Source organism: Stagnihabitans sp., assembly GCF_964946895.1.
Map to the genome: position 1 here is coordinate 1 of NZ_CBBQHX010000001.1, position 108,189 is coordinate 108,189.

The 108,189-nt window shown below is 64.0% G+C and carries 119 protein-coding genes and 1 pseudogene (1 of these 120 only partly in view); 76 read left to right on the forward strand and 44 right to left on the reverse strand.

Going from position 1 to position 108,189, the window contains the following annotated elements:
* The 3 genes from AC1Y2B_RS00005 to AC1Y2B_RS00015 form a co-directional block, all read left to right on the forward strand.
* Positions 1-162 (forward strand): endoribonuclease YicC domain-containing protein (locus AC1Y2B_RS00005; protein WP_482251266.1); only part of this gene is annotated, 162 nt, incomplete at its 5' end.
* Between the two features lie 2 nt (positions 163-164).
* Positions 165-800, forward strand: coding sequence for a guanylate kinase (gene gmk / locus AC1Y2B_RS00010; RefSeq protein ID WP_482251267.1), 636 nt, complete (start codon positions 165-167; stop codon positions 798-800).
* Entirely contained in the window at positions 797-1,321 is a 525-nt protein-coding gene (locus AC1Y2B_RS00015) for a gamma carbonic anhydrase family protein (RefSeq protein ID WP_482250982.1), read from the forward strand. Before gmk ends, AC1Y2B_RS00015 begins: the two co-directional genes overlap by 4 nt.
* A gap of 41 nt (positions 1,322-1,362) precedes the next feature.
* Here AC1Y2B_RS00015 and AC1Y2B_RS00020 read toward each other — a convergent pair whose 3' ends face one another.
* The 6 genes from AC1Y2B_RS00020 to AC1Y2B_RS00045 all read right to left on the reverse strand — a co-directional run bounded on the left by AC1Y2B_RS00020 (position 1,363) and on the right by AC1Y2B_RS00045 (position 3,883).
* A complete protein-coding gene (locus tag AC1Y2B_RS00020) occupies positions 1,363-1,524 on the reverse strand; it encodes a YjiS-like domain-containing protein (protein ID WP_482250983.1) in 162 nt (53 codons plus the stop codon).
* 29 nt (positions 1,525-1,553) lie between these two features.
* Complete coding sequence (locus AC1Y2B_RS00025; RefSeq protein ID WP_482250984.1) at positions 1,554-1,715, reverse strand: hypothetical protein; 162 nt, start codon at positions 1,713-1,715, stop codon at positions 1,554-1,556.
* Positions 1,716-2,003: 288 nt separating this feature from the next.
* Positions 2,004-2,165, reverse strand: a complete 162-nt coding sequence (locus tag AC1Y2B_RS00030; protein ID WP_482250985.1) for a YjiS-like domain-containing protein — start codon at positions 2,163-2,165, stop codon at positions 2,004-2,006.
* A 46-nt stretch (positions 2,166-2,211) separates the two neighbouring features.
* Positions 2,212-2,511 (reverse strand): hypothetical protein, encoded by a 300-nt coding sequence (locus AC1Y2B_RS00035; protein WP_482250986.1) that lies wholly within the window; start codon positions 2,509-2,511, stop codon positions 2,212-2,214.
* Positions 2,512-2,644: 133 nt separating this feature from the next.
* A complete protein-coding gene (gene gap, locus AC1Y2B_RS00040) occupies positions 2,645-3,649 on the reverse strand; it encodes a type I glyceraldehyde-3-phosphate dehydrogenase (protein ID WP_482250987.1) in 1,005 nt (334 codons plus the stop codon).
* 90 nt (positions 3,650-3,739) lie between these two features.
* Complete coding sequence (locus tag AC1Y2B_RS00045; RefSeq protein ID WP_482250988.1) at positions 3,740-3,883, reverse strand: hypothetical protein; 144 nt, start codon at positions 3,881-3,883, stop codon at positions 3,740-3,742.
* Positions 3,884-4,001: 118 nt separating this feature from the next.
* On the opposite strand from AC1Y2B_RS00045, the gene AC1Y2B_RS00050 reads away from it, so the two are divergent.
* Positions 4,002-4,973, forward strand: a complete 972-nt coding sequence (locus AC1Y2B_RS00050) for a DUF808 domain-containing protein (protein ID WP_482250989.1) — start codon at positions 4,002-4,004, stop codon at positions 4,971-4,973.
* Between the two features lie 176 nt (positions 4,974-5,149).
* On the opposite strand, the gene tkt is transcribed toward AC1Y2B_RS00050, so the two are convergent.
* Positions 5,150-7,165 (reverse strand): transketolase, encoded by a 2,016-nt coding sequence (gene tkt / locus AC1Y2B_RS00055; protein WP_482251268.1) that lies wholly within the window; start codon positions 7,163-7,165, stop codon positions 5,150-5,152.
* A 192-nt stretch (positions 7,166-7,357) separates the two neighbouring features.
* Here tkt and AC1Y2B_RS00060 point away from each other — a divergent pair, with 192 nt between their 5' ends.
* Genes AC1Y2B_RS00060 through AC1Y2B_RS00070 form a run of 3 tightly spaced genes read left to right on the forward strand, consistent with a single transcriptional unit; the run spans position 7,358 to position 8,626 of the window.
* Entirely contained in the window at positions 7,358-7,849 is a 492-nt protein-coding gene (locus tag AC1Y2B_RS00060; protein WP_482250990.1) for a hypothetical protein, read from the forward strand.
* Positions 7,842-8,243 carry a cell division protein ZapA gene (locus tag AC1Y2B_RS00065; protein WP_482250991.1) on the forward strand — a complete coding sequence of 134 codons (402 nt, stop codon included), beginning with the start codon at positions 7,842-7,844 and terminating at the stop codon, positions 8,241-8,243. The genes AC1Y2B_RS00060 and AC1Y2B_RS00065 overlap by 8 nt, the downstream gene beginning before the upstream one ends.
* Positions 8,240-8,626, forward strand: a complete 387-nt coding sequence (locus AC1Y2B_RS00070) for a hypothetical protein (protein ID WP_482250992.1) — start codon at positions 8,240-8,242, stop codon at positions 8,624-8,626. The genes AC1Y2B_RS00065 and AC1Y2B_RS00070 overlap by 4 nt, the downstream gene beginning before the upstream one ends.
* Before the next feature lie 150 nt (positions 8,627-8,776).
* On the opposite strand, the gene grxD is transcribed toward AC1Y2B_RS00070, so the two are convergent.
* The 3 genes from grxD to purL all read right to left on the reverse strand — a co-directional run bounded on the left by grxD (position 8,777) and on the right by purL (position 11,745).
* Positions 8,777-9,142, reverse strand: coding sequence for a Grx4 family monothiol glutaredoxin (gene grxD, locus AC1Y2B_RS00075; protein WP_482250993.1), 366 nt, complete (start codon positions 9,140-9,142; stop codon positions 8,777-8,779).
* Between the two features lie 76 nt (positions 9,143-9,218).
* Positions 9,219-9,461 (reverse strand): BolA/IbaG family iron-sulfur metabolism protein, encoded by a 243-nt coding sequence (locus tag AC1Y2B_RS00080; RefSeq protein ID WP_482250994.1) that lies wholly within the window; start codon positions 9,459-9,461, stop codon positions 9,219-9,221.
* A gap of 124 nt (positions 9,462-9,585) precedes the next feature.
* Entirely contained in the window at positions 9,586-11,745 is a 2,160-nt protein-coding gene (gene purL / locus AC1Y2B_RS00085) for a phosphoribosylformylglycinamidine synthase subunit PurL (protein WP_482250995.1), read from the reverse strand.
* 165 nt (positions 11,746-11,910) lie between these two features.
* Between purL and AC1Y2B_RS00090 the strand changes: the two genes are divergently transcribed.
* Genes AC1Y2B_RS00090 through AC1Y2B_RS00100 form a run of 3 tightly spaced genes read left to right on the forward strand, consistent with a single transcriptional unit; the run spans position 11,911 to position 13,898 of the window.
* Entirely contained in the window at positions 11,911-12,300 is a 390-nt protein-coding gene (locus AC1Y2B_RS00090; RefSeq protein WP_482250996.1) for an MAPEG family protein, read from the forward strand.
* A 27-nt stretch (positions 12,301-12,327) separates the two neighbouring features.
* Positions 12,328-12,672, forward strand: a complete 345-nt coding sequence (locus AC1Y2B_RS00095; protein ID WP_482250997.1) for a YciI family protein — start codon at positions 12,328-12,330, stop codon at positions 12,670-12,672.
* Positions 12,672-13,898, forward strand: a complete 1,227-nt coding sequence (locus AC1Y2B_RS00100) for an RNA polymerase sigma factor (protein ID WP_482250998.1) — start codon at positions 12,672-12,674, stop codon at positions 13,896-13,898. Before AC1Y2B_RS00095 ends, AC1Y2B_RS00100 begins: the two co-directional genes overlap by 1 nt.
* A 322-nt stretch (positions 13,899-14,220) precedes the next feature.
* On the opposite strand, the gene AC1Y2B_RS00105 is transcribed toward AC1Y2B_RS00100, so the two are convergent.
* Positions 14,221-15,114 (reverse strand): LysR family transcriptional regulator, encoded by an 894-nt coding sequence (locus tag AC1Y2B_RS00105; protein WP_482251269.1) that lies wholly within the window; start codon positions 15,112-15,114, stop codon positions 14,221-14,223.
* A gap of 196 nt (positions 15,115-15,310) precedes the next feature.
* Here AC1Y2B_RS00105 and AC1Y2B_RS00110 point away from each other — a divergent pair, with 196 nt between their 5' ends.
* The 15 genes from AC1Y2B_RS00110 (at position 15,311) to AC1Y2B_RS00180 (ending at position 27,203) form a co-directional block, all read left to right on the forward strand.
* Positions 15,311-16,123, forward strand: a complete 813-nt coding sequence (locus AC1Y2B_RS00110; RefSeq protein WP_482250999.1) for a glutamate racemase — start codon at positions 15,311-15,313, stop codon at positions 16,121-16,123.
* 270 nt (positions 16,124-16,393) lie between these two features.
* Positions 16,394-16,681, forward strand: coding sequence for a BrnA antitoxin family protein (locus tag AC1Y2B_RS00115; RefSeq protein ID WP_482251000.1), 288 nt, complete (start codon positions 16,394-16,396; stop codon positions 16,679-16,681).
* A gap of 210 nt (positions 16,682-16,891) precedes the next feature.
* Complete coding sequence (locus tag AC1Y2B_RS00120) at positions 16,892-17,503, forward strand: tyrosine-protein phosphatase (RefSeq protein ID WP_482251001.1); 612 nt, start codon at positions 16,892-16,894, stop codon at positions 17,501-17,503.
* Positions 17,500-18,243, forward strand: coding sequence for a DUF1684 domain-containing protein (locus tag AC1Y2B_RS00125; RefSeq protein ID WP_482251002.1), 744 nt, complete (start codon positions 17,500-17,502; stop codon positions 18,241-18,243). Before AC1Y2B_RS00120 ends, AC1Y2B_RS00125 begins: the two co-directional genes overlap by 4 nt.
* Positions 18,244-18,330: 87 nt before the next feature.
* Positions 18,331-19,008 carry a TIGR00266 family protein gene (locus AC1Y2B_RS00130; protein ID WP_482251003.1) on the forward strand — a complete coding sequence of 226 codons (678 nt, stop codon included), beginning with the start codon at positions 18,331-18,333 and terminating at the stop codon, positions 19,006-19,008.
* A 111-nt stretch (positions 19,009-19,119) separates the two neighbouring features.
* Positions 19,120-20,148 carry an N-acetyl-gamma-glutamyl-phosphate reductase gene (gene argC / locus AC1Y2B_RS00135; protein WP_482251004.1) on the forward strand — a complete coding sequence of 343 codons (1,029 nt, stop codon included), beginning with the start codon at positions 19,120-19,122 and terminating at the stop codon, positions 20,146-20,148.
* Between the two features lie 21 nt (positions 20,149-20,169).
* On the forward strand, positions 20,170-20,622 hold the full coding sequence (gene ccmE / locus AC1Y2B_RS00140; RefSeq protein ID WP_482251005.1) for a cytochrome c maturation protein CcmE: 453 nt from the start codon (positions 20,170-20,172) through the stop codon (positions 20,620-20,622).
* Between the two features lie 86 nt (positions 20,623-20,708).
* Entirely contained in the window at positions 20,709-21,323 is a 615-nt protein-coding gene (locus AC1Y2B_RS00145) for a holin-associated N-acetylmuramidase (protein ID WP_482251006.1), read from the forward strand.
* 23 nt (positions 21,324-21,346) lie between these two features.
* Positions 21,347-21,691, forward strand: a complete 345-nt coding sequence (locus AC1Y2B_RS00150) for a 3TM-type holin (protein WP_482251007.1) — start codon at positions 21,347-21,349, stop codon at positions 21,689-21,691.
* Between the two features lie 126 nt (positions 21,692-21,817).
* Positions 21,818-23,563, forward strand: coding sequence for an arginine--tRNA ligase (gene argS, locus AC1Y2B_RS00155; RefSeq protein WP_482251008.1), 1,746 nt, complete (start codon positions 21,818-21,820; stop codon positions 23,561-23,563).
* Positions 23,564-23,632: 69 nt separating this feature from the next.
* Positions 23,633-24,532, forward strand: coding sequence for an SPOR domain-containing protein (locus tag AC1Y2B_RS00160; RefSeq protein WP_482251009.1), 900 nt, complete (start codon positions 23,633-23,635; stop codon positions 24,530-24,532).
* Positions 24,529-25,548, forward strand: a complete 1,020-nt coding sequence (nagZ, locus tag AC1Y2B_RS00165) for a beta-N-acetylhexosaminidase (RefSeq protein WP_482251010.1) — start codon at positions 24,529-24,531, stop codon at positions 25,546-25,548. Before AC1Y2B_RS00160 ends, nagZ begins: the two co-directional genes overlap by 4 nt.
* On the forward strand, positions 25,535-26,356 hold the full coding sequence (locus AC1Y2B_RS00170) for a segregation and condensation protein A (protein WP_482251011.1): 822 nt from the start codon (positions 25,535-25,537) through the stop codon (positions 26,354-26,356). The genes nagZ and AC1Y2B_RS00170 overlap by 14 nt, the downstream gene beginning before the upstream one ends.
* A complete protein-coding gene (gene scpB / locus AC1Y2B_RS00175; RefSeq protein WP_482251012.1) occupies positions 26,353-27,006 on the forward strand; it encodes an SMC-Scp complex subunit ScpB in 654 nt (217 codons plus the stop codon). The genes AC1Y2B_RS00170 and scpB overlap by 4 nt, the downstream gene beginning before the upstream one ends.
* A 2-nt stretch (positions 27,007-27,008) precedes the next feature.
* Positions 27,009-27,203, forward strand: coding sequence for a hypothetical protein (locus AC1Y2B_RS00180; protein ID WP_482251013.1), 195 nt, complete (start codon positions 27,009-27,011; stop codon positions 27,201-27,203).
* A 237-nt stretch (positions 27,204-27,440) separates the two neighbouring features.
* On the opposite strand, the gene AC1Y2B_RS00185 is transcribed toward AC1Y2B_RS00180, so the two are convergent.
* The gene (locus AC1Y2B_RS00185) at positions 27,441-27,896 is read right to left on the reverse strand and encodes a CreA family protein (protein WP_482251014.1); all 456 of its coding nucleotides are present in this window, start codon (positions 27,894-27,896) and stop codon (positions 27,441-27,443) included.
* Between the two features lie 231 nt (positions 27,897-28,127).
* On the opposite strand from AC1Y2B_RS00185, the gene AC1Y2B_RS00190 reads away from it, so the two are divergent.
* From AC1Y2B_RS00190 to AC1Y2B_RS00310, 25 genes and pseudogenes are all read left to right on the forward strand, one after another.
* Positions 28,128-28,493 (forward strand): NADH-quinone oxidoreductase subunit A, encoded by a 366-nt coding sequence (locus AC1Y2B_RS00190; RefSeq protein ID WP_482251015.1) that lies wholly within the window; start codon positions 28,128-28,130, stop codon positions 28,491-28,493.
* Positions 28,493-29,017: a NuoB/complex I 20 kDa subunit family protein gene (locus tag AC1Y2B_RS00195; RefSeq protein WP_482251016.1), complete on the forward strand. Its 525-nt coding sequence runs from the start codon at positions 28,493-28,495 to the stop codon at positions 29,015-29,017. Before AC1Y2B_RS00190 ends, AC1Y2B_RS00195 begins: the two co-directional genes overlap by 1 nt.
* Positions 29,018-29,026: 9 nt before the next feature.
* A complete protein-coding gene (locus AC1Y2B_RS00200) occupies positions 29,027-29,620 on the forward strand; it encodes an NADH-quinone oxidoreductase subunit C (protein ID WP_482251017.1) in 594 nt (197 codons plus the stop codon).
* A 3-nt stretch (positions 29,621-29,623) separates the two neighbouring features.
* Positions 29,624-30,865: an NADH-quinone oxidoreductase subunit D gene (locus tag AC1Y2B_RS00205; RefSeq protein WP_482251018.1), complete on the forward strand. Its 1,242-nt coding sequence runs from the start codon at positions 29,624-29,626 to the stop codon at positions 30,863-30,865.
* Positions 30,862-31,134, forward strand: a complete 273-nt coding sequence (locus tag AC1Y2B_RS00210) for a hypothetical protein (protein WP_482251019.1) — start codon at positions 30,862-30,864, stop codon at positions 31,132-31,134. The genes AC1Y2B_RS00205 and AC1Y2B_RS00210 overlap by 4 nt, the downstream gene beginning before the upstream one ends.
* Before the next feature lie 43 nt (positions 31,135-31,177).
* Positions 31,178-31,876: pseudogene (gene nuoE / locus AC1Y2B_RS00215) on the forward strand (NADH-quinone oxidoreductase subunit NuoE); the annotation flags it as partial.
* A 35-nt stretch (positions 31,877-31,911) separates the two neighbouring features.
* Positions 31,912-32,169, forward strand: a complete 258-nt coding sequence (locus AC1Y2B_RS00220) for a hypothetical protein (RefSeq protein ID WP_482251020.1) — start codon at positions 31,912-31,914, stop codon at positions 32,167-32,169.
* A gap of 7 nt (positions 32,170-32,176) precedes the next feature.
* The gene (locus tag AC1Y2B_RS00225; protein ID WP_482251021.1) at positions 32,177-32,386 is read left to right on the forward strand and encodes a DUF5337 family protein; all 210 of its coding nucleotides are present in this window, start codon (positions 32,177-32,179) and stop codon (positions 32,384-32,386) included.
* A gap of 34 nt (positions 32,387-32,420) precedes the next feature.
* A complete protein-coding gene (gene nuoF, locus AC1Y2B_RS00230; protein ID WP_482251022.1) occupies positions 32,421-33,716 on the forward strand; it encodes an NADH-quinone oxidoreductase subunit NuoF in 1,296 nt (431 codons plus the stop codon).
* Between the two features lie 6 nt (positions 33,717-33,722).
* The gene (locus AC1Y2B_RS00235) at positions 33,723-34,187 is read left to right on the forward strand and encodes a DUF3291 domain-containing protein (RefSeq protein WP_482251023.1); all 465 of its coding nucleotides are present in this window, start codon (positions 33,723-33,725) and stop codon (positions 34,185-34,187) included.
* Positions 34,184-34,519 carry a hypothetical protein gene (locus tag AC1Y2B_RS00240; RefSeq protein WP_482251024.1) on the forward strand — a complete coding sequence of 112 codons (336 nt, stop codon included), beginning with the start codon at positions 34,184-34,186 and terminating at the stop codon, positions 34,517-34,519. Before AC1Y2B_RS00235 ends, AC1Y2B_RS00240 begins: the two co-directional genes overlap by 4 nt.
* A 128-nt stretch (positions 34,520-34,647) precedes the next feature.
* A complete protein-coding gene (locus tag AC1Y2B_RS00245; protein WP_482251025.1) occupies positions 34,648-35,052 on the forward strand; it encodes a DUF5333 domain-containing protein in 405 nt (134 codons plus the stop codon).
* A gap of 220 nt (positions 35,053-35,272) precedes the next feature.
* Positions 35,273-37,279 (forward strand): NADH-quinone oxidoreductase subunit NuoG, encoded by a 2,007-nt coding sequence (nuoG, locus tag AC1Y2B_RS00250; RefSeq protein ID WP_482251026.1) that lies wholly within the window; start codon positions 35,273-35,275, stop codon positions 37,277-37,279.
* A complete protein-coding gene (locus AC1Y2B_RS00255; protein ID WP_482251027.1) occupies positions 37,276-37,695 on the forward strand; it encodes a hypothetical protein in 420 nt (139 codons plus the stop codon). The genes nuoG and AC1Y2B_RS00255 overlap by 4 nt, the downstream gene beginning before the upstream one ends.
* 68 nt (positions 37,696-37,763) lie before the next feature.
* Positions 37,764-38,798 carry an NADH-quinone oxidoreductase subunit NuoH gene (nuoH, locus tag AC1Y2B_RS00260; RefSeq protein WP_482251028.1) on the forward strand — a complete coding sequence of 345 codons (1,035 nt, stop codon included), beginning with the start codon at positions 37,764-37,766 and terminating at the stop codon, positions 38,796-38,798.
* A 3-nt stretch (positions 38,799-38,801) separates the two neighbouring features.
* On the forward strand, positions 38,802-39,314 hold the full coding sequence (nuoI, locus tag AC1Y2B_RS00265; RefSeq protein ID WP_482251029.1) for an NADH-quinone oxidoreductase subunit NuoI: 513 nt from the start codon (positions 38,802-38,804) through the stop codon (positions 39,312-39,314).
* A gap of 55 nt (positions 39,315-39,369) precedes the next feature.
* Positions 39,370-39,795 carry a carboxymuconolactone decarboxylase family protein gene (locus AC1Y2B_RS00270; RefSeq protein WP_482251030.1) on the forward strand — a complete coding sequence of 142 codons (426 nt, stop codon included), beginning with the start codon at positions 39,370-39,372 and terminating at the stop codon, positions 39,793-39,795.
* Complete coding sequence (locus tag AC1Y2B_RS00275; RefSeq protein ID WP_482251031.1) at positions 39,792-40,406, forward strand: NADH-quinone oxidoreductase subunit J; 615 nt, start codon at positions 39,792-39,794, stop codon at positions 40,404-40,406. Before AC1Y2B_RS00270 ends, AC1Y2B_RS00275 begins: the two co-directional genes overlap by 4 nt.
* Positions 40,407-40,509: 103 nt before the next feature.
* A complete protein-coding gene (gene nuoK, locus AC1Y2B_RS00280) occupies positions 40,510-40,815 on the forward strand; it encodes an NADH-quinone oxidoreductase subunit NuoK (RefSeq protein ID WP_482251032.1) in 306 nt (101 codons plus the stop codon).
* Positions 40,816-40,819: 4 nt separating this feature from the next.
* Complete coding sequence (gene nuoL / locus AC1Y2B_RS00285; RefSeq protein WP_482251033.1) at positions 40,820-42,811, forward strand: NADH-quinone oxidoreductase subunit L; 1,992 nt, start codon at positions 40,820-40,822, stop codon at positions 42,809-42,811.
* Positions 42,811-44,361: an NADH-quinone oxidoreductase subunit M gene (locus AC1Y2B_RS00290; protein WP_482251034.1), complete on the forward strand. Its 1,551-nt coding sequence runs from the start codon at positions 42,811-42,813 to the stop codon at positions 44,359-44,361. The genes nuoL and AC1Y2B_RS00290 overlap by 1 nt, the downstream gene beginning before the upstream one ends.
* Positions 44,362-44,372: 11 nt before the next feature.
* Complete coding sequence (gene nuoN, locus AC1Y2B_RS00295; RefSeq protein ID WP_482251035.1) at positions 44,373-45,809, forward strand: NADH-quinone oxidoreductase subunit NuoN; 1,437 nt, start codon at positions 44,373-44,375, stop codon at positions 45,807-45,809.
* A gap of 22 nt (positions 45,810-45,831) precedes the next feature.
* Positions 45,832-46,560: a biotin--[acetyl-CoA-carboxylase] ligase gene (locus tag AC1Y2B_RS00300; RefSeq protein WP_482251036.1), complete on the forward strand. Its 729-nt coding sequence runs from the start codon at positions 45,832-45,834 to the stop codon at positions 46,558-46,560.
* An 84-nt stretch (positions 46,561-46,644) separates the two neighbouring features.
* On the forward strand, positions 46,645-47,481 hold the full coding sequence (locus tag AC1Y2B_RS00305) for a type III pantothenate kinase (RefSeq protein ID WP_482251037.1): 837 nt from the start codon (positions 46,645-46,647) through the stop codon (positions 47,479-47,481).
* Entirely contained in the window at positions 47,453-49,156 is a 1,704-nt protein-coding gene (locus AC1Y2B_RS00310) for a ribonuclease J (protein ID WP_482251038.1), read from the forward strand. Before AC1Y2B_RS00305 ends, AC1Y2B_RS00310 begins: the two co-directional genes overlap by 29 nt.
* 166 nt (positions 49,157-49,322) lie before the next feature.
* Here the strand turns inward: AC1Y2B_RS00310 and AC1Y2B_RS00315 are convergent, their stop codons facing one another.
* Positions 49,323-51,116 (reverse strand): DEAD/DEAH box helicase, encoded by a 1,794-nt coding sequence (locus AC1Y2B_RS00315; protein ID WP_482251039.1) that lies wholly within the window; start codon positions 51,114-51,116, stop codon positions 49,323-49,325.
* 166 nt (positions 51,117-51,282) lie between these two features.
* On the opposite strand from AC1Y2B_RS00315, the gene AC1Y2B_RS00320 reads away from it, so the two are divergent.
* Positions 51,283-51,855: a PepSY domain-containing protein gene (locus AC1Y2B_RS00320; protein ID WP_482251040.1), complete on the forward strand. Its 573-nt coding sequence runs from the start codon at positions 51,283-51,285 to the stop codon at positions 51,853-51,855.
* On the opposite strand, the gene AC1Y2B_RS00325 is transcribed toward AC1Y2B_RS00320, so the two are convergent.
* The 3 genes from AC1Y2B_RS00325 to mnmA all read right to left on the reverse strand — a co-directional run bounded on the left by AC1Y2B_RS00325 (position 51,852) and on the right by mnmA (position 55,614).
* Positions 51,852-52,748 (reverse strand): DMT family transporter, encoded by an 897-nt coding sequence (locus tag AC1Y2B_RS00325; RefSeq protein ID WP_482251041.1) that lies wholly within the window; start codon positions 52,746-52,748, stop codon positions 51,852-51,854. The two genes, AC1Y2B_RS00320 and AC1Y2B_RS00325, sit on opposite strands and share 4 nt — an antisense overlap.
* A 1-nt stretch (position 52,749) precedes the next feature.
* Positions 52,750-54,363 (reverse strand): peptide chain release factor 3, encoded by a 1,614-nt coding sequence (locus tag AC1Y2B_RS00330; protein ID WP_482251042.1) that lies wholly within the window; start codon positions 54,361-54,363, stop codon positions 52,750-52,752.
* 120 nt (positions 54,364-54,483) lie between these two features.
* Positions 54,484-55,614: a tRNA 2-thiouridine(34) synthase MnmA gene (gene mnmA / locus AC1Y2B_RS00335; RefSeq protein WP_482251043.1), complete on the reverse strand. Its 1,131-nt coding sequence runs from the start codon at positions 55,612-55,614 to the stop codon at positions 54,484-54,486.
* A 125-nt stretch (positions 55,615-55,739) separates the two neighbouring features.
* On the opposite strand from mnmA, the gene sciP reads away from it, so the two are divergent.
* The 5 genes from sciP (at position 55,740) to AC1Y2B_RS00360 (ending at position 61,276) form a co-directional block, all read left to right on the forward strand.
* Positions 55,740-56,018 carry a CtrA inhibitor SciP gene (sciP, locus tag AC1Y2B_RS00340; RefSeq protein WP_482251044.1) on the forward strand — a complete coding sequence of 93 codons (279 nt, stop codon included), beginning with the start codon at positions 55,740-55,742 and terminating at the stop codon, positions 56,016-56,018.
* Positions 56,019-56,110: 92 nt separating this feature from the next.
* Entirely contained in the window at positions 56,111-56,821 is a 711-nt protein-coding gene (gene ctrA / locus AC1Y2B_RS00345) for a response regulator transcription factor CtrA (RefSeq protein WP_482251045.1), read from the forward strand.
* A 54-nt stretch (positions 56,822-56,875) separates the two neighbouring features.
* A complete protein-coding gene (ligA, locus tag AC1Y2B_RS00350) occupies positions 56,876-58,990 on the forward strand; it encodes an NAD-dependent DNA ligase LigA (RefSeq protein ID WP_482251046.1) in 2,115 nt (704 codons plus the stop codon).
* Complete coding sequence (recG, locus tag AC1Y2B_RS00355; protein ID WP_482251047.1) at positions 58,987-61,071, forward strand: ATP-dependent DNA helicase RecG; 2,085 nt, start codon at positions 58,987-58,989, stop codon at positions 61,069-61,071. The genes ligA and recG overlap by 4 nt, the downstream gene beginning before the upstream one ends.
* 61 nt (positions 61,072-61,132) lie before the next feature.
* Positions 61,133-61,276, forward strand: a complete 144-nt coding sequence (locus tag AC1Y2B_RS00360; RefSeq protein WP_482251048.1) for a hypothetical protein — start codon at positions 61,133-61,135, stop codon at positions 61,274-61,276.
* A gap of 133 nt (positions 61,277-61,409) precedes the next feature.
* Here the strand turns inward: AC1Y2B_RS00360 and AC1Y2B_RS00365 are convergent, their stop codons facing one another.
* The gene (locus AC1Y2B_RS00365) at positions 61,410-61,847 is read right to left on the reverse strand and encodes an iron-sulfur cluster assembly scaffold protein (protein WP_482251049.1); all 438 of its coding nucleotides are present in this window, start codon (positions 61,845-61,847) and stop codon (positions 61,410-61,412) included.
* 78 nt (positions 61,848-61,925) lie between these two features.
* Between AC1Y2B_RS00365 and hisI the strand changes: the two genes are divergently transcribed.
* Positions 61,926-62,285 carry a phosphoribosyl-AMP cyclohydrolase gene (gene hisI, locus AC1Y2B_RS00370; RefSeq protein ID WP_482251050.1) on the forward strand — a complete coding sequence of 120 codons (360 nt, stop codon included), beginning with the start codon at positions 61,926-61,928 and terminating at the stop codon, positions 62,283-62,285.
* Here hisI and AC1Y2B_RS00375 read toward each other — a convergent pair.
* The gene (locus AC1Y2B_RS00375) at positions 62,231-62,446 is read right to left on the reverse strand and encodes a hypothetical protein (protein WP_482251051.1); all 216 of its coding nucleotides are present in this window, start codon (positions 62,444-62,446) and stop codon (positions 62,231-62,233) included. The genes hisI and AC1Y2B_RS00375 overlap by 55 nt on opposite strands.
* Before the next feature lie 124 nt (positions 62,447-62,570).
* On the opposite strand from AC1Y2B_RS00375, the gene idi reads away from it, so the two are divergent.
* The 4 genes from idi (at position 62,571) to AC1Y2B_RS00395 (ending at position 66,299) form a co-directional block, all read left to right on the forward strand.
* A complete protein-coding gene (gene idi / locus AC1Y2B_RS00380; protein ID WP_482251270.1) occupies positions 62,571-63,098 on the forward strand; it encodes an isopentenyl-diphosphate delta-isomerase in 528 nt (175 codons plus the stop codon).
* A 150-nt stretch (positions 63,099-63,248) separates the two neighbouring features.
* Complete coding sequence (locus tag AC1Y2B_RS00385) at positions 63,249-63,890, forward strand: protein-L-isoaspartate O-methyltransferase family protein (RefSeq protein WP_482251052.1); 642 nt, start codon at positions 63,249-63,251, stop codon at positions 63,888-63,890.
* 84 nt (positions 63,891-63,974) lie between these two features.
* Positions 63,975-65,354 (forward strand): TolC family outer membrane protein, encoded by a 1,380-nt coding sequence (locus AC1Y2B_RS00390; RefSeq protein WP_482251053.1) that lies wholly within the window; start codon positions 63,975-63,977, stop codon positions 65,352-65,354.
* A gap of 138 nt (positions 65,355-65,492) precedes the next feature.
* Positions 65,493-66,299 (forward strand): hypothetical protein, encoded by an 807-nt coding sequence (locus AC1Y2B_RS00395; protein ID WP_482251054.1) that lies wholly within the window; start codon positions 65,493-65,495, stop codon positions 66,297-66,299.
* A 71-nt stretch (positions 66,300-66,370) separates the two neighbouring features.
* Here AC1Y2B_RS00395 and AC1Y2B_RS00400 read toward each other — a convergent pair whose 3' ends face one another.
* Complete coding sequence (locus tag AC1Y2B_RS00400; RefSeq protein WP_477999622.1) at positions 66,371-66,697, reverse strand: DUF6280 family protein; 327 nt, start codon at positions 66,695-66,697, stop codon at positions 66,371-66,373.
* A gap of 214 nt (positions 66,698-66,911) precedes the next feature.
* Here AC1Y2B_RS00400 and AC1Y2B_RS00405 point away from each other — a divergent pair, with 214 nt between their 5' ends.
* On the forward strand, positions 66,912-67,748 hold the full coding sequence (locus AC1Y2B_RS00405; RefSeq protein ID WP_482251055.1) for an inositol monophosphatase family protein: 837 nt from the start codon (positions 66,912-66,914) through the stop codon (positions 67,746-67,748).
* A gap of 77 nt (positions 67,749-67,825) precedes the next feature.
* Here AC1Y2B_RS00405 and ygfZ read toward each other — a convergent pair whose 3' ends face one another.
* Genes ygfZ through AC1Y2B_RS00420 form a run of 3 tightly spaced genes read right to left on the reverse strand, consistent with a single transcriptional unit; the run spans position 67,826 to position 71,049 of the window.
* On the reverse strand, positions 67,826-68,572 hold the full coding sequence (gene ygfZ, locus AC1Y2B_RS00410; RefSeq protein ID WP_482251056.1) for a CAF17-like 4Fe-4S cluster assembly/insertion protein YgfZ: 747 nt from the start codon (positions 68,570-68,572) through the stop codon (positions 67,826-67,828).
* 51 nt (positions 68,573-68,623) lie between these two features.
* Positions 68,624-70,363, reverse strand: a complete 1,740-nt coding sequence (locus AC1Y2B_RS00415) for an ABC transporter ATP-binding protein (RefSeq protein ID WP_482251057.1) — start codon at positions 70,361-70,363, stop codon at positions 68,624-68,626.
* A complete protein-coding gene (locus AC1Y2B_RS00420) occupies positions 70,360-71,049 on the reverse strand; it encodes a phosphatase domain-containing putative toxin (RefSeq protein WP_482251058.1) in 690 nt (229 codons plus the stop codon). Before AC1Y2B_RS00420 ends, AC1Y2B_RS00415 begins: the two co-directional genes overlap by 4 nt.
* A gap of 120 nt (positions 71,050-71,169) precedes the next feature.
* On the opposite strand from AC1Y2B_RS00420, the gene AC1Y2B_RS00425 reads away from it, so the two are divergent.
* Positions 71,170-72,369: a pyridoxal-phosphate-dependent aminotransferase family protein gene (locus AC1Y2B_RS00425; protein ID WP_482251059.1), complete on the forward strand. Its 1,200-nt coding sequence runs from the start codon at positions 71,170-71,172 to the stop codon at positions 72,367-72,369.
* Between the two features lie 159 nt (positions 72,370-72,528).
* Here the strand turns inward: AC1Y2B_RS00425 and AC1Y2B_RS00430 are convergent, their stop codons facing one another.
* Positions 72,529-73,596 carry a DmpA family aminopeptidase gene (locus AC1Y2B_RS00430; protein ID WP_482251060.1) on the reverse strand — a complete coding sequence of 356 codons (1,068 nt, stop codon included), beginning with the start codon at positions 73,594-73,596 and terminating at the stop codon, positions 72,529-72,531.
* A gap of 148 nt (positions 73,597-73,744) precedes the next feature.
* Between AC1Y2B_RS00430 and AC1Y2B_RS00435 the strand changes: the two genes are divergently transcribed.
* The 3 genes from AC1Y2B_RS00435 (at position 73,745) to AC1Y2B_RS00445 (ending at position 77,619) form a co-directional block, all read left to right on the forward strand.
* Positions 73,745-74,533, forward strand: coding sequence for a gamma-glutamyl-gamma-aminobutyrate hydrolase family protein (locus AC1Y2B_RS00435; protein ID WP_482251061.1), 789 nt, complete (start codon positions 73,745-73,747; stop codon positions 74,531-74,533).
* A gap of 105 nt (positions 74,534-74,638) precedes the next feature.
* Positions 74,639-76,861 (forward strand): calcium-binding protein, encoded by a 2,223-nt coding sequence (locus tag AC1Y2B_RS00440; protein ID WP_482251062.1) that lies wholly within the window; start codon positions 74,639-74,641, stop codon positions 76,859-76,861.
* Between the two features lie 71 nt (positions 76,862-76,932).
* Entirely contained in the window at positions 76,933-77,619 is a 687-nt protein-coding gene (locus AC1Y2B_RS00445) for a D-lyxose/D-mannose family sugar isomerase (protein WP_482251063.1), read from the forward strand.
* 140 nt (positions 77,620-77,759) lie between these two features.
* Here AC1Y2B_RS00445 and AC1Y2B_RS00450 read toward each other — a convergent pair whose 3' ends face one another.
* The 5 genes from AC1Y2B_RS00450 to radA form a co-directional block, all read right to left on the reverse strand.
* The gene (locus AC1Y2B_RS00450) at positions 77,760-78,428 is read right to left on the reverse strand and encodes an SDR family NAD(P)-dependent oxidoreductase (protein WP_482251064.1); all 669 of its coding nucleotides are present in this window, start codon (positions 78,426-78,428) and stop codon (positions 77,760-77,762) included.
* A 115-nt stretch (positions 78,429-78,543) separates the two neighbouring features.
* A complete protein-coding gene (locus AC1Y2B_RS00455; RefSeq protein ID WP_482251065.1) occupies positions 78,544-78,909 on the reverse strand; it encodes an iron chaperone in 366 nt (121 codons plus the stop codon).
* Positions 78,906-80,369: an amidophosphoribosyltransferase gene (purF, locus tag AC1Y2B_RS00460; RefSeq protein WP_482251066.1), complete on the reverse strand. Its 1,464-nt coding sequence runs from the start codon at positions 80,367-80,369 to the stop codon at positions 78,906-78,908. The genes AC1Y2B_RS00455 and purF overlap by 4 nt, the downstream gene beginning before the upstream one ends.
* A 102-nt stretch (positions 80,370-80,471) precedes the next feature.
* Entirely contained in the window at positions 80,472-81,134 is a 663-nt protein-coding gene (locus tag AC1Y2B_RS00465) for a CvpA family protein (RefSeq protein ID WP_482251067.1), read from the reverse strand.
* 27 nt (positions 81,135-81,161) lie between these two features.
* On the reverse strand, positions 81,162-82,520 hold the full coding sequence (radA, locus tag AC1Y2B_RS00470; protein ID WP_482251068.1) for a DNA repair protein RadA: 1,359 nt from the start codon (positions 82,518-82,520) through the stop codon (positions 81,162-81,164).
* Positions 82,521-82,637: 117 nt separating this feature from the next.
* Here radA and AC1Y2B_RS00475 point away from each other — a divergent pair, with 117 nt between their 5' ends.
* The gene (locus AC1Y2B_RS00475; protein WP_482251069.1) at positions 82,638-83,753 is read left to right on the forward strand and encodes a calcium-binding protein; all 1,116 of its coding nucleotides are present in this window, start codon (positions 82,638-82,640) and stop codon (positions 83,751-83,753) included.
* 279 nt (positions 83,754-84,032) lie between these two features.
* Here the strand turns inward: AC1Y2B_RS00475 and AC1Y2B_RS00480 are convergent, their stop codons facing one another.
* From AC1Y2B_RS00480 to alr, 4 genes are all read right to left on the reverse strand, one after another.
* On the reverse strand, positions 84,033-84,800 hold the full coding sequence (locus AC1Y2B_RS00480; RefSeq protein ID WP_482251070.1) for a DNA repair protein: 768 nt from the start codon (positions 84,798-84,800) through the stop codon (positions 84,033-84,035).
* A 152-nt stretch (positions 84,801-84,952) separates the two neighbouring features.
* Complete coding sequence (locus tag AC1Y2B_RS00485) at positions 84,953-85,699, reverse strand: ABC transporter ATP-binding protein (protein ID WP_482251071.1); 747 nt, start codon at positions 85,697-85,699, stop codon at positions 84,953-84,955.
* Positions 85,696-86,475, reverse strand: a complete 780-nt coding sequence (locus AC1Y2B_RS00490) for an MlaE family ABC transporter permease (RefSeq protein ID WP_482251072.1) — start codon at positions 86,473-86,475, stop codon at positions 85,696-85,698. Before AC1Y2B_RS00490 ends, AC1Y2B_RS00485 begins: the two co-directional genes overlap by 4 nt.
* Positions 86,472-87,524 carry an alanine racemase gene (alr, locus tag AC1Y2B_RS00495; RefSeq protein ID WP_482251073.1) on the reverse strand — a complete coding sequence of 351 codons (1,053 nt, stop codon included), beginning with the start codon at positions 87,522-87,524 and terminating at the stop codon, positions 86,472-86,474. The genes AC1Y2B_RS00490 and alr overlap by 4 nt, the downstream gene beginning before the upstream one ends.
* Positions 87,525-87,661: 137 nt before the next feature.
* Here alr and AC1Y2B_RS00500 point away from each other — a divergent pair, with 137 nt between their 5' ends.
* Positions 87,662-89,539 carry a heavy metal translocating P-type ATPase gene (locus AC1Y2B_RS00500; RefSeq protein ID WP_482251074.1) on the forward strand — a complete coding sequence of 626 codons (1,878 nt, stop codon included), beginning with the start codon at positions 87,662-87,664 and terminating at the stop codon, positions 89,537-89,539.
* A 102-nt stretch (positions 89,540-89,641) separates the two neighbouring features.
* On the opposite strand, the gene AC1Y2B_RS00505 is transcribed toward AC1Y2B_RS00500, so the two are convergent.
* The 3 genes from AC1Y2B_RS00505 to AC1Y2B_RS00515 all read right to left on the reverse strand — a co-directional run bounded on the left by AC1Y2B_RS00505 (position 89,642) and on the right by AC1Y2B_RS00515 (position 94,161).
* Positions 89,642-90,625, reverse strand: a complete 984-nt coding sequence (locus AC1Y2B_RS00505; RefSeq protein ID WP_482251075.1) for an XdhC family protein — start codon at positions 90,623-90,625, stop codon at positions 89,642-89,644.
* An 89-nt stretch (positions 90,626-90,714) separates the two neighbouring features.
* A complete protein-coding gene (locus AC1Y2B_RS00510) occupies positions 90,715-93,039 on the reverse strand; it encodes an OmpA family protein (RefSeq protein WP_482251076.1) in 2,325 nt (774 codons plus the stop codon).
* A gap of 219 nt (positions 93,040-93,258) precedes the next feature.
* Positions 93,259-94,161 (reverse strand): MBL fold metallo-hydrolase, encoded by a 903-nt coding sequence (locus AC1Y2B_RS00515; RefSeq protein WP_482251077.1) that lies wholly within the window; start codon positions 94,159-94,161, stop codon positions 93,259-93,261.
* A 75-nt stretch (positions 94,162-94,236) separates the two neighbouring features.
* On the opposite strand from AC1Y2B_RS00515, the gene AC1Y2B_RS00520 reads away from it, so the two are divergent.
* Positions 94,237-95,241 carry a glycosyltransferase family 2 protein gene (locus AC1Y2B_RS00520; protein ID WP_482251078.1) on the forward strand — a complete coding sequence of 335 codons (1,005 nt, stop codon included), beginning with the start codon at positions 94,237-94,239 and terminating at the stop codon, positions 95,239-95,241.
* Between the two features lie 159 nt (positions 95,242-95,400).
* Entirely contained in the window at positions 95,401-96,318 is a 918-nt protein-coding gene (locus AC1Y2B_RS00525; protein ID WP_482251079.1) for a phosphoadenosine phosphosulfate reductase, read from the forward strand.
* A gap of 81 nt (positions 96,319-96,399) precedes the next feature.
* On the opposite strand, the gene AC1Y2B_RS00530 is transcribed toward AC1Y2B_RS00525, so the two are convergent.
* Positions 96,400-96,813 carry a lysozyme inhibitor LprI family protein gene (locus AC1Y2B_RS00530; protein WP_482251080.1) on the reverse strand — a complete coding sequence of 138 codons (414 nt, stop codon included), beginning with the start codon at positions 96,811-96,813 and terminating at the stop codon, positions 96,400-96,402.
* Positions 96,814-96,909: 96 nt separating this feature from the next.
* On the opposite strand from AC1Y2B_RS00530, the gene pyrC reads away from it, so the two are divergent.
* From pyrC to AC1Y2B_RS00550, 4 genes are all read left to right on the forward strand, one after another.
* Positions 96,910-97,950 (forward strand): dihydroorotase, encoded by a 1,041-nt coding sequence (gene pyrC, locus AC1Y2B_RS00535; RefSeq protein WP_482251081.1) that lies wholly within the window; start codon positions 96,910-96,912, stop codon positions 97,948-97,950.
* Positions 97,951-98,014: 64 nt separating this feature from the next.
* Positions 98,015-98,692, forward strand: coding sequence for an orotate phosphoribosyltransferase (locus AC1Y2B_RS00540; protein ID WP_482251082.1), 678 nt, complete (start codon positions 98,015-98,017; stop codon positions 98,690-98,692).
* Positions 98,693-98,975: 283 nt separating this feature from the next.
* Complete coding sequence (locus AC1Y2B_RS00545; RefSeq protein WP_482251083.1) at positions 98,976-100,475, forward strand: replicative DNA helicase; 1,500 nt, start codon at positions 98,976-98,978, stop codon at positions 100,473-100,475.
* Between the two features lie 14 nt (positions 100,476-100,489).
* A complete protein-coding gene (locus AC1Y2B_RS00550; RefSeq protein ID WP_482251084.1) occupies positions 100,490-101,263 on the forward strand; it encodes an L-fucose dehydrogenase in 774 nt (257 codons plus the stop codon).
* Between the two features lie 44 nt (positions 101,264-101,307).
* Here AC1Y2B_RS00550 and AC1Y2B_RS00555 read toward each other — a convergent pair whose 3' ends face one another.
* From AC1Y2B_RS00555 to infC, 3 genes are all read right to left on the reverse strand, one after another.
* On the reverse strand, positions 101,308-101,751 hold the full coding sequence (locus AC1Y2B_RS00555; protein WP_482251085.1) for an SRPBCC family protein: 444 nt from the start codon (positions 101,749-101,751) through the stop codon (positions 101,308-101,310).
* On the reverse strand, positions 101,744-102,076 hold the full coding sequence (locus AC1Y2B_RS00560; protein ID WP_482251086.1) for an ArsR/SmtB family transcription factor: 333 nt from the start codon (positions 102,074-102,076) through the stop codon (positions 101,744-101,746). The genes AC1Y2B_RS00555 and AC1Y2B_RS00560 overlap by 8 nt, the downstream gene beginning before the upstream one ends.
* A gap of 107 nt (positions 102,077-102,183) precedes the next feature.
* Positions 102,184-102,723, reverse strand: coding sequence for a translation initiation factor IF-3 (gene infC, locus AC1Y2B_RS00565; protein ID WP_482251271.1), 540 nt, complete (start codon positions 102,721-102,723; stop codon positions 102,184-102,186).
* A gap of 175 nt (positions 102,724-102,898) precedes the next feature.
* Here infC and AC1Y2B_RS00570 point away from each other — a divergent pair, with 175 nt between their 5' ends.
* Positions 102,899-103,315 (forward strand): hypothetical protein, encoded by a 417-nt coding sequence (locus tag AC1Y2B_RS00570; RefSeq protein WP_482251087.1) that lies wholly within the window; start codon positions 102,899-102,901, stop codon positions 103,313-103,315.
* 88 nt (positions 103,316-103,403) lie between these two features.
* On the forward strand, positions 103,404-104,378 hold the full coding sequence (locus AC1Y2B_RS00575) for a capsular polysaccharide export protein, LipB/KpsS family (protein WP_482251088.1): 975 nt from the start codon (positions 103,404-103,406) through the stop codon (positions 104,376-104,378).
* A gap of 57 nt (positions 104,379-104,435) precedes the next feature.
* Here the strand turns inward: AC1Y2B_RS00575 and AC1Y2B_RS00580 are convergent, their stop codons facing one another.
* The 5 genes in view from AC1Y2B_RS00580 to AC1Y2B_RS00600 are tightly spaced (at most 51 nt apart) and all read right to left on the reverse strand, a layout consistent with a single transcriptional unit that may run on beyond the window.
* Positions 104,436-105,266: a ferredoxin--NADP reductase gene (locus AC1Y2B_RS00580; protein WP_482251089.1), complete on the reverse strand. Its 831-nt coding sequence runs from the start codon at positions 105,264-105,266 to the stop codon at positions 104,436-104,438.
* 51 nt (positions 105,267-105,317) lie between these two features.
* The gene (locus tag AC1Y2B_RS00585) at positions 105,318-105,722 is read right to left on the reverse strand and encodes a DUF934 domain-containing protein (RefSeq protein ID WP_482251090.1); all 405 of its coding nucleotides are present in this window, start codon (positions 105,720-105,722) and stop codon (positions 105,318-105,320) included.
* Positions 105,719-106,492 carry a phosphoadenylyl-sulfate reductase gene (locus tag AC1Y2B_RS00590; protein ID WP_482251091.1) on the reverse strand — a complete coding sequence of 258 codons (774 nt, stop codon included), beginning with the start codon at positions 106,490-106,492 and terminating at the stop codon, positions 105,719-105,721. The genes AC1Y2B_RS00585 and AC1Y2B_RS00590 overlap by 4 nt, the downstream gene beginning before the upstream one ends.
* Positions 106,482-108,149 carry a nitrite/sulfite reductase gene (locus AC1Y2B_RS00595; protein ID WP_482251092.1) on the reverse strand — a complete coding sequence of 556 codons (1,668 nt, stop codon included), beginning with the start codon at positions 108,147-108,149 and terminating at the stop codon, positions 106,482-106,484. Before AC1Y2B_RS00595 ends, AC1Y2B_RS00590 begins: the two co-directional genes overlap by 11 nt.
* Positions 108,142-108,189, reverse strand: partial view of a DUF2849 domain-containing protein gene (locus AC1Y2B_RS00600; RefSeq protein WP_482251093.1) — the 3' portion only. It continues 261 nt past the right edge of the window; only the last 48 of its 309 coding nucleotides appear in the window; the start codon falls outside the window, past its right edge — the gene reads right to left on this strand; the stop codon is at positions 108,142-108,144. Before AC1Y2B_RS00600 ends, AC1Y2B_RS00595 begins: the two co-directional genes overlap by 8 nt.

Sequence of the window (108,189 nt, forward strand, 5' to 3'; positions counted from 1 at the left end):
GCGGGCCAGATCGGCCGCAAGTTCGATTTCCTTGTTCAGGAGTTCCTGCGCGAGGCCAACACGCTCTGCTCCAAGGCGCAGTCGATTGCCCTGACCCGCATCGGCCTTGACCTCAAGACGGTCATCGATCAGATGCGCGAACAGGTGCAAAACGTGGAATGAACATGCTGCGACGCGGGCTATTGCTGATCTTGTCCTCTCCCTCGGGTGCGGGGAAGTCCACCTTGTCGCGGCGGCTGATGGAATGGGACCGCAGCTTGCGGTTCTCGGTGTCCGCCACCACGCGCAAGCCCCGGCCCGGCGAACAGGACGGCCGCGAATACTACTTCCGCAGCCGCGAGGCGTTTGAGACGCTGGTCCGTGACGGCCAGATGCTGGAACATGCCGAGGTGTTCGGCAATTTCTACGGCTCTCCGCGTGGCCCGGTAGAGGCTGCGATGGCCGAAGGGCGCGATACCCTCTTTGACATCGACTGGCAGGGTGGCCAGCAGATCCGCAACTCGGCCCTCGGGCGGGATGTCGTGTCGGTTTTCGTGTTGCCGCCCTCGATTGCGGAACTGGAAAGCCGGCTCAGGGGCAGGGCGCAGGACAGCGAAGCCGTGATTGCCGAGCGCATGGCGAAAAGTGAGTCCGAGATCAGCCACTGGGCGGAATACGACTACGTGATCGTGAATCACGATCTGGACAGGGCGTTCAACGAATTGGTGACGATTTTGCAGGCAGAACGTCTGCGCCGTGACCGCCAGCCGCAGCTGGCGGATTTCGTGCGCAGTCTCAACCGGGAGTTTTCGGCGCGATGAAGTATTCGCTGGATGGTGTGGCCCCGGAAGTGGGCGTTGGGGCGTGGATTGCGCCCTCGGCTGTCGTGGTTGGCAAGGTCGTGCTGGAGGATGAGGTCAGCATCTGGTTCGGCGCCACGATCCGCGGCGACAACGAGATGATCTGGGTCGGCCAGGGCTCCAACATTCAGGAAAACTGCGTGCTGCACACCGACTGGGGTTATCCCCTGCGGATTGGCGCCAATTGCACCATCGGCCACCGCGCCATGCTGCACGGCTGCACGATTGGCGAGGGCACGCTGATCGGCATGGGTGCGACGATCCTGAACGGCGCGAAGATCGGCAAGGGCTGCCTGATCGGCGCCTGCGCCCTGATCACCGAGGGCAAGGAAATTCCGGACGGGTCTTTGGTGATGGGCTCGCCCGGCAAGGTGGTGCGGGTGCTGGACGCCGAGGCGCAGGCCGGGCTGCTGAAATCGGCGGCGGGCTACCGGGCCAATGCGCAGCGCTTCGCCAAGGGGCTGACCGAAATCGGCACCTGAAAAAGGGGGCCACTGGCCCCCTTTTCCCAGTCGCTGCAGCGTCAGCCCCAGACGGCCTGACGGGCGATGCGGTCGGCATCGCCGGGGCTGATGCCCAGATCACGCTCTTCGGCGGGGGACAGACGGGCGATTTCATCGCGCGTGAAGCGGTACAGCGCGTGTTGTTGGGCATAGGTGCGATAGGCGGCATACAGATTTTTCATGGGTATCTCCTGTGGGTTGGGAGGGGGCCTTAGCCCCAGACAGCCTGATGGGCGATGCGGTGGGCGTCCTCGGGGAAGATCCCCAGGTCAAGGGCCACCGAGCGCGGCAGGCTTGCGATCTCGTCCCGCGTCCGGCGATAGGCCAACTGGCGGGCCAGTTCGACGCGGTACTTGGCAAACAGAGATTTCATTGTCGTCACTCCTTTCGGTCTGGTGCAGGTTGCCCTGCACTCGACCAATATGGGCCGATTGTTTGCGCAAACAACGCCTCTTGCTGCGATGCAGCATTGCGCTGGGTGCATGTGTGCCGCAAAAATAGAATGGCTATAACGTTTTCGGTTACCATCGCGTTACCGCCGCCGATTTGCCATGCAACCGGAAAAGGCGGCCGACGGGGTGCGGCCCGGATCGGGGCGAAACGGAAAAGGGGCCCGAGGGCCCCTTGCTGGTTCATCCGGAAGGTCATGTTCTGCGGGCAATCAGCCCCAGACGGACTGGCGGGCCAAACGCTCGGCATCGCCGGGGTAAATGCCCAGATCCAGCGCCTCGGCCGGGCTCAGATGCGCGATTTCATCGCGGGTCCGGCGGTAAAGGGCGTGTTGTCTGGCATAGCTTTTGTAGGCGGCAAGTAGATTTTTCATCGGTTTATTCCTGAATGGGCCGGGACCATCCCGGCCAGCGGGGCCATCAGCCCCAGACAGCCTCGCGGGCGATCTGGTCGGCATCTTCGGGGAAGAAGCCAAGATCGAGCGCCATCGAACGGGGCAGACGCGCAATCTCGTCACGGGTCCGGCGGTAGGCTGCACGCTTGGCAAGCTCGGCACGGTACTGGGCAAAGAGGGTTTTCATCGGCGTCTGTCCTTTTCGATCCTTGCGGTGGTTGGCCCGATTGGCTTTCCCCTTCCGCATGGCTGGAATATGGACGTTTTCGCGCCGTGAACAACGAACAATGCTGCGATGCGGCGTTGCGCTGAATGCATAGGTCATGCAAAATCTACTTAACGATCGGCGCCCCGACCCTTCGCCGACCATTCGCCCTTCCGATTCTTCGCTGAAAAATCGGGACCTTTGAACGAAAAAGGGCGCCCGAAGGCGCCCCTTGCCGACCATGTCACAGGTCTCAGATCAACTTGCCCATCGCGACAGCGGTATCCGCCATCCGGTTCGAGAAGCCCCATTCGTTGTCGTACCACGACAGGATGCGCACCATGGTGCCATCCATGACCTTGGTCTGGTCCATGTGGAACACGCTGGAGTGCGGGTCGTGATTGAAGTCAGACGACACATTCGGCTGATCAGTGAAGCCCAGAATGCCGACCAGCGGGCCGGTGGTGGCCGCAGCGCGGATCGCCTCGTTGATTTCGGCCACGGTGGTCGATTTCTTGGCTTCGAACACCAGATCGACGACCGAAACGTTCGGTGTCGGCACCCGGATCGCGACGCCGTCCAGCTTGCCCTTCAGTTCCGGCAGAACCAGACCCACGGCCTTGGCCGCCCCGGTCGAGGTCGGGATCATGCTCAGCGCCGCAGCGCGGGCGCGGTACAGGTCCTTGTGCATCGTGTCCAGCGTCGGCTGGTCGCCGGTGTAGGAGTGGATCGTGGTCATGAAGCCCTTCACGATGCCGATCGAATCGTTCAGCACCTTGGCGACCGGCGACAGGCAGTTGGTCGTGCAGGACGCGTTCGAAACGACCAGATCGGCGGCGGTCAGCGTCTGATGGTTCACGCCGTAAACGATGGTCTTGTCCGCGCCATCGCCGGGGGCCGAGATCAGCACGCGCTTGGCGCCGGTCGACAGATGCGCCTGCACCTTGTCTTTCGAGGTGAAGATGCCGGTGCATTCCAGAATGATATCGACATCACCCCAAGGCAATTCGGCCGGGTTCTTGATCGCGGTGACCTTCATCGGGCCGCGGCCCACGTCGATCGTGTCAGCCGTTGTGGTGACCACATGCGGGAAGCGCCCGTGCACCGAATCGAACCGCAGCAGATGGGCGTTGGTTTCCACCGGCCCCAGATCGTTGATGGCGACGACTTCGATATCCGTGCGGCCGGATTCAAGAATGGCGCGCAGCACATTGCGCCCGATGCGGCCGAAACCGTTGATGGCGACTTTGACAGTCATGACGAACTCCTGGAAAAAGGATGACGATTCATGTGGGCCTGCGCGCTAAATTCGCCAGAAACGCCCCGGATTCAACCGCTGATTTGCGGCTTAGCGCCAGAATTGCAGGTATTCTTGCAACGATATGATGTCCTGGATCAAGAAAAGCGTTCCCCGCGCGCCATTGAGCGTAACATCGCCGACGATTGCCAGCGCGATCAGCCCCGCCACAACCAGATAGCCATGTTCTTTCACCGCCCGTCTCCTGTTTTTCGGGCCCCGGCCCCGACTTTGCGCCGGTCTGCCGCGCCCGGGCGCTTTGCAAAGCCCTCCGGCATCCCTAGATAGACCCAAAGTGGTGAAGGGCTGGTGGATGAGCGGACTTTTGGCATTGTTGGATGATGTGGCGGCGATTGCCAAGGTGGCAGCCGCTTCGGTCGATGATATCGCGGGGGCAGCGGCCAAGGCCGGGGCCAAGGCCGCCGGCGTGGTGATCGACGACACCGCCGTGACCCCGACTTATGCCACGGGCTTCGCCGCCGAGCGCGAATTGCCGATCATCTGGCGGATCTCGCTGGGGTCCTTGAAGAACAAGCTGGTCATCCTCCTGCCGATCGCCCTGCTTCTGGAGAATTTCCTGCCCGGTGCCATTGTCCCGCTGCTGACCTTCGGCGGTGCCTATCTGTGCTTTGAAGGGGCCGAGAAGGTGTTCCACGCCCTCGCCCCCCAGGCCGATCCAGAGGTCGCCGAAGACTTTGACGTGGCCGATCCCGCCCATCTGGAGCAGCAAAAGGTCGCCGGGGCGATCAAGACCGATTTCATCCTCTCGGCCGAGATCATGACCATTGCCCTCGGCGCCATCCCCGAAGGCGCCTTCTGGGCCGAGGCGATCACCCTGGCCATCGTCGGGGTGATGATCACGGTGCTGGTCTATGGCTCGGTGGCGCTGATCGTGAAGATGGATGACATTGGCCTGTTCCTCGCCCGACGCGCGCGCCTGTCGGTGACCCGTAGCCTTGGCCGCGGGCTGGTGGCCGCAATGCCGCCGCTGCTCGGCTTCCTCTCGACGCTCGGCACCGCGGCGATGCTTTGGGTCGGCGGGCAGATGGTGGTGCACGGGCTGGAAGTGTTCGGCTTTCCCGGACTTTACGACACCTTCGAGCGTTGGTCCGAGGGCATGGGCCATGCCATTCCCCTGCTGGAGGGGCTCACCGTCTGGGCCACCCGCGCCGCCCTCGACGGTGTGGTGGGGCTGATCCTCGGCCTCGCGCTGATCCCGCTCGCCACCCGGGTCATCAGCCCGCTGATCGAACGCGTGACCGGACAGCAAAACGCCGGACACTAGGCCCGGCTGTCCTTTCAGACTTGTTCAAATATCCACCGGGGATTCTCAAGGGGAGGCGTGCCTCCCCTTGAGGCAGGGGGTGCGGGGGGCCGGAGCGCCCGGAAAACCTTCCGGTGGACGGTTTTCAGCGAAGGCCGCCGCGCAAAGCCTTGCGCGGCTAGGCCCCCCGCTGCTCCTCACAAAAGTGACTTCGCCAAAGCCGCGGTCGCTTCTGCCGTAATCCCGAACTCCTTGTACAGCCGGTCAATCGGGGCCGAGGCGCCAAAGCTGTGCATGCCGATGAAGCCCGCCTTGGCCTCGCGGCCGCGCTCGCCCAGCAGCCAGCGGTCCCAGCCCTGCCGCACACCGGCTTCCACCGCGATGCGGACGGTGCCGGCGGGCAAGACCTTCTTGCGATAGGCCTCGTCCTGGGCCGCGAACAGTTCCATGCAAGGCATGGACACAACGCGTGTGCCGATGCCCTCGGCCTCCAGCGCGTCGCGGGCCTTGAGCGCGATTTCCACTTCCGAGCCGGTGGCCATCAGGATGACCTGACGCTTGGCCACGGCTTCGGCCAGCACATAGGCGCCCTTGGCGGTCAGGTTGGCGTTGGAATGGGTGGTGCGCACGGTCGGCAGGTTCTGCCGCGACAGCGCCAGCACCGAAGGCGTCGTCTTGGTGGTCAGCGCCAGTTCCCAAGCTTCCGCGGTTTCCACCAGATCGGCGGGGCGGAAGACATGGGTGTTGGGTGTCGCGCGCGAAATCGCCAGATGCTCGACCGGCTGGTGGGTCGGGCCGTCTTCGCCCAGACCGATGGAATCGTGGGTCATCACGTAAACCACCGGAATCCCCATCAGCGCCGACAGACGCATCGACGGACGCGCATAGTCGGTGAAGCACATGAAGGTGCCGCCATAGGGCCGCACGCCGCCATGCAGCGCCATGCCGTTCATCGCCGCCGCCATGCCGTGTTCCCGGATGCCGAAATAGATGTAGCGGCCCTTGCGGTCTTCGGGCGTGAAGACACCCAGATCCGGCGTCTTGGTGTTGTTCGAGCCGGTCAGGTCAGCCGAGCCGCCGATGGTTTCAAACAGCACCGGATTGACCGCCGTCAGCACCTTTTCCGACGCCGCCCGGGTGGCGAGCTTCGGCTTGGCCTCCGACGCCGCCTTCTTCACCTCGGCAATCGCCTTCTTCAAACCCTTGGGCGCGTCACCCGCGAAGATGCGGGTCAGCAGCTCGCGCTTGGCGGCGGGCAGGGCGTCGACGCCCTTTTGCCACTCGACCCGCGCAGCCGCACCCCGGGCGCCAAAGGCCTCCCATTCCGCCTTGATCTTGTCGGGGATGACGAAGGGCGCTTCGTGCCAGCCATAAGCCGCCTTGGTGTCGGCCATCAGCTTCGGGTCGGTCAGGGCGCCGTGGCCCTTGGAGGTGTCCTGCGCGGACGAGCCCAAGGCGATATGCGTCTTGCAGGCAATCAACGACGGACCGCCCGACGCCTTGGCCTCGGTCAGCGCGCGGTCGATGTCCACGGGATCATGGCCGTCGCAGTCAAACACGTTCCAGCCCGACGCCGCAAAGCGCGCCTTCTGGTCGGTCACGTCAGAAATCGAGACCTTGCCGTCGATGGTGATGCCGTTGTTGTCCCACAGAACAATCAGGTTCTCCAGCTTCTGCTTGCCGGCCAGGGCCAGAGCTTCTTGGCTGACGCCCTCCATCAGGCAGCCGTCGCCGGCGATCACATAGGTGCGGTGGTTCTGCACCTTGGCCCCAAGACGGGCGCGCAGATTGGCCTCGGCAATGGCAAAACCCACGGCATTGGCGACGCCCTGACCCAGCGGCCCGGTCGTGGTTTCAATGCCGGCGGCATGGCCATATTCCGGGTGGCCGGCGGTGCGCATGCCCCACTGGCGGAAGCCCTTGATCTGGTCCAGCGTGATATCCTCGTACCCGGTCAGGTACAGGACCGAGTAAAGCAGCATCGAGCCGTGGCCCGCCGACAGGATGAACCGGTCACGGTCCGGCCAATGCGGCGCCTTGGGGTCAAACTTCAGGTGCTTTTCGAACAGCACCGTGGCCACATCGGCCATGCCCATCGGCATGCCAGAGTGGCCGGAATTGGCGGCGGCAACCGCATCAAGCGTCAGCGTGCGGATGGCGCAGGCGCGCATCCAATGCTCGGGGTGGCGAGTGCGGAGGGTTTCGATGTCCACTTGGGTGTCCTTGTCTGACAAAAGGGGCAGGCCGGCGAATGCGGTCGTCAATATCAGCCTCACGGCCAAGTTCAAGCGGTGGTGCCCAAGTTAGGGCCTTCGAAGGCAAATTGCGCCAAGAACGGCCTTGACGACGGGGCCGAAGCCTCCTCAAGCTAAAGCGACCCCAGACCTTGCAACCAGAGAGTACCGATGGCCGATTTCGCCGAACTGGAACAGCGCATTGCCGCAGCGCTGGCGCGGATCAGCGCCGGAGTTGAGCGCATCGCATCGCCCACCGACGCGCCCAGTGCAGCGCAAGCGCAGGAAATCGCCCATCTGCGCGCCGCGCTGGACGCCGAACGCGCGGCCCGTGTCGCCGCAGATGCCGCGCTGGATGATCTGCAATCGCCGGCGCCCCCGGCCGATCCCTCCGAGATGGACCGCCTGACCCGGCAACTTGACGCGCAGGGTCTGGACAACCAGCGCCTGCGCTCGTCTGTGGCGCAGCTGCGCGAAGAGTTGCGCCGCCTGCGCGAGGCCGCTGAACGGGGCACCGCAGACGCCGCCCTGATCAACCGCGCCCTGCACGCCGAACTGGAGGCGCTGCGTGCCGTGCGCGCCTCGGAAATCACCGAAATGGCGGATATTATGGCCACACTTGGCCCGATCGTCGATGCCGAGGAGGCCCGCGCCCATGCCTGATCTGGAAATCACCATCGGGGATCGCAAGTTCTACGTCTCCTGCCGGGTTGGAGAAGAGCATTTCCTGAATGCCGCCGCCAAGCTTCTGGACAGCGAGGCCACCCCCCTGCAGGCCCAGATGGGCCGCCTGCCCGAAGCGCGGATGCTGTTGATGGCAGGCCTGATGCTGGCCGACCGCACTGCCAGCCTCGAAGATGAACTGCGACAGGCACGCGCCAAGCTGGCCGAACTGCACAGCCATGCCGCCGCAGCGCCTGCCGCCGATTCGGCCGGCATCGACCCAGCCGCCCTTGAAGAACAGCGTCAGGCCGATGCCGCCTTGGCCCAAGCACTGGCGCAGTTGGCCAGCCGGGCCGAAACCCTCGCCGATCACATCGAAGAGCGGATCGCGTGACCTTGCCCGGCGCCGTCTTGGTCCGTCCGATCCTGACCCACCTGACGGCTTTCGCGTTGACAGGCCTGATCCTTGCCGCCTGCGTACAAACGCCGGTGGCAGCCCCGCCGCCGCCGGACCTGCCGGGCAAGACGCTGCATTACACTTGCGGCGATGGCGGCCACCTGGCGGTCACCTATGGCGCGGGTCAGGTCACCCTTGCAGGTCCCGAAACCCTGCTGGCCGACGAGACCAACCCCAACCGCTACAGCTGGCCCTCGGATGGCACGCATCATGTCTGGACGCTGGACGGTGCCATGGGCACGCTGGCGTTGCAGGACGGGACCAAGGGCACGCAAACCGTGGTGCACGCCGCCTGCAAGGCGGATGGAATTGCCCGGTAGGGCAGGGCACCGGTCCATCCAGGCCACGATTTTTCTACGAAAAATCAGGTTTACAGGGAAGAACCGATTTTTCGCCGAAAAATCGGATCGTTCTGCCGAAGGGCGCCACTGTCAATAACCCGCGCCGCAGGGGCGCGGGTCAGGCCTTGATCAGGCTTCCTTGTTCGCTTCGCGGATCTTGGCCGCGGCTTCCTTGTTGAAGGCCACGCCCTTGGCTTCCAGAAGCTGGTCCAGCTCGCCCGACAGGGTCATCTCGGTCACGATATCGCAGCCGCCGACGAATTCACCCTTGACGTAAAGTTGCGGGATGGTCGGCCAGTCCGAGAAGTCCTTGATCCCCTGACGGATTTCGGCATCGGCCAGAACGTTCACATCGGCATATTCGATGCCCATGTAGTTCAAAACGCCCGCGACGCGGGAGGAAAACCCGCATTGCGGCATCATCTTGGTGCCCTTCATGAACAGAACGACGTCGTTCTTGGTCACGGTATCCTTGATCGTCTCAATCGCGGTCATGTGCTCGGTTCCTTTTGCCGCCGGTCAGACCCTGCGGACTGTTCATGTCAACAAAACGCGTCGCAGGGACGCTGCGTCACTCCGGCGCCTTGGTCGTCAAAGCCAGCGCGTGCAACTCGCCGTGTGCGCCGTCCATCTTGCCTTTCAGGCTGGCATAGACCGCGCGCTGTTGCTGGACGCGGTTCATGCCCTTGAAGCTGGCGTCGATCACCTCGGCGGCCCAATGGTTGCCGTCGCCGGCAAGGTCGGTGATCGTGATCTGCGCGGCCGGAAAGCTGGCGCGGATCAGGGCTTCGATGTCGCGGGCTTCCATCGCCATCCGGGGACTCCTTGCCTTTCGGCAGATCTTGGGCTTTTCAGCCGTTCTTGGCATTGCACCAGATTTAGGACGGCGGGGGCAGGCTTGCAACCCCGCCCCGCGCACAGCCCTCGCGATGCGGTGCTCAGGCCACGGCCTTGGCAAAGGCCGTGCGGTACAGCCGCGACAGGTCTGCCAGCGGAGCCGCTTCGGCCCCGAAGGCCACGACCGTGCCGCCAAACCTGCCCACGCGTGCCGCGGGCACCCCGGCTTCTGCCGCATGGGCCAGCAATTTGCTGGCCTTGGCGGGCGTCAGGGCCACCAGATAGCGCGCCTGATCCTCGCCAAACAGCTGCGCGGTGTCCGAAACCGTCAGCGTCACGCCAAGGCCCGCGCTGTCGGCCATCTCGAAGGCCGCCAAGGCAAGACCGCCATCGGACAGGTCATTGCAGGCGTGGAACGCCCGGCCATTGGCCCGGATGAAGCTGCCATGCGCCTTTTCAGCCGCCAGATCGACCGCCGGCGCATCGCCCGCCTCGATCCCGAAGGCCTCGGCCAGCAGGGCCGACTGACCCAGATGGCCCTTGGTTGCGCCAATCAGCACTGCCACGTCGCCGTCCTGCGCCAGGCCGCCAATCAGATCGCCTGCATCCTGCAGCAGGCCCACCGCGCCAATCGTCGGCGTCGGCAGGATGCCCTTGCCATCGGTCTCATTGTAAAGCGACACGTTGCCCGACACGATCGGCATGTCGAGCGCGATACAGGCCTCGCCAATCCCTTTCAGCGCGCCCACCAATTGGCCCATGATCTCGGGCTTTTCGGGGTTGCCGAAGTTGAGGTTGTCGGTGGTGGCAAGGGGCAGCGCCCCCACGGCGCACAGGTTACGGTAGGCCTCCGCCACGGCCTGGCGGCCCCCTTCCGTCGGGTTGGCCATCACATAACGCGGCGTCACATCAGAGGTGAAGGCCAGCGCCTTCTTCGTGCCATGCACCCGCACCACGCCGGCCCCAATGCCGGGGCGACGGATGGTATCGGCCAGCACCTGGCTGTCATACTGTTCATAAACCCAGGATTTCTGCGCGTAGGACGCCGCGCCGATCAAAGCCTTGAGGCCGTCCATCGCCCCGATCGCCGGCACCTCGCCCAAGGGCGCGGCCGCAGGCGTCGCCACCCAAGGCCGATCATACTCCGGCGCCGAGGATGACAGTTTCGACAGGGGCAGATCGGCCTTCACGTCCTTGCCATGCAGGATCAGGAAGCGGTCCTCGGCAATCGTTTCGCCCACAATCGCGAAATCCAGATCCCATTTCACGAAGATCGCCCGCGCCACAGCCTCAAGCTCGGGCTTGAGCACCATCAGCATGCGTTCCTGAGATTCCGACAGCATCATCTCATAGGCCGTCATATGCGTCTCGCGCTGCGGCACGGCGTCCAGCTGCAGCTTGATGCCCAAGCCGCCCTTGTCGCCCATTTCCACCGCCGAACAGGTCAGGCCAGCCGCCCCCATGTCCTGAATGGAGATCACCGCCCCCGAGGCCATCAGCTCCAGACACGCTTCCAGCAGGCGCTTTTCGGTGAAGGGGTCGCCAACCTGCACCGTCGGGCGCTTTTCTTCGATCGAGGCGTCGAATTCAGCCGAGGCCATCGTCGCCCCGCCCACCCCGTCCCGCCCGGTCTTGGCCCCCAGATAGACCACCGGCATCCCCACGCCCGAGGCGACCGAGTAGAAAATCTTGTCGGCATCCGCCAAGCCCGCCGCAAAGGCGTTGACCAGACAGTTGCCATTATAGCTGCGGTGAAACCGCACCTCGCCGCCAACGGTCGGCACGCCAAAGGCATTGCCATAGCCGCCCACGCCCTCCACCACGCCCTTGACCAGATGCGCGGTCTTGGGGTGCGAGGGCACGCCAAAGGACAGCGAATTCATCGCCGCAATCGGCCGCGCGCCCATGGTGAACACATCGCGCAGGATGCCGCCCACACCCGTCGCCGCCCCCTGATAGGGCTCAATATACGACGGGTGGTTGTGGCTCTCCATCTTGAAGATCACGGCCTGACCGTCGCCGATATCCACCACGCCGGCATTCTCGCCCGGCCCGCAGATCACCTGCGGCCCCGTGGTCGGCAGCGTGCGCAGCCATTTCTTCGACGACTTGTAGGAACAATGTTCATTCCACATCGCCGAGAAGATGCCCAGTTCGGTGAAGGTCGGCACGCGCCCGATGATGCCCAGCAGGCGTTCATATTCGTCGGGCTTCAGGCCGTGACGGGCGATCAGTTCCGGCGTGATGGTTGGCTCGGCCATGGCGGTCTCCTGAAGCGGGGTTGCGGCCTCTTAGGACAAGCCGGGGGGCAGGAAAAGAGGCGCTTTGCAAGGGCACCGTCCCATCGTCAGATTTTTTGCGGTGCAATGTCGAATCTGCGGCATGATGGGCGTCCTTGTGGGGCGAAATGAAAAAAAGGACATCTCATGACCTTCCCGATCACCGCCCCCTTCGCCGCCGCCCTGACCCTGATCTTCATCGCCCTCACCCAACTTGTGATCTTCGCCCGGCAGAAAGCCAAGGTCGCCTTGGGCGATGGTGGCAGCCCGCTGGTGCTGCAAGCCATGCGCCGACAGGCCAACTTCGTCGAGAATGTGCCGCTGACCCTTCTGCTGATGGCGCTGGCCGAGGCGGGCGGGGCAGGGGCCACGCTTTTGACGGCCCTTGGCGCCGTGCTGGTGCTGGCCCGCCTGATCCATCCCTTCGGCATCCGCGCCGACGCCCCCGCCCATCCCGCCCGCATTCTCGGCGCGGTGGCCACTTCCGGCATCCAGCTGGTGCTGGTCGTCGTCTTGCTGCTGCACCGTTTCGCCTGATCCCCAGCCCCTCAGAAAGGAGACATCATGCAATACCTCGCCCTGATCTACGCCGCGCCCGAGGCGCAGCCCGCCTATGGTACGCCCGCCTTCCAGCAGATGATCGACGCCTACAACGCCCTGACAGCCCGCCTGAAAGCCGACCGCGTCTTTGTCGCCGGTGACGCGCTGAAATCGGTCGAGACCGCCACCTCGGTTCGCCTGCGCGGCGGCAAGGTGGAAACCATGGACGGCCCTTTTGCCGAAACCAAAGAGCATCTGGGCGGCTATTACCTGATCGACGTGCCAGACCTCGACACCGCGCTGAAATATGCGGCCCTGATCCCCTCTGCGGCCTTCGGCACGATCGAAGTCCGCCCGGTCCTTGCCTGATGCCCGATCTTGCCCCCGATTCCACGCTGGCGGCTGTTCTGGGCCGCACCCTGCGCGCGGACCGGGGGCGGATCATGGCGGCGCTGATTTCCCGGGTCGGGGATTTCCAACTGGCCGAGGACGCTTTGCAGGACGCCAGCGCCTCGGCCCTGATCCATTGGGGCCGCTCGGGCGTGCCCACGCGGCCCGAGGCCTGGCTGATCCGCGTGGCCTTCCGCAAAGCCATCGACCGCCTGCGCCGCAGCGCGCGCGATGCCCGCCAGACCGCGGCCCTGACGCTCTTGGCCCGCGACGAGGCCGAGGAGGCGGCAGCAATCCTCGACGACCGGCTGCGCCTGATCTTCACCTGCTGCCATCCGGCGCTTGATCCGAAATCCCGCGTCGCCCTGACCCTGCGCAGCATCGCGGGCCTGTCCACTGCCGAAATCGCCCGCGCCTTTCTGGACGCCGAACCCACCATGGCCCAGCGCCTGACCCGCGCCAAAACCAAACTGCGCGAAGCCGGGGTTCCCTTCATCATCCCCGGCCCCGAGGATTGGCCCGCCCGGCTGCACTCGGTTCTGACGGTGGTCTATCTGATCTTCAACGCAGGCTATACCGCAGGCCCGCAAGAACCCCGCGACCTGTGCGAAGAGGCGATCTTCCTGGCCCGCATGATCGCCGATCTCAGCCCGGAAAACTCGCCCGATCTGGCCGAGGTCGAGGGCTGCCTGGCCCTGATGCTGCTGACCCACGCCCGCAAGGCCGCCCGGGTGGTAGAGGGCGTCAGCGTGCCGCCGGCGGCGCAGGACCGCAGCCGTTGGGATGCCGTCGCTGTGACCGAAGGGCTGGCGCTGATCGACCGGGCGATGGCACGGCGCGCGCCCGGGCCCTACCAGATCAAAGCCGCCATCGCCGCCTGCCACGGGGCCGTCCCGCCCGACTGGCCGCAGATCGTGGCGCTGTATCAGGCGCTGATCCGCCATGAACCCACACCCGTGGTGCATCTGAACCACGCCGTCGCCGTGGCCGAAACCGGGGCGTTGCGGGCCGCTTTGGACCTGATGGAAGCCCTCGCCCCGGCGCTGTCAGCCTATCAGCCCTACCACGCCGCCCGCGCCGAATACCTGACCCGCGCCGAATCCTTCGGCCCCGCCCGCGCCGCCTATGACACCGCCATCGCGCTGGCCGCCTCTTCCGCAGACGCCGCTTATTTGGCCAAACGCCGTGCTGCGCTGCCGCATTGACAGGCAAACCCCGGAAAAATCACGCAAAACCAAAAAAAAGGCCGAGCTTTCGCTCGGCCAAGTCCAACAGGGAGGTATGAGACGACAAGAGCGAACTCGATCATCGCCTCGCTGCCCTAGATAGGCGGTGGGGGTGTTAGCGGCAACGGGAATCAGGCTGCAATCGCGGCATTGCCGCTATGCGTCTTGCGCATGGCTTTCGCATATCTGTCACATCACGAAACATTGCGTGATGGCAAGCCCGCCCCCCGCGTCGCATCTTGGCCGCCCATGCCCGAAAATACGCCTCAATCAGCCCTCGGGCAAGCACTTCAAGGCAAGGTCAATCCTGCTGGCGCTGCCGGAAGGCCATGATCTCTTCCATCACGAAGTCGCGGAACGCCGCCACCCGCTTGGAATGGCGCAATTCTTCCGGATAGGCCAGAAACACCGGAACCTCGCCGCTTTCCACATCCGGCAACACCCGCACCAGATGCGGGCTGTCTTCCGTGACATAGTCGGGCAGCACGCCAATCCCCAGATGGTTCAACACCGCCTGCAATACGCCGAAATAGTTGTTCACGTTCAGCGTCGACGGAATGTCATGGCTCATCAGTTCCGCCACCAGCAAGGCACCCGCCGCCACCTGCGCCGTGCCCGCATGCTGGCAGATCAGCCGGTGCGAGGTCATCTCTTCCATCGAATGCGGGGTGCCGTGCTCTTCCAGATATTTCGGCGTCGCATAAAGCCGCATCCGGATCTGCATCAGACGCTTGCGGATCAGGTCGGCCTGCGTGGGTTCCTTCATGCGGATCGCCACATCGGCCTCGCGCATCGGCAAGTCCAGCACCCGCTCTTCCAGCATCAGGTCGATCTTCAGCGCCGGATATTTCTTGTACAAGGCGGCCAGACGCGGGGCCAGCCACAGCGTGCCAAAGCCCGTGGTCGTCGTCACCCGCAATTCGCCGAACACCTCGTCCTCGCTGTCGCGGATCCGCGCCGCCGCCGCCTCCAGCCGCCGCACCATCTGGCTGGTCGCGTCAAACAGCAACTCGCCCTGTTCGGTCAGGATCAACCCGCGCGCGTGGCGGTGGAACAGCGTCACGGACAGGCTTTCCTCCAGCGCGCGGATCTGGCGGCTGACGGCAGACTGGCTCAGATGCAGCACATCCCCGGCATGGGTCAAAGAGCCCTTGTCGGCCACGGCATGAAATATGCGAAGTTTGTCCCAATCCATCACGGCAAGTCCTCCCCCGCATACGACGCTAACATGGCGACCTCTGTGGCCCAAGAAGTTCCGCCTGTAAACCGCTTTGGGCCGCCCGACTGTGCTTTCCCTGCGAAAGCCGGCGGCAGACGGCCACGCTTCCCTCTGGGCGCGGCTGGGGGTATCGTGCAGGCCAAAACACCGGAACCGGGCAAAGGGGCAGAGCATGGCGGTTGGCATTTTCGATTCCGGTCTGGGCGGCCTGACCGTTCTGGACGCCGTGGCCCGCAGGCTGCCAGAGGTTCCCTTCGTCTACTTCGGCGACAACGCCCATGCACCCTACGGCGTGCGCACCCACGACGACATCTTCAACCTGACCTGCGCCGCGACCGAGCGTCTGTGGGCCGAGGGGTGCGATCTTGTCATCCTGGCTTGCAACACCGCCTCTGCCGCAGCCCTCAAGCGCATGCAGGAAACCTGGGTTCCGCCCAACAAGCGCGTTTTGGGCGTCTTCGTCCCCCTGATCGAGGCGCTGACCGAACGCCAATGGGGCGACAACTCGCCGCCCCGTGAAGTGGCCGTCAAACACGTGGCCCTCTTCGCCACCCCCGCCACCGTCGCCTCCCGTGCGTTCCAGCGCGAACTGGCCTTCCGCGCCATCGGGGTGGATGTCGAGGCGCAGCCCTGCGGCGGTGTGGTGGACGCCATCGAACAGGGCGACGAGATCCTCGCCGAAGCCCTCGTGCGGTCTCATGTCGAATCGCTCAAGCGCCGCATGCCCCACCCCGAGGCCGCGGTGCTGGGCTGCACCCATTACCCCCTGATGGCCGCCGCCTTTCAAGAAGCGCTGGGGCCAGAGGTGAAGGTCTATTCCCAAGCCAACCTTGTTGCCGAAAGCCTGGCCGACTATCTGCACCGCCGACCCGAGTTTCTGGGTGCAGGTCAGGTCAACAAGTTCCTGACCACCGGCGATCCCCGGAACGTCTCCAGCAAGGCCACCCAGTTCCTGCGCCGCAAGATCACATTCGAGGCCGTCTGACAGGGGGCTTGCGCCTGTGCAGGGTTGTAACTCCATGAAATAAAGGTCGAATACGACCCCGCCAAGCGTGACGAAACACGTGCTACACGAGGATTGGACATGGCCGACGCCGAATTGGTGTGCGCCGGTCCTTGCAAGACAGGCCAAGATCTTCGCCAAGACCACGGCGCGCGCCGCTTGATCACGATGGGTTTCTTGCCGGAACCCAGGGGTGCTGTCGTATGCACGCCAAGGGGAAAGGCCCGGCACATCAACGGCATGAGGAAGCAAATGGACTGGAAACTGCCAGAAACCGACCCGGAGTCTGATGCGCAAGCCGAGTACGACCGGAAGACCGAACCTGAAGACGACATCGCGGATCTGTCCACACCCGGTCGTGTCGAGAAATTCGCCCAAGCCAAGGTCCGGCGCGGGCGCCCGAAAGCGGGGGTGACCAAAGCCTCGGTCCCCCTGCGTCTGGACCCTGACGTGGTGGAACGCTTCAAGTCCGACGGACCCGGCTGGCAAAGCCGCGTGAACGCCGCATTGCGCAAGGTGGCGGGACTGGTGCAGGATTGACCGGTGGATTTCCTGCGGGCCAGAGGCAGCAGTGCCACGTCTCGAAATCTTAACGCTCGAAATCTTAACGAAAGATGAACAGATTTTGCGAAACGCCGCGAAAACAACCGTTTAGACTGGATTGCACGCGTGCAATCCGGCCCCTTTCACACCGCTTGCTTGCGTTTCACCGCTTTTCCCGCCATCCTGATCCTCCGAAAGGAGGCCCCGATGCCCGCAGTTCGTGCTTTCTTCCCGTCCACGCTCAGCCGCCGCACCCTTCTGGCGGCAGTCCCGGCCTCGTTCCTGCCGATCCCCGGACTGGCATTTGAGGCGCGGCCGCAGGCCTGGGCCCCGCGGGTCCTGCCTGAGGTGGCCGGGGTGCCGAACTTCTTTCAGGTCACCCCCCACCTGTACCGCAGCGCCCAGCCCGACGCCGAAGGCTTTCGCGGCCTGCAGGCCATGGGCATCCGGTCCGTTGTCTCGCTGCGCCAAACCGTCAGCGACACACCTTTGGCCGAGGGCACCGGGCTGACCTTGACCCGGGTGGCGATGAAATCGCGGTATGTGGCGGAAAAGAACGGCGCCAAGGTGGTGCAGGCCATGCGTGACCTGCGCGAGGGCATGCGGTCCGGCCCGGTGCTGGTCCACTGCCGCCACGGCTCGGACCGGACCGGCGCGATCTGCGCGCTCTGGCGCATTCTCTATGAGGGCTGGTCCCGTCAGGCCGCGATCGACGAGATGATCGAAGGCGGCTTCGGCTTTCACCCGATCTGGACCAACATCCCGCGCTATCTGCGCGAGGTGGACTTGATCGACCTCAAGGAACGGATCGAATCGTGACATCGCACGCCGACTGGCAAGCCGAACGGCTGGCCGCACTGACGGCCGAGGATGGCTGGCTGAACCTGACCGACCGGCTGGAAATCCCGCCCGGTGGGCAGCGCGTGGGCGCGGCTGCGGGCAATGATCTGGTCCTGTCGGTCGGCCCCGCCCATCTGGGCGTGCTGACCGCCACGGCAAAGACGGCAAGTCTGACGGCAGGGGGCCAGACGCTGACCTTCGCAGCGCAGGGCGGAAACCCGGTCCTGCGCGTCGCGGGTCTGTTGCTGGAACTCCACACGGTCGAGGGTCAACCGGCCCTGCGGGTCCGCGACCTGTCCTTGCGGCCCAAGGCGAACCTGACGTCATACCCCTATGACCCTGCCTGGGTGATCACCGCCCGGTGGGAGGCTTTGGCCGCCCCGCAGGCGCAGTCGGTCGATCAGAAGGGCGCCGGGCCCACCGAGGTCACCCTGACCCACCGCGCCCATTTCACCCATGAGGGCGTCGCGGTGACCCTGCTTGCCACCCATTGGAAAGCGGGCAAGCCGATGTTCGTGATCCGAGATGCCACCGCAGGCGCCGAGACCTACGCCGCCAGCCGCTTCCTGATCGGCGAACCTGCGGGCGACACCATCACGCTGGATTTCAACCGCGCCCACAACCCGCCCTGCGCCTTCACCGACTTTGCCATCTGCCCGCTGCCGCCCCGCGAAAACCGTCTGCCCTTCGCCATCCGCGCCGGAGAGCGCAAGCTTTAGCCCCATCACAGCCGCGTGTGCGCCGGGATTTTCGTTGAAATCGCGGTCGGCCCCCGCTTAGGCTGCGCCGAACGCGGGGGGCAAGACATGCACTATCAGATTGACGGCTCGGTCATGCAGACGGTCACCGTTCAGCTCGACCCCGGTGAGACGGTGTTCAGCCAGACCAACACCATGTGCTGGATGAATGAGGCCATCACGATGGACACCCACACCGGCGGCGGCCTGTTTGCGGGGTTGAAGCGCAGCCTGAGCGGCGGCAGCTTTTTCGTCACCGACTTCACCTCGAAGGGCAAGGGCATGGTGGCCTTCGCCCCGCGCTTTCCCGGCACCATCGTGGCGCGGCAGCTGGCGGCGGGGGAATCGCTGATCTGCCGCAAGGAAACCTTCCTCTTCGCCCAGAAAAGCGTGACGCTGGAGTTGTTCTGGCAAAAGCGCGTCGGCGCCGGTTTCTTCGGTGGCGACGGCTTCATGCTGCAAAAGGTCACGGGACCCGGCATGGTCTGGCTGGATGTGTCGGGCGAGAAGGTGGAAATGGATCTGGCGCCGGGCGAAAAGCTCCTGGTCCATGCCGGCCACGTCGGCATCTTCACCCCCTCGGTCCAGTTCGACATCCAGGTGGTGCGCGGCTTCAAGAACGCCCTGTTCGGCGGCGAGGGGCTGTTTTTGGCGACCCTGACCGGGCCGGGGCATATCTGGCTGCAATCCATGCCGATCCTCAATCTGGCCGAGGAAGTCGCCCGCTACATGCCCGGCAAGGATTAGGGGCTGCGGGGCATGACATGACCCTGTCACGCCCTGCGGCATAATTCCTCTTGCATCCCAGCCGCCCCTCGCCAAATAGAGGCGCAGACAGCCACGCCAGAGGAGACGCCCATGCCCTATCAAATCGCCATCCTCGGGGCTTCGGGCTATACAGGCGCAGAGCTGGTCCGCCTGATCGCCACCCATCCCCATATGGAAATTGCCGCCCTGTCCGCCGACCGCAAGGCCGGAATGGACATGGCCGATGTCTTCCCCTTCCTGCGCCATCTGGACCTGCCCAAGCTGGTCAAGATCGAGGAGATTGATTTCGCAAAGATCGACCTGTGCTTCTGCGCCCTGCCGCATGGCACATCGCAGGCGGTGATCGCCGATCTGCCCAAGACCTTGAAGATCGTCGATCTGTCGGCGGGCTTCCGTCTGCGCGAACCCGGGGCATATCAGAAATGGTACGGCGAGCCGCATGTCCACCCCGACTTGCAGGCCGAGGCGGTCTATGGCCTGACCGAGTTCTACCGCACCGAAATTGCCGCTGCGCGTCTGGTCGCCGGCACCGGCTGCAATGCAGCAACCGGGCAATTTGCGCTGCGCCCGCTGATTGCCGCCGGGGTGATTGATCTGGACAGCATCATGATCGACCTGAAGGCCGGCGTCTCGGGGGCAGGGCGCAGCTTGAAGGAAAACCTGCTGCATGCCGAACTGTCGGGCGGCACCCACACCTATTCCATGGGCGGCAAGCACCGCCATCTGGGAGAGTTTGATCAGGAATTCTCGAAAGTCGCCGGGCGTCCGGTGCAGGTCCAGTTCAGCCCGCATCTGCTGCCGATGAACCGGGGCATCCTTGCCACCGTCTATGTGCAGGGCAATCCCGGCCAGATCCACGAGACGCTGCGGACGGCCTACGCCGCCGAGCCCTTCCTGCGCGTGCTGCCCTTCGGCAGCCTGCCCTCGACCCGTGACGTGACCGGGTCGAATTTCTGTCATATCGGCGTGATCGGGGACCGAATTCCCGGACGCGCCGTGGTGGTTGCGGTATTGGACAACCTCAACAAGGGCTCTTCGGGGCAGGCCTTGCAGAATGCCAACCTGATGCTGGGCATCGAAGAAACCACCGGGCTGATGCTGGCCCCGATTTTCCCGTGATCTGAAGAAGGCGAGGATCTGATGGCTGGGCTCAAAGGGCTGAAGAAGAAGCGGCGCATCCAGATCATTGTGGTGGCCTTCGTGGCATTGGCCCTGTCCACCGCGCTGATCGGCTATGCGATGAAGGACGGCATCAACTTCTTCCGCTCGCCCACGCAAGTCACCACCATGCCGCCGCGGCCGGGAGAGCAGTTCCGTCTGGGCGGGCTGGTCGAGGTCGGCTCGCTGGTGCGCGATCAGGGCGATGTGATCACCTTCAAGGTCACCGACACCAAGACCACGGTGCCAGTGTCCTACAAGGGCGTGCTGCCGGACCTGTTTGCCGAAGGCGCCGGCGTCATCGCGATGGGCCAGATGCAGGACGGCACCTTTGTCGCCACCGAAATCCTGGCCAAGCATGATGAAAAATACATGCCCAAGGAAGTTATCGACGCGCTGAAGGCGCAGGGCGTCTACAAGGCCCCCGGTTCGTGACCCCACGCCGCGGCGTGCGCTGCGGTTAACCGATCTTAACCCATTGGGCAGAGCCTTGCCCCGGTCCGCAGCACCGGGGGAGGCCCATGCCCAACGTCCACGACATTGCCTTGGAAATCGTCGCCCGCGAGGGCGGCTTTGTGAACGACCCCGCCGATCCCGGCGGGGCCACCAACCACGGGGTGACCTTGGCCACCCTGCGCGCCCTCGCCCGGGATGTGACACATGACGGCAAGGTCGATGAGGCTGACGTCCGCGCCCTGACCCGCGACGATGCGGTGGAAATCTTCCTGAGCCAGTACTTCGACCGTCCCGGCCTGTCACGCCTGCCCGAACCGGTCCAGCCCTCGGTCTTTGACATGTATGTCAACGCGGGCCTGATGGCGGTCAAGCTTTTGCAGCGCGTGCTGAAGGCCGCGGGCTATCCCCTGAAGGACGATGGCCAGATCGGCCCCCAGACCCTGACCGCCGCCCGGGCCGAGGCGGCCAAGGGCGCGCAATCCCTGATCGACCGCTATGGCGTGGCCCGGCGCGACTTTTACTACAGCCTCGCCGATGCCCGCCCCGCCAGCCGCAAATATGCCTGCCGCCGCGATGGCGGCAAGGGCGGCTGGATCACCCGGGCGGAAAGCTTCATCTCGCCCGCCCTGCGCCTGACCGACGCCCAGCATCAGGCGCGCATCGCCGCCTGGACCAAGTGACCCCAACCCCGAAGGAGAGCCGAATGGACATGTCCACCATCGTCACCCAAGTCGAAACCGCAGCCGAGGATCTGACCGCCGGCGCCGCAGGCCCGCTGCCGCAGGTGCAGATCAAGACGCCCTCTGGCAAGGCCGGCTATGATCACCTGATCGACGCGATCAACCGCCTGCCGCGCCCCTTCATGGCGCTCGGCAGCCTTGGCGTCTTTGTTGCCGCAGGCCTCAACCCGGCGTGGTTTGAAGCCCAGATGCAGGCGCTCAACGCCATGCCGCAGCCGCTGTGGTGGCTGCTTGGTGCGGTGCTGACCATGTTCTTCGGCGCCCGCGAAGCGCATTACATGCGGCAAGATACGCCGCCGAAAGCCTGATCTTTCCCGAAAAGCGGGCGGCGCGCCGGTCTGGTGCGCCGCCCTTGGCGTCTCTGCGCCTTGCCCGCCTTGACCTGAGCGATCCTCTCTGGCATCCCCCTTGGCTGTGAGACAGGATTTGATCAGATGAACCTCTTCGCCGATATCCGCGCCCTTGTTGTGGCCGAACTGACCGCCATGGTCGCCGAGGGCAGCCTGCCGCAGGGCCTCGACTTCGCCAATGTGGCGGTCGAACCGCCCCGCGATGCGGCGCATGGCGACATGGCGACCAACGCCGCGATGGTGCTGTCCAAGCCCGCCGGCAAAGCCCCCCGCGTGATCGCCGACGCCTTGGCCGCCCGTCTTGCCAAGGACCCGCGCATCTCGGCGGCCGAGGTGGCGGGCCCCGGGTTCCTCAACCTGCGCCTGTCCAATCTGGTCTGGCAGGGCGTGGTGAAAGCCGCCCTGACCGATGGCCGCGACTTTGGCCGCTCGCAGGCCGGCGCTGGCCGCAAGGTGAACGTCGAATTCGTCTCGGCCAACCCCACCGGCCCGATGCACGTGGGCCATGTGCGCGGTGCCGTGGTGGGCGATGCCCTGTCTAATCTCCTCGCCTTTGCCGGCTGGGACGTCACCCGCGAATATTACATCAACGACGGCGGCGCGCAGGTCGATGTGCTGGCGCGGTCCGCTTACGAACGCTACCGCGAGGCCAACGGGCTGGAGCCTGAAATCCGCGAGGGTCTGTACCCCGGCGACTACCTCATCCCGGTGGGCGAGGCGCTGAAGGCCAAATACGGCGATACCCTGCTGAACCAGCCCGAATCCGTCTGGCTCTTGGACATCCGCGAATTCGCCACCCAGATGATGATGCAGATGATCCGCGATGATCTGGCACAACTGGGCGTTCAGATGGACGTCTACTCGTCGGAAAAGGCGCTTTACGGCACCGGCAAGATCGAGGCCGCCATCCAGACCCTGCGGGAAGCGGGGCTGATCTATGAAGGCGTGCTGGAACCGCCGAAGGGCAAAACGCTTGAGGATTGGGAGCCGCGCCAGCAGACCCTGTTCCGCTCCACCGCGCATGGCGACGACGTCGACCGTCCGGTGATGAAATCGGATGGCTCCTGGACCTATTTCGCCCCCGACATCGCCTATCACTTCGACAAGGTCCAACGCGGCTTTGACGAGCTGATCGACATTTTCGGCGCCGACCATGGCGGCTATGTCAAGCGGATGAAGGCGGCGGTGGCGGCACTGTCCGGTGGCAAGGTGCCGTTGGACATCAAACTGATCCAGCTGGTCAAACTGTTCAAGAATGGCGAGCCGTTCAAGATGTCCAAGCGGGCAGGGACCTTCGTCACCCTGCGCGATGTGGTCGAACAGGCCGGTGCCGACGTCACCCGCTTCATGATGCTGACCCGCAAGAACGACGTGGCCTTGGATTTCGACTTCGCCAAGGTGCTGGAACAGTCGAAAGACAACCCGGTCTTCTATGTGCAATACGCCAACGCCCGGATCAACTCGGTCCTGCGCAAGGCGCAGGCGGCGGGCATCGACACCTCGGATGCGGCGCTGGCCAAGGCTGACCTCAGCCTCTTGTCGCACCCGGCAGAGATCGACATGGCCCAGCAGATCGCCGAATGGCCGCGCGAAGTGGAAATTGCCGCCAAGGGCAACGAACCGCACCGGATCGCCTTCTTCCTGTACGAACTGGCGTCCGAATTCCACGGGCTGTGGAACAAGGGCAACGACGACCCGTCCTTGCGGTTCTACCAAGAGGGCAATGTCGCCACAACATCGGCGAAAATCGCCCTCATCCGTGCGACGGGCGTTGTGATTTCGGCGGGATTGGCTATCTTGGGCGTCACGCCGGTTGAGGAAATGCGCTAAGACGTTTCACTCCGGATTGAGCAGGCAAAAGCGGGGGCGGCGATGTATCGCGCCTGCATGTGAGGCGATATGGCAGATTTCAATTACGACGAGTTCGAACAGGGCTACCACGACCCCTATGCCGACAATCCCCGCCTGGCCGAGAAGGCACGGCGCTGGGTGAATATTGCCGGGGCGGTCTGCTCGGTCACGCTGGTGCTGGGGCTGGCCTTTTGGGGCTATCGTCTGGCCGTGCGCGATGTCACCGGCATTCCGGTGATGCGCGCGGTGGCCGGGGCCATGCGGATTGCCCCCGCCGATCCGGGCGGCGAACAGGCGCTCAACCAGGGCCTGACCGTGAATGCCATCGCCGCGATGGGCACCTCGGCGGCCCCGGCGGATCAGATCACGCTGGCCCCGCAGGCCGTGACCCTGCAAGAGGCCGACGTGCCGCAACCCCCGGCCCAACCGGCCGCAGTGGCGGCGACCCCGGATACCACGGCCACAGTGACCGCCAGCGCCGATGACACCAGCCTGACCGATGCCGTCACAGCCGCTGCAACCGACCCTGCGGCGCAGGATGCCGCCATCGTCACCACCGATCCCAACGCCATCCGCCACTCGCCCCGCCCGCAACCGCGCCCGGCCGAAATGGGCGGCAAGGCTGCGCCGACCAAGGTGCAGACCGTGTCCGCGCAAGCCTCGGCCACCAAAGAACTTGACCCGGCGTCGATCCCGGTCGGCACCCGGCTGGCACAACTGGGCGCCTTCGAGACCCCCGAACTCGCCCGCGCCAAGTTTGCCGAGCTGAAGCTGACCTTCGGGGATCTGATGGTGGGCAAGGACATCGTCATCCAGTCGGCCACCAGCGGCGGGCGCACGTTCTACCGCCTGCGCGCCCATGGCTTTGACACCGACGCCGACGCCCGCAGCTTCTGTTCCGCCCTGCAGGCCGAACAGGCCGATTGCATCCCGGTTGCCCAAAGATGAGCGTCTACGGTCGCGGCGCCGCGATCTTTGGCTGTGAAGGACTGAAGCTGGGCCGCGACGAGGCGGCCTTTTTCCGTGAGTTCGACCCCTGCGGATTCATCCTGTTTGCCCGCAACGTGGGCACGCCCGACCAGCTGCGCCGCCTGACCGCCAGCTTGCGCGACACCGTCGGCCGCGATGCCCCGATTCTGGTCGATCAAGAGGGCGGCCGCGTCCAGCGCCTGCGCGCGCCCCAGTGGCGCGAATGGACCCCGCCGCTGGATTTCGTCCGGGCCGCCGGGGCCAATGCGGCCCGCGCGATGGAACTGCGCTATCACATCATGGCGCGGGAACTGCGCGCGGTCGGCATCGACGCCAACTGCGCCCCGGTCTGCGATCTGATCACCGACCTCACCCACCCGTTTCTGAAGAACCGCTGCTACGGCTCTGATGTGGCTCAGGTTTCCGTCCTTGCCCGCGCCGTGGCCGATGGCCTTCTGGCCGGCGGGGTGCTGCCGGTGATGAAGCATATGCCCGGCCATGGCCGCTCCCATGTCGACACCCACCACGACCTGCCCACCGTCGACACCTCACGCGCCGACCTGAACGCCCATGACTTCGCCCCGTTCAAGGCGCTGAACGACTTGCCCATGGCGATGACCGCGCATCTGGTCTTCACCGCCTATGACGACAAGCCCGCCACCCAATCCCCCGCGATGATCAAGGCGATCCGCGAGGATATCGGCTTTCACGGCCTTCTGATGACAGATGACCTCAACATGCAGGCGCTGAAAGGTGACCTCGCTGCCCGCACGCAGGCCTCGATGGCCGCGGGCTGCGACATCGCCCTGCACTGCAAGGGCGATCTGGCCGAGATGCAGGCCGTGGCCAGCCAAGCCGGCACCATGTCCGACGCCACCCTGCAGCGGCTGGCCGCCGCCCTGACCTGGCGCCGCGCGCCGTCCCCCGTTGACATCGCGCAGCTTGAGGCGGAACTTGCCCTCATCCTGCCGGATGCATTCCATGGCCCAAACTGACGACTGGTCACAGGACCAGTTGGCCCTGACAGACCGCCTCGCCCCCTCTGACCGTCTGGCGGCAGAGGCGCTGATTGTCGATGTCGAAGGCTTCGAAGGCCCATTGGACCTGCTGCTCAGCCTGTCGCGCACGCAAAAGGTCGACCTGCGCAAGATCTCCATCCTGCAACTGGCTGACCAATACCTGACCTTCGTCAACCGCGTGCAGGCCCTGCGCATCGAACTGGCCGCCGATTATCTGGTGATGGCGGCCTGGCTCGCCTACCTCAAATCCCGCCTCCTCCTGCCCCCCGAACCCGGCGAAGAGGGGCCAAGTGCCGAAGACCTCGCCGCCCACCTCGCCTTCCAGCTCGAACGCCTGCAGGCGATGCGCGAGGCGGCAGCCCGCCTGATGGCCCGCGACCAGAAGGGCCGCGACTTCTTCGCCCGTGGCCTGCCCGAGGCGGTCGACCGCCTGCGCACCGTCCGCTTCGAGGCCACACTTCTGGATCTGATGCGCGCCTATGCCCGCATCCGCACCCGCGACGAATTCCGCCCCTATGCCTTCGACCGCCAGAACATCTACACGATGGAACAGGCGCTGGAGCGGATGCGCGGCCTTCTGGGCTATATGGGCGCCTGGGCCGATCTGACCAATTTCCTGCCCGACGGCTGGGGCGCCAACCCGGCCCGCCGCCGCTCGGCCACCGCTGCCACCTTCGCCGCCGTGCTGGAAATGGCCAAACGCGGTCAGGTCGACCTGAAACAGGGCGAGGTCTTCGCCCCCCTGCTGGTCCGCGCCAAGCTTGCCTCCGGGGGACAGCCATGACCGAACCCGACCGGGACCCCATCGAGCGCAGCCTGTTCGAGGCGCCCCCGATGGGCGCGCAAGAGCGGATGGTGGAAGCCGTGCTTTTCGCCAGCGCCGAAGCCGTCACCCTCGCCGAACTGACCCAGCGCCTGCCCGAGGGCTGCGACCCCGCCGAGGCGCTGGCCCACCTGCGCCGCCGGTATGAGGGCAGGGGGGTGACGCTCGTCAAGGTCGGCAACGCCTACGCCTTCCGCACCGCCCCCGATCTTGGCCACCTGATGCGCAAGGAAAGCGTCGAACAGCGCAAACTCTCGCGCGCCGCGATCGAAACGCTGGCCATCGTCGCCTACCACCAACCGGTGACCCGGGCCGAGATCGAAGAGATCCGCGGCGTCGCCGTCAGCCGGGGCACGGTGGACCAACTGCTGGAACTCGACTGGATCCGGCTGGGCCGCAGGCGGATGACCCCGGGCCGCCCGGTAACCTTCGTGGTCACCGAAGCCTTCCTCGACCATTTCGGCCTCGAATCCGCCCGTGACCTGCCCGGCATCAAGGAGCTGCGCGCCGCTGGCCTTCTGGACAGCCGCCCGATGCCACTGCCCGGTGCCGCCTCGGACGACGAAGACGAGGCCGACGCCACCGGCCAAAGCGAACTGTTCGAGGACTGATGATGGACAGACTGATTCAGATGATCCTCAACCGCCTGATGGGACAGTTGATCAACAAGGGCATCACCCATATTGCCAACAAGGGAAAGACGCCGGCCGAAATGACGCCGGAAGAACGCAGTCAGGCCAAACTCGCCCGCCAGGCCGGCCGAAGGGTCAGCCAAGCCGCCCGGATTGCGCGCAGACTGCTGCGCTAGCGCCCCTGTCTGGCCGCCGGTAGGGTTTCACACCCTCCCCCCGCCGCGCCACGGGCGCAGCGTTCGTCGCGGAAATCCTCCACTGCAGGATTTCTGATCGCTCATCACCCTCCCGTGGGATATCTGGCGCGAGCGAGACGCAGGGGGCGCTGCACCTCTTCCATTTGCTCCTTTGGAAATACTCCGGAGGGGCACGGGGAGGCTGGCCTCCCCGCCGTGGTCACAAAGTGACCGGTGTCAATTCTTGACCGCACCATAAAGCGGCACGGTGGAAATCGACATCTTCGCACTCCCCTGGCTCAGGTCATTGGCGTGGGTCAGATAGATCAGCACCTGGTTCTTCTGGTCGAAGATCCGCGTCACGTTCAGCGACTTGAAGACCAACGAGGTAGAGCGCGAAAAGACATCCTCGCCTTCGGCCGACCTGTCGATGTTGCCGATCTTCAAAGGCCCGGTCTGACGGCAGGCGATCGAGGAATTCGATGGGTCCTCGAACCAGTTGCCATTCGACAGCCGGTCCAGAACCGAGCGGTCGAAATAGGCGACGTGGCACGTCACGCCCTCGACCTTGGGATCGGGAATCGCCTCGACCACGATGTCATTGCCGGTCCAGTCGACCCCGACGCGGCCGACCTCCTCGGCGAAGGCGGGCGACAGGGAGAGGGCGAGGAACAGCGGGGCGAGCCATTGCATGTCGGGACCTTCAAGTTGGGACTGTCGTGGATATCGGAACCGGTGGCGGCGGTCGCAAGGGCTGGGGGCAAAACCCGCGCCCCGGCCAGCGCCCGAAATCAGTCAAATCCCCGTTGTGCGACCAAAATCCCCCCGGCTTTGGTTGACCCCGGCAAGGGCTGGCGCTAAACGGGGCCAAACATCTGGGGGTCCCGGTCCGGCGTCCCCCCAAATCGGTTGAAGGAGCCCTTCGTGGACACTCTTCTGCGTGACTATCTGCCCATCGTGGTGCTTATGTGCGTGGCGGGCGGCCTTGGGATCGTGCTGATCCTTGCCGCTGCCATCATCGCCGTGCGCCACCCGGATTCGGAAAAACTCTCGGCCTACGAATGCGGCTTCAACGCCTTTGACGATGCCCGGATGAAGTTCGACGTGCGCTTCTACCTCGTCTCGATCCTGTTCATCATCTTCGACCTTGAAGTGGCCTTCCTGTTCCCCTGGGCCGTGGCCTTTGGCACGCTGTCGATGGTGGCCTTCTGGTCGATGATGGTGTTCCTGGGCGTGCTGACGGTGGGCTTTGCCTATGAATGGAAGAAGGGGGCTTTGGAATGGGCGTGATGACTGGCGCGAATACGGCGGGCGCTGACCGCGAGGTTGCCACCCAGGCCCTGAATGCCGAACTTCAGGACAAGGGCTTCCTGCTGACCTCGACCGAAGACATCATCAACTGGGCGCGCAACGGGTCCCTGCACTGGATGACCTTTGGCCTCGCCTGCTGCGCGGTTGAGATGATCCACGTCTCGATGCCGCGCTATGACCTTGAACGCTTTGGCACCGCCCCCCGCGCCTCGCCGCGCCAATCCGACCTGATGATCGTCGCCGGCACCCTGACCAACAAAATGGCCCCGGCTTTGCGCAAAGTCTATGACCAGATGCCGGAACCGCGCTATGTGATCTCGATGGGGTCCTGCGCCAATGGCGGCGGCTATTACCACTACAGCTACTCCGTCGTGCGTGGCTGCGACCGCATCGTGCCCGTCGACATCTACATCCCCGGCTGCCCTCCGACGGCTGAGGCGCTGCTGTACGGCATCCTGCAGCTGCAGCGCAAAATCCGCCGCACCGGCACTTTGGTCCGTTAAGGGGGCATCATGGCATTGAACCTGACCGAACTTGGCGCCGCCTTGTCCACCCGCCCGGGGGTTTCCTCGGCGGTTGAGGCGTTTGGCGAACTGACTGTCACCGTGGCCCTGGGCAACCTGCTGGACCTGATGGGCTTCCTGAAGTCCGATCCCGCCACGCGGATGACCAGCCTCGTCGACATCACCGCCGTCGACCACCCCGAACGTCCCAACCGCTTCGACGTGGTCTATCACCTGCTGTCGATGTACACCAACGGCCGCGTCCGCGTCAAAACCGACGTGGCCGAAACCGGCATGGTGCCCTCGTTGATCCCGGTCTATCCGGCAGCCAACTGGTTTGAGCGTGAGGTGTTCGACCTGTTCGGCATCCTGTTCTCGGGCCACCCCGACCTGCGCCGCATCCTGACCGACTATGGCTTCCGGGGCCACCCGCTGCGCAAGGATTTCCCGACCACCGGCTACACCGAAGTCCGCTATGACGAGGTGCAAAAGCGCGTCGTCTACGAACCGGTGAAACTGGTGCAGGAATACCGTCAGTTCGATTTCATGTCCCCGTGGGAGGGTGCGCACTACATCCTTCCCGGCGACGAAAAGAAGGCTTGAGCCATGGACGGCGATATCCGCGTGAACACCTATGACGACGGCTCGGTGGACCTGATCACCGGCGAGCAGCGCATCCGCAACTTCAACATCAACTTCGGCCCGCAACACCCTGCAGCACATGGCGTTTTGCGTCTGGTGCTGGAGCTTGACGGCGAGATTGTCGAGCGCTGTGACCCCCATATCGGCCTGCTGCATCGCGGCACCGAAAAGCTGATGGAAAGCCGCACCTACCTGCAGAACCTGCCCTACTTCGACCGCCTCGATTACGTGGCGCCGATGAATCAGGAACATGCCTGGTGCCTCGCGATTGAAAAGCTGACCGGCACCGTCATTCCGCGCCGCGCCAGCCTGATCCGCGTGCTGTTCTCGGAAATCGGCCGCGTGCTGAACCACATCCTTAACACCACGACGCAAGCCATGGACGTGGGCGCGCTGACCCCGCCGCTCTGGGGCTTTGAAGAACGCGAAAAGCTGATGGGCTTTTACGAACGTGCCTCGGGCGCCCGTCTGCACGCCGCGTATTTCCGCCCCGGTGGTGTCCATCAGGACATCCCGGAAAAGATGCTCGATGATATCGACACCTGGTGCGATGAATTCCCGCAGGTTCTGGACAACTTGCACGGCCTCTTGACCGAAAACCGCATCTTCAAGCAGCGCAATGCCGACATCGGCATCATCACCGAACAGGATGTGCAGGACTGGGGCTTCTCGGGCGTCATGGCGCGCGGTTCGGGTCTGGCATGGGATTTGCGCCGCAGCCAACCCTACGAGCTTTATGACGAGTTCGACTTCAAGGTCGCCATCGGCAAGAACGGCGACTGCTATGACCGCTATCTGGTTCGGATGGCGGAAATGGCGGAATCGACCAAGATCATCCGCCAGGCCGTCGCCAAACTGCGCGAGCCTGCCGCCAGGACCGACGTCATGGCGCGTGGCAAGCTGTCGCCGCCCAAGCGCGGCGAGATGAAGACCTCGATGGAAGCCTTGATCCACCACTTCAAGCTGTACACCGAAGGCTTCCACGTCCCGGCCGGGGAAGTCTATGCTTCGGTCGAGGCGCCCAAGGGAGAATTCGGCGTCTACCTCGTGGCCGACGGCACCAACAAACCCTACCGCGCCAAGATCCGCGCCCCGGGCTTCCTGCACCTGCAAGCGCTTGATTTCATGTGCAAAGGCCACCAACTGGCAGACGTCTCGGCCATCATCGGCACCATGGACATCGTCTTTGGTGAGGTGGACCGGTGAAATTCGGCCTGCTGATCGCTGCCCTGACCCTGGCAGGTCTTCCCGTCTTGGCCGAAGGTGGGCCAAAGCCGGAAGAGATTGCGGCCTTTGTGGCGGCGGTCAAGACGGCAGGCTGCATCGTATCGCCCGACAATTCCCAGCCCATCATCAAAGCCTCGGGCCTTTCGGCAGAGGAGGCCTCTGCGGTCGTCCAAAGGCTGAAGGACGAAGGCAAGATGACGGTGGACAAAGACATGAACTTGACCTTGGTGCCGGAGCTTTGCAAATGACCCGCGCCTCCTTCCTTTCGCTTTCCATGGAAAGAACCTGCTGATGCTGCGCCGCCTTCACAAAGACCAGCCCGCGTCCTTCGCCTTCACCGAAAAGAACCTCGAATGGGCGCAGGGGCAGATTTCCAAATATCCGGCGGGGCGTCAGGCTTCGGCGATCATTCCGCTTCTGTGGCGTGCGCAGGAGCAGGAGGGTTGGCTGACCCGTCCGGCGATTGAACATATCGCGGATATGCTGGGCATGGCCTATATTCGGGCGCTGGAAGTGGCGACCTTCTACTTCATGTTCCAGCTGCAACCCGTTGGTTCCGTTGCCCATATCCAGATTTGCGGGACGACCTCCTGCATGATCTGCGGGGCCGAGGAGCTGGTGGCAGTGGCCAAGGAACTGATCTCCCCCTCCGCCCATACGTTGTCTGCCGATGGCAAGTTCAGCTGGGAGGAAGTCGAGTGCATGGGCGCCTGCGCCAATGCGCCGATGGCCCAGATCGGCAAGGATTATTACGAAGACCTGACGGCCGACAAGCTGCGCGACCTGATCGCCCGCTTCTCGAAGGGCGAGGTTCCGGTGCCCGGCCCGCAAAACGGCCGCTATGCCGCCGAACCGCTGTCGGGTCTGACCAGCTTGAAGGATTTCGAATCCGGCAAGAAGCAATACAACGCCTCGGCGCAAGCTGCGGTGGATATCGGCGACACGGTCAAGCGCATTGACGGAACCGAGGTTCCGATCCTCACACCCTGGCTCAAGGGCCGGGCGACAGCATAAGGGGCAGCGACATGAGCGATCATTCCGCCGGGGAATCCGAAGGCGCGCGGGCGTCGAACTGGCTTTGGGCGCTGGTGGCAGCGGTCATCGCCGCCGCCGTGGCAACCTGGCTGGCCGGCTTGACCCTGCAAGTGGCGCTGCTGTTTGGCGCGGTGGTGTTCGTCGTCTATGCCGTGGTGCTGGCCCAGTTCTGGGACGTGCCGCCGCAGGGTGACGACCACGGCCACGGCCACGGCCACGGCCACGGCCACGGCCACCACGGGCATTGAGGCGATGATGCCCCCCAAGGACCAGCACACCGCACAGGCCCGGCAGATCGCCGTGGTCATCGTTGTGGCGGTGGTCCTGTGGATGGGGGTCGAATATCTGGGCGGGCAATTGGCTTGGCCGCCCAAGTACATCTTTCTGGCGGACCTGTCCGCCGGTGCCGCGTTCATCTGGGCGATGGCTGCAACGGTAAGGCTCTGGCGCAAGCGTCAGACATAACGGGCTTTCGGGCCGGACATGAAGGAACGGGCAGATGCTCAAGGATCAGGACCGCATCTTTACCAACCTCTACGGCATGCACGACCGCAGTCTTGCGGGCGCGCGCAAGCGTGGCCATTGGGACGGAACCGCCGGCATTCTGGCTTTGGGCCGTGACAAGATTGTCGAGATCGTCAAGGCCTCGGGCCTGCGCGGGCGCGGCGGCGCGGGCTTTCCCACCGGGTTGAAGTGGTCCTTCATGCCGAAGGCGTCGGACGGCCGGCCCTCGTATCTCGTGATCAACGCCGACGAATCCGAACCCGGCACCTGCAAAGACCGCGAGATCATGCGCCATGATCCCCACACCCTGATCGAAGGCGCCCTGATCGCCTCGTTCGCGATGGGCGCGCATGACTGCTACATCTACATCCGCGGCGAATACATCCGCGAACGCGAAGCGCTGCAGTCGGCGATTGACGAATGCTACGACGCGGGCCTCTTGGGCAAGAACGCCTGCGGGTCGGGCTATGATTTCGATCTGTACCTGCACCATGGGGCAGGGGCCTATATCTGCGGCGAAGAAACCGCCCTTCTGGAAAGCCTTGAGGGCAAGAAGGGCATGCCGCGCATGAAGCCGCCGTTCCCGGCCGGCGCGGGCCTTTACGGCTGCCCGACCACGGTGAACAATGTCGAATCGATCGCCGTTGTCCCCACCATCCTGCGGCGCGGCGCGGAATGGTTCGCAGGCTTTGGTCGCCCCAACAACACCGGCACCAAGCTGTTCGGCATCTCGGGCCACGTCAACAACCCTTGCGTCGTTGAAGAAGCCATGTCGATCACCCTGCGCGAACTGCTGGAGGAACACTGCGGCGGCGTGCGCGGTGGCTGGAAGAACCTCAAGGCGGTCATTCCCGGGGGTTCCTCGGTGCCGATGCTGACGGCCACGCAATGCGACAGCGCCATCATGGATTTCGACTGGCTGCGCGAGCAGAAGTCGGGCCTTGGCACGGCGGCGGTCATCGTGATGGATCAGCAGACCGACGTCATCAAGGCGATCTGGCGCCTGTCCAAGTTCTACAAGCACGAATCCTGCGGCCAATGCACGCCCTGCCGCGAAGGCACCGGCTGGATGATGCGCGTGATGGAACGTCTGGTGAAGGGCGAGGCCGAATTGGAAGAGATCGACATGCTTCTGTCGGTCACCAAGCAGGTCGAAGGCCACACGATCTGTGCGCTTGGCGATGCGGCGGCCTGGCCCATTCAAGGGCTGGTCAAAGCCTTCCGCAATGAAATCGAAGACCGCATCAAGTACAAGAAGACCGGCCGGGTCAGCGCCATCGCTGCCGAGTGACCTGTGATGGGTCCGGTTGCCCATGTGAACCTTGCGCGCCTGCTGCACCCGGCAGGCGACCCGCGCGTGGCAGAGTTTGTCGATGGCATTGACGCGGTCAATGCCATCGCCGAACGCTCCCCGGGGTTCATTTGGCGCCTGACCTCTCCGGTCAGCCGCACCGATGCATCCGGCACATTCGAGGCGATTGACGCCGATGACCCGCTGATCGCCTCTTCGGTCTCGGTCTGGGAAGACCCCGACAGCCTGCGCCACTTCGTCCACAAGACTCTGCACGGTGTCTTCCTGCGCAAGCGGGCAGAGTGGTTTGAACCCATGCAGGGCCCGGTCTATGTGATTTGGCCCGTGGATCGCGCCGCCAGACCCACCATGGCCGAGGCCAAGGCCAAGCTGGCCGAACTGGCCGCCAACGGCCCCTCGGCGGCGGTCTACGACTTCAAATGGCTTGATGCGCAAAGGGCCGCCAGATGACCGCCGCCCGTGCCTGTCTTGCCGGTGTCCTGCTGTCGGCCTGTGTGGACACCACCGCCCCCCTTGCGCCCCTGACCCTGCCGCCGGCGGACGGGCGGGCGCAGACCGTGAAACTCGGCCCGCAAAGCTTCGTGGTCAACCGCCAGCAGAACGGCGCCACCTCGCTGCGCGTCACCCGCCTCAATCGCCGCGATCTGGACTATTCCGACGGCGCGCTGGCCAAAGCGGCGGCGCAAGCCTATTGCGCGCAGTACAATCGCCCGCTGGACCCGGCGGCCACCGGCCGCTTTTCGCTGCCCAATGCATGGCTTTTCGGCGGAGATTGCCTGTGAGCGGCGGCGTTTATCCTCTATCCGCGCCGTGTTATGGCATGTCAGGCCAAGGTCGGTCAGCCTACCGGCTGCCGCTTCCTTTCAGCGCCCCCCTCGCGGCCGGGGCGCCGCCAGTCCGGAACATCGCCATGTCCTCGATCCGTCTTGCCCTGTTCGCCCTGCTTCTTGCGACCCCCGGTTTTGCCACGCCCGTGCCGATGGCGCAGGAAAAGCACATCAATGACGAATTACGCGCAGGCTTTGCCGGCGATGCCCTGCGCAAGATCTGCCCGACGATTTCCGCCCGCATGCTGGTGGTGATGGGCCGCCTGTGGGACCTGAAATCCTATGCCGAAGCGCAGGGATATACCGCGGCTGACTATGACGCCTTCCGGTCGGACCCCGTCCAGAAAAAGCGCCTCAAGGACGAGGCCGAGGCCTATCTGGAAGCCGCCGGTGCCAAGCCCGGCGATGCCGAAAGCTATTGCAAGGTCGGCGAGGCGGAGATCGCCAAGGGCACCGCCCTTGGCCAGTTGATCCGGTCCTCGCGATGACAAAGTGTTACCGCAAACTGGCACAAGCCGCGTCCTCCCCGCCGGGAGGGTGTTGAGAAGATGTGCATCGGCCCGGACGACAGAAATTTTATCATGGTCAGCGCATCGGCAGGACGAAAACCCGTTGCCTTCGCGCGGCTAAAAGCGGATGAACCGCGCGAGGCGAAGCAGGCGGGTTCCCCCTGCTTTGGACGCGGAAAGAGCGGAAGGACCGACACCCATGTCTAACCTGAAAAAGCTGATCATCGACGGGATTGAGGTCGAGGTTGATCCGGCGATGACCATCATTCAGGCCTGTGAAGTGGCCGGGGTAGAGGTTCCGCGCTTCTGCTATCACGAACGCCTGACCATCGCGGGCAACTGCCGCATGTGTCTGGTCGAGGTTGTGGGCGGCCCGCCCAAGCCCGCCGCCTCCTGTGCCATGCAGGTCCGCGACCTGCGCGGCGGCCCGAATGGCGAACCGGCTGTGGTGAAAACCAACACGCCGATGGTCAAGAAGGCCCGTGAAGGGGTCATGGAATTCCTGCTGATCAACCATCCCTTGGATTGCCCGATCTGCGATCAGGGCGGCGAATGCGACCTGCAGGATCAGGCCATGGCCTACGGCGTCGACTTCAGCCGCTACCGCGAACCCAAGCGCGCGTCCGAGGATTTGAACCTTGGCCCGCTGGTCGAAACCAAGATGACCCGCTGCATCTCCTGCACGCGCTGCGTCCGCTTCACCTCGGAAGTCGCCGGCATCACCCAGATGGGCCAGACCGGCCGTGGCGAAGATGCCGAGATCACGTCTTATCTGAACCTCACGCTCGATTCGAACCTGCAAGGCAATATCATTGACCTTTGCCCGGTTGGCGCGCTGACCTCGAAGCCTTACGCCTTCACCGCCCGTCCGTGGGAATTGACCAAGACTGAATCCATCGACGTGATGGATGCGCTGGGGTCCAACATCCGCATCGACACCAAGGGCCGCGAAGTGATGCGCATCCTGCCGCGCAACCATGACGGCGTGAACGAAGAGTGGATCTCGGACAAGACCCGCTTCATCTGGGACGGCCTGCGCCGCCAACGCCTTGACACGCCCTATATCCGCGAAAACGGCAAGCTGCGCAAAGCCGGCTGGGGCGAGGCGCTGGCACGCGTCGCCGCCGCCATGGCCGGCAAGAAGGTCGTGGGCCTCGTCGGCGATCTGGCCCCGGTCGAGGCGGCCTATAGCCTGAAGACCCTGATCGAGAAGTTGGGCGGCAAAGTTGAATCCCGCACCGACGGCGCGCGCCTGCCCATCGGCAACCGCTCGGCCTATGTCGGCAACGCCGCGATCGAAGACATCGACGCCGCCCGCACCATCTGGCTGATCGGCACCAACCCGCGTCTTGAGGCTCCGGTGCTGAACGCCCGCATCCGCAAGGCCTGGACGAAGAACGCCAAGATTTCGCTGATCGGCCCCGCTGCCGACCTGACCTATGACTACACCCTGATGGGCACGGACCGCGCGGCCCTCGCAAAGGCCGTGGCCGATGCGACGCAGACCGGCGGTCTGGTGATCGTGGGGCAGGGCGCCCTGTCCGAAGCCGATGGCGAGGCGGTTCTGGCCCATGCCATGGCGCTGGCCGAAAAGATCGGCGGCAAGCTCTTGGTCCTGCACACCGCTGCGGCCCGCGTCGGCGCGCTGGATGTCGGGGCCGCCACCGAAGGGGGCCTTCTGGCCGCCATCGACGGCGCGCAAGTCATCTACAACATGGGCGCGGATGAGGTGGACATCGCCGCCGGTCCCTTCGTGATCTACCAAGGCAGCCACGGCGACCGCGGCGCCAACCGCGCCGACGTGATCCTGCCCGCCGCCGCCTATACCGAAGAAAACGGCCTGTTCGTCAACACCGAAGGCCGCCCGCAACTGGCGATGCGCGCCGGTTTCGCCCCGGGCGAGGCCAAGGAAAACTGGGCCATCCTGCGCGCCCTGTCTGCCGAGGTGGGCCAGCAACTGCCGTGGGACAGCCTCGCGCAGCTGCGTGCCGCCATCGTGGCCAAGCATCCGCATCTGGGCGCGATTGATCAGCTGGCCGACAACGGCTGGACGCCCTTCGCCCTGCGCGACATGGGGGCTGCCACCTTCCGCACCGCCTACAAGACCTACTACATGACCAACCCCATCGCGCGCGCCTCTGCCACGATGGGCGAACTGGCAGCGATGGAGGCGGAACGCGCCTCGCAGAAGCTGGCGGCAGAATGATGGGCCTGTCCCCCTTCAACGCGGGTCTGACGGCGGCTGCCCTGGCGGCGCTGTCGGCCTGCGCGGATGGGGCGGCACAGGGTCAGGCTCCGGCGAAAGCCGATTTCAAGCCGACCTATCTGGGGATCGAGACCAGCCTGATGGACGGCGACCTCGTCGATTTCAAGGTCGAGATGAAGGGCGCGCGCAACCGCGATGACGTGTCGGACTACGCACGTTGTGCTGCAGCGCAATATGCCCTGATCCGCGGCTATGGGTTTGCCCGGCATCTGCGCACGAATATCGCTGAAACCGGTGGAACTTGGCGCGCAGATGCGATTTACACCATCTCGGCGTCGCTGCCGCTGGGTCTGCGCAATATTGACGCCGAAGTGACGGTGCGCGATTGCGCATCGCAGGGAATACCAACGGTTTAGGTCTGACGCGTCAGACCTGAACGAAAGCCGGGCCGATACGAAAGCCTGAACGAAAAAGGACGGGAAATATGGGTTTCTTCGAGACAGGGCTTGGCACGGCAGTGCTTTTGATCGCGCAAAGCCTGCTGATCGTGGCTTTCGTGATGATCAGCCTGTTGTTCCTCGTCTATGGCGACCGCAAGATCTGGGCCGCCGTGCAGATGCGGCGCGGTCCGAACGTGGTGGGGCCCTTCGGCCTGCTGCAATCGGTGGCCGATGCGCTGAAATACGTGGTCAAGGAAATCGTGGTCCCCGCTGGCGTCGATCGCCCGGTGTTCTTCCTTGCCCCCCTGTTGTCCTTCGTGCTGGCGATCCTTGCCTGGGCCGTGGTGCCGTTCTCGCCGGGCTGGGTGCTGGCCAACATCAACGTGGCCATCCTGTTCGTCTTCGCCGCCTCCTCGCTTGAGGTGTATGGCGTGATCATGGGCGGCTGGGCCTCGAACTCGAAATACGCCTTCCTCGGCTCGCTGCGGTCCGCCGCACAGATGATTTCCTACGAAGTCTCGCTGGGGCTGATCATCATCGGCATCATCATCTCGACCGGGTCGCTGTCGTTCGGGGCCATCGTCGCGGCGCAGGACACCCGCTATGGCCTGTTCGGCTGGTACTGGCTGCCGCACCTGCCGATGGTCGTGCTGTTCTTCATCTCGGCGCTGGCCGAAACCAACCGCCCGCCCTTCGACCTTCCGGAAGCGGAATCCGAACTGGTGGCAGGCTTCATGGTGGAATATTCCTCGACGCCCTACCTGTTGTTCATGGCCGGCGAATACATCGCCATCTTCCTGATGTGCGCGCTCCTCAGCCTGTTGTTCTTCGGTGGCTGGCTCTCGCCCATCCCCGGCCTGCCCAATGGCGTCCTGTGGATGGTCGCCAAGATGTGGGTCTGGTTCTTCATGTTCGCCATGGTGAAGGCCATCGTGCCGCGCTACCGCTATGACCAGTTGATGCGGATTGGCTGGAAGGTCTTCCTGCCGATGTCGCTGGCCTGGGTGGTTCTGGTGGCGTTTTTGGCGAAATACGAAATCCTCGGCCATTTCTGGGCCCGTTTTGCGATGGGGAGCTGAGCCATGGGTGAAGCCAAGCAGATCACCAGCGTCGACTGGACGCGTGCGACGAAATACTTCTTTCTGGCGGACTTCATCAAAGGCTTCGGTCTTGGGCTGAAGTACTTCTTTGCGCCGAAGGCCACGCTGAACTACCCGCATGAAAAGGGCCCGCTGTCCCCGCGCTTCCGCGGCGAACACGCGCTGCGCCGCTATCCGTCTGGGGAAGAGCGTTGCATCGCCTGCAAACTGTGCGAGGCGGTCTGCCCCGCGCAAGCCATCACCATCGACGCCGAACCGCGCGAAGACGGCTCGCGCCGCACCACGCGCTATGACATCGACATGACCAAGTGCATCTACTGCGGCTTCTGTCAGGAAGCCTGCCCGGTCGATGCCATCGTCGAAGGCCCGAACTTCGAATTCGCGTCTGAAACGCGCGAGGAGCTGTTCTACAACAAGGCCAAGCTGCTGGACAACGGCGACCGCTGGGAAGCCGAAATCGCCCGCAATCTGGAACTCGACGCGCCGTACCGCTGACGCTGTAGCTACAAGAAAACGACAGAAAAACGACGGGAAACCTACAGGAAACCGGATGTCAGAAGACTTCGCCAAACTCTTCCAGTCGATGATGGAGCAGGGCCAGACCATGGCCCGCGCCTTCACGCCGAACTTTGGCGGAACCGCTTTCCCGGGTGTGGATCCCAAGGCGTTTGAAAAGCTGTTCCCGGCTATGCCCAAGGAAATGCTGGAGTTTTTCTTCGGCAAGACCTTCAACCCGCAGGGTCTTGATGCGCGGACGCGGTTCCTTGTTACCGTGGCCGCACTGACCGTGCTCGGCCCGGTGGGCGAACCGCAACTGCGCCTGACCGTGCAAAACGCCCTGGCCGCCGGCGCCACCAAACGCGAGATTGCAGAAGTGATCTGGCAAATGTCCATGTTCGGCGGCCTGCCCGCCACCCAGAAGGCGCTTGAGATTGCTCAGGTCGTCTTCTCCGAAACCGAGGAGAACCCAGCATGACCTTTGCTGATCTGGCCTTCTACGTCTATTCCAGCCTGACCGTGGGCGCTGCCCTGATGGTGACTCTGGCGCGCAACCCGGTGCACTCGGTCTTGTGGCTGATCCTGACCTTCCTGTCGGCCGCTGGCCTCTTTGTGCTTCTGGGGGCAGAGTTTGTGGCGATGTTGTTGGTCATCGTCTACGTCGGCGCCGTGGCCGTGCTGTTCCTGTTCGTGGTGATGATGCTGGACGTCGACTTTGCCCGGCTCAAAAGCGAGATGGCCAAGTACATGCCAATCGGCCTGTTGGTCGGTGTTATCCTATTGTTGCAGTTGGCTTTTGGCCTTGGGGCCTGGGTCACCTCGGATGGGGCGCTGGGTCTGCATCAGGCGCCGACGCCCGATGCGGCCAAGGTGGAAAACACCCGCGCGCTGGGGATGCTGCTCTATGACAAATACCTCTACCTCTTCCAGTTGGCGGGTCTGATCCTGCTGGTCGCCATGATCGGTGCCATCGTGCTGACCCTGCGCCACCGCAAGGATGTGAAGCGGCAGAATGTTCTGCTGCAGATGTGGCGCGACCCGGCTCAGGCGCTGGAGATGGTCGATGTGAAACCGGGGCAGGGCCTCTGAACAAGGCAGGATGGGCGATTGCCTGTCGTGCCGGAAGACTACGCAAGATGGGCAATTGCCCATCCTACCAAAGGACAACGGGCACAGACCCGGAGGGACTAGGATGATCGGACTGGAACATTATCTTGTCGTGGCGGCGGCTTTGTTCGTCATTGGCATCTTTGGCATCTTCCTCAACCGGAAGAACGTGATCGTCATCCTGATGTCGATCGAACTGATGCTTCTGGCCGTGAACCTGAACTTCGTGGCCTTTTCCTCGAAATCCGGCGACTTGGTGGGGCAGGTGTTCAGCCTGCTGATCCTGACGGTCGCCGCCGCCGAGGCTGCCATTGGCCTTGCCATTCTGGTCGTGTTCTTCCGCAACCGCGGCACGATTGATGTTGAAGACGCGAACGTGATGAAGGGCTGAGGATATGGTGACGGTGATCCTCCTTGCACCCCTGGTGGGTGCGCTGATCTGTGGGTTTTTCTGGCGTCTGATTGGCGAGAAGACCGGGCAGATCATCTCTGCGGGCCTCTTGTTTCTGGCAGCCGCTTTGTCGTGGTATGTGTTTCTGACGTTTGACGGTGTCACGCAGCACATCCCGCTGCTGCGCTGGATTGAATCGGGCACGCTGTCGACCGATTGGGGCATCCGGCTGGACCGTCTGACAGCGATCATGCTGGTCGTGGTCAACACGGTTTCGGCCTTGGTGCACCTGTATAGCTTTGGCTACATGGCGCATGACGAAAACTGGGGCCATGACGAGCCTTACCGCGCGCGTTTCTTTGCCTATCTGTCGTTCTTCACCTTCGCCATGCTGGCGCTGGTGACCGCTGACAATCTGGTCCAGATGTTTTTCGGCTGGGAGGGTGTGGGCGTTGCTTCGTACCTGCTGATCGGCTTCTATTACCGCAAGCCCACGGCCGTAGCTGCCGCGATCAAGGCCTTTGTGGTCAACCGGGTTGGCGACTTTGGTTTTGCCTTGGGGATTTTCGGCCTGTTCTACCTGACGGACTCGATCAAGTTCGATGACGTCTTCGCTGCAACTCCGACGCTGGCCACCGCCAACCTGCACTTCCTGTGGGCTGACTGGAATGCAGCGAACCTGCTGGGCGTGTTGCTGTTCATCGGGGCTTGCGGCAAGTCGGCGCAGCTGTTCCTGCACACCTGGCTGCCCGACGCGATGGAGGGTCCGACGCCTGTGTCGGCCCTGATCCATGCGGCAACCATGGTGACCGCCGGTGTGTTCCTGGTGTGCCGGATGTCGCCGCTGTACGAATTCGCGCCCGAGGCCAAGGCCTTCATCGTCATCATCGGCGCGTCCACTGCGTTCTTTGCGGCAACCGTGGGTCTGGTTCAGAACGACATCAAGCGCGTGATCGCCTATTCGACCTGCTCGCAGCTGGGTTACATGTTCGTGGCCGCTGGCTCGGGCGTTTATGGCGCGGCGATGTTCCACCTGTTCACGCACGCCTTCTTCAAGGCGATGCTGTTCCTTGGTGCTGGTTCGGTCATCACCGCGATGCACCATGAACAAGATATGCGGAACTACGGCGGCTTGCGGAAGAAGATCCCCTTCACCTTCGCGATGATGATGATCGGCACGCTGGCCATCACCGGCGTCGGCATCCCGCTGACCCACATCGGCTTTGCGGGCTTCCTGTCCAAGGACGCCATCATCGAAAGCGCCTTTGCGGGCGGCTCGATGTATGCCTTCACTCTGCTGGTGGTGGCGGCCTGCTTCACCTCGTTCTACTCGTGGCGGCTGATTTTCATGACCTTTTACGGTCCGGAAAAGGGCGATCATCATGCGCATGAACATGCCCATGAAAGCCCGCTTGTCATGACCATCCCGCTGGCCGTTCTGGCCGTGGGCGCGGTTGCGGCAGGCATGCTGTGGTACAACGATTTCTTCGGCAACGTTGAAACGATGTCTTCGTTCTTCAGCCTGAAAGAGGGCGCTGCCCCCGGAGCCGGCGCGATTTACTACGGAGAGGCCAACAAGGTTCTGGAAGCCGCGCACCAAAGCCCGGTCTGGGTCAGCCTGTCGCCTTTCATCGCCATGCTGGTGGGATTTGCAGTGGCGTTCCAGTTCTACATCCGCAATCCGAAGCTGCCCGGCATCCTGGCCGAGCAACAGGCGCCGCTGTACCGGTTCCTGCTGAACAAGTGGTACTTCGACGAGCTTTATGACGTGATCTTCGTCCGCTCGGCCAAATGGCTGGGCACGTTCCTGTGGAAGCGCGGCGACGGGGATGTCATTGACGGCACGCTGAATGGCGTGGCGATGGGGATCGTTCCCTTCTTCACCCGGTTGGCAGGGCGTGCCCAGTCCGGCTACATCTTCACTTATGCCTTCGCCATGGTTCTGGGGATCGTCGGTCTGATCACCTGGATGTCCATCGCCGGGGGGACGCACTGATGAACACGCTTCTGTCTATCGTCACTTTCATACCCGCCGTTGCTGCGGCCATTCTGGCGCTGTTCCTGCGCGGCAATGATCCTGCCGCCCAACGCAACGCCAAGTGGCTTGCGCTGTTTGCCAGCTCGCTCAGCTTTCTGGTGTCCTTGCTGATCCTGAAGGGCTTTGATCCGGCCAACACCGGCTTCCAGTTCGTCGAGGATCGTCCGTGGATCCTGGGCCTGCACTACAAGATGGGCGTCGACGGCATCTCGATCCTGTTCGTCATGCTGACCACCTTCCTGATGCCGATCACCATCGCGGCCTGCTGGAACGTGGAAACCCGCGTCAAGGACTACATGATCGCTTTCCTGCTGCTGGAGACGCTGATGCTTGGCGTCTTCACGGCGCTGGATCTGGTGCTGTTCTACCTGTTCTTTGAAGCGGGCCTGATCCCTATGTTCCTGATCATCGGAATCTGGGGCGGCATCAACCGGATCTATGCCTCGTTCAAGTTCTTCCTCTACACCTTCCTTGGTTCGGTCCTGATGCTGGTGGCCATGGTGGTGATGTACAAGGCGGCGGGCACCACCGACATTCCGACGCTGATGACCTTCAAGTTCAGCCATGACCCGATCGTGGTCCTGGGGATGAACGTCGCAGGCGGCCTGCAGACCCTGCTGTTCCTTGCCTTTTTCGCAAGCTTTGCGGTGAAGATGCCGATGTGGCCGGTGCACACCTGGTTGCCCGATGCCCACGTGCAAGCCCCGACCGCCGGGTCGGTTGTGCTGGCGGCGATCCTGTTGAAGATGGGCGGCTACGGCTTCCTGCGCTTCTCGATGCCGATGTTCCCGGTGGCGGCGCATCTTTGGACGCCGGTGGTGTTCTGGATGTCGGCGATTGCCATCGTCTACACCTCGCTGGTGGCGCTGGTGCAGCAGGACATGAAGAAGCTGGTGGCCTATTCGTCGGTCGCCCACATGGGCTACGTGACCATGGGCATTTTCGCGATGAACTCCCAAGGGGTGGATGGCGCGATCTTCCAGATGCTGAGCCACGGCTTCATCTCTGGCGCGATGTTCCTGTGCGTGGGCGTGATCTATGACCGCATGCACACCCGTGAGATTTCGGCTTACGGCGGCATCATCAACCGGATGCCGGCCTATGCTCTGGTCTTCATGTTCTTCACCATGGCCAACGTCGGCCTGCCCGGCACCTCTGGATTCGTCGGCGAATTTCTAACACTGATGGGCACGTTCCAGGCCGATACCTGGGTGGCAGCCGTGGCAACCTCGGGCGTGATCCTGTCGGCGGCCTATGGGCTTTGGCTGTACCGCCGCGTCGTGTTTGGTGCGCTGGTCAAGGAAAGCCTGAAGACCATCACCGACATGACCCGGCGCGAGCGGGCAATCTTCGCCCCGCTGATCGTGATGACCCTGCTGCTGGGCGTCTATCCCAAAGTGGTCACCGACATCATCGACCCCTCGGTCGGTGCCATGATCACCCAATTCCGCGCCGCCGTGCCGGTTGAGGCTTCGGCCCCGGCCACCACGACGCAAGCATCGAACTGAGAGGGCATCCCATGTTGACCCAAGATCTCCACACGGTCCTGCCCGAACTGATCCTTGCGATCTATGCCCTGCTGGCGCTGCTGTTCGCCGTCTACACGGGCAAGGACAATGCCACCAATGCTTTGACCTGGGCCACCGCGGGGCTGTTCGTCGCCCTGTCGCTGTGGATCGGGTTGGGGGAAACCGGCAGCAAGACCGCCTTCGGTGGCCTGTTCATCGACGACGCTTTTGCCCGTTTTGCCAAGGTGACCATTCTGCTGTCGGCTGCGGCGGTTCTTGTGATCTCGCAAGACTTCATGTCGCGCCGGGGGTTGGGGCGGTTCGAGTATCCGATTCTTGTCACCCTTGGCACCATTGGCATGATGGCGATGGTGTCGGCGGGCGATATCATGTCGCTGTACATGGGGTTGGAACTGCAATCGCTGGCCCTCTATGTCGTGGCTTCGATCCAGCATGACAGTGTGAAGTCGACCGAAGCGGGTCTGAAGTATTTCGTGCTGGGCGCGCTGTCATCGGGGCTGCTGCTGTATGGTGCGTCGCTGGTCTATGGCTTTGCCGGCACCACCGGCTTTGCCGGAATCCTGACGACGGTGCAGCATGGCGTGCCGGTGGGCCTTCTGTTCGGGCTGGTCTTCATGCTGTCCGGTCTGGCGTTCAAGATTTCGGCGGCTCCGTTCCACATGTGGACACCGGATGTCTACGAAGGGTCGCCCACCCCGGTCACCGCCTTCTTCGCCACGGCCCCCAAGGTCGCTGCAATGGCGCTGATTGCGCGACTGGTGCACGCAGCCTTCGGTGGCATCACCCCGCAGTGGAGCCAGGTTCTGGCCGCGCTGTCGATCGTTTCGATGTTCGTTGGCGCGGTGGCGGCGATCGGGCAAAAGGACATCAAACGCCTGATGGCCTATTCCTCGATCGCGCACATGGGTTTTGCCCTGATGGGTCTGGCCGCCGGTACGGCCTTTGGCGTGCAGGCGATGCTGGTCTACATGGCGATCTATGTCACGATGAATGTCGGCACCTTTGCGTTCATCATGTCGCTGGAGATGGACGGCAAGCCGGTCACCGACATTGCGCTGTTGAACAACTTTTCCAAGCGCGAGCCGTTGAAAGCGCTGGCGGTTCTGGTGCTGATGTTCTCGCTGGCCGGGGTGCCGCCGATGCTGGGCTTCTTCGGGAAGTTCTACGTCCTGAAGGCCGCCGTCGATGCCGGGATGAGCTGGCTTGCCCTGGCCGGTGTAATTGCTTCGGTGATCGGTGCGTTCTATTACCTGCGGATCGTGTTCTACATGTACTTCGGGGCCGAACAGCCGGGCGCTGAAAGCCGGATGGCGCCGGTGCAGTGGGTGGCCCTGATGGCGGTTGCCGTCATCATGCTGGCTGCCGTTGTGAACTTCTTCGGCATCGAGCCTGCGGCAATGGCCGCCGCTGCCTCGCTTGTCGGCTAAGGCGCCAGAATGGCCGGCAGGTGTGGCGCGCCACATCTGCGACAGCCTTGACAGCACCAACACCCATGCCCTGAGGCAGGCCCCGGAGACCCCGGGGCCAGCTTGGTTTTTGGCTTACGAACAGACGGCGGGAAAGGGTCGGCGGGCGCGGCCATGGGTCAGTCCGCGCGGTAATTTCCACGCCACGCTGTTGCTGCATCCCAAGGAAACTGCCGCCGAGGTCGCCCTGCGTTCGTTTGCCGCCGCCCTCGCCCTGCGCGACGCGCTGGTCGAGATCACGGAGCTGCCGCAGGCTTTCACGCTGAAATGGCCCAATGACGTGCTGCTGAACGGGGGCAAGCTGGCGGGTATCCTGCTGGAAAGCAGTGCCAATGGCCATGGGATCGCGCATCTGGCCATTGGGACCGGTGTCAACCTGATCGCGGCACCGGATCTGTCGATGGTCGAGCCAGGTGCGCTGCATCCGGTCTCTCTCCTCGGCGAGACCGGCCTTCGCGTGCCGCCGGAAGTCTTCCTGACCCATCTTGCCGCCGCCTATGCCCGTTGGGAAGCTTGCTTCACCACGCAAGGCTTCGCGCCCCTGCGGACCGCCTGGCTGTCACACGCTGCGCGCCTGGGTGAGACGATCCGTGCCCGCACCGGCACGACCACCCGCATTGGCAGGTTTGAGACGATCGATGACACGGGGGCGCTTATCCTGACCACCTCCGAAGGGCGCCAGGCCATCCCGGCTGCGGAAGTGTTCTTCTGATGCTCTTTCATATTTGCGCAAATATCCCACCGGGAGCACGAGGGGTGTGAAACCCCTCGTTCCTCGGCTTCAACAGGAGATCCCATGCTTCTGGCTATCGACTGCGGCAACACCAACACCGTCTTTTCCATCTGGGACGGTGCCAAATTCCGCGCAACCTGGCGCATTGCGACGGACCACAAGCGCACGGCGGATGAGTATTTCGTCTGGCTGTCGTCTCTGATGGCGCTGACCAAGACCGAGGCGACGATTTCACATGCGATCATTTCCTCGACCGTGCCGCGCGTGGTGTTCAACTTGCGGGTCCTGTGCAACCGCTATTACGACTGCCGCCCGCTGGTGGTTGGCAAGCCGGAATGTCGGTTGCCGGTGGCGCCTCGGGTCGATCAGGGGACCACGGTCGGTCCCGACCGTCTGGTCAACACGGTGGCAGGCTTTGACCGGCATGGCGGCAACCTGATTGTGGTGGATTTCGGTACGGCCACCACCTTTGATGTGGTGGACCATGACGGCGCCTATGTCGGTGGGGTGATCGCACCGGGGGCGAACCTGAGCCTTGAGGCGTTGCATATGGCAGCCGCAGCGCTACCTCACGTCGATGTGGCGCGACCGGCCCGGGCAATTGGCACGAATACGGTGGCCTGCATGCAGTCAGGCGTGTATTGGGGCTATATCGGGATGGTTGAAGGCATCGTGCGCGAGGTGCGCAAGGAGCGACCCAGTCCGATGAAAGTCATCGCAACCGGGGGGCTCGCCGCCCTGTTCGCGCAAGGAACCGAAACATTTGACGCGATCGAGGACGATTTGACCATGCATGGTCTGGTCCTGATTCACGCCCTGAATACATCTGATGGCTTGAACCAAGCCACGACCCCAAACAAAGAGAGTGCCGATGGCCCCGACCAAAACCGCCGCAGCTAAGCCCGGTGAGCGACTGATCTACCTTCCCCTCGGCGGTGCCGGGGAAATTGGCATGAATGCCTATGTCTATGGTTACGGGTTTCCGGGCAAGGAACGGCTGATCCTTGTCGATCTTGGCGTGGCCTTCCCGGATATGGATGGCTCTCCGGGGGTCGACCTGATCATGGCGGACATCTCCTGGCTGACCGCGCGGTTGGACCGGCTGGAGGCGATCTTCATCACCCATGGCCACGAAGACCACCTTGGCGGCTTGCCGCATCTGTGGAGCCAGCTGAAAAAGCCGGTCTATGCCCGCGCCTTCACGGCCACGCTGGGGCGTTTGAAGATGGAAGAGGCCGGGCTGGCGCGGGATGCGATCCGCACCGTCAAACCCCGGCCCGAAGTGGTCGAGGCGGGCCCGTTTCAGGTGCAGTTCATTCCGGTCAGCCACTCGATCCCGGAAAGCGCTGCCTTGGTCATCGACACGCCGGCCGGTCGAATCGTGCATTCGGGCGATTTCAAGCTGGATCGCAACCCGATCGTGGGCGAACCGTGGGATGACGCGGTCTTCGAGGCGATTGCCGCCGAGCGTCCGATCAAGGCGCTCATGTGTGACAGCACCAACGTGTTTTCCCCCTTGCCGGGACGGTCGGAATCGACCCTCGCGGTGCCCTTGTCCGAATTGATTGCCGCCAGCACGGGCATGGTGGTGGCAACGACCTTCGCCTCCAACGTCGCGCGGCTGAAGACTTTGGCCGAGGCCGGGCGGTCGGCGGGGCGCACGGTCTGCCTTCTAGGTCGCGCGATGCGGCGCATGGTGTCGGTGGGCGAAGAGACGGGGGTGCTGCAGGGCTTCCCGCGCAACGTCTCGCCCGAGGACGCAGTGGAAGTGCCGCGCAAGAACCTGATGCTGATCGTGACCGGGTCGCAGGGCGAACGTCGCGCGGCTTCGGCGCAGTTGGCACGTGGCAAGTATCTGGGGCTTGAGATGCGCGAGGGGGATACCTTCCTGTTCTCCTCCAGGACCATTCCTGGCAACGAACGCGATGTGCTGAAGGTGGTCAACGCCTTCTCGGAAAAGGGCGTGAACATCGTCGACGAATCCGGCGGCAAGTACCACGTTTCCGGCCACGCCAATCGGCCGGATCTGGAACATGTGCACCGTCTGCTATTGCCCGACATGGTGGTGCCGATGCACGGCGAACACCGGCACTTGCGCGAACACGTCCGGATTGCCAATGAGGCGGGCATTGCCGCGATCATTGCGACCAATGGCACGATGCTGAACCTGACCGGCGAAGTGCCGACGGTGGCCGAGCGGGTCGAGACCGGCCGCGTCTATCTGGACGGCACCGCGCTGGTCGGCGCGTTGGATGGCGTGATCCGCGACCGGATCCGGCTGGCGCTGAATGGCCATGTCACCGTGACGCTGATCGTCGATGAAGACGGTGAAGCCTTGGGTGAGCCCTGGGTCGATACCATGGGGCTGCCGCCGACAGGGCGCGGCGGGCGCGACCTTGCCGAAACGCTGGAGGGCGATCTGGGCGAATTCGTTGCCGGCGCGGGCCGCAAGGTCATGGCCGACGACGACAAGCTGGAAGAGGCGCTGAAGCGCGTGGTGCGTCAGGTCACGATGGAAGAGATTGGCAAGAAGCCCGAGGTCATCGTGGTGATCTCGCGGCTGTCGGCGGAATAGGCGGGCAAGGCCGGGCGCAGGAATTTTCGTCGAAAATCCCTGCGCCCGGCCCGCTCGGCGGACCCGGCTGGGAGGGCTGCCTGCCCTCCCAGACCCTCCCGGGGATATTTGCGGAAGGCGATGACACAGAGAAACGCCCCACTCAGCGATGAGCGGGGCGTTTTTCTTAGGATGCGGTGTCTTCGCCGGTCTGTTCGTCGTCATCCGGGGTCGGTTCGGGCACCCGGAAGCTGCGCAGGATGAAATCGGGGACATGGTCGCCCATGCCGACGATGCGTTCATACTGGCCCGGATAGGACGAGCGGTACGGACGTTCGCTGCGCTGTTCCGAGCGGGGCTCGGACCGCGACTCGGACCGCGAATCGGACCGTGGTTCGGGACGGGATTCGTTGCGGCGGTCTGAAGATGGGCGGTCTGAAGACTGGCGCTCTGAAGACTGGCGGTCGGACGATTGACGGTCGGAGGCGGCGGCGCGATCGCCATTCCGCTCGGCACCGCGTTCAAAGCCGGAGCGTGGTTCGCGGCGGCGGTCATCGTTGCGGTCTTGCGGCGCACGGGGTGCGGGGGCGGTCACCACGAGGTTTTCTTCGGCCTCTTCGCTTTCGATCACCGGCATGGCGTCATGTGTCTTGACCTCGGTCCGGGCTTCGATGCGCGCCTCGGGCCGGGCCTCACCGCGGTTTTCACCACGGCTTTCGCCGCGTCCGCGCGGGCCCCGCGAAGAGCCGCCATTGCGGGTGGAGGACGACGACGATCGGCTGGAGCCGCCGCTGCGTGCTCGGTCAGAATTCTCGGACGCGCCTTCCAGCGCCCCTTCGGGCAGGGCAGCGCGGGGGATCTGGCTTTTCACCAGGCTTTCAATCGCCGCCAGATATTTGTCATCCGACGGAACCGAGATGGTGAAGGCCTTGCCCAGACGTCCCGCGCGGCCGGTGCGGCCGATGCGGTGGACGTAATCTTCGGGGTGCGAGGGCACGTCGAAGTTGAACACATGGCTGACGGCCGGAATGTCCAGACCGCGCGCGGCCACATCGGAGGCGATCAGCAGGCGCAGGCTGCCGTCACGGAATTCGTCCAGCGTCTTGGTCCGAACCGACTGGTCAAGGTCGCCGTGGATGGGGGCGGCGTGGAAGCCATGCGATTTCAGCGACTTGGCCACCACATCCACATCCATCTTGCGGTTGCAGAACACGATGGCATTGGTCAACGCCTCACCCTCACCGGTGATCAGCGAGCGCAGGACAGCGCGCTTTTCGGTGAAGCTGCGGTCTTTGCGGCTGGGGGTGAAGGCAAACAGCTTCTGCTCGATCGAGGTGTTTGCCGTCGCCTGACGGGCCACTTCGATCTTGGCGGGGTTGTTCAGGAAGGCGTTGGTGATCCGTTCAATCTCGGGCGCCATGGTGGCACTGAAGAACAGCGTCTGGCGGGTTTTCGGCGTCATCTGGAAGATGCGCTCGATATCGGGGATGAAGCCCATGTCGAGCATGCGGTCGGCTTCATCCACGACCATGATCTGCACGCCGGTCAAGAGCAGTTTGCCACGTTCGAAATGGTCCAGAAGCCGGCCCGGGGTGGCAATCAGCACGTCAACGCCACGGTCGATCAGCTTGTCCTGATCGCCGAACGACACGCCGCCAATCAGCAGGGCCTTGGTCAGTTTGGTGTATTTGGCGTATTTGTCGAAGCTTTCGGCCACTTGGGCGGCAAGCTCTCGCGTCGGTGCCAGCACCAGGCTGCGCGGCATCCGGGCACGGGCGCGGCCTTGGCCGAGCAGCGTGATCATCGGCAGCGTGAAGCCTGCCGTCTTGCCGGTGCCGGTCTGGGCGATGCCCAGCACGTCTTGCCCCAGCAGGGCGGGCGGGATCGCCTGCGCCTGAATGGGAGTGGGGGTTTCATAACCGGATTCAACCACGGCTTGCAGCACACGTGGGTCCAGCGCCAGATCAGAGAATTTTGTCATCAGCGTCCTGAAAGGGCGGGATCGGCCCGCCAAGGGTCAAGGGACGCATCTTCCAGGCGCCCCGGCGTCGGGCAACGTGCCCACGGCTCGCGCATAGCGGAATTTGTCCACAGGGTCAACTGGCTTGGCCGTTGTCAGGGCGGATCACATCTGGCAATCAGGGTCCATGTCTTTGGAACGCCTGCTCAGAACGCTGCACGGCTGGCTTGGCCTTCTGGTCTTGCCGTGGATCATCCTTGCCGGGCTGACGGGACTGTTTGAAAACCATGGCGGCCTGTTTCAGCAAATCCTGCCGCAAGGCATGTTTTCGGCGCAGATGGTGCAGGCTTTGCCGGACCAGCCGGTGCAGGCTGCCGGCGTGCAGGCCTTGGCCACGCGGCTGGCGTTGCAGGTCACCGGTCGCCCCTTGCCCGCCACGATTCTGGACCGGCCCGGTTTTCGGATGAATGCGCAGGGCGTCACCCTGCTGGTCGATGGTGCCACCGGAGCCTATTGGCTGGAGGGTCCGTTTCAAAGCACGCTCTACGCCCCGGAGGGCCGGCAGATCGCCAGCCGCATCCGTTGGGCGCAGGTGATGATCGGCTGGCATCGGGCGGGGTGGCTGGGGGCCGGTCTTGGTACCTGGCCAGCCGACATCACGGCGGCGGCGATGATGGTCTTCGGATGCAGCGGGATCTATCTGTTCCTCGCCCCGCGCTTGCGCCGTCTGCGCAATCGCAAGGCGCGACGGCCCGATTAAGTCCGCAGGAAGATCAACGCCAGACCGCAGACCGCAAGGGCGGCACCGGCCCACGCCAGTGGTCGCGGCGCCTGACCGGTGCGCAGCCACAACAGCGGCAGGATGATCACGGGCGAGGTGGCGGACAAGGTCGCGATGATTCCGGTTTGCCCGCCCTGCAGGGCGTACAGAAACAGGGTCATGCCCAGAAACAGCCCGATGAACGCGGTTGCGGCTGAAAAGACCAAAGCGCGGGGGGTGAAGGGCCCAATGCGCTTGGGAGCCAGCGGTGACGCGGCCAGCAGGCTCATCGCCACACCCGAAGCGCCGACACGGATCAGCGAGGCGAGGTAGGGGTCAAGCCCGGCCTGCAGGATGGGCCGCGCCAACAGCGACCCGGTGGCCTGCCCCAGTCCCGCAAGAAGCCCGAACCCCAGACCCACGGCCAGCTTGCCGTGCAGGCTTTCCAGCCGGTGCGGCTCGGCGGCGCTGCGGCCAAGGATGGCCAGCGCCACACCGGCCACCGTCAGGGATATGCCCGCGGCGGCTTGCAGGCTCAGGGTCTCACCCAGAAACAGCCAGCCCAAAGCGGCGGCCATCGGCGCGTTCAGCGCAAAGACCGCCCCGGCGCGGCGCGGTCCAAGGCGGGCCACGGCGGCGAAGTTGAAGGTGTCGCCAATCAGAATGCCCAGCACCCCCGACAGCCCCAGCCAAAGCACCGTCGGCACCCCCGGCCAAAGGGCAACCCCGGTCAGCCAGACAGCCACTGCCAGCAACCCGGTGACGAAGACCTGACGGATCAGGTTAAAATGAAAGGCACCGAGCGACCGCACCGCCTCGGCCGAGAACAGGGCCGAGGTGGCCCAGCAGGTGGCGGTGCCCAAGGCGGCAAGGTCGTGCAGCGGCAGGGCCACCCTAGACCATCATTTCCTTGGTCGCGGTCAACTTCAGATCAGGATAGTCGCGTTCAACGCGGTCAATGTCCCACTTCAAACGGGTCAGGAACACGGTCGCCCCGTCACTGTCGATGGCGATATGGCCCTTGTTGACGTTGACCAGCTTTTCCATCTCGGCTTTCGGGCCAGACACCCAGCGGGCGGAGGTGAACTGCGAGGGTTCAAAGCGGACGGGAAGGGAGTATTCTTCCTCGATCCGGGAGGCCAGAACCTCGAACTGAAGTTGGCCCACGACGCCCACGATGTAGCCGGAACCAATCATCGGCTTGAAGACCTTGGCCGCACCTTCCTCGGCGAACTGCATCAGCGCCTTTTCCAGATGCTTGGCCTTCATCGGGTCCAGCGCCCGCACGCCTGACAACAATTCGGGCGCAAAGGAGGGGATGCCGGTGAAGCGCAGCGCTTCGCCCTCGGTCAGGGCGTCGCCGATGCGCAACTGGCCGTGGTTCGGTATGCCGATTATGTCACCGGCCCAGGCTTCCTCGGTCAACTCGCGGTCGGCGGCGAGGAACATGACAGGGTTGGCCACGGCCATCGGCTTCTTGGTACGGACATGGAGCAACTTCATGCCGCGTTCGAAGTGACCGGAGGCGAGGCGCACGAAGGCCACGCGGTCGCGGTGCTTGGGGTCCATGTTGGCCTGAACCTTGAAGACGAAGCCGGTGACGACGGGTTCGGACGGGTCGATCTGACGCTCTGCCGCGCGCTGTGGCTGCGGTTCGGGGCCATATTCGCCCATGCCGTCCATCAGCTCCTTGACGCCAAACGAGTTGATCGCCGAGCCGAACCAGATCGGTGTCATGTGGCCTTCCAGGAAGGACTGTCGGTTGAAGGCGGGCAGAAGTTCGCGTGCCATTTCAATCTCTTCGCGGAACTTCTTCAGAAGTTCCGCGGGCACGTGCTCGGCCAGGCGCGGGTCGTCCATGCCAGAGATCTGGATGCTTTCGGCGACCTTGTTGCGGTCGGCGCGGTCCATGATCTCCAACCGGTCGTGCAACAGGTCATAGGCCCCGATGAAATCGCGGCCAACGCCAATCGGCCAGGAGGCGGGCGTGACGTCGATGGCGAGGTTCTCTTGGATCTCGTCGATGATGTCGAACACGTCGCGAGATTCGCGGTCCATCTTGTTGCAGAATGTCAGGATCGGCAGGTCGCGCAGACGGCAGACCTCGAACAGCTTGCGGGTCTGGGATTCCACGCCCTTGGCCCCGTCGATCACCATGATGGCAGCATCGACGGCGGTCAGCGTGCGGTAGGTATCCTCGGAAAAGTCGCTGTGGCCGGGGGTGTCGACCAGATTGAAGCGCCACTGGCGGTAGTCATAGGACATGGCAGAGGCCGAGACGGAAATCCCGCGCTCCTGCTCCAGTTTCATGAAGTCTGACCTTGTGCGGCGCGCTTCGCCCTTGGCGCGCACCTGACCCGCCATCTGGATCGCACCGCCGAACAGCAGGAACTTTTCGGTCAGCGTGGTCTTGCCGGCGTCAGGGTGCGAGATGATCGCAAAGGTCCGGCGCCTCCTTATTTCAGGGGGGGCGACTTCGGGCGGGAGTTGGGGGCGGTTGTCAAGCATGGGGCGGCTTTAGCCTAATTCCGGGCCGGGGTCCATGTGGCTGGCAGCCGGAGGGGTTTCACACCCCTCCGGACCTCCCCGTGGGATATTTATGAACACATGAAAGGGGGGCTTGCAGGGCTATTTGCCGCGCCAGACCCAGCCGCCACCGAGGACGCGGGTGGAGTTGGGTTCGTAGAAGACGCAGGCCTGGCCCGCCGAGACGCCATCCTCGGGGTCGAGGAGTTCGACCTCTGCCGTGGTGGGCGACAGCGGGCGGATGATGGCGGCGCGCGGGGGCCTGGTGGAGCGGACCTTGACCTCGATGTGGTGTTCGGTGCCGTCGAAGGGGGCGTCGCCCAACCAGTTGATCTCGCGCACCGGGATCATCCGTGTGGCGAGGGCGGCTTTCGGGCCGACGATGACGCGGCGAGTGGCGGGGTCTAGGCGCAGGACGTAGATCGGTTCCTCCAATCCGCCGACGCCGAGGCCTTTTCGCTGGCCAACGGTGTAGTGAATGACGCCGTTGTGCTGGCCGAGGACGCGGCCTTCCTGGTCGACGATCTCGCCAGGGTCGGCGGCGCCGGGGCGCAGTTTCTCGATCACAGCGGCATAGTTGCCGTTCGGGACAAAGCAGATGTCCTGACTGTCGGGCTTGTCCGCCACCGACAGCCCATATTTCGCCGCCAGCGCCCGGGTTTCCGCCTTGGAGCCAAGGTGGCCCAAGGGAAAGCGCAAAAAATCCAGTTGATCTGGCGTGGTCGAGAACAGGAAATAGCTTTGATCGCGGTTCTGGTCGGCGGCGCGGTGCAGTTCCGGCCCGGCCGCCAGCTTGCGCTGGATGTAGTGACCGGTGGCCATGCAGTCGGCGTTCAGATCCTTGGCAGTGGCCAGAAGGTCCTTGAACTTCACCCGTTCATTGCAGCGGATGCAGGGCACCGGAGTGGCGCCCGACAGGTAGGCGTCTGCGAATTCCTCGATCACTGCCTCGCGGAAGGTATTTTCATAATCAAGCACATAGTGCGGAAAGCCCATCTGCTCGGCCACGCGGCGGGCGTCGTGGATATCCCGGCCGGCACAGCAGGCGCCCTTTTTCGCCAGCGCCGCGCCATGGTCATAAAGCTGCAGTGTGACGCCGACCACGTCATAGCCTTCGTCCTTCAGCATCGCCGCGACAACCGACGAATCGACACCTCCCGACATCGCCACGACGACACGGGTGTCTGCCGGGGCCTTGGGAAGCCCCAGGGAATTAAGTTTTACGTCCAGCATGATTGCGGCCAAGTTGAGGATTTAAGCCTGCAATATAGGAAAATGCCCGCCACTCTCAACCCCTCGCTTCATGCTTGCTTAAGGACGCTGGGGCATTTTGGCGGCGTTGGACGAGGATTGACCCCATGTATCTCAAGAAAGTCGATGGCCCGCGCCAGATCACCTTGCCGGATGGCAGCATCCTGAGCCGCGCCGATCTGCCGCCTGCCGATACCCGCCGCTGGGTGGCCAGCCGCAAGGCCGTGGTGGTCAAGGCGGTGCTTTATGGGCTGATTGCCCAGTCAGAAGCGCTGGAACGCTACGCCTTGTCCGAAGAAGAGTTCACCCTGTGGCGCGACGCCGTGGAAAAGCATGGCGAAAAGGCCTTGCGGGTCACCACAATCCAGAAATACCGACAACTTTAAGTTGTTTTCCGCTTTCGTTCTGGCAGAGTAACGCTTGATTAACCATTGCCCGCCACAGTCGTTAACAGACAGCCGAGACGGAGCTTTGAAATATGCGTATCCTGCTTGTTGAAGATGATCCCACGACCTCGCGCAGCATTGAACTCATGCTGACCCACGCAAATTTGAACGTCTATTGTACCGATCTTGGGGAAGACGGTATCGATCTGGCAAAGTTGTATGACTATGACCTGATCCTTCTGGACCTGAACCTGCCCGACATGTCGGGACATGAGGTGCTGCGCCAGTTGCGCCTTGCCCGAATTGAAACGCCGATCCTGATCCTGTCGGGCTCGGACGATACCGAAAACAAGATCAAGGGCTTCGGTTTTGGTGCCGATGACTATCTGACCAAGCCCTTTCACCGAGAGGAGCTGGTGGCGCGCATCCACGCCATCATCCGTCGCTCCAAGGGCCATTCACAGTCCGTGATTCGCACCGGCAAGGTTCAGGTCAACCTGGATGCCAAGACGGTGGATGTCGACGGTTCGGCCGTGCATCTGACCGGCAAGGAATACCAGATGCTGGAACTGCTCTCGTTGCGCAAGGGCACCACGCTGACCAAGGAAATGTTCCTGAACCACCTGTACGGCGGCATGGACGAGCCGGAATTGAAGATCATAGACGTCTTCATCTGCAAGCTGCGCAAGAAGCTGGCAGAGGCCACGGGCGGGCAGAACTACATCGAAACCGTCTGGGGCCGTGGCTATGTGCTGCGCGAACCCATTGCGGCAGAGGTGCCTCGTCTGGCCGCAAGCGCCTGACCGCTGGAAATCCGCGCAGCCGCCCCGTAACCTGAGGTGCGAACAGGGGGGCGGATGATGGACAAGGCGGTCGGAGACCTGAATGAGGCCGAGGCGCGGGCAGAGCTGGCCCGGTTGGCCGAAGCTATCGCGTCTGCCAACACAGCGTATCACACGCTCGACGCGCCCGAGATTTCGGACGCCGACTATGATGCGATCAAGCGGCGCAATGCGGCGATCGAGGCGCGTTTTGCCGGGCTGAAGCGGTCTGACAGCCCGTCCGACCAAGTGGGTGCTGCGGTTGCCGCGGGCTTTGGCAAGGTGCCGCACCGGGTGCGGATGCTGAGCCTGGAGAATGCTTTTGCCGAAAGTGACGTGCTGGATTTCGACGAACGGGTGAAGAAGTTCCTTGGGGTGTCCGAAGTCACCTATACGGCGGAACCCAAGATCGACGGCTTGTCGCTGAACCTGCGCTATGAGGCTGGCCGCTTGGTTCAGGCCGCGACGCGCGGCGATGGGGAGACGGGCGAAGATGTCACCGAAAATGCCCGCACCATCGCGGATATCCCGCAAGAGGTAACGGGCGCCCCCGCCGTGATGGAGGTGCGCGGCGAGGTCTATATGGCGCACGCCGATTTTGCAGCACTCAATGCGCGGCAGGCCGCACGCGGCGACAAGACCTTTGCCAACCCGCGCAATGCTGCGGCGGGTTCGCTGCGACAGCTGGATGCGATGATCACAGCCGAACGGCCTCTTCGGTTCTTCGCCTATGCCTGGGGAGAGGTGTCCGCGCCTTTGGGGACTTCACAAATCACTTCAATATGGCAGTTCAAGTCTTTGGGATTTCAAGTAAATCCTTTGACTGTCCTGTGCAGCAGCCCTGCGGATCTTATGGCGCATTATCGCCGGATCGAGGCACAGCGGGCGACGCTGGGCTATGACATTGACGGTGTGGTCTACAAGGTCAACGACCTGACCTTGCAGGAGAGATTGGGCTTTCGCTCTTCGACGCCGCGGTGGGCGATTGCGCACAAGTTCCCGGCGGAACTCGCCTGGACCCGGCTTCTGGCGATCGACATTCAGGTGGGGCGGACTGGGGCGATCTCTCCGGTTGCGCGGTTGCAGCCGGTGACGGTGGGTGGCGTGGTGGTGTCAAACGCCACGCTGCACAACGAGGATTACATTGCCGGGCGCGATTCGAAAGGAAACCCGATCCGCGAGGGCAAGGACATCCGCGTCGGCGACTGGGTGCAGGTCTACCGCGCCGGCGATGTGATCCCGAAGGTTGCGGACGTTGACCTTTCGCAACGCAAGATCGACGCACAACCTTATGTTTTTCCGGAAGTTTGCCCGGAATGCGGTAGTCCTGCCCACCGAGAAGAGGGCGACTCGGTCCGCCGCTGCACCGGCGGTCTGATCTGTCCCGCGCAAGGTGTTGAAAGATTGAAGCATTTTGTGAGCAGGGGCGCCTTTGACATCGACGGTCTGGGCGCAAAGCAAGTCGAAATGTTCTACAATGACCCCGACCTACCTGTGAAACAGCCCGCCGACATCTTCACCCTTGCATCAAGAGACGCCGCCAGCCCTCTGAAAAAGCTGAAGAATCGTGATGGCTTTGGCGAAAGATCCGTAACCAACCTGTTTGCGGCGATCGCGGCGCGGCGCAGCATCGCGCTGGATCGTCTGATCTTCGCGCTTGGCATACGGCATGTGGGCGAAGTGGCGGCGGGTTTGATTGCGCGGCACTACGCCACCTGGCCCGCGTTCGAGGCCGCGATGGCCGTGGCCGAACCCGGGAACGAGGCGTGGAATGACCTGCTCTCGGTCGATGGCGTTGGCGGGGTTCTGGCGCAAAGCGTTGTGGATGCCTTCCGCAACCCCGCCGAACGGGCGGCGATTGACGCCCTGGTGGCGCAGCTTGACATTCAGCCGGTTGCAGCGCGGGCACAGGTCGCCTCGGACATTGCCGGCAAGACGATCGTTTTCACGGGGACGCTGGAGAAAATGAGCCGCGCCGAGGCCAAGGCGCGCGCCGAGGCGCTTGGGGCCAAGGTGGCAGGCTCGGTCAGCGCCAAGACCGATCTGGTGGTTGCGGGCCCGGGTGCGGGGTCCAAGGCCAAGGATGCCGAACGGCTGGGCGTGAAAATGATCGACGAGGATGCCTGGATCGCCCTTGCAGGGCGTTCATGAGCCGTCCGGAGATCCTTTTCCCGCTTTATGCAGGGCTTGAAACGCTGGAGGGGATTGGCCCGAAGACGGCCAAGGCTCTGGTGCCGTTGGGGGTTGAACGGCCGAAGGATTTTCTGTTTCTGCTGCCGCATTCCGGGGTGGACCGCAGCCGTAAAGCCTCGATCCGCGACGTGGTGGCGCCCGCGACCGTGACGGTTGAGGTGGAGGTTGGCCTGCATCTGCCGCCGCGCCAGAAGGGGCGGCCCTACCGCGTGACGGTGCGCGATCAGGAGGTGGAATTCCAACTGGTCTTCTTCCACGCCCGCACCGACTATCTGCGAGAACTTCTGCCGACCGGACAGCGCCGGGTTGTTTCTGGGAAAATCGAGCTTTTTGATGGGGTTGGCCAGATGGTTCATCCCGATCACGTGCTGCGCCTTGAAGAAGCCGGGTCCTTGCCCGCGTTTGAACCGGTCTATCCGCTGACCGCCGGTGTCACACAAAAGCAGATCGCCAAGGGGGTGGCGGGGGCGATGGCGCGGACCCCGGACCTGACCGAGTGGATCGACGGCCCCCTCAAGGTTCGCGAGGGGTGGCCGGACTGGCGCGCGGCGCTGGCGGCGGTCCATGCGCCTGAAAGCCCGGCCGATCTGATGCCCGAGGCTGTGGCCCGGGCACGGCTGGCCTATGACGAGTTGTTTGCCCATCAACTGACGCTGTCCCTGGCACGGGCGGCTTTGCGCAAGGGCAAGGGGCGGTCCAGCCTCGGCAGCGGGCAGTTGCAGCGCAAAGTGCTGAATTCACTGCCCTATCAGCCGACAGGGGCGCAACAGCGGGCGATTGCCGAGATCGCGCTGGACCTTGAATCCCCTTTGCGGATGAACCGGCTTTTGCAGGGCGATGTCGGGGCGGGCAAGACTTTGGTGGCCTTCATGGCCTTGCTGATCGCGGTGGAGGCGGGCGGGCAGGGGGTGATGATGGCCCCAACCGAAATCCTCGCGCGGCAACATCTGGAGGGTTTGCAGCCGCTGGCGGCCTTGGCGGGTGTCCGGCTGGAAATGCTTTCGGGCCGTGACAAGGGGGGCGAGCGGGCGGGCAAGCTGGCCGATCTGGCCTCTGGCGCCATCGACATTCTGGTGGGCACCCACGCGGTCTTCCAGAAAGATGTGGCGTTTCATGATCTTAGGCTGGCGGTCGTCGATGAGCAGCATCGCTTTGGCGTGGCGCAGCGGATGGAACTGGGCGCGAAAGGACAGGCGGCGGACGTGCTGGTGATGACGGCGACGCCGATCCCACGCTCGCTGGCTTTGGCCAGCTATGGCGACATGGATGTGTCGGTGCTGGATGAAAAGCCGGCGGGGCGCAAGCCGATCAGGACGGCACTGATCTCGGACAGCCGGATGGAGGAGGTGGTCGGGCATCTGGCCAGGGCCGTGGCCGAGGGGCGGCAGGCCTATTGGGTCTGCCCGCTGGTCGAGGACTCTGAGGTGCTGGACTATGCCAGTGCCGAGGCGCGGTTTGCCGCACTTCGGGCGGCGTTGGGCGATGGGGTGGGATTGGTCCACGGCCAGATGCCCAATGCCGAGAAGGATGCCGCGATGGCGCGATTCGTCGCGGGTGAGACCAAGGTTCTGGTGGCGACGACGGTGATCGAAGTGGGGGTGAACGTGCCCAATGCCTCGATCATGGTGATCGAGCGGGCGGAGATTTTCGGTCTGGCGCAGTTGCACCAGCTGCGGGGACGTGTCGGACGCGGCACGGCGGAATCGACCTGTTTGCTGCTGTATCAGGCGCCGCTTGGCGCCAGTGGAGAGCGGCGGTTAAAGGTGATTCGCGATACCGAGGATGGCTTTCGGATTTCCGAGGAGGATCTGGCGATGCGGGGGGCGGGCGATCTGATCGGCACGGCGCAATCGGGTCTGCCGCGGTTCCGCATGGCGGATCTGGAACGGCAGGCGGGGTTGATGGCGATTGCGCAAAGCGATGCGCGGCGGCTTCTGGCGGATGATCCCGGTCTGGACAGCCCGCGCGGCCGTGCGGCGCGGGTGCTGCTGTGGCTCTTGGATCAGGATCGGGCGATCAAGCTGCTAACTGTCGGGTGACGGTCTGTTCTCAAATGTTCTTATAAAGTTCTTTACAGGTGGTTCATCGTGTGAGAACAATATGGCAACAGAAACGGAGGTGCCGATGTTCTCTCGAATTGTTCACCAGACGACCACGCAAGTTGCCGACCTTGAGGATGCCTTGGGCGTGGCGACCCTGTTTCTTGTGCTCTACATCGGCCTGACCTTGTCAGGCGTCGCGTAATCTGCCCGCGTTTCATGCCGGCCGCGCTGCCCCAAGCGCATGTCTGTCCTGCCCGCATGACCAAAACGCCACTTGCCGCCGCCGACCGGAAGGGTCGTGCGGCGGTTTTTTCATTGCGGACCCCGGGACGCGATCAGGCCTGGGCTGCGGCGACGGCGTCGCAGGTCGCATCCAGCGCCAGCAGGATCGAGGCGTGGCGATTCTTGTAGTCGCGGGCAGGGATCAGCACCTCGTAGCCCGCAAAGGGGGCGGCGGGGACCGGGGCGCCGTCTTTCAGCATGGCCGAAAGTGCGGTGCGCGCGGATTGCAGTTCGGTTAGGGTGCGGCCGATCACAACCTCTCCCAGCACGGCGGCGGAGGCTTGGCCCAGGGCACAGGCGCGGACCTCTTGCGCGAATTCGGCCACCTTGCCATCTTTCACAACCACATCCACCGACACGGTGGAACCGCACAGCGGCGAGCGTTTCTTGGCCGTGCCTCCGGGAGCGGGCAGATGGCCCAGGTGCGGGATATCGGCGGCCAGCGCCAGAATGCGGCCGGAGTAGAGTTTGACAAGGTCGGTGTCGCTCATGTTCGGGCTTTCGGGCTGGTTCGGCGGCGGACTGTCCCCTAGATAGTCGCCACACGCCCGCCCGCCAAGGAGGACCTGATGGTCTTTGACCCCACGACGCTGAAATTTGATGCCAACGGCCTGATCCCCTGCATCGCGCAGGACGCGGCCAACGGCGAAGTTTTGATGTTCGCCTGGATGAACGCCGAAGCGGTGGCCCGCACGCTGGCCACTGGCCGCGTGACCTATTGGTCGCGGTCGCGGGCCAGTTTCTGGGTCAAGGGCGAAAGCTCGGGTCACGCGCAAGAACTTGTCGATCTGCGCCTTGATTGCGACCGCGATTGTCTGCTGGTGCAGGTGCGCCAGACCGGACCCGCCTGCCACACCAACCGGCGCAGTTGCTTTTACACCGCCGTGCGCGACGGCGCGGAAGTGGAAATCATGGCCCCCGAAGCCTGAGCCAGCACCCCGGCCGCGGCGCGGTGCATGGGCCAGCCGGGGCGGGGCTGTCCTTCGGCTTGATCAGGACCGCTGCGCAGCAAAAGCGCCTCACGCCGTTGCAGGCGGGTGATCTCGCGCCGAATGTCGGAAAGTTCGGTTTCAACCTGGTGGCGGGTCATCTTGTCCTCCGTTCTGGTGGTGGCACGATGATCGCCGCATTTGGTTAAGGAATCGTCAGCTTCGATCCGGGTTGCGGCAGGCCAAAGCCCACGCTAACCAAGCGCCATGATGACGCCCGATGACATGCAAGACATGATCCCCGCCTGGGTGGCGGGCCGCCTGAAGCCCGTGGAGAAGCTGGCGGTGCACCGGCAAGGCCTGCGCCACAAGGCGGTGTCGGTCTTTGTGATCGAGGGCGATCACATCCTGTTGCAGCAGCGCGCCTTGGACAAATATCACTCGGCCGGGCTTTGGGCCAACACCTGCTGCACCCATCCCCATTGGGGCGAAGCGGCCAACGCCTGCGCCCGCCGTCGCCTGCAGGAAGAGCTGGGGATCTCGGGGCTGGTGCTGCGCCCGGTAGGGCAGGTCGAATACCGCGCCGAGGTTGGACCGGACATGATCGAGCATGAGGTCGTCGACGTCTTCATGGCCAAAGCCCCGATCCGTCCGGTTCTGCGGCCCGATCCGGCTGAGGTCGCTGATACAGTCTGGATGACCCTGACCGAGCTGGATGCCGCCATTGCGGACGATCCCGCACGCTTCACGCCTTGGCTGCGCATCTATCTGACCGACCACCGTGAACGGCTTTTCGGCAGTCTGAATGACTGAACGGTGAAATTGGCGGGGGAGCATCCGAGGCGTGCTTAGCCCCGTTGCTCCTGCCCGGCAACTGTGGCAAGACATGCCGCAACCGGGGGATTTCCTGATGTCCCGTCCGCGTTGCATCAGGATAACCCGCCCTAGACGGAAATGAGCCAGATGAGTGATTTTGCCACCCGCCGCGTTGTGATGGTCGACACACAGGTGCGTCCGCAAGACGTGACCAAATTCCCGATCATTGCTGCCATGCTGGCCGTGCCGCGCGAAGATTTCGTGCCGGATGCGGCGCGGGAAGCGGCCTATGCGGGCCAGAACATCGTGCTTGGCCCGCGCCGTGTCGTGCTTGAGGCGCGCAGCCTTGCCAAGCTTCTGGATGCGCTGGATCTCGTGCCGGGGGAAAGGGCGCTCGATCTGGGGGCAGGGCTTGGCTATGCCAGCGCTGTTCTGGCCGAGATGGGCCTGAACGTGATCGCGGTCGAGGAAGACACAGCCATGGCCGCCGCCGCCGCACTGAAGCTGGAGGGTGCGGCCAAGGTGGTCTGCGGTCCGCTGGTGGCTGGCGCGGCCGCCGAGGGTCCGTTTGACGTCATCCTGCTGGAAGGCGGCGCGGAAGCCATTCCGACCGCTTTGGAGGCACAGATGGCCGAAGGTGGCCGGATCGCGGCGATTTTCATGGAAGGTGCCCTTGGCATCGCCCGGATTGGCCATAAGTTGGACGGAAAGATCAGCTGGCGGTTCTGCTTCAACGCTACGGCTCCGGTTCTGCCGGGCTTTGAAGCGCGGCGCGGGTTCGTACTGTAACGGAAGGCTTTGCGCCGGGGCCAGAAGGTCCGGCACAAAGGAGTCTGACCGGATTGGCCGGTCGGGCGAGGTCGGATGAGGTGGATGATGCGGAACGTTATGGTGGCCCTTCTGCTGGGTGCGGTGTCTTTTGCGCCCGGCGCAGTTTGGGCGGAAAGCCTGACCGATGCCCTGATCTCGGCCTATCGCAACTCGCATTTGCTGGAACAGAACCAAGCGGTTCTGCGCGCGGCTGACGAAGATGTGGCGACAGCTGTCGGCTCTTTGCTGCCGGTGGTGAACTTCGTGACAAAGATGGGCTACACGGCCAGCGAGTTCCCCCACAAGACCAGCGACTCCACGGCCTACAACGGGTCGTTGAACCTCGTCGTCTCGATGCCCGTGCTGCAATTCGGCCGCGGCAAGCTGAGCGTGGCCATCAAGAACGAATTGGTGCTGTCGTCGCAAGCCTCGCTGGTCAATGTCGAACAGCAGGTGCTGCTGGATGCCGTGTCGGCCTATGTGAACATGTCGCTGCAAACCGAACTGGTTGCGGCGCAGGAATCCAACGTTCGGCTGATCACCCAGGACCTGCAGGCGGCCAAAGACAAGTTTGACGTTGGCGAAGTGACCAAGACCGACGTGGCGCTGGCCGAAGCGCAACTGGCCTCGGCAAACGCGGCTTTGGCCTCGGCGCAGGGCAACTTCAACATCGCGCGTGAGCGATACAATGCGGCGATCGGTCATTATCCTGACCATCTGTCGGCGCTGCCCACCACGCCGATCGCGGTGAAGACCATGGATGAGGCGCGCCAGATTGCCCTGCGTGGCCATCCGGCTGTCGTGCAGTCGCAACATCAAGCCAAGGCGGCCGATCTGGGCGTGCAACTGGCCAAGGCGCAGTTCAACCCCAATGTGACAACCAACACGACACTGAGCCAAGGCTTCGACAAGAAGGGCCTTGGGACCTCGAACCTGTCGGTCGGGCTGGAGTTGGATCAGGAAATCTATGCCGGTGGCCGTCTGTCGGCCGCGTTCCGTCAGGCCATCGCCCAACAGCAGGAAGCCCACGCGGCGCAACTGCAGACCGGGGTGAATGTGACCGAGGCCGTCGGCAAGGCCTGGTCGAACATCCTGGTGGCCAATGCCTCGATCGCGGCCAACCGCGAGCAGATCCGGGCAGCCCAAGCCGCCTATGACGGCGTCAAGCAAGAGGCCGAGCTGGGCAGCCGCACCACGCTGGACGTCCTGAACGCCGAGCAGAACCTGCTGTCGGCCAAGGCGTCCGAATTGCAGGCGCAGGCCAACCTTTACGTCAGCCAGTACTCGCTGCTGTCCAGCATGGGCCTTCTGACCGCCGACAAGCTGCATCTGGGGATCCCGACCTTCGACCCGCAAGCCTATTACAATGCGGTGAAGGGCGCCCCGGCCACATCGTCCCGGGGGGCGAAACTCGACCGGATTCTGAAAACTCTGGGCAAATAATCGCGGGTCTTAAGCATTCGTTAGCACTTGTGGCGTCACTTCCTTGAATGAAGGCGGCGAGTGGCTTAGACTTTGCCAAGTTGTGCCGTGCGATCCGCCGGTGTGACGCAGAGTGATGGCAGCAGGACCCAAGCGAATATGGCTGGATCGGTAAATTCGGACGAAGTCGAGGATGTGCTGTCGTCGATCCGGCGTTTGGTCTCGGAAGATCTGCGCCCGATCCCGCGCCCGCAGATCGTGGTCCAACCGGTCGCGGACAAGCTGATCCTGACCCCGGCTTTGCGTGTCGTGTCCTCGCGAAAGCTGAGCGTGGTGCCCAAGGGTGACGCGGTTGCCGAGCTTCCAGATCGCAAGCCTTTGCCGCGCCTTCATCTTGGGGTCGAACATGAGGTGACGCGCGCCACGCCGGATCTGGTGGCCACGCTGGCGCAGGGGGTCGACCAGAACCGCCCGCTGGATTGGGAATCCGAAACCGGTGATCCAGGGCCAGAAGTGGATGGCCTTGACTGGTCCAGCTTCACCTTCGCACGGCGTTCCATGCGGGAGACATTTGCCGCTCAGGTGATTGCCGCCGAGCTCGCAGCACCCTTGGCCTCGCATGTCGACCAGGCGGCAGAGGTCCGCCCCAGCGTGCCAGAGGCGCCGATGGCAGAGGACGTGTCCCCTGACGATCTGACGCCAGAGTTTGACGATTGGGCCGATCAGGCAGAGGCTGAGGCTCTGGCTGCCTTGGACGACCTGCCCGAAGCCCCGATGGCGGAAGTGATCCCAGGCTCGCAGCAGGAAGACGACAACATCTTTTCCGAGCAGGTCCTGCGCGAATTGGTCCGCGATCTGATCCGCGAACAGCTGCAGGGCGATCTGGGTGAAAAGATCACCCGAAACATCCGCAAGATGGTCCGGGCCGAGATTTCGAACGCGCTGGCGGTTCACAAGCTGGACTGACAGCCGCGCAACCATATCCCGGAATGGAAAAGCGCGCCCCGAAGGGCGCGCTCAAGCCATCACAGGACTGTTCAGGCCGCTTCGGCTTGATCCAGTTCCAAAGCGTGACGACGTTCGCTTTCTTCGCGCGACAGCGCAACCGAGGTGCGAACCCCTTTGCCAACAAAATCCATCAAGCCTTTGACCACACGCTCGTTCGGGTCGATCCCGGCGCAGGACAGCACTTCGCGGCCATCGCGCGAGCGGGCCCAGCGGGCGATCTGGTCGGGACCGTTGCCGTACTTCTTGTCATCAGCAATCGCATCATCCAGCGCAGCCAGAACCACCGCTGCAAATAGCTTGCGCGCGCGTTGGCCTTGCTCGAAGTTGAAGGCAGTGCTGTCTATGAAATCGGCCATGTTGCGTCCTACTTCTTACTCTTGTCTTTTCTGACGTTCCGCGCTTGTAACGATTAGAAGACGATTCGTCATGCTGTTTCTAGCATGTCAGCCATGCGTTTGATGCATATCTTTAGACGACGCATCGCAGCATGTTGTTGAAGTCTTCTCAAACCACCCGCGATATATAGACGACAAGCTGAATCGATCAAGCTATTCTAAAGGTGTAGACACAATGACCCTCGCGACGTCCGTTCTTCCCGTCACCGCGCTTCGCCATGCTGTGCGCGAGGCGGCGCGACTGGCCATCCTGCCGCGCTTTCGGGCTTTGGCGGTGGACGAGGTGGCAGAGAAGACGGGTCCGAACGATCTTGTGACGATAGCCGACACCGAGGCTGAAGTGTTGATCTGTGCAAGCCTTGCGCGCGATTGGCCGCAAGCGCAGGTCTTGGGCGAGGAAGGGGTGGCCCGCACCCCCGCCCTGCGTGCGGCAATGGGAACCGCCGATCCGGCGGTGATCGTCGATCCTGTCGACGGGACCTGGAATTTCGCACATGGGCTGGCGGTCTTTGGCGTGCTTCTGGCCGTGGCGCGCGCCGGGCGGCCGGTCTGGGGCATGCTCTACGACCCGGTGTGCGATGACTGGATCGAGGCGGCCGTGGGCGAACCGACGCGCATGGTCACACCCACCTCCAGCCGTATCCTGCGCACCGCTGTCGGCAAGCCGGTTGCATCTTTGAGCGGCTATATCCCCTTGGGCCTGTTTCCGCCCGACAGCAAACGGGCCGTGGCCCTGGCGGGCCTGCCCTTTGGCCGGGTGACCAGTCTGCGGTGTTCGGCGCAGGAATACCGCCTGCTGGCACAGGGCCATGTCGACTTCGTGCTGTCAGGACCAACGCCGCACCCCTGGGATCATGCGGCGGGCGTGCTGGCCGTCGTCGGAGCCGGTGGGGTCGCGCGGTTTCTGGACGGTGGGGCCTATGACACCGCACGGGTGTCTGGCGTGCTGTTGGCCGCCAGTTGCGCGGCGGTCTGGCAAGAGGTGGCGCAAGCCTATGCGGCTCTTGTCTGACCGCGCCCGATTTTTCTACGAAAAATCAGCGATTCACCGGCCCGACCTGCGCTTTTTCACATGAAAATCGGGGCAGACTAGACCCGCGTGACCCTTGCGTCAGCCGCCCACATCTCGCCCTCGGCCTTGTCGAGCCGCAGATGCGCGATCCCGCGGGCCGCACTTTGAGTGAAAAGCCGCCCCACCTCGCGCCCGTCAGCCAGGATGGGGGTGCCGACTGGCGCAGCACCCTCCACCGCGACCAACGCCAGGCCTTTGCGGAGTTCGGTCTTGTGCTTCATCCGCGCAGTGACTTCCTGGCCTACATAGCAACCCTTGCGGAAATCGACGCCGTGCAAGCGTTCAAAGCCGGCTTCCAGCAGATAGGTCTCGTCGGGGATCAGTTCGATGCCCGTCTCGGGGATCAGATGCGCAACACGGATGGCGTCCCAATCCACCGCCGCTTCGGACTTTGGGGCACCATAAAGCCGCCAGCCGAGAGCTGGATGGCGCGGATCGGGCAGGGCACCCAAGGGGGCCTCGCCCAACCCTCGTGTCACCGCCCGGTCTGAAAGGGTCAGGCTGACCTCGGCACGTAAGCGGTAGAGGGACAGCCGCCTGAGCGTGGCATCGGCAACCGCCTCGGGCAGGTCGAGAAACAGGCCTGCGTCATCGTGGCCCACGAAGAAATCCGCGAGATACTTGCCCTGCGGCGTCAGAAGGGCGGCCCAGACCAGTCCAGACCCTTTGGCCAGGGGCAGAACGTCATTGCTGACGAGGCCTTGGAGAAAGGACAAGGCATCCTTTCCGTCCAGGGTGATGATCCTGCGGGTGGTGTCGGTCATGCGCGGTCTCCTGACGTGCAGATATAAACCAGTGCTGCGCCGGGAAAAGGCCTAATCCTTGAACTGCAGGCGGTAGAGGTCGGCATAAAGCCCGCCGCGTGCCAGAAGCTCGGCATGGCTGCCACGATCGACGATCTGGCCCTTGTTCATCACAAGGATCACATCGGCCGCCTGAATCGTGGAAAGCCGATGGGCAATCACCAAGGTCGTGCGCCCGGCCCGCAGACTGTCAAGCGCTTGGGTGACCTGCAACTCGGTCTGGCTGTCCAAGGCCGAGGTCGCCTCATCCAGCAGCAGGATCGGCGCATCGCGCAGCACCGCGCGGGCGATGGCGATGCGCTGCCTTTGGCCGCCCGACAGGGCCGTGCCACGCGGGCCTGCGGCAGAGTTTGCACCCTGCGGCATGGCGTCGACGAAATCGGCATGGGCCAAAGACAAGGCCCGCGCCAAGGCCGCTTCGGACTGGTCCCTGGCCCCCAGCCGGACATTGGCGGCAATCGCTTCGTCAAACAGGGCGGAGTCCTGACTGACCACGGCGAACAGGCTGCGCAATTCTGCCAAGTCCAGATCGCGCAGATCGACGCCGTTCAGCGTGACTTGGCCTGCATCCGGGTCGGCCAACCGGGTCAGCAGATGAAAGATCGTCGTCTTGCCCGCACCCGAGGGGCCCACCAGTGCCGTCACCTTGCCGGGTTCCGCCAGCAAGCTGATGCCTTTCAGGACCGTGCTTTCGGCATAGCTGAAGGCCACATCCCGCATCTCCAGCCGTATCTCTTTCGCCAAAGGCAGCGCTATGGGCCGGACCGGAGAGGTGATTTTCGGCGCCTCGTCCAGAAGCCCGCGCATCCGCTCCAGCGAGGCCCGGGCGGCGGCCCAAAGGCCCGAGACAGAGCCCAACCTGCGCAAGGGTTCAAAGACCAGCCCCATGGCGGTGAAAAAGCTCATGAACTCGCCCAGCGTCTTGGTGCCGGCGATGATCTGCATACCGCCATACAGCATCACCCCGGCAAAGCCCAAGGCGGCCACCACGTCGATCAGCGCCGGAATGGCCGCGGCGGCCCGATCCGAGCGGAACTGCGCGGTCAGGAACTTTTCCAGGGCGCGGCGGTAGCGGGCGACCTCATCCGCTTCAGCGCCCGACAGTTGCAAGGTGCGGATGCCGTGAAACGCCTCGTCGAGTTGTGTTGACAGCGCTCCCGCCGCCGTGCGTGCCGCCCGCGCCGTGCCCCGCACCTTGGCTTGCAACCGGGTGATCGGCAGCGCCAGCAAGGGCACGCCTGCCACGGCGATCAGCGTCCAGCGCCAGTCGATCAGCAAGGCCACCACGGCCAGCGACACCAAGGCCACTGCATCCCGGCCAAAAGCTTGCAGGATCGGCGGCCAGAGGTTGCGCAGGGTGGCAGTATCGCCCCGCAACCGCTCCATCAGGCTGCCCGGCGAATGGGCGAGGTAGAAGGACAAATCCAGCCGCAAGGCATGGGCCAGCATCGCCGCCTGCAGCTCTGCGCCCACCTTTTCCGACTGCCGGGCCATGATCACCTTGTGCGAGAACCCTGCCAGGGCCCGCAGGACAAAGACGCCGCCGACCGAGGCCGCAACCTTGGCCACTACCGCGAAGGCAGCGCCCTGATGCACCTCGTCGAACATCGGGCGCACCAGATAGGAAAGCCCCCCGGTTGCCGCCCCCTCCACCGCCATCAGCAGCAGGGCCAGCGCCAGCAGGGGCCAGCGCTTGCGGATATGGTCGCGCCACAGCCAGCCGAGCAGCCGTCTGGCAGGAATGGCGGTCATGGCCTGGCCTTCTTGCGCAGCGCGGAAAAGCTGGCGGTCAGGCGGTCAGGGTCATAGTCCTGTTCGATCCACTCGCGCAGCGAACGGCCCGCTGCCTCGGTCTCGTACATCGTCAGGAAATGGTCCAGAACACCGGTATGCGAGGCTTTCACATGCAGATAGCGCAGGCTCAGCTGCCGCTTGGCCTCGGCCAAGGGGCGGCCTTCGACCTCCATCAGGTAGATCGCCGCCACCATGCCGGTGCGGTCGGCGCCGGATTTGCAATGGATCAGAACGGGCTTTTCGAGGCGCGGCATCAGGTCAAGAAGCTCAAGAAGCGCGGCGCGTTGCGGCGCGCGCCGGGCCGAAAAGGGGATGTCGTGCAACGTCAGGCCCAAGGCGGCGCAGGCCTCGGCCTCGAACAGATAGAAGCCCTGCTGCGAGGGGCCGCGCAGGTTCAGCACCGATTTAAGACCCAGCCGGTCGCGGTATTGCCGCAGACGCGCCTGCGAAGGTTGGTTGGCCCGCCAGACCCCCGGTGCCACCTGATCCAGATTGGTCCACCAGCCGCGCAGAAAGGCGTGGTCCATCAACTGGAAATGCCACCACGCTGCGCGACGCGCCTCAGGCGTGGAAATATCCGTCCCATAGGCCGCAACCAACCGCTTTTGCAGGGTCAGCATCCGCTTTTTCAATGCGCCAGCCATGCGGGTCCTGAAATCTGCCTCGGGTGCTGCCGCTCTAGCGGCTTTGGCCGTCCCATTCAAGCGGCAGGCCGTTGACCCTCCGGCTGACAGCGTCTAGCCCTTGCGCAAACGGAGAATCCCATGCCGCTTGCCAATGGACGCGCCTATCTTGCCATTCCGGGCCCCTCGGTCCTGCCAGACCGCGTGCTGGCCGCCATGCAGCGGCCCTCGCCCGACATCTATTCCGGCGATCTGGTCGAGTTGGTCGAGGGGCTGTGGCCCGACCTGAAGGCGCTGGCCGGCACCAAGGGTCATGTCGCCTCTTACATCTGCAACGGCCATGGCGCCTGGGAGGCGGCGAACGCCAACCTGTTCTCGCGCGGTGACAAGGCTCTGGTTCTGGCCACCGGGATCTTCGGCCACGGCTGGGCCAATACCGCGCGCGGCTTGGGCGTCGCGGTGCAGGTGATGGACTTTGGCGGCAAGACGGCCGCCGACCCGGCGCAAGTCGAGGCCGCGGTGCGCGCCGATCCCGCTATCCGCGCCGTGCTTTTGACCCATGTCGACACGGCCTCATCGGTGAAATCGGATGTGCGGGCCGTGCGCGCTGCGATGGATGCGGCCGGAAGTCATGCGCTTCTGGCGGTGGATTGCGTGGCCTCGCTGGGCTGTGACGAATTCCGGATGGATGACTGGGGCGTCGATGTCATGCTGGGCGCGAGCCAAAAGGGCCTGATGTGCCCGCCGGGCCTCGGCTTTGTGTGGTTCAACGACAAGGCGCTGGCGGCCTGCGCGGCCTCAACGTGCCGCACGCCCTATTGGGATTGGACCCGGCGCGCCAACCCCGAGGAGTTCTGGCACTACTGGTTCGGCACAGCACCCACGACGCATCTCTATGCGCTGCGCGAATCCCTGACGATGATCCTGCAGGAGGAAGGCCTGACCAATGTCTGGGCCCGCCATGCCGCACTGGCCCGTTCGGTCTGGGCCGCCTTCGACGCCTGGGGACAGGGCAATGCCGCCATCCACCTCAACGTCGCTGACCCCGCCGCGCGTGGCCACTCTGTCACCGCCGCCCGCCTGGGCGCGCCCGACGCCACGCGCCTGCGCCAATGGACCGAGGCGCAAACCGGCGTCACCCTCGGAATCGGCCTTGGTGCCGCGACGCCCGACGACCCCGAGGCAACCGGCGCGCTGCGCGTCGCCCATATGGGCCACGTGAACGCCCACATGACCCTTGGTGCCCTTGCCGTGATGGAAGCGGGCCTGACCGCGCTGAATATCCCGCATGGGGCCAATGCCCTGTCAGCCGCAACCGCCGCAATCGCGCACGGCGTCTGAAGCGCGGCGCATCGGGGCCGCCGAAAAGGCTGAATCTGGCTCGCTGCCCAAGGCGAATGGCAAAAGCGCACTTTCGTTTCGCCTTCTCAAAATATCCCGCGGGAGGGTCCGGGAGGGTGCGAAACCCTCCCGGCGGCCGGCCAAGGGCGCGGCCCGAGGTTATTCTTCGAACAGTGAGGCCAACCGTTCCGTGTCGATCCCCGGCACCACCAACCCCTTGGGCTTGACCGCGGCCACATCGACCCCGGCCACGATCGCATTGACCACGGCTTCTTCGGTGGCCTCGACGGCGGCAAGATACAGCGGGTCCATCACCTCGTTGTTGATCTCGGATCGGGTCAGGACCGTGTCCGATCCTTGCGGCATGGGGCCGGCATTGGCGGTGGAAAAGGCCAGAAAGATATCACCCGAGGAGTTGCCGGCCGGTGTGCCGCCCCGCGCCACGCCCATGGAGGCGCGGCGGGCGAGGTGGCGTAAGGACAGCGCGGACAGGGGCGCGTCGGTGGCGATGACCACGATGATCGAGCCCTGTTCCTTGTCGCGGAATTTGCCCTCGGGCATCAGCTTGCCGACTGGCTTGCCCAGAACCTGAAACCAGTCACGCCGCCCGTGGTTGGCCTGCACCAGCACGCCGACGGTGAAGGCCTGCCCGCCGAGCTTGATCCCCCGCGAGGCGGTGCCGGTCCCGGCCTTGAACTCGTAAGCGATCATTCCGTTGCCGCCACCGGTAGAGCCCTCCTCGACATGGCCTCCCCTGGCCGCGCGGATGGCGGTCTGGGCATGGGCGGGGGTCACGTGCAGGGCGTTGATGTCGTTCAGGATGCCGTCATAGGTTTCAGCCACCACGGGCATGGCCCAGGCATGCTCGGTCGCGAACCAGGCTGCGTAATGGTCGATCATCCATTCGGTGACGCCGTGATGGACGGCCCCCACGCCATGGGTGTTGGTGATGCAGACCGGTCCGATGAAATAGCCTGCGTCGTTGATCCAATGGGTGCCGGTCATCTCGCCATTGCCGTTCAGGGTGAACTGGCCAGCCCAGACCGGCTGCGGGAAGTCGGTGTCCTCGCGCGCCAGAATGGCGGTCACGCCGGTCCGCATCTTCTTGGCCGGATCGGTCAGCGTGCAGAACCCGACGCGGACGCCGGGCACGTCGGTGATGGCGTTCAAGGGGCCGGGCTGGCCGGGAAAGGGCAGGCCAAGGTCTCGGGCACGGGGTTTGGGCATATCAGGCTCCTGCTTTTCGGGCTTGCTGCCCAGATTGGCAGCAGTCTTGCGCCCTGATCAAGTCAGCTTGATCCATTTGCGCAATTTCAAGGCTTTCCGTGTCAGGATTGCGAGCCTAGTATCGGTTGAAACAGCGCGCGGCAGTACCATGACCCGTCCAAAAGCACATCGCCCCATCATCGGCATCATCGGCAATCAGTTTCTGATCAATGACCGCTATCCTGCGACGACAGCGGGCACGATGAATTCTCAGGCCGTGGCGGATGTGGCCGGGGCCATGCCGCTGATCATCCCAAGTGACCCGCGCTTTGTCACGGTGGAGGAACTGCTGGAAAGCTGCGATGGCTTTTTGTTGACCGGCGGTCGCCCCAATGTCCATCCCAGTGAATATGGCGAGGAGGAGACCCCCGCCCACGGCGCATTCGACCGCGCCCGGGATGCCATAACGCTGCCCCTGATCCGTGCCTGCGTGGCACGCGGCCAGCCGTTCCTGGGGATCTGCCGCGGCTTTCAAGAGGTCAACGTGGCGATGGGCGGCTCACTCCACCCCGAAATCCGCGAGATACCGGGCCGAATGAACCACCGCATGCCGCCCGATGCCAGGATCGAAGAACAGTTTGCCCTGCGGCACAAGGTCCGTTTCACTGAGGGCGGCGTCTTTCACCACCTGATGGGTGCGGTCGAGGTGATGACGAATACCCTGCACGGTCAGGGCATCATGCGCCCGGCCGAGCGCATCGTGATCGACGGCCACGCACCCGATGGCACGCCAGAGGCGATCTACGTCCGCGACGCGCCGGGCTTCACCTTGGCGGTGCAATGGCATCCGGAATGGAACGCGGCTGATGACCCCGTCTCGCGGCCGCTGTTTTCTGCCTTCGGTCAGGCCGCCCGCCACTGGGCCGAAGCGCGGCGTCCGTTGCGCCTCAGCGCCTGACCGACCGGACTTTTGCACCGTTCAGACGGCTTTGCCGCATTGCCGGGACTCAGTTGCGGGTCTAGGCTTGGCCACATTCATTTTATCTGACCGCATGAGGCTGTCATGGCCGTCTTTATCGTGGATACGACCGTCACCGCTGGCGGCGATGGCCATACCTCTTTGCAAGAGGCCTTTGCCCAGGCCGTCCAGGCCTCGATTGCCAGCGGGCGAGAGGCGACGATCCGGTTTGTCCAAGCCATCGACATCACCCTGCTGACCACGCTGGTGGTGCCCAAGGGGGCCAGGATCGTCATCGACGGTGCCATCGACGGCAGCACCCAGGTTCAGACCGGCGGCAATGCGGTTGTCCTGCAGGGCGATAGCGGCGCGGGCTATGACCCCAACAGCGGGCTGGCCTATGGTCACACGCTGTTTCGCGTGGCCGCTGGCGGGGCGTTGCGGCTGTCCGATGTGGAACTGGCGAACAATCTTGTCGCCGGCGCAGCAGGCATCAGCGGAGCCAACGGCAGCGACGGGTTGAACGGCACCAACGGCAAGGACAGCGGCGTGCCCGGCTTGGCGGGCAACGGCGGGCTGACCGTTGGCACCTCGGGTACCGCCGGGCAGGCGGCAGTCTCGGGCGTTTTGAACCATGGCACGCTGGTGCTGGACCGGGTCAACATGAACGGGCTCAAGGCCTATGCCGGGCATGGTGGGGCTGCAGGGTCGGGCGGCAACGGGGGCAATGGCGGCGACGGGAATGAGGCGCCTGCCGGCGCCGGTGGACCGGGCGGCAGCGGGCTTGGCCACGCTGCGGTCGGGGGAGAGGCGGCGGCCGGGGTGCTGAACTTCGGCACCGTCAGGCTGCTGGACACGATGTTTCAGAACGACTTCATCTTCGCCGGGGGCGGTGGCAGCGGCGGTTATGGCGGCAAGGGCGGCGATGGCGGCAAGGGTACGCTGGGCGGTTATGGCGGAAACGGCGGCACTGGGGGCAATGGCGCGCGCGGCGGCGACGGCGCGGTGACGGTGCTGAACCACGGCACGGTCCACCTGGATGGCGGCTGGGTGTACAACGCCGCATCCAACCTGATCTGGGGCGGCAGCGGCGCGGGTGGCACTGCCGGGTTGGGCGGCGCCGGAGGCACCGGTGGCAAGGGCAAGGACACCGCCTCGCACGGCGGCCACGGCATCGGTGGTTCCAGCGGACATGCCGGTGCCACCGGGACCGAAGCCGCCGCGGTGGGGTGGAGCGGGACGCACGTGGCGACCAGCTTTTACGTCGAAGCCAACCGGACCAAGATGGACGAATATGCCGGGCCCGCAAACCCCGTGACGGCCCTGACGATCTACCGCTTGGGCGACGCGTCGGGTCTGGGCAGCGTGACCCTGTCGGCGCAGGGGGTGGCCGGTGCCTTGGGCGGCAACCTGCAGGGCGGGCTTTTCAGCGACCGCGTGATCCACTTCGCCGCAGGCGACGCGATGGAGCAGGTCTATGTCTTCGCCCAAAGTGACGGGATCGCAGGCGGACCGGACAGCTACCGTTTCACCATTTCTGCGGCCACGGGCGGGGTGCTGGGCGGCAATCTCACGGCGGACCTCGCCGTGGTCAACCGCGACATCGTGGGGAATGATCAGGCCAATAGCCTGACCGGCACCAGCGGCGCCGATGTCCTTCTGGGCGGGCTTGGCAGCGACACCCTCAAGGGGCTGGATGGCCCGGACCGGCTGGATGGGCAGGGCGGCCTCGACACGGTGGATTATTCCGATGTGCAAAGGGGCCTGAACGGCATGGGCCTTGTGGCGGACCTGTCGGCCAACACAGCCACCGGGCTGGGCACGGGGACCGACCAGATCTTCAACATCGAGAACCTGATCGGCTCGGCCTTCAAGGACACCGTGACCGGCGATATCAACGCCAACCGGATCGAAGGGCGGGCGGGCGCGGACCGGCTTGACGGCGGCTTTGGCAATGACACCCTGGTCGGAGGCCTGGGGCATGATACCCTGACGGGCGGCGCGGGGGCCGACAGCTTTGTCTTCGCCGAGCCTTTGGTGACCGCCAACCTGGACCACATCCTGGCCTATTCTCACACCGACGACACCATCGTCCTGACCCGCACCGGAGCGGGCCCCTTTGACATGCTGGCCTTTGGCGCGCTGACGCCGACCGCGTTTCACAACGGCACCAGTGCAACCACCCTGCACCAGCACATCCTCTACGATCGCGCCTCGGGCACCGTGTTTTATGACGCCGATGGCGCGGGCACCGCCGCCGACCCGATCGCCTTTGCGATCCTGAACAACAAACCCCTGCTGACCTTCGACGATTTCCTGGTGATCTGAGCCTTGTTGTGACGGGCTCAATCGTTATAGTCCTGCCCAAATCACCGGACTGAACCTTGGGGGGAACCGAAATGAAACGGTCGCGCGTCAACGAGATCATGGCAGCCGCAGAGGATCTGATCCGCCACTACGGGTTTGTCCTGCCGCCCTTCGCCAACTGGTCGCCGTCCGAGTTCAAGGCAAATACCCCGCGTGCGCAGCGCGTGATCGACGGCCGTTGCGGCTGGGACATCACCGACTACGGTCAGGGACGTTTTGATGACCTTGGCCTGTTCCTGTTCACCCTGCGCAACGGTTCGCTGGCTGATCTCAAGCGCGGCGGCGGCATGTGTTACGCCGAAAAGCTGCTGATCTCGCGTCAGGATCAGCTGAGCCCGATGCACACCCATGTCATCAAGGCCGAGGATATCATCAACCGCGGCGGGGCGACGCTGGTGGTCGAACTGACCGGGTCGGACCCCGAGGGCCACTGCTCGGACAAGCATGGCGGCATGGTGCGCTGTGACGGAATCGACGTGCCCTATGCGCCCGGCCAGAAGCTGCGGCTGGCGCCGGGCGAGAGTGTCACCCTGATGCCGGGCGACTGGCACGCCTTCTGGGGCGAGGGCGGTGATGTACTGATTGGCGAGGTCTCGACGGTCAATGACGACGTCACTGACAACGTCTTTCGTGAACCGATCGGCCGCTTCGCCAAGATCGAGGAAGATGTGGCCCCGACCCATCTTCTGGTCAGCGATTACGAGGCATGGCTGAAGTAGGGGTTTCACCCTCGGCCCTTGCAGGGCCTCACCCTAGGATATTTGCACAAGTCTGAAAGGGGCGCCAGGAAAGGTGCCCCTTTGCGATTTCATTCTTGCACAAATATCCCCGCCGGAGGCTTCCGCACGCGGGCCCGGGCTCAGGCGGTTGTCAGAAGGTCCTGCAGGATCCGGGTGGCCTCGGCGCGGGGGGCGATCAGCGGCGTGCGGTCCTCGCCGGGGAAAAAGCGCGCGCGGGTGGCCGTGGGCATGGGGTGCGGGGTGGTGATCACCACGCGGGGGCCGATGCGCTGCGTCTCGGCCCGCCAACTTGCGGCGAGCGCGATCTGGGCCGCTTTCGACGCGCCATAGGCCCCGAAGAATTTCTGCCCGGCGCGGGGGTCATCAAAGAACAGAGCCGTGCCCTTGCCCTCGCGCAGCAGCGGTTCGACCATCGGGATCAACTGGCCGGTGGCGCGGATGTTGGTGGCAATCGCCTTGTCCCAGTCCTTGCTGGCCAGTGACCCCGCAGGGGTCATTGGTGTGGCATGGATTGCGGCATGGGCCCAGAGGTCCAGATGCCCCCAGCGTTCATAGATCGACAGGCAGAGATGCCGCATCGCGTCATCATCGGTCACGTCCATCGGCGCCAGCGTCAGCCCGCCTGCACCCGGCAGACCCAGCGCCTTCACCCGGTCGTCCAACTCCTCCAAGCCGCCCACGGTGCGCGCCACAGCCACCACATGCCAACCGCGCGCGGCCAGTTGCTCGGCCAAAGCCGCACCAAGGCCGCGGGACGCTCCGGTGACAAGCGCGATGTTCTGGGTCATGGACTGCCGCCTTCTGAGGGATCGCGGCGGGAATATGCGAGGGCCGGGGCGCAGGCAAGCCCGAAGTGCCGCCGGGGCGCGTGCGGGAATTTTCGTCGAAAATTCGGGCTTGGGGTCAGCGGCCCGTTGCGGCAATCTCAGCCAGTCGCGCCTCTATCAGCTTTCGCACCAGCGTCTCGGGCAGAGGATGGTCGGGGGTGAACGAGATTGCCCCCGCCGTGGTCTTGAAACCCGCCGTTTCCAACGCGAACTCGCCAAGGATGCTGCCAGAATGCGGATAGAAGCCGCAGCTCAGCTTGAAGGCCGCATAGCCTGCCACCATGCGCCCCTTCGGCCCAGGTTGGCGAAAGCCGGGCATGGCGTAGCTGATCACTTCCAGGTGGTCAGGCAATCTGGCCTTGAGAAGGTCGCGCAGGGCTTGCAGGGCCTCGCGCTGAGCTGGGGGCAGGGCCGAAAGATAGGCCTCCACCTCTGCACTCATTCCGCCGCCTTCATCTCGAATCCTTCTTCGATCTTGTCCGAAGGGGTTATGGGGTAATCACCCGAGAAGCAGGCATCGCAGAACTTTGGTGCCTTGGGGTTGCGCCCATTGGCTTCGCCCGCCGCGCGGTAAAGGCCGTCGAGGGTGATGAACTTCAGGGAATCGACGCCGATCCAGTCGCGCATCTCGTCTTCCGACATGGTTGCGGCCAGCAGCTTTGACCGCTCCGGCGTGTCCACGCCGTAGAAGCAGGGCCATGCGGTGGGGGGAGATGCGATGCGGAAGTGCACCTCTGCCGCACCAGCCTCAAGGATCATGTCCTTGATCTTGCGCGAGGTCGTGCCGCGCACCACCGAATCGTCGACCAGGATCACCCGCTTGCCCTTGATCAGCGCGCGGTTGACGTTCAGCTTCAGCCGCACGCCCATGTTCCGGATGCTCTCGGTCGGCTCAATGAAGGTCCGGCCCATGTACTGGTTGCGGATGATCCCCATGGCGTAGGGGATGCCGCTTTCCTGACTGAACCCAATGGCTGCAGGCGTGCCCGAATCCGGTACCGGGCAGACGAGGTCGGCATCCACCGGGGCTTCGCGCGCCAGTTCCACGCCGATCTGACGACGGGTTTCATAGACCGAACGGCCGCCCAAAATCGAATCGGGGCGGCTGAAATAGACATGTTCGAAGATGCAGAAGCGCGAGGCCGGGGCGCCGAAGGGACGCGACGAGGTGATCTTGCCGTCTTCGATCACCACCATTTCACCCGGTTCGATCTCGCGCACGAACTCTGCCCCGATGATGTCGAGCGCACAGGTTTCCGAGGCAAGCGCCCAGGACGAATCTCCCAGACGGCCCAACACAAGCGGTCGGACGCCCAACGGGTCGCGCACGCCGATCAGCTTGGTGCGGGTCATGGCGACCACGGAAAACGCCCCTTCGACCCGGCGCAGCGCGTCTTTCATGCGTTCCGGGATGGTTTTCTGGATCGAACGTGCCATCAAGTGAATGATGCATTCCGAATCCGACGAGGATTGGAAGATCGAACCGCGCTCGATCAGTTCCTTGCGCAGGGCGGCGGCGTTGGTCAGGTTGCCGTTGTGGGCAATGGCCGCGCCGCCCATCGAAAACTCGCCAAAGAAGGGCTGCACGTCGCGGATTGCCGTGGCACCCTTGGAGCCTGCGGTCGAATAGCGCACATGGCCGATGGCCAAGGCACCGGGCAGGGTGTCCATCACCTCGGGGCGGGTGAAGTTGTCGCGCACATAGCCGAAGCGACGTGCGGAGTTGAAGCCCGAGTTCGGGTCATAGCTGACGATGCCGCCGGCTTCCTGTCCGCGGTGCTGCAGCGCGTGCAGGCCAAGGGCCACGAAGTTCGAGGCATCTCCCACGCCGATCACGCCGAAAACCCCGCACTCCTCTTTCAATTTGTCGTCGTCAAAAGGGTGTGCGTAATGGCGCTGCATGGTTCCTCCGGGGTCGGGTGAATCTGCGGGTGGTTTAGGACGTTGAGCCGGGGAAGTCACCCCCGGAAAGGCAATCTTCGCCGCATTGCGGCGGCGCGCCGATCAATTGCCCGTGGCGGGGGCAGTTGTGGGGGCTGTGATCGTCCCGGTTGTGGTCCCGGTCGCCGGGGCAGCGCCTGTCGCCGGGGCAGTGGTCGCCGGGACGGTCGCTGCACCCGTCGGGGCGCAGATGGCCGTCAGACCGTTATACCGGGCGACAATCAGGCTCAGCAGGTTGTCCGGCATGGCGCCCTGAATGCCGCCTTTGAAGCTGGCATACACCTTGGCCGAGCGCGACTTGTCCACCATGTCGATCGACTGGTGCGCCATGTCGTAGATCACGAAGGCTGCCGCAACCAAGGCGATGCCGCGCACGGCACCGAACAGGAAACCAAGACCCTGATCGATCCCGCCCAGAAAAGACCGTTGCACGACCGACGAGAACAGCGGGGTGAACAGTGCTGCGATGATCAGGCCAACCGCGAAGACCAGCGCGAAGGCCGTGATGATCGACAATTCGCAATTGTCGCCGATGACCTTGTTGATCACCGGGATTTCCTTGACCAGCGGTTGGGCGGCGCCCGCGAACAGATAGGCCAGTACGGCCGCCCCGATCCAGCCCGCAATCGCGAGGATCTCGCGCACGAAGCCGCGGGAATAGGCGAGGATGGCCGACAGCACGATCACGCCTGCCACAACGCCATCGACAAGGGTAAATCCGTTCATTCTTCTCTCCCGCGCGCTGGCCTGTTCTCAGCCGGCGCCAAACATCTCGCCCACAAATGCAGTCAGGTCCGGCATTTCACGCAGGCTTATCCCGGATGCCTGTGTATACTTTGACAGACGTGGCGCAATGGCCTGTGTGAAACCAAGTTTCGAGGCTTCTTTCAACCGATTTTCGGTCTGACCCACCGGACGCAGCGCACCCGACAGGCTGATCTCGCCGAAAAGCACCATATCTGGCGGAATTGCCACATCCTCACGGGCGGACAGGATGGCCCCCGCGATGGCCAGATCGGCGGCCGGTTCGTTGACGCGCAAGCCCCCGGCGACGTTGAGGAAGACATCCAGCCCCGCGAAAGAGATGCCAACCCGCGCCTCCAGCACCGCAAGAATGGTGGACAACCGCCCGCCGTCAATGCCCACCACGGTGCGGCGCGGCGTTCCAAGGGTGGAGGGGGCCACCAGCGCCTGGATTTCGGTCAGGACCGGTCTGGTGCCTTCAATGCCGGCAAAGACCGCTGACCCCGGTGTGGCCTTCTCGCGGTCCGACAGGAACAGGGCCGAGGGGTTTGACACCTCTGCCAGACCCGCGCCGGTCATCTCGAAGACGCCGATTTCGTCCGCTGGGCCGAAGCGGTTCTTTACGGCACGCAGGATGCGGAACTGATGGCCACGCTCGCCTTCGAAATACAGCACGGTGTCGACCATGTGTTCGACAACCCGTGGCCCGGCGATCTGGCCGTCCTTGGTGACATGGCCGACCAGAATGATCGAAACGCCGCGTTTCTTGGCGAAGGTCACCAGTTCATGCGCCGCGGCGCGGACTTGGCTGACCGAACCCGGCGCGGATTCAATCGAATCCAGCCACATCGTCTGGATCGAATCAATCACCGCCAGCGCGGGACGTTCCCGGTCGAGCGTGGTGAGGATGTCGCGCAGGTTGGTTTCCGCCCCCAGCATCACGGACGCATCCTGCAGCCCCAGACGCTGCGCCCGCATCTGCACCTGCGCCGCTGCCTCTTCGCCCGAGACATACATGCACTTCAGCCCCGCCCGCGCAAAGGCCGCCACCGCCTGCAGCAGCAGCGTCGACTTGCCGATGCCCGGATCGCCGCCGACCAGAATGGCCGAGGCCGCCACAAGCCCGCCCCCCAGCACCCGGTCCAACTCTGCCATGCCAGAGGCCGCACGCGGCGGCGCTTCGGCTTGCGTGGCCAGATCGGTCAGCGGGATCGTGCGCCCCTTGGCCACCGGGCCCTTGGGGCCAGCCGACAACGGCGATTCTTCAACCAGCGTGTTCCACGCCATGCAGGCATCGCACTGGCCGTTCCACTTCTTGTGACTGGCGCCACACGCCGTGCAGGTGAAGGTATGGGAGGATTTGCTCATCCCGCCTTCATGCCAGAGCGGGGGGGAGGCATGCAAGGCAGGACCGATCACGCGGTTTTTTGAACGCGCCCGTGCTTTGCGGTTAAGCTTGCGCAAACGCCAAAAGGGAATTTCACCATGGGGCTTTCCATCACCGTCGATCAGGACACCGACTTCACCACCACCAGCTTTGCCTTTCTTGCCACAATCACCTTCACCAATCTGACGTTTCTGCATCCGGCGACCGCGACCTTTTCCAGCCTCGCGCTGGATGGGTCGCAGATTTACAATACCCTGCAAATTGTCGGCAGTTCGGGCGTCAATAACCTGATCTTCAACGGATCCTCTGCCAATGCCAGCCAATGGACCTTCGTCAGCTGGAGCGCAGGCGACAGCGTGACCTTCACGGGCAGCACCGGCGACGACATCATGACCGGCCCCTCGCTCGCATCGCAAGCCGCCGCGAAGTTGAGCGGTCTGGCCGGCAATGACACCCTGACCGGCTCTACCGGGCATGACAGTCTTTATGGCGGCGCTGGCGATGATGTGCTGCTCTCGAACGGCGGAATTGTCGCCGGTGGGGCAGGGCGCGACACCTTCGTTCTAGGCGGAATCGATCCAGGTGTGGCACTGCAGATCGACATCGGTGACGGCGGCGGTGGGCGCACGGACACTTGGGGCCACAAGCTGTCGGGCATTGACCGGCTCTACGGCACGGCGACCCCCCTGAACGACATCATCGGAGGAGGCGGTGCCAATGACCGCGTCAACGCGGGGGCGGGCGACGATTCCGTGCTGGGGCGCGGCGGAAATGACATCCTGTGGGGCTATGCCGGGGATGATACGATTGATGGAGGCACCGGCAATGACGTGATAAACGGCGGCGGCGGGACCGACCTGTTGACCGGGGGCACCGGGGCCGACCGCTTTGTCTTTGACACGGCAGAAGAAAAGGGCAATTCGACCTTGAACCACAGCGATGTCATCACGGACTTTGTGACCGGCATCGACAAGATCGACCTTCGTTATTTCACGGCCGATGTGTTCAATCTGTACCACGATCACCTTGTTTTCCTTGGCCAAACACCATTTTCATCCGATTATTTCGGGGTGCGGGCCTTCACTTCGGGGACGGATACGATCATTCAGGTCGGCCTTGAGCTGAACGTGGTCTACGACAGCGTCGATTCGGTCCTCGAGACCATCCGCCTGACTGGCCATCACGCGGTTACCGCAAACGATTTCATCCTTTAGGGCTCCCTGCCGCCGAAAGCCCCAGTGACGCCTGGGTGCAGACGGTGGACAGCCACAGTGTTCTGGCCAAGGGGGCGAAGATGGCAAGGATGGGCATCGGCAGCGCCAACACAGGATAGGTCTGTTACAGGCTTTGCAGGCCCGAGACGTCCCGGATTTCTGCCATCCCGAAGAACGGCAGCAATGGGCGCGAACCCTGCGACGGGGGATTGCACCTGGGGGCAGACGGTGAGGCCGCGCGGGTCACGCAACGGCCCAACGTCAAGCCACGGGCCAACGCTATTTCACCGGCTTGGTGAGGCTGACGACATTGGCCGGGGTCAGATCCTCGTGGTCAAAGTCGTAGCCAAGGGTCGGCAGTATCTCTTTTAGATCGGCCTCCAGCCGCCGGATCTGCTGATGGGCGCTGCGTTCTTCGGCCTCGACATCCGTCAGCCAGCGGCGCAGTTCGTCGCAGGTGCGGCGCGCGGCAGCGATATGGTTGGTCAGGGCATGCGCCTCTTCTTGCCGTTGTGTCAGGAACAGCCGGGCGCGGCTGACCTTGTCGTCCGAATAGGTGCGGGCCAGATCGCGCGACAGAAAGCTCATCTCGGCCGCAAGGTGCAGCAGTTCGGGTTCCAGTTGACCCAGATCGGGGTGCTGGCGCAGGTGGTCAAAGCGGGCGCGCATCGATTCAAACTCGCCCGACAGCGCGAAAACCCCGACCCGGTCGGCGGCATGGGCGATGCGGTAGGCGCGGGCAACGTCCTCCAGCCCCACGGCGAAGGAGCGGTGGCTGCGCTCCAGCCGGGTGACACGGCGTTGGGCGGGCAGGTAGAACAGCAGGGCCAGCAACAGGGCCGTCAAGGCGATCTGCGCCCACATGCCGGCCTGCGGAACCGGCTGTCCGCCGTAAGCGGCCGTCACCTCTGGCCAAGGCAGCAGTCCAAGGCCTGCGGCCACGGTGGCTGCTGTCAGGCCAAGCGCGGACAGCAGCAAAATTCCTTGAACACTCTGACCGACCCAACCCTGAAGCTGTCGCAAAGTCTCTTTCAATGTCACTGGCATCGCACACCCCCAAATGCGTCAATTTCAAGGCAAATTTTACGGGTTTGGCAATGATTTTCGTGTGTTGTCGGGCAAAGCTCATCAAAAACCCAAGTAAACCCCCGGATTGTTTCGGCCCGCGAAACACCCCTCAACCACAGCGTGAGCTTGGCCTAGCGAACAGATTCGATGGGGCCTTCGGCGCGGCCGTGGATGAACTGTTGCAGGTAAGGGTCTGGCGCGGCATCCATTTCCGAAACCGGGCCCGTCCAGCGGATCAGTCCGTCATGCAGCATGGCCACGCGGTCGGCAATCGCGCGGACCGAGGTCATGTCATGGGTGATCGTCATGGCTGTCACACCCATCTCGACCACGATCTCTCGGATCAGGGTGTTGATGACGCCGGACATGATCGGGTCCAGCCCGGTGGTGGGTTCGTCAAAGAAGATCACCTCGGGCTCTGCCGCGATCGCCCGGGCCAGACCGACGCGTTTTTGCATGCCGCCGGACAGTTCTGCCGGGTAAAGGTCGGCCACAGTGGGTTTCAGTCCGACCCGGCGCAGCTTTTCAATCGCCACTGCGCGCGCCTGATCCTTCGCCATCGCCTTGGCCCCACGCACCAGACGAAACGCCACATTTTCCCACACGCGCAGCGAGTCAAACAGGGCGCCGCCCTGAAACAGCATGCCAAACCGGGCGAGGAAGGCATCGCGGTCGCCACGCGTCACATCCTGCCCCTCCAGCGTGATGGTGCCCTGATCGGGGTGAACAAGACCCAGGATGCATTTCAGCAGCACTGACTTGCCGGTGCCCGAGCCACCAATGATCACCATGCTTTCGCCTTTGGGGATCGCAAGGTCGAGGCCCCGCAGCACGCGGTTGGGTCCGAAGGCTTTGTGAACATCGGTCAGGGTGATCATGATGAAAAGAACATCCCCGTCAGGATGTAATTTGCCGCCAGGATCAGGACCGAGGCCGCCACCACCGCCGATTTCGTCGCTGCGCCCACGCCCTGCGCACCCCGGCCCGAGTTCATCCCGAAGTAGCAGCCCATCAGGGCCACGATGAACCCAAACACCGCGCCCTTCACAAGGCCCGAGCCGACATCCCAGAACTCCAGAAAATCCGAGGTGTTCTTGAGGTAGGTGGAGGAGTTGAAGCCCAGCTTGGTGATGCCCACGATCCAGCCGCCGGAAATCCCGATGCTGTCGCCCACGGCCACCAGAACCGGCACCGCCAGCGTTGCCGCCAGCACGCGCGGCACCGTCAGGTATTTCATCGGATGGGTGGACAGCGTGACCAGCGCATCAATCTGCTCGGTCACCTTCATCGTGCCGATCTCGGCCGCGATGCTGGAAGCCACGCGGGCCGCCACCATCAAGCCCCCCAGCACCGGCCCCAGTTCACGCGCCATGCCGATGGCCACGATCTGTGGCACGACAGCTTCGGCCGAAAAGCGCGACCCGCCAGAGTAGATTTGCAACGCCAGCGCGCCGCCGGTGAAGAAAGCGGTCAGTCCGACGACGGGCAGGGAAAACCAGCCGATCTGCAGCAGGGACGCCCCGAATTCGCGCCAGTAGAACGGCGGGGTCAACAGATGCCGCAGCGTCTCAAGCGCGAAAAGCGTCACGCGGCCAAAGGCCGCCAAAGCCGCCAGCACCGGTCGTCCGATGCGTGCCAGGAGCGTCCCGATCATCCGCGTGGCCCTCCGACATAGCGGCGGTCCAGGCGCGGGGCCATGCGGGTCAGCAGTTCATAGCCGATGGTGCCGGCCACATCGGCCAGCTGGTCGACGCTTTGATTCGGGCCGATCAGGTCCAGCCGGTCGGGCGCGTGGCCAAGGTGACTGACATCCACGGTGATCAGGTCCATCGAGACCCGGCCGACCAGCGGGCAGGGCACATCCCCGGCCCACAGCGTGGCGCGGCTGGACAGCGCGCGCAGGATGCCATCGGCATAGCCGCCCTGCACGGTGGCAATCAGGCTGGGTTCCTTGGCGACCCAGGTGCAGGAGTAGCCCACGGCCTCGCCAGCCGCGACCAGACGTGTCTGCACCACGGGCAGCGACAGGCGGACGACGGGGGCAGCCCCCTCATAGGGGCGTCCGCCATAGAGGCCGATGCCGGGGCGGGTCAGGTCGAAGTGATAGGCCGGGCCCAAAAGGATGCCACCGGTGGCCGCGAACGAGCGTGCCACGCCTGTCCCGTCGGTCATGGCGTGGAAATTGGCCAGCTGCACCTCGTTCATCGCGTGATCGGGGTCGTCGGCACAGGCAAGGTGCGACATCAGCAGTTCCGGCCCGGCTTCCAGCACGAAGGGGGCCGCAGCCTCCCACTCGGCCTCTTCCATGCCAAGGCGGTTCATGCCGGTATCCAGTTGCACGCCAAAGGCATGGCCGGGCAACGATTCCAGATGCCGCGTGACCTGGTCAAGGCTGTTGAGCATCGGCGTCAGGTCATGGTCGCGCAAGCTTGCGGTATCGCCCGCCATGTGGCCGGACAGGATGTTGATCTGCGGCCCGGGGCCAAGCGCCTTGCGGACCAGAACGCCTTCTTCCGTGGCCGCCACAAAGAACCGTCGCGCCCCGGCATGGGCCAACGCCCGCACCACCGGCCCCACGCCCAAGCCATAAGCATCGGCCTTCACCACACCGGCCGTCTGAACGCCCGAGGCCGAGGCACGGTCCAGCGCCCGCCAGTTGGTGGTCAGCGCGTCAAGGTCTATGGTCAGGGATGCTACAGCCATGCGGCGGTTTTGACAGGCGGGGGCGTGGGGTCAAGGGGGAAAAGCAGGCCCTGCGGCGTTAGCGCTGCTGCGGGTGCAGTGTGGCATGGTGTAGGCTGATCGCAAACCTGAAGCGAGACCCTCTGAAGCGAGACCCTATGACCGAAGACACCCGCGACCTGAGCTTGACGCTGCTGACCATCCTGGGCCTGACCATTGCAGCGGTCTCGACCTTCCTTTTGCCTTTGCCGCAGGCGGTGGTCAGCGTGGCACTGGCTTTGGCCTATCTTGCGGGGGGCGTGCCTGCCGGGATCGAGGCGCTGCGCGCGCTGTTCGGCAAGTTCCGGCTGGACATCGACCTGCTGATGGTGGTGGCGGCCCTTGCCGCAGCCTCGGTCGGTGCGGTGCTGGAGGGCGCGGTGCTTTTGGCGCTGTTCTCCCTGTCCGGCACGCTGGAGCATCGCGCCCTTGGCAAGGCCCGCCGCGCGGTCGAGGCACTGATGGCACTGCGCCCGGAAACCGCGCTGCGTCTGGGACCGGAGGGCGTCGAGGAGGTGGCGGTGCGTGACCTTGCGGTGGGGGACCGCGTGATCCTGCGCCCCGGCGCGCGGGTGCCGGTCGATGGTGTCCTGTCCGAAGGCCTGGGCGAAATCGACGAAAGCACCATCACGGGGGAATCGGTGCCGGTGGCCAAAGAGCCGGGGTCAAAGTTGCACGAAGCGACGGTGAACCTGAACGCCGTCTTGACGATGGAGGTCAGCCGCACGCTCGAGCAATCGACCGTCGCCCGGATGATTGCGCTGGTGACCGAGGCGCAGGGCATGAAGGCCCCCTCGGAACGCTTCAGCGACTGGTTCGGCCAGCGCTATACGGTGGCGGTGCTGGTGGGCTCGGTCGCGGCCTATCTGGTGTTGCTGGTACTGGGAGTCCCGCCTGCCAAGTCGCTTTATCAGGCTGCCACGCTGTTGGTTGCGGCCTCGCCCTGCGCGGTGGTGATTTCGGTCCCGGCCGCGATCCTGTCGGCGCTGTCGGCGGCGGCGCGCGGTGGCGTGCTGTTCAAGGGCGGTGCCGCACTGGAGCAGTTGGCCAAGGTCAAGACCTTTGCCTTCGACAAGACCGGCACCTTGACCACGGGTCGCGCCGAAGTGACGGCTGTCGTGGCGCTGGAAGGGGAGGAGGACGCCTTCCTGTCCCTGCTCGCCGGGATCGAGGCACATTCCGAACACCCGATCGCCGGTGCCATCCGGCGCGAGGTCGCCCGCCGCGATCTGGTGCCGGCGACGGTGACCGAAGTGATCACCTCGCCCTCTGAAGGCATCACCGGCACCGATGCGCTGGGCGCGCTCTGGGCTGGCAATCCGCGCATGGTGGCACGGATGGGGGCGGCGCTGGATCACCTGCGCCTGACGGAAATGACCTCGGGCAGCCAGACGGTGGTCTATCTGGGCCGGGGCCCCCTGCTGTTGGGCGCCATCGCCGTGGCAGACCAGCCGCGCGCCACCTCGCGCGCCGGGATCGCGGCCTTGCGGCGCGATGGCGTCAGCCAGATCGTCATGATGACCGGCGACCGCCGGCCGGTGGCCTTGCGCATCGCCCGGACGTTGGGCATCACCGAAGCCGAAGTTCACGCCGACATGCTACCGCAGGACAAGGTGGCGCTGGTGGATGACTTGGCGCGCACCACCAAGGTCGCCTTCGTGGGCGACGGCGTCAACGACGCCGCCGCACTGGCCCGCGCCGATGTCGGCATCGCGATGGGGGCCGCCGGGTCCGAGGTCGCCCTGCAGGCCGCTGACGTGGCGCTTCTGTCCGAAGACATGGAGCGTCTGGCCGCCGCCCACCGCCTGGCCCGCCGCACGATGCGGGTGATCCGCCAGAACCTGACCTTCGCCATCGGCGCCATGGTGGTGCTGGTGACCGGTGGTCTGTTCTTCCACCTCCCGCTGCCCTTGGCCGTCATCGGCCACGAGGGCGGCACCCTTCTGGTGGTCCTGAACGGCCTGCGCCTTTTGGCCGACCCGATCCGCACGACCTGAGGGCGGTGCCGCCTTTGCTCCGATATGCATGGCCTATGTGCAGCCCCGTTTGCCGTGCTTTGGGCGGGCGGCAGCGGCGGGGGCCCGCCATGGCCGCCGCCCTCAGCCCTTTCGCAAAACCTGCGTCACTTCGGCCAAAATCGACAGGGCAATCTCTGCGGGGGACTTCGCCCCGATGTTCAAGCCAGCCGGCGCATGGATCCGCGCCAAGTCGGGATCGGTGAACCCCAAGGCCCGCAGCCGATCCAGTCGCTTGGCATGGGTCCGGGTCGAGCCGAGACAGCCGAGGTAGTAGACCGGTGACCGCAAGGCGAAGGCAATCGCCGGGTCGTCCAGCTTGGCGTCATGGGTCAGGGTGATGATGGCACTGCGGGCGTCGGGGGCGAGGCGGGGCAGCGCCTCGTCAGGCCACTCTTCGACCAGGGCCTCCTGCGGAAAGCGCGCGGCCGAGCCGAAGGCCGAGCGCGGGTCGATCAGCGTCACGGCATGGCCAAGGGCGCGCGCCATCGGCACCAGCGCCTGCGCGATCTGCACCGCCCCCACCACGAACAGCCGCAGGGGCGGATTGTGCACGCCGATGAAGCGGTTTTCGTCGGCCGCCGATTTATCGGCGGCCAGCGCCCGGTCGACCACGGGATCGTGGCCCTTGGCCACGAGACGGTGGTCGAAACTGGCAAGATCGGTCACCAGCGCCACGGCGGCAGGTGCGGCACGCGCCGCAACCAGGTCTGCCAGCAGCGTTTCGGGCAGGGCGGTGACACCCTCTCCCACCGGCTCCAGCAGGACCCGGATCGTGCCGCCACAGGCCAGCCCCACCGCAAAAGCCGCTTCATCCGCCACGCCATAGGTCAAAAGCCGCGCCATTCCGCCCGACTGCGCCTCGGCCACCACGGCGCCTTCGACACAGCCGCCCGAGACAGAGCCCATCATCGCCCCCGTGGCATCCACCACCATCTGCGAGCCCGGGGGACGCGGGGCAGAGCCCCAGGTCTCCACCACCGTGGCCAGCCAAGGCCTGCGGCCGCCGCGCAGCCACTGAAGGGCAATTTCGGGGATCTGATCGGGGGAAAGCGCTTGGTCTGACATGGTCACCTCTGCCGCCAGTCTGAACCCATCCGCGCCAAAAGGAAACGCCGCCGGAGGTCATCCGGCGGCGTTTGATGTCATTGCCTGTCTCAGTTGGCAGCGGCCTGTTGCAGCAGGGGCGTGATGATGCGCACCGCAACCCGGCGGTTGGCCAACTCGTCACCCTGGCTGTCGACCACCAGTTCCGTCTCGCCATATCCCTGCACCACCATGTTCTCCGGCGGCACCTGGAAGTATTCGGTCAACGCTTTGGCCACCGATTCCGCGCGCCGGTCTGACAGCGCAAGGTTGGACGCGGCAGAGCCGACCGCGTCGGTGTGGCCTTCGATCAGGAAGACTTCGCCGGGGTTCTGGTCGATCATGTCGGTGATGAAGGTGCCCAGCTTGTTCAGCTTGCGCGCCTCGCTGGGGTCAATTGCGGCGGAACCCGTCGCAAAGGTGATGTTGTTGATGTCGATCGTCGGCGCCAGCCAGCGCACCTCTTTGATGGTGCGGATCTGGCGCAGCGAGAACTTCTGTCCCAGATCTTCGGTATTGGCCGAGGCCAGGGCCGCCCGCATCGCGGCGTCGCTGCCGTCCACGGTGATCTTGTTGCGATCCGCCTGCGGTTTCGGCAGGGTGGAGACGTCGATCGTGTGTTCCGGCTGCAGGTCATCGATCAGCACGGTCGCCTTGCCGTGGCGGTCATAGGCCACCCGTTGCAGCACGCGGCCGGTCGCATCGCGGATCGTGGTGATCTGGCTGCCGTCCTGACGGGTCACCACCGAACGGGTCGAACCGTCCTTGAACGTCTCGGTCGTGACCTTCGAGCCCGGCTCGCGCAGCAACGAGTTGTCATCCTTGTAGACCTGATAGCTGCCGTCCTGTTGCTTGACCACAACCCGGTCACCGGTGTTGGAAACGACCTGCTGCTGGTTGTTGTTGATCATCGCGCCGATGGCCAGCGCGCCAAGCGCCAGAAGGCCGACTTTTTCCAGATCCGACAGGCCGGATTTCTTGCCCGGCGCCACTTGAACCGGCGCCGCCGCGAAGTCTTGCGAGGACGAGCGGGTGTTGGCATCGGTCACGGTTTCGGTCGTGACCGTCACGTCCTTCGAAGTCGGCGGCAGCAGCTGGTCTTTCGGCGCCACCGTCAGATCCTTGTTGTCCGCCGCCGCAGCCGCCACCGGCGCGGCCGGGGCCTGAGTGTTGCCTGCGGTTTGCTCGGGGGTGGCGAGGATGGTTTCCAGCGTCTTGACGGCCTGCTGATCGACAACCGGCGCTTCGACGGGTTTCAGGCTTGGGTCGGCAGCGGCCTTGGCGGCAGCGTCCTGCTCGGCCTTCTTGGCGGCCGCGATGTTGGCGGCATCCATGGCAGCCTGGTCGGCAGCCGCCTTGTCCGCGGCGGCCTTGTCTGCTGCGGCTTGGTCCGTGGTCGACTTGTCGGCAGCGGCCTTGTCTGCTGCGGCTTTGTCAGCGGCTGCCTGATCGCTGGCCGCTTTGTCGGAGGCCGCCTTGTCCGCGGCAGCTTGGTCGACAGCGGCCTTGTCAGCGGCGGCCTTGTCAGCAGCGGCCTTGTCCGCGCCAGCGGCACCCATCGCCGCAACCTTCTTTTCGGCCAGAGCCGTGCATTTCGGGATCTTGGTCGCATAGACGCAAAGCGCGCCGTCCGGGCAGACCGAGGATTTGTCGGGCAAACAGATCACTTCCTGGCCACTTGCCGTCGTGACCGACTTGAACTCTGTCACAGCCTTCGAAGTCGGGGGCGTGGTCTGGTCGCCAGCGGACTTGTCAGCGGCAGCCTTGTCCGCTGCGGCCTTGTCGGCGGCGGCTTGATCTGCTGCAGCCTTGTCAGCAGCAGCTTGATCAGCAGCGGCCTTGTCGGCGGCGGCTTGATCCGCGGCAGCCTTGTCAGCAGCAGCTTTGTCGGCGGCAGCGTGATCAGCAGCGGCCTTGTCTGTCGCGGCTTTATCCGCAGCGGCTTGTTTGGCGGCAGCCTTGTCAGCTTTGGCTTGCTCGGCAGCTGCTTTGTCGGCGGCGGCTTTGTCCGCAGCCGCTTGATCCGCAGCGGCCTTGTCTGCAGCCGCTTGATCCGCAGCGGCCTTGTCTGCTGCGGCCTTGTCAGCGGCAGCCTTGTCGGCGGCGGCCTGATCGGTCGCGGCCTGGTCTGTGGTGGTGCCCGGATCTGTTGCCGGGGCGGCAGTCCCGCCCGCGGCGGCGGCAACCGCCTTCTCGGCATTCGATTGGCAATTCTTGGGGTTCTTGGCCACGACGCAGAAGGCGCCATCCGGGCAGGCGGTCTTCTTGTTGGGCAGACAGATCACCGACTGGTCGCCCACTTTCACCGTTTGCAGATCCTGCGCCTGGGCCGCAAAGGGCGGCACCACATAAAGCGCCAAAGACAGGATCGTGGCCGTGTTTATCAATAATTTCATGCACACACCTTTCGTGAGGAAGTGGTCGGGTCTTATTTCAAAGTTCGTCGGTCTGATTCTGCCGGGAACCTGTGCCGTTGTGCCAGAATTCCTGTGTGATATGCGATAGCGCAGACCTGAGAGGCCATGACGAGACGTAACCTCGGCAACACTCTGCCAGCTTGATATTGCATCGATCATAGTCTTGCATCACGCGCCGTCCGGTGACGCTAACGCAGGCTAGTTGCCAGCCTGAAGCGCCAGAGTGCGCCGGATGTTTTGGGCGTGGACGGTCTGATAGGGCGCAAACCACGTCAGTGTTCCCGCGGCGAGGTCGGGGCCGATCACCTCGGCCAAAGGCAGGGCAGCGCGGGTGGGGTCGGACCGCAAGCCTTGCAGCCAGCGGATATAGGTTTGGGTGGCGCTCAGCAGGGCGGGTCCGTAGCCGCCGGCGGCAATCACCTCGGCCGCGCCATGGTTGGGCAGGATGTGGCGTGGTTGCAGGGCCACCAGACGGTCAAGGTCAGCCAGATGGAGGGCGAAATCGTCGGGCTCTCCGACATAGGTGACGCTGTCTTCGACAGTATCACCAGCCAAAAGGACGCCCTCGTCGGGCAACCACAGGACAGTGGCGTCGTCGGAGTGGATATTCGCCTCGATCAGCACGATGCGGCGCGTGCCAAGGGCCAGCTCCATTCGGCCCGAAAAGATGCGGTCGGGCAGGATCAGCGGAGAGATCACGGGCAGGCCGTGAAAGCTGCCGTCCTCGATGCCGGCCTTGTGCTCGGTCAGATGGGCCAGCGTGCGCGCCGTGGCGATGACCGGCACCCCCGCGAATGCGGCCGTGCCGGCGACATGGTCCAGATGCCAATGCGACAGGATGACGGTCAGCCGGGTGACGCCCCGTGCCACAAGTGCCGCCTTGATCGCCTCGGCATGGGGCAACGAGACATGGGTGTCATAGACCAAGGCCTCGTCTCCGCTGATCAAGGCATAAGACGCAATCCCCAGCGAGATCGCCCCGTCATCCACCCAGTTGTCCTGCGGAAGAAAACGGTGTCCTGCGACGCGGCCATCGTGGAAGGCCAGGATGCCGGGATGCGGTTCAAGAACGCGCAGATGCTGGGTGATGCCGGATGTCATGACGACAGGGTGCGGGTTGTGCGCTCTGGGGTCAAGCGGTTTGCCTAGGGGCGGTGGGCCTGCTAGCCTCAGATCATGCGGTCTACCCTTGTGCTCACGGTCAAGAATGAAGGTGCCTTCCTGCTGGAGTGGCTGGCCCATCATCGCGCCTGCGGCTTCACCGATGTGCTGGCCTTTTCCAACGATTGCGACGATGGCACCGACACCATGCTGGACCGTCTGGCGGCGATGGATTGGCTGACCCACATCCGCAACACCGGCCCGCATGACGAGGGTCCGCAATGGGCTGCGCTCAAGGTGGCGGACAAGCACCCCCTGGTGCGGCAGGCCGACTGGGTCCTGTTTGCCGATATCGACGAGTTCGTGAACATTCATGTGGGCGCCCGACGCCTGCCGGACTTGCTGGCGGCCTTGCCCAAGGCGGATGCCATCCCGCTGACCTGGCGGCTGTTCGGCAATGCCGGCGTGATCCACTATGAGGACCGTCCCGTCACCGAGACCTTCACCTTGGCCGCACCGGTCACGCTGGGCTGGCCGTGGCGGGCGCAGATGTTCAAGACGCTTCACCGTCCTGCGTTCTTCCGCAAGCTCGGGGTGCATCGGCCCAAAAGCCCCGCTCCGGGACCGGAGGCGCGCTGGTTTGACGGATCCGGGCGATCGGTGGCGCTGGGTCAGCGGCTGTTTTCCGACTACCGGCAGGACAATTACCGACTGGTGCAACTGAACCACTATGCGCTGGGCGCTGCGGAAAGCTATCTGGTCAAATGCGATCGCGGCCGCGCCAACCGCGAGGCGCAGGCGTTTGATGTGGGCTATTGGGTGGAACGCAACCTGTGCGCGGTCGAGGATCGCGCGATCCTGGCGCTCGACAGCGCCGGGCTGCGCCAGGAGTTGCATGCCGACCCGGTCCTTGGCGCGCTGCATGGGCAGGCGGTGGCATGGCGCAGGGCACGTTTCGCCGCCCTGATGGCCGAAGAGCCGTGGCGCGGTCTGTTTGGCAGATTGTTGATGGTTGGACCAAGCCGCGCTCTTTCTGCGGCAGAGGCGGCGCTGATTGTGGCCCATCGCGGGCAAAGCTGACGGCTGGAAACAGTCCTTTCGCACTGTCCTGCCTGCGGGGGCAATCTTCCCGCTTATTTCCTTGATACGCCCAGCATTGGGGCGATAATGCAACTTGGGGGTTAGCTCGGGTTGCCAAAGTCAGGCTACCTTTCGGGTGCGGCCAGAATGGTGAACGACATGAGTGACCTCGACAGCGACGTGATGCTGGATGCCTCGGCCGCGCAAGATCGCGCCGAATGGATGCGCGCCATGGATGCGATTGGAGAGGACAGCGGCTATTTCCAGAAGGTCGGCGCCGCGCACAGTGCGCTGTTTCTGGACAATTCCCCGACCTTGCTTGTGACCTTCGACAACTATGGCGCCGCGCGCGGCCGGGCCAAGCAATTGCCGGCGGGCATGGCCTTGGCGGACGAATGCGACTGGTCGCACCTGTGCCTGTTGTCCGAAGCCGGGCCTTGGTACCGCGACCCTGCCGTTTATGCCTATTTCGACCGCTTGGTAGACGAGGGCTTCTTTGAGGATTTTGACCGTGTGCTGTTTTATGGCGCAGGGGCATCGGGCTATGCGGCAGCGGCCTTTTCGGTGACGGCACCGGGCGCACGGGTGCTGCTTTTGAACCCGGTCGCCACCCTGAACCCCGGCCTTGCCAATTGGGACAACCGGCATCGCGAAGCACGGCGGCTGGACTTCACCTCACGCTATGGCTTTGCCCCCGACATGATCGAAAGCGCTGCGGTGGCGACGGTGATCTGCGATCCGGGCCAAAGTCTGGATGCGATGCATTCCGCCCTGTACCGCGCCCCCCATGTCAACCGCTTTGACGCGCGTCTGGCAGGGGCGGATGTCGAGGGGGCTTTCGCAAGGATGGGCATTCTCAACCATCTGATTTGTGCGGCGATGGACGGCAAGCTGTCACCGGCCCGCTACGGCGCCTTGTGGCGCAACCGGCGCGACGATCTGTCTTACCTGCGCCTGCTGCAGGTCGCCGCAACGCCGCGTCCTGCGCGCGAAATCATGGTGTGCCGCAACGTGGCCAACCGGCTCAATCAGGGCAAGTTCAAGAAGCGTCTGGCGGATCTGCTGGCAAAAGCCTGACCCGGGGGATCTGTCTGACAAAGAACGGATGACGGTCACCGGGCGAGACGGCAGTGTTCCGTTGCGGAAAGATCTGGCCCCTCAGTCGCCGGTGGCCATGTTGGTCAACTCGTCCGCCCGCGTGGCCGAGACCCGGGCCCGGCACTGATAGATCACCATCTCTTCCATCGAACCACCGTGATAGGCGTAGCCCTCGGCCGTGCAGGTGTTGTCGCGAAAGTCGATCCAGGCGCGCTGCGAGGCGCGCAGAGCAGCCTCGGCCCCGCGTTCGGAGGCATCCAGATTGATGTCGATGCTTTTCATCGCGGCGATGGCCACCTTGTAAGCGTCGTTGAGCTTGGCATCGGCAGCTTTCCAATCCTGTTCGGCGCAATAGGTCATTTCGACCTGCACTTCCGCCTTTGAGCAATCGACGTCTTGTGCCGCCGCGATGAGGGGGATGCCTGCGCAAGGCAGAAGGGTCAAAAGAAAGGCGACAGGGGCAAGACGGGACATTGAAAAAGCCTCCATGATGGCCTTCGAGCCTAGCCCGATGGCAAGAGCCGCGCAATCCCACTGGAATTTCGCCATGCCTTGCGCTAGGGCCTCGCCATGCGCCAGATCATCACCCTCCGCCGTCCCGACGACATGCACCTGCACCTGCGCGATGGCGCGATGCTGGCAGCGGTCGCCCCGGAATCCGCCCGCGATTTCGCCCGGGCGATCATCATGCCGAACCTTGTGCCACCGGTTGTGACAAGCGCGCAGGCGCTGGCCTACCGGGACCGCATTCTGGCCGCCCTGCCGGACGGAGCGGCCTTCGAACCCCTGATGACGCTGTACCTGACCGAGGGCACCGACCCGGCCGATGTCGCCGCCGCAGCTGCCTCGGGTCTGGTCAAAGCCGTGAAGCTTTACCCGGCGGGCGCCACGACGAACTCGCATGGCGGAGTGCGCGACTTTGGCAAAGTGATGGGCGTGCTGGAGAAGATGGCCGAGATCGGCCTGCCCCTTTGCACCCATGGCGAGGTGACAACGCCCGAGGTCGACATCTTCGACCGCGAGGCGGTGTTCATCGACACCGTACTGGACCCGCTGCGCCGCCGCATTCCGGACCTGCGCGTCGTGATGGAACACATCACGACGGAAGAGGGCGTGGCCTATGCGGCCTCGGCCGGGAACCTTGCCGCGACGATCACGACGCATCACCTGATCATCAACCGCAACCACATCCTCGTCGGTGGCATCAAGCCGCACTACTACTGTCTGCCGGTTGCCAAGCGGGAAAAGCACCGTCTGGCGCTCAGGAAGGCTGCGACCTCGGGCGACAGCCGCTATTTTCTCGGCACCGATTCGGCCCCCCATATTGACGCCTTGAAGGAACATGCCTGCGGCTGCGCCGGCTGCTTTACGGCGACCAATACGATGCCGTTGCTGGCGCATGTCTTTGAAGAGGACAATGCGCTGGACAAGCTGGAAGCTTTCACCAGCCTGAACGGGGCAGCCTTCTACGGCCTGCCGCTTTCGGACGCCCAGCTGACCTTAGAGAAATCCGCCGATCCGGTGAGCTTCCCCGAAAAGATCACCTCGGGCGCGGGCCCCGTCACTGTCTTTGACCCCGGTTTCCCGATCCACTGGCGCGTCCAGCGCTGACCCCGCCACCCGCCGAAAAATTTTCGGCGAAAATTTTTGGCACCCTGCCACACTGGAGCTCCTGATGATCCCCGCCAGCTTCCCGCCGAAAGAGGAAATCGCCCGCCTGACCGCCCGCGCCTTGCTGGAGATCAAGGCCGTGCATTTCAATGCGGCCACGCCGTTCACGCTGGCCTCGGGCCTGCCGTCTCCCACCTATATCGACTGCCGCAAGCTGATCAGCTACCCGCGCATCCGGTCGGTCCTGATGGATTTCCTGACAGTCACCGTGCTGCGCGATGCGGGGCTGGAGGCGTTTGACAACATCGCTGGCGGCGAGACGGCGGGCATCCCCTTCGCAGCCCTGGTGGCCGAGCGTCTGGCCCTGCCGATGACCTATGTGCGCAAGAAGCCGAAGGGCTATGGCCGCAATGCCCGCATCGAGGGCGCCATGACCGAAGGCCAGCGCGTGCTGCTGGTCGAGGACCTGACCACAGATGGTGGCAGCAAACTGTCCTTCGTCGATGCGATCCGCGAGACCGGGGCCACCTGCGCGCATACGGCCGTGATCTTCTACTACGGCATCTTCCCCGAGACGGTGGGCAAGCTGGCAGATCACGGCATCGCGCTGCATCACCTTTGCACCTGGTGGGATGTGCTGGCCGAAGCCCGCGCGCAGGGTGCCTTTGACGAGGCGACGTTGAGCGAAGTGGAAGCCTTCTTGCACGATCCGCGCGGCTGGCAGGCTGCCAGGGCGAAGTAAGGGGGCGTTCCGCCCCCCTCGCGCAAGCGCTCACCCCCCGAGGATATTTGGCAAGGGTGAGGCGAAAGCGGTGGACGCGCCTGTGGATGCTTTGGGGATAAGTCCGCCTGCGAATCGTGTCTTTGGCGTTTGCACTGATAGACCGACGCCAGATGTGGTAGAGTGACCGTAGGCGCTGAGTCTGTGACCGGACTTATCCACCGACTTGTTCAGGACTTGCCGAGGCGTGGGTCAGGGGTCTAAGTCGGGGACCAATCAAGAAACGGCAAGAACGGGGACGAGCATGAATGAAGTGGCCACGCTGCGGCAGGTTTTGCCTGCGCTTCCCGAGACCGAAGCCATGCCGCACAATATCGAAGGCGAGCAGCAGCTTTTGGGTGCTATTCTGACCAACAACGAGGTCTATGACCGGGTGTCTTCGTTGGTGAAGGCGGAGCATTTCTATGACCCGGTTCATCAGCGCATCTTTGAACGGATGGCGGCGCGGATTCAGAAAAACGCTTTGGCGAGCCCGGTGACGTTGAAGCCGTTCTTCGAGGATGATCCGGGGCTGAAGGAACTGGGCGGTCCAGCCTATCTGGTGCGTTTGGCGGGGGCTGCCATCTCGGCCTATGCGGCGCGGGACTATGCGCAGATGATCTATGATCTGGCGGTGCGACGCGAGTTGATCGGGCTCGGCAAGGATATTGCGGCCAAGGCGGGCAAGGTCGAGGTCGACAGCGAGCCGCGTGAGCAGATCATCGAGGCCGAGCAGCGGCTTTACAAGTTGGGCGAGCAGGGGGTGGCGGAACGCGGCTTTCAGTCGTTCCTGAAAGCGGTGACCGAGGCAGTCAATGTCGCCAACGCGGCTTACCAGCGCGATGGCGGGCTGGCGGGGATTTCCACCGGGCTGGTTGATCTGGACAAGAAGCTTGGGGGACTGCATCCGTCTGACCTTCTGATCCTTGCCGGGCGGCCTTCGATGGGCAAGACCTCTCTCGCCACCAACATCGCCTTCAACATCGCCAAGGCTTACAAGCGGGGCCGGTTACCCGACGGTTCGGAGGGCACGATTGAAGGCGGCTCGGTCGGGTTCTTCTCGCTGGAAATGAGTGCGGAGCAGTTGGCGGCGCGGATCCTGTCGGAAGCCTCGGAAGTGCCTTCGGAACAGATCCGGCGCGGCGACATGACCGAGGGGGAGTTCCGGCGTTTTGTGGAAGCGGCGAAGTCGCTGGAATCCTGCCCTTTGTTCATCGACGACACGCCTGCTTTGCCGATTTCGCAGGTGGCGGCCCGGTCGCGCAGGTTGAAGCGGACGCATGGACTGGACTTGATCGTGGTGGACTATCTGCAGCTTCTGAAAGGCACATCCAAGGAAAACCGGGTGCAGGAAGTTTCGGAAATCACCCAAGGGCTGAAAGCCATCGCCAAGGAGTTGAACATTCCGGTCATGGCGCTGTCGCAGCTGTCGCGTCAGGTGGAAAGCCGTGAGGACAAGCGGCCTCAGTTGAGCGACCTTCGGGAATCCGGCTCGATCGAGCAGGACGCCGACGTGGTGATGTTCGTCTACCGCGACGAATACTACAAGGAACGCGAGAAACCCGGCGATCACGAGCTGGAAAAGATGGCGCAGTGGCAGACCATCATGGAAAACGTCCATGGCAAGGCCGAGGTCATCATCGGCAAGCAGCGCCACGGGCCGATCGGCTCGGTTGAACTTTCCTTCGAAGGCCGCTTCACCCGGTTTGGCAATCTGGCGCAGAAGTGGACGCAGGGCGGCGGCGGCGGCGAAGTTGGCTTTTAGGACGGTGGTTTAGGATGGATCTGCAACTCAAGGGCAAGCGCATCATCGTCACGGGCGGCGGGGCGGGGATTGGCGCCGCCATCAGTCAGACGCTGGCGGAAGAGGGCGCCGTCCCGGTCATCGTGGCCCGCCGCGCGCCCGAGGGTGAATTCATGGACCGCCTGCGGGCGATTGGCCCGGCGGAGTTCATTCAGGCTGATTTGGCCAAGGACGACGACTGCCGTGCCGCCGTGGTCAAGGCCCAGGCCGGGGGCCGCATCTATGGCCTTGTCAACAACGCCGGGCGCAATGACAGTCTGGGGCTGGAGACCTCGCCGGACGCCTTCCGCGCCTCGCTCGACCAGAACTTGCTGCACTATTACACGCTGGTTCACCTTCTGGCCGAGGATATCAGGGCCGAGATCGGGGCCATCGTGAACATCTCGTCCAAGACGGCGATCACCGGGCAGGGTCATACCTCGGCCTATGTGGCGGCGAAGGCGGCGCAACTGGGGTTGACGCGGGAATGGGCTGCGGCCTTTGCGCCCGATGGCGTCAGGGTCAATGCGGTGATTCCGGCGGAAGTGATGACGCCGATGTATGCCAACTGGATCAAGACCTTTGATGACCCCGAGGCGCAGCTGGAAAAGATCACAGCACGGATTCCCTTGGGGCATCGGATGACGCTGGACAGCGAGATCGCCGCTGCCGCCGTCTTTGCGCTGTCGCCACGGTCAGCACATACGACGGGGCAGTGGCTTTACGTCGACGGCGGGTACACGCATCTGGATCGGGCGTTGGACCGCTGAAGTCCCTGCGGCAGCGCGGCAAGTCAGCGCTTTCGCAGCGGATGTCAAAGCGGGGTTGCCAGCAATCCGTCCAGAATGGCGGTCCAGCCGCCACGATGCCCGTCGCGGCTCCCCTCTGATTCGAATCGGACATGGGTCAGGGTCAGCAGGGTTGCGGTCCCGTCGGGGACCAGATCCAGCGTCACCGTGCTGTTTTCCACCGTCGAGTAGGGCGATTCCCATGTGAAGGCGATGCGCGAATACGGGACCAGTTCCAGATAAGTGCCTGTGTGGGGCACATCGGTCTGCCCATTGTGCATCAGCAAAAGGAACCGCCCGCCCACGCGCGGATCTGTTTCCGCCTTGGTCATAGTGATCCCGGCTTTGCAACCGTTGATGAAGCGGGTCAGGGTCGCAGGTTCCAGCCAAGCCGCATACACTTTTTCCACCGTCGCGTTGATGCGTCGCTGCAGAGACAGGCTCAGTTCATTCGGGCTTATGTCATTCATCCTTTTTCTCCTCCAGAATATGGGTCAAGGCGTCCAGTCGCAGGTCCCAGATCGAGCGCAATTGTCGGAACCAGACGTCCACAAGGGACAGCCGTTCCAGCCGCACCTCGATCAGATGTTCGCGCCATTGCGTATGACGGCCGACCAGTCCGGCCGCCTCCAGCACCTTGATGTGCTTGGAGACGGCGTTGAGGCTCATCTCAAACCGGGCCGCGATTTCGGTGACGCGGGTCGGGCCATTCTGCGCCAGAAGCGTCAGGATTTCGCGCCGCGACGGGTCGCTGGCGGCTTTGAGGATGTCTGTCAGGGCGGATTGTTCAACCATAGGGTTGAACTACACCGGCTCGCGGATTCGTTCAACCAAAAGGTGGAATGACGGAACAAAAAAACGGGGCCCGACGGCCCCGCATTCTTCTTGCGATCACAAATCTGTTACTTTGGCCCGATCATCATGACCATCTGACGGCCTTCCAGCCGCGGCATTGATTCGACCTTGCCGTTGTCACCGACATCGGCGGCCACACGGTGCAGAAGGGCCAGACCCAGCTCTTGGTGGGCCATTTCACGACCGCGGAAGCGCAGGGTGACCTTGACCTTGTCGCCCTCTTCCAGAAACTTCAGGACAGAGCGCATCTTGACGTCATAGTCGTTCGTGTCGGTACCCGGACGGAACTTGATTTCCTTGATTTCGATGATGTGCTGCTTCTTGCGGGCTTCAGCCTCGCGTTTCTGCTGCTCATACTTGTATTTGCCGAAATCCATGATCTTGCAGACCGGCGGTTCGGCGGTGGGCGAGATTTCGACCAGATCCAGCCCCGCTTCCTCGGCCATGGCCATCGCACGTGCGGGTGTGACCACCCCTACGTTTTCGCCATCGGCCCCGATGAGCCGAATTTCGGGCGAGCGAATGCGGTCATTTATACGCGGGCCGGTTTCGCGTTGCGGCGGAGCGTTGTGAGGGCGGCGTGCTATGGTTGTGGTCCTTCATCGTTGTTTCGCTGGCGCAAGATAGTCCCTTGCTGCGCCAGCTTCAACCCGTAAGCGGGCTTTACAGCCTGTTCTGCAGCGAGGAGGTGGGGCTTTCCAACGCTGTAACCTTCTGTCATACCCGCCGCTAGGATTAACCGTCGCTTCATGGAGAACCGGCATGAATAGAAACGTCATCATCGCAGTCATCGTCATCGTCGTCGCAGGCGGCATCTGGTGGAAGGTCTCGCACAAAGCGGCACCGGCTGCTGATGCCACGGCAACCGCGACCGCACCGGCTGCGACCACTGCACCGGCCGCCACCACGGCTCCGGCTGCGACCACCGCTCCGGCTGCGACGACCGCTCCGGCCGCGACCACCGCTCCGGCGGCTACCACCGCTGCACCGGCTGACGCCGCTGCCGTTCTGGACCCGGCCAAGTTCGACGCTGCTGCCGTCGCCAAGTTCATCGACGCTTCGTCGGCTGATGACGCCACCAAGACCACGCTGAAGGCTGCTGTCACCGACGCTGGCACCGACGCTGCCAAGATCACCGCCGTGATCGCGCAAATCAAGACCGCGCTGAAGATCCAGTAATCGGACCTTTCTGCACGAACAGGGCCGCAGGTTTACACCTGCGGCCTTTTTCTTTTGCGCGGCGGCACGCCAGCTTTTAGCATGGGCCATGGCAAAGATCGTCCTGCACCTGCCGCCCGACGGCGCGACCGAGGCTTTGGCGGGCCGCCACCTGCGCCTGTACCGCGTGATCCGCGACATGGCCCGACAAGAGGGCATCGCCCTCGACATCCGCCCGCGCGCTGCAGACCTGACCCCAGCCACCCGATGCGTGACTGATGGCCGCTTTGCCGACGGCAATCTGCACATCGTCGATGATCGCTCGGTCCAAGCCGAGGGGGTCCTGAACGCCGCGGTCGCCTATTTTTGGGAGTTCTGGCATCTGGATCCGGTGGGCACCAAGGCCTGCTCCTCGATCGGTGGGCTAAGCTACGAACCCGGTGCCGTGCCTTTTATGCGGGCCAAGGGCTTCTTTGACGCCCAACGCGCCCGGCTGGTGGTGCCGCGACAGTCGAAATATGGCCAGAAGGTCGAAAAGACTGCTTTGCCGGCGGGTTCCATCGCCGTCTTCCTGCAGGGCGAATATCCGATGAAGCAGCAGGTCACCACGTTCGACGACCTTGCGATGCTGGCGGCGGTGCGTGCCGCCGACATTGACCGCCCCATCGTCGTCAAGCCGCATCCCCTGGTGAAAAATCCCTTCACCCTCGCCGACCTTAGCCTGGCCTTACGGGGCGACGACCGCGTGATCCTGACCGATGCCAATGTGCATGACATCCTCGACAGCTGTGCGGCCACGGTGTCGATCAATTCGACCGTAGCATTGGAAGGTTTCCTGCACCGCAAGCCGGCCGTGCTGTTTGGGCAGGCTGATTTCCATCACATCGCCGGCCGGGTGACGAGGGCCGAGGATTTCCCGGCGGTTCTGTCGGCCCAACTGCAGCGCAGGGGAGGATACGCGCAGTATCTGGCGTGGTATTTCCTGCGCCACTGCCTGCGCTTGGGCGCTCCGGGGGTGCAGGCTGCGATCTGGGCGCGCTGTGCGGCGGCCGGGTTTTCCAAGGAACGTTTGCAGGCGGAATAGAAAAGGGGAAGCGGTTTCCCGCTTCCCCCCTGAACTTTCGCGAATGGTGTGCCAGCGTCAGATGCCGTCGCCGACGAAGGCCTTTTCCACCACATATTCCAGCGGTTCGGAATTGGCGCCCTCGTGCAGGCCGAACGTCTCCAGCACCGCCTTGACGTCATGGTTGAAGGCCAAGGACCCGCAAACCATGGCGCGGTCTTCCTCGGGGTTCATCGGTGGCAGGTTCAGATCGGCAAAGACTTTGCCCGACAGCATGTTGTCAGTGATTCGCCCCATGTAGTGCGAGGCTTCGCGGGTGGTCGTGGGATAGTACTTCAGCTTGTCGCCCACCAATTCGCCGATCAGCGGGTCATCCTTCAGGCTTTCGACCAGTTGGCGGCCATATTCCAGTTCGGCCACCTCGCGGCAGGTGTGCATCATGATGACGCTGTCGTATTTCTCATAGGTTTCCGGTTCACGCAGCAGGCTGGCGAAGGGGGCAAAGCCGGTGCCGGTCGACAGGAACCAGATGCGCTTGCCGGGCAAGAGGGCGTCATGCACCAAGGTGCCCACCGGTTTCGGGCGCAGGATGATTTCGTCGCCGACCTTGATGTGCTGCAGCTTCGAGGTCAGCGGGCCATCCGGCACCTTGATCGAGTAGAACTCCAGTTCTTCGTCCCAGGCCGGTGAGGCGATGGAATAAGCGCGCAGCAGCGGTTTGCCGGTGTCACCCATAAGGCCGATCATCACGAACTCGCCCGAGCGGAAGCGCAAGCTGCGCGGCCGTGTGACCCGGAACGAGAACAGACGGTCGGTCCAATGCTTGACCGAGGTCACGGTCTGGGCGTCGGGCAAATGCGGTTTGGCGGGTTTGGCGGCGGCTTCGTTCATCACGGTCGCTTCAGTCATGGATATACGATTTCGGGAATACGTCAGGGGGCGCGGCGGGGGAAGCCCCGATTACGCTTTCAGACGCGACAGATAGTCATGGGCCTTCCAGTCAGCGCGGAACAGCCATTGCGCTTCGGGCTGGCGGGCGGCGAGGTCATCTGGGATTTCGACACTGTCAAAGCCGACACGGCGGGCCATGGCGTATTGATCGGCGATCACCGGCCCCACGGCGCGCAGGGCACCCGTGTATCCCGCCATCCGCAGCCGGCGGGCGATGGTGAAGGCGCGGCCATCGTTGAAGGCCGGGAAGGCCACGCGGATCAGGGTGAGGTCGGCCAGATAGGGTTCGACCAGCGCCGGATCATCGGTTTGAGCAAGGTCGAGCGTGCCCGTGTGTGCGGTTATGTCAGCCAGCCTGACGGCTGCGGTTTCGGTGGCGGGCGAGAAGCCCTGATCGGTGACGATCACGCTCATAGCGCGGACTCCTCAGTGGGTTTTGCGGCGGCATTCAGGGGCACCCGAACGGCCTTGCCGTTGATGAAGTGAATGCCGCATTCGACTTTTTCCGTGTTGCGCCAACGGCCTGCGCGGGGATCTTCACCCGGTTTCACAGGCGTGGTGCACGGCGCGCAGCCGATGGACGGATAGCCCTTGGCGACCAAGGGATGCCGCGGCAGGCGGTTGTTGATCATGTATTCCTCAAGGTCTTCCCGGCCCCAATGGGCAAGGGGGTTGACCTTGATGCGGAAGTCACCCTCGTTCTCAAAGAACTCCACCGTTTGGCGGGTTGCCCCCTGATAGCGTTTGCGGCCGGTGATCCAGCCGTCAAAGGTGCTCAGTGCCCGTTCCAGCGGTTCCACCTTGCGGACCGCGCAGCAGGCGTCGGTGTTGAATTGGTGCAGGCTACCGTCGGGGTCTTCAAAGCTGACCCGAGGTTGCGAGGCGCGGATCGTGCGAATGTCACACAGGTGCAGCTTTTCGGCAACTTCGCGCTGGTAATCCAGCGTCTCAGAAAACAGCATCCGCGTGTCAACGAACAGCACCGGGGTTTCCGGGGCGATCACCGAGACCAGATGCAGCAGCACCACCGATTCCGAGCCGAAAGAGGATACCAAGGCCACCCGTCCCAGATCAGCATCCTTCAGCGCATGTTCCAGCACCGCCGTGGCGCCGTGGTGCCGGTAGCGGGCGTTCAGCGCCGCAACACGGTCTGCCACCGGGCCTTGCGGCAGGTCACGCGGCATCCTGCTCGTCCTCATGGTCATAGAGAGCGGCCTTGAACGGCTCCATCCCGACACGACGGTAAGCTTGCAGGAAGGTCTCCTCGGCATGCAGGCGCAGGCCCAGATAGGCGCGCAGGATGCGTTCGATGGCGGGGATGATCTCGTCATAGGCGAAACCGGGGCCGGTCTTTTCGCCGATGGCGGCATCTTCGGTGCCATCGCCGCCAAGGGTGATCTGGTAGTTCTCCACCCCCGCCCGGTCGAGACCGAGGATGCCGATATGTCCGACATGGTGGTGGCCGCAGGCGTTGATGCAGCCGGAAATCTTGATCTTCAGCGCGCCGATTTCATGTTCCAGCTTCAGCGCCTCGAAGTGCAGCGCCAGTTCCTGCGCCACGGGGATCGAGCGGGCCGTCGCGAGGGCGCAGTAGTCCATGCCGGGGCAGGCGATGATGTCTGACAGCAGGCCCACGTTGGCGGTCGCCAGCCCGACTTGTGCCAAGGCGGCATGAACGGCGGGCAGGTCGCCCTTGTGCACATGCGGCAGGATCACGTTCTGTTCGTGGGAGATCCGCAGTTCGGAGTAGCCGTACTTCTCTGACAAGTCGGCAATCATCCGCATCTGGTCCGACGAGGCATCGCCCGGCGTCTGACCATGCGCCTTGACCGAGATGGTCACGATGGCATGGTCGACCTTGCGATGGGCGGCAAGGTTGGTGTCAGCCCAGGCGCGGAACACCGGATCGGCTTTGTAGAACGCGTCATAGCCGTCAATGGGCGCGGTCTTCAGGTCGGGCTGGGCAAAGGCCGCACGGATTTCGGCCAGCAGGGCCTGATCGGCACCGCCGAACAGCGGGCGCACCTCGGCGAAGCGTTCCTCGACCATGCGGGTCAGTTCTTCCTTGCCGGTCTCGAACAGGGTGATCTTGATGCGGGCCTTGTACTTGTTATCGCGCCGACCCAGCGTGTTGTAGACCGACAGAACCGCCTCGACGTAGGGCAGCAGATCTTCGACAGGCAGATACTCGCGGACCAGATGGCCGATCATCGGGGTCCGGCCAAGGCCGCCACCGACAAAGACCTCAAAGCCCGGTGCGCCGTCGCGGCTGGTCATGCGCAGGCCGATGTCATGCGCGGCAGTCACAGCGCGGTCATGTGGCGAGCCGGTGATGGCGATCTTGAACTTTCGCGGCAGGAACTGGAATTCCGGATGGTCGGTGGACCATTGGCGCAGCAGTTCGGCATAGGGGCGCGGGTCTTCGATCTCATCCGCAGCAGCACCGGCGAAGTGGTCGGCGGTCACGTTGCGCACGCAGTTGCCCGAGGTCTGGATGGCATGCATCTGCACATCGGCCAGCGCGGACAGCACCGCCGGCACGTCAGGCAGCTTCGGCCAGTTGAACTGGATGTTCTGCCGCGTGGTGAAGTGGCCGTAGCCCTTGTCCCAAGTGTCGGCGATATAGGCGAGCTGGCGCATCTGGCGTGGGTTGATCGTGCCGTAGGGGATGGCGACCCGCAGCATGTAGGCGTGCAGTTGCAGGTAAAGCCCGTTCATCAGACGGAGGGGCCGGAATTCATCCTCTGTCAGGCTGCCATCCAGACGGCGGGCGACCTGATCGGAGAACTGGGCGACACGAGAGCGGACAAAGGACTCGTCAAAATCGGTATAGTCATACATTCGTCAGGTCCGCCTGCTTGCCGTGGTGGTAGTTCGAAGG

Coding starts and splice junctions, on each gene's coding strand:
- AC1Y2B_RS00525 (WP_482251079.1), top strand. CDS start 95,401: ATGAGTGACCTCGACAGCGACGTGATGCTGGATGCCTCGGCCGCGCAA.
- AC1Y2B_RS00550 (WP_482251084.1), top strand. CDS start 100,490: ATGGATCTGCAACTCAAGGGCAAGCGCATCATCGTCACGGGCGGCGGG.
- AC1Y2B_RS00405 (WP_482251055.1), top strand. CDS start 66,912: ATGACCCTCGCGACGTCCGTTCTTCCCGTCACCGCGCTTCGCCATGCT.
- AC1Y2B_RS00360 (WP_482251048.1), top strand. CDS start 61,133: ATGGCAACAGAAACGGAGGTGCCGATGTTCTCTCGAATTGTTCACCAG.
- AC1Y2B_RS00270 (WP_482251030.1), top strand. CDS start 39,370: ATGTCAGAAGACTTCGCCAAACTCTTCCAGTCGATGATGGAGCAGGGC.
- AC1Y2B_RS00255 (WP_482251027.1), top strand. CDS start 37,276: ATGATGGGCCTGTCCCCCTTCAACGCGGGTCTGACGGCGGCTGCCCTG.
- AC1Y2B_RS00220 (WP_482251020.1), top strand. CDS start 31,912: ATGAGCGATCATTCCGCCGGGGAATCCGAAGGCGCGCGGGCGTCGAAC.
- AC1Y2B_RS00575 (WP_482251088.1), top strand. CDS start 103,404: ATGGCAAAGATCGTCCTGCACCTGCCGCCCGACGGCGCGACCGAGGCT.
- AC1Y2B_RS00490 (WP_482251072.1), bottom strand. CDS start 86,475: ATGATCGGGACGCTCCTGGCACGCATCGGACGACCGGTGCTGGCGGCT.
- AC1Y2B_RS00440 (WP_482251062.1), top strand. CDS start 74,639: ATGGCCGTCTTTATCGTGGATACGACCGTCACCGCTGGCGGCGATGGC.
- AC1Y2B_RS00240 (WP_482251024.1), top strand. CDS start 34,184: ATGACCGCCGCCCGTGCCTGTCTTGCCGGTGTCCTGCTGTCGGCCTGT.
- AC1Y2B_RS00425 (WP_482251059.1), top strand. CDS start 71,170: ATGCCGCTTGCCAATGGACGCGCCTATCTTGCCATTCCGGGCCCCTCG.
- AC1Y2B_RS00180 (WP_482251013.1), top strand. CDS start 27,009: ATGGACAGACTGATTCAGATGATCCTCAACCGCCTGATGGGACAGTTG.
- alr (WP_482251073.1), bottom strand. CDS start 87,524: ATGGCTGTAGCATCCCTGACCATAGACCTTGACGCGCTGACCACCAAC.
- ccmE (WP_482251005.1), top strand. CDS start 20,170: ATGGCTGGGCTCAAAGGGCTGAAGAAGAAGCGGCGCATCCAGATCATT.
- hisI (WP_482251050.1), top strand. CDS start 61,926: ATGGTCTTTGACCCCACGACGCTGAAATTTGATGCCAACGGCCTGATC.
- purF (WP_482251066.1), bottom strand. CDS start 80,369: ATGCAGCGCCATTACGCACACCCTTTTGACGACGACAAATTGAAAGAG.
- AC1Y2B_RS00475 (WP_482251069.1), top strand. CDS start 82,638: ATGGGGCTTTCCATCACCGTCGATCAGGACACCGACTTCACCACCACC.
- purL (WP_482250995.1), bottom strand. CDS start 11,745: ATGGCCGAGCCAACCATCACGCCGGAACTGATCGCCCGTCACGGCCTG.
- AC1Y2B_RS00365 (WP_482251049.1), bottom strand. CDS start 61,847: ATGAGCGACACCGACCTTGTCAAACTCTACTCCGGCCGCATTCTGGCG.
- mnmA (WP_482251043.1), bottom strand. CDS start 55,614: ATGCTGGACGTAAAACTTAATTCCCTGGGGCTTCCCAAGGCCCCGGCA.
- AC1Y2B_RS00185 (WP_482251014.1), bottom strand. CDS start 27,896: ATGCAATGGCTCGCCCCGCTGTTCCTCGCCCTCTCCCTGTCGCCCGCC.
- nagZ (WP_482251010.1), top strand. CDS start 24,529: ATGAGCGTCTACGGTCGCGGCGCCGCGATCTTTGGCTGTGAAGGACTG.
- nuoN (WP_482251035.1), top strand. CDS start 44,373: ATGTTGACCCAAGATCTCCACACGGTCCTGCCCGAACTGATCCTTGCG.
- scpB (WP_482251012.1), top strand. CDS start 26,353: ATGACCGAACCCGACCGGGACCCCATCGAGCGCAGCCTGTTCGAGGCG.
- AC1Y2B_RS00395 (WP_482251054.1), top strand. CDS start 65,493: ATGGCTGGATCGGTAAATTCGGACGAAGTCGAGGATGTGCTGTCGTCG.
- AC1Y2B_RS00430 (WP_482251060.1), bottom strand. CDS start 73,596: ATGCCCAAACCCCGTGCCCGAGACCTTGGCCTGCCCTTTCCCGGCCAG.
- AC1Y2B_RS00560 (WP_482251086.1), bottom strand. CDS start 102,076: ATGGTTGAACAATCCGCCCTGACAGACATCCTCAAAGCCGCCAGCGAC.
- grxD (WP_482250993.1), bottom strand. CDS start 9,142: ATGACCGCGATTGAGACGATCAAGGATACCGTGACCAAGAACGACGTC.
- AC1Y2B_RS00330 (WP_482251042.1), bottom strand. CDS start 54,363: ATGCTTGACAACCGCCCCCAACTCCCGCCCGAAGTCGCCCCCCCTGAA.
- nuoG (WP_482251026.1), top strand. CDS start 35,273: ATGTCTAACCTGAAAAAGCTGATCATCGACGGGATTGAGGTCGAGGTT.
- AC1Y2B_RS00420 (WP_482251058.1), bottom strand. CDS start 71,049: ATGGCTGGCGCATTGAAAAAGCGGATGCTGACCCTGCAAAAGCGGTTG.
- AC1Y2B_RS00530 (WP_482251080.1), bottom strand. CDS start 96,813: ATGTCCCGTCTTGCCCCTGTCGCCTTTCTTTTGACCCTTCTGCCTTGC.
- AC1Y2B_RS00170 (WP_482251011.1), top strand. CDS start 25,535: ATGGCCCAAACTGACGACTGGTCACAGGACCAGTTGGCCCTGACAGAC.
- AC1Y2B_RS00025 (WP_482250984.1), bottom strand. CDS start 1,715: ATGAAATCTCTGTTTGCCAAGTACCGCGTCGAACTGGCCCGCCAGTTG.
- AC1Y2B_RS00580 (WP_482251089.1), bottom strand. CDS start 105,266: ATGACTGAAGCGACCGTGATGAACGAAGCCGCCGCCAAACCCGCCAAA.
- AC1Y2B_RS00590 (WP_482251091.1), bottom strand. CDS start 106,492: ATGCCGCGTGACCTGCCGCAAGGCCCGGTGGCAGACCGTGTTGCGGCG.
- AC1Y2B_RS00385 (WP_482251052.1), top strand. CDS start 63,249: ATGAGTGATTTTGCCACCCGCCGCGTTGTGATGGTCGACACACAGGTG.
- AC1Y2B_RS00540 (WP_482251082.1), top strand. CDS start 98,015: ATGATCCCCGCCAGCTTCCCGCCGAAAGAGGAAATCGCCCGCCTGACC.
- AC1Y2B_RS00555 (WP_482251085.1), bottom strand. CDS start 101,751: ATGAATGACATAAGCCCGAATGAACTGAGCCTGTCTCTGCAGCGACGC.
- AC1Y2B_RS00310 (WP_482251038.1), top strand. CDS start 47,453: ATGGCCCCGACCAAAACCGCCGCAGCTAAGCCCGGTGAGCGACTGATC.
- AC1Y2B_RS00485 (WP_482251071.1), bottom strand. CDS start 85,699: ATGATCACCCTGACCGATGTTCACAAAGCCTTCGGACCCAACCGCGTG.
- nuoK (WP_482251032.1), top strand. CDS start 40,510: ATGATCGGACTGGAACATTATCTTGTCGTGGCGGCGGCTTTGTTCGTC.
- AC1Y2B_RS00160 (WP_482251009.1), top strand. CDS start 23,633: ATGGCAGATTTCAATTACGACGAGTTCGAACAGGGCTACCACGACCCC.
- AC1Y2B_RS00235 (WP_482251023.1), top strand. CDS start 33,723: ATGGGTCCGGTTGCCCATGTGAACCTTGCGCGCCTGCTGCACCCGGCA.
- ligA (WP_482251046.1), top strand. CDS start 56,876: ATGATGGACAAGGCGGTCGGAGACCTGAATGAGGCCGAGGCGCGGGCA.
- AC1Y2B_RS00390 (WP_482251053.1), top strand. CDS start 63,975: ATGATGCGGAACGTTATGGTGGCCCTTCTGCTGGGTGCGGTGTCTTTT.
- AC1Y2B_RS00205 (WP_482251018.1), top strand. CDS start 29,624: ATGGACGGCGATATCCGCGTGAACACCTATGACGACGGCTCGGTGGAC.
- AC1Y2B_RS00465 (WP_482251067.1), bottom strand. CDS start 81,134: ATGAACGGATTTACCCTTGTCGATGGCGTTGTGGCAGGCGTGATCGTG.
- AC1Y2B_RS00320 (WP_482251040.1), top strand. CDS start 51,283: ATGTCTTTGGAACGCCTGCTCAGAACGCTGCACGGCTGGCTTGGCCTT.
- gap (WP_482250987.1), bottom strand. CDS start 3,649: ATGACTGTCAAAGTCGCCATCAACGGTTTCGGCCGCATCGGGCGCAAT.
- AC1Y2B_RS00455 (WP_482251065.1), bottom strand. CDS start 78,909: ATGAGTGCAGAGGTGGAGGCCTATCTTTCGGCCCTGCCCCCAGCTCAG.
- AC1Y2B_RS00200 (WP_482251017.1), top strand. CDS start 29,027: ATGGCATTGAACCTGACCGAACTTGGCGCCGCCTTGTCCACCCGCCCG.
- AC1Y2B_RS00315 (WP_482251039.1), bottom strand. CDS start 51,116: ATGACAAAATTCTCTGATCTGGCGCTGGACCCACGTGTGCTGCAAGCC.
- AC1Y2B_RS00065 (WP_482250991.1), top strand. CDS start 7,842: ATGCCTGATCTGGAAATCACCATCGGGGATCGCAAGTTCTACGTCTCC.
- AC1Y2B_RS00100 (WP_482250998.1), top strand. CDS start 12,672: ATGCCCGATCTTGCCCCCGATTCCACGCTGGCGGCTGTTCTGGGCCGC.
- AC1Y2B_RS00080 (WP_482250994.1), bottom strand. CDS start 9,461: ATGGCGATGGAAGCCCGCGACATCGAAGCCCTGATCCGCGCCAGCTTT.
- AC1Y2B_RS00145 (WP_482251006.1), top strand. CDS start 20,709: ATGCCCAACGTCCACGACATTGCCTTGGAAATCGTCGCCCGCGAGGGC.
- AC1Y2B_RS00095 (WP_482250997.1), top strand. CDS start 12,328: ATGCAATACCTCGCCCTGATCTACGCCGCGCCCGAGGCGCAGCCCGCC.
- AC1Y2B_RS00545 (WP_482251083.1), top strand. CDS start 98,976: ATGAATGAAGTGGCCACGCTGCGGCAGGTTTTGCCTGCGCTTCCCGAG.
- AC1Y2B_RS00450 (WP_482251064.1), bottom strand. CDS start 78,428: ATGACCCAGAACATCGCGCTTGTCACCGGAGCGTCCCGCGGCCTTGGT.
- AC1Y2B_RS00480 (WP_482251070.1), bottom strand. CDS start 84,800: ATGCCAGTGACATTGAAAGAGACTTTGCGACAGCTTCAGGGTTGGGTC.
- AC1Y2B_RS00595 (WP_482251092.1), bottom strand. CDS start 108,149: ATGTATGACTATACCGATTTTGACGAGTCCTTTGTCCGCTCTCGTGTC.
- AC1Y2B_RS00520 (WP_482251078.1), top strand. CDS start 94,237: ATGCGGTCTACCCTTGTGCTCACGGTCAAGAATGAAGGTGCCTTCCTG.
- gmk (WP_482251267.1), top strand. CDS start 165: ATGCTGCGACGCGGGCTATTGCTGATCTTGTCCTCTCCCTCGGGTGCG.
- AC1Y2B_RS00020 (WP_482250983.1), bottom strand. CDS start 1,524: ATGAAAAATCTGTATGCCGCCTATCGCACCTATGCCCAACAACACGCG.
- idi (WP_482251270.1), top strand. CDS start 62,571: ATGCAAGACATGATCCCCGCCTGGGTGGCGGGCCGCCTGAAGCCCGTG.
- AC1Y2B_RS00050 (WP_482250989.1), top strand. CDS start 4,002: ATGAGCGGACTTTTGGCATTGTTGGATGATGTGGCGGCGATTGCCAAG.
- AC1Y2B_RS00195 (WP_482251016.1), top strand. CDS start 28,493: ATGACTGGCGCGAATACGGCGGGCGCTGACCGCGAGGTTGCCACCCAG.
- AC1Y2B_RS00105 (WP_482251269.1), bottom strand. CDS start 15,114: ATGGATTGGGACAAACTTCGCATATTTCATGCCGTGGCCGACAAGGGC.
- nuoI (WP_482251029.1), top strand. CDS start 38,802: ATGGGTGAAGCCAAGCAGATCACCAGCGTCGACTGGACGCGTGCGACG.
- AC1Y2B_RS00120 (WP_482251001.1), top strand. CDS start 16,892: ATGCCCGCAGTTCGTGCTTTCTTCCCGTCCACGCTCAGCCGCCGCACC.
- AC1Y2B_RS00275 (WP_482251031.1), top strand. CDS start 39,792: ATGACCTTTGCTGATCTGGCCTTCTACGTCTATTCCAGCCTGACCGTG.
- AC1Y2B_RS00400 (WP_477999622.1), bottom strand. CDS start 66,697: ATGGCCGATTTCATAGACAGCACTGCCTTCAACTTCGAGCAAGGCCAA.
- radA (WP_482251068.1), bottom strand. CDS start 82,520: ATGAGCAAATCCTCCCATACCTTCACCTGCACGGCGTGTGGCGCCAGT.
- ctrA (WP_482251045.1), top strand. CDS start 56,111: ATGCGTATCCTGCTTGTTGAAGATGATCCCACGACCTCGCGCAGCATT.
- AC1Y2B_RS00035 (WP_482250986.1), bottom strand. CDS start 2,511: ATGACCTATGCATTCAGCGCAACGCCGCATCGCAGCATTGTTCGTTGT.
- recG (WP_482251047.1), top strand. CDS start 58,987: ATGAGCCGTCCGGAGATCCTTTTCCCGCTTTATGCAGGGCTTGAAACG.
- AC1Y2B_RS00110 (WP_482250999.1), top strand. CDS start 15,311: ATGGCGGTTGGCATTTTCGATTCCGGTCTGGGCGGCCTGACCGTTCTG.
- AC1Y2B_RS00115 (WP_482251000.1), top strand. CDS start 16,394: ATGGACTGGAAACTGCCAGAAACCGACCCGGAGTCTGATGCGCAAGCC.
- AC1Y2B_RS00290 (WP_482251034.1), top strand. CDS start 42,811: ATGAACACGCTTCTGTCTATCGTCACTTTCATACCCGCCGTTGCTGCG.
- AC1Y2B_RS00510 (WP_482251076.1), bottom strand. CDS start 93,039: ATGAAATTATTGATAAACACGGCCACGATCCTGTCTTTGGCGCTTTAT.
- AC1Y2B_RS00415 (WP_482251057.1), bottom strand. CDS start 70,363: ATGACCGCCATTCCTGCCAGACGGCTGCTCGGCTGGCTGTGGCGCGAC.
- AC1Y2B_RS00130 (WP_482251003.1), top strand. CDS start 18,331: ATGCACTATCAGATTGACGGCTCGGTCATGCAGACGGTCACCGTTCAG.
- AC1Y2B_RS00435 (WP_482251061.1), top strand. CDS start 73,745: ATGACCCGTCCAAAAGCACATCGCCCCATCATCGGCATCATCGGCAAT.
- sciP (WP_482251044.1), top strand. CDS start 55,740: ATGTATCTCAAGAAAGTCGATGGCCCGCGCCAGATCACCTTGCCGGAT.
- AC1Y2B_RS00225 (WP_482251021.1), top strand. CDS start 32,177: ATGCCCCCCAAGGACCAGCACACCGCACAGGCCCGGCAGATCGCCGTG.
- pyrC (WP_482251081.1), top strand. CDS start 96,910: ATGCGCCAGATCATCACCCTCCGCCGTCCCGACGACATGCACCTGCAC.
- nuoF (WP_482251022.1), top strand. CDS start 32,421: ATGCTCAAGGATCAGGACCGCATCTTTACCAACCTCTACGGCATGCAC.
- nuoL (WP_482251033.1), top strand. CDS start 40,820: ATGGTGACGGTGATCCTCCTTGCACCCCTGGTGGGTGCGCTGATCTGT.
- AC1Y2B_RS00305 (WP_482251037.1), top strand. CDS start 46,645: ATGCTTCTGGCTATCGACTGCGGCAACACCAACACCGTCTTTTCCATC.
- argS (WP_482251008.1), top strand. CDS start 21,818: ATGAACCTCTTCGCCGATATCCGCGCCCTTGTTGTGGCCGAACTGACC.
- AC1Y2B_RS00060 (WP_482250990.1), top strand. CDS start 7,358: ATGGCCGATTTCGCCGAACTGGAACAGCGCATTGCCGCAGCGCTGGCG.
- AC1Y2B_RS00515 (WP_482251077.1), bottom strand. CDS start 94,161: ATGACATCCGGCATCACCCAGCATCTGCGCGTTCTTGAACCGCATCCC.
- AC1Y2B_RS00505 (WP_482251075.1), bottom strand. CDS start 90,625: ATGTCAGACCAAGCGCTTTCCCCCGATCAGATCCCCGAAATTGCCCTT.
- AC1Y2B_RS00150 (WP_482251007.1), top strand. CDS start 21,347: ATGGACATGTCCACCATCGTCACCCAAGTCGAAACCGCAGCCGAGGAT.
- AC1Y2B_RS00015 (WP_482250982.1), top strand. CDS start 797: ATGAAGTATTCGCTGGATGGTGTGGCCCCGGAAGTGGGCGTTGGGGCG.
- AC1Y2B_RS00030 (WP_482250985.1), bottom strand. CDS start 2,165: ATGAAAAATCTACTTGCCGCCTACAAAAGCTATGCCAGACAACACGCC.
- AC1Y2B_RS00375 (WP_482251051.1), bottom strand. CDS start 62,446: ATGACCCGCCACCAGGTTGAAACCGAACTTTCCGACATTCGGCGCGAG.
- argC (WP_482251004.1), top strand. CDS start 19,120: ATGCCCTATCAAATCGCCATCCTCGGGGCTTCGGGCTATACAGGCGCA.
- nuoH (WP_482251028.1), top strand. CDS start 37,764: ATGGGTTTCTTCGAGACAGGGCTTGGCACGGCAGTGCTTTTGATCGCG.
- AC1Y2B_RS00585 (WP_482251090.1), bottom strand. CDS start 105,722: ATGAGCGTGATCGTCACCGATCAGGGCTTCTCGCCCGCCACCGAAACC.
- AC1Y2B_RS00245 (WP_482251025.1), top strand. CDS start 34,648: ATGTCCTCGATCCGTCTTGCCCTGTTCGCCCTGCTTCTTGCGACCCCC.
- AC1Y2B_RS00090 (WP_482250996.1), top strand. CDS start 11,911: ATGACCTTCCCGATCACCGCCCCCTTCGCCGCCGCCCTGACCCTGATC.
- AC1Y2B_RS00570 (WP_482251087.1), top strand. CDS start 102,899: ATGAATAGAAACGTCATCATCGCAGTCATCGTCATCGTCGTCGCAGGC.
- ygfZ (WP_482251056.1), bottom strand. CDS start 68,572: ATGACCGACACCACCCGCAGGATCATCACCCTGGACGGAAAGGATGCC.
- AC1Y2B_RS00500 (WP_482251074.1), top strand. CDS start 87,662: ATGACCGAAGACACCCGCGACCTGAGCTTGACGCTGCTGACCATCCTG.
- AC1Y2B_RS00445 (WP_482251063.1), top strand. CDS start 76,933: ATGAAACGGTCGCGCGTCAACGAGATCATGGCAGCCGCAGAGGATCTG.